74 protein-coding genes, 2 tRNA genes, 1 pseudogene and 1 riboswitch (1 of these 78 cut by a window edge) are annotated in these 85,319 nt (G+C 67.5%); of the genes and pseudogenes, 32 read left to right on the forward strand and 45 right to left on the reverse strand.

Features of this window, described 5'->3' with window-relative positions; genetic code table 11:
• Together ftsH and B2J86_RS02720 are read right to left on the reverse strand one after the other, a co-directional pair.
• A protein-coding gene (ftsH, locus tag B2J86_RS02715; protein WP_169167207.1) for an ATP-dependent zinc metalloprotease FtsH crosses the window boundary here: on the reverse strand, positions 1 to 1,196 show its 5' portion. The gene continues 727 nt to the left of window position 1, outside the view; only the first 1,196 of its 1,923 coding nucleotides appear in the window; its start codon is at positions 1,194 to 1,196; its stop codon lies beyond the left edge, outside the window.
• A 157-nt stretch (positions 1,197 to 1,353) separates the two neighbouring features.
• Positions 1,354 to 2,016 (reverse strand): RlmE family RNA methyltransferase, encoded by a 663-nt coding sequence (locus B2J86_RS02720; protein ID WP_169167208.1) that lies wholly within the window; start codon positions 2,014 to 2,016, stop codon positions 1,354 to 1,356.
• A gap of 32 nt (positions 2,017 to 2,048) precedes the next feature.
• Here B2J86_RS02720 and B2J86_RS02725 point away from each other — a divergent pair, with 32 nt between their 5' ends.
• The gene (locus B2J86_RS02725; protein WP_169167209.1) at positions 2,049 to 2,525 is read left to right on the forward strand and encodes a YhbY family RNA-binding protein; all 477 of its coding nucleotides are present in this window, start codon (positions 2,049 to 2,051) and stop codon (positions 2,523 to 2,525) included.
• Positions 2,526 to 2,529: 4 nt separating this feature from the next.
• The gene (locus tag B2J86_RS02730) at positions 2,530 to 3,285 is read left to right on the forward strand and encodes a glycosyltransferase (protein WP_169167210.1); all 756 of its coding nucleotides are present in this window, start codon (positions 2,530 to 2,532) and stop codon (positions 3,283 to 3,285) included.
• Between the two features lie 18 nt (positions 3,286 to 3,303).
• Here the strand turns inward: B2J86_RS02730 and B2J86_RS02735 are convergent, their stop codons facing one another.
• From B2J86_RS02735 to rpsB, 20 genes are all read right to left on the reverse strand, one after another.
• Positions 3,304 to 3,729: a DUF4149 domain-containing protein gene (locus B2J86_RS02735; RefSeq protein ID WP_169167211.1), complete on the reverse strand. Its 426-nt coding sequence runs from the start codon at positions 3,727 to 3,729 to the stop codon at positions 3,304 to 3,306.
• Positions 3,730 to 3,753: 24 nt separating this feature from the next.
• Positions 3,754 to 4,230 carry a transcription elongation factor GreA gene (gene greA, locus B2J86_RS02740; protein ID WP_169167212.1) on the reverse strand — a complete coding sequence of 159 codons (477 nt, stop codon included), beginning with the start codon at positions 4,228 to 4,230 and terminating at the stop codon, positions 3,754 to 3,756.
• Between the two features lie 153 nt (positions 4,231 to 4,383).
• On the reverse strand, positions 4,384 to 7,653 hold the full coding sequence (carB, locus tag B2J86_RS02745; protein ID WP_169633152.1) for a carbamoyl-phosphate synthase large subunit: 3,270 nt from the start codon (positions 7,651 to 7,653) through the stop codon (positions 4,384 to 4,386).
• On the reverse strand, positions 7,646 to 8,818 hold the full coding sequence (gene carA, locus B2J86_RS02750; protein ID WP_173024667.1) for a glutamine-hydrolyzing carbamoyl-phosphate synthase small subunit: 1,173 nt from the start codon (positions 8,816 to 8,818) through the stop codon (positions 7,646 to 7,648). The genes carB and carA overlap by 8 nt, the downstream gene beginning before the upstream one ends.
• A 177-nt stretch (positions 8,819 to 8,995) precedes the next feature.
• On the reverse strand, positions 8,996 to 9,793 hold the full coding sequence (locus B2J86_RS02755) for an RNA methyltransferase (protein ID WP_169167215.1): 798 nt from the start codon (positions 9,791 to 9,793) through the stop codon (positions 8,996 to 8,998).
• A complete protein-coding gene (gene rnhB / locus B2J86_RS02760) occupies positions 9,790 to 10,419 on the reverse strand; it encodes a ribonuclease HII (protein WP_173024668.1) in 630 nt (209 codons plus the stop codon). Before rnhB ends, B2J86_RS02755 begins: the two co-directional genes overlap by 4 nt.
• Positions 10,391 to 11,551 (reverse strand): lipid-A-disaccharide synthase, encoded by a 1,161-nt coding sequence (lpxB, locus tag B2J86_RS02765; RefSeq protein ID WP_173024669.1) that lies wholly within the window; start codon positions 11,549 to 11,551, stop codon positions 10,391 to 10,393. The genes rnhB and lpxB overlap by 29 nt, the downstream gene beginning before the upstream one ends.
• 4 nt (positions 11,552 to 11,555) lie before the next feature.
• Complete coding sequence (lpxA, locus tag B2J86_RS02770) at positions 11,556 to 12,344, reverse strand: acyl-ACP--UDP-N-acetylglucosamine O-acyltransferase (RefSeq protein ID WP_173024670.1); 789 nt, start codon at positions 12,342 to 12,344, stop codon at positions 11,556 to 11,558.
• Between the two features lie 21 nt (positions 12,345 to 12,365).
• The gene (gene fabZ / locus B2J86_RS02775) at positions 12,366 to 12,806 is read right to left on the reverse strand and encodes a 3-hydroxyacyl-ACP dehydratase FabZ (protein WP_169167219.1); all 441 of its coding nucleotides are present in this window, start codon (positions 12,804 to 12,806) and stop codon (positions 12,366 to 12,368) included.
• A 16-nt stretch (positions 12,807 to 12,822) separates the two neighbouring features.
• Positions 12,823 to 13,800: a UDP-3-O-(3-hydroxymyristoyl)glucosamine N-acyltransferase gene (lpxD, locus tag B2J86_RS02780; RefSeq protein ID WP_173024671.1), complete on the reverse strand. Its 978-nt coding sequence runs from the start codon at positions 13,798 to 13,800 to the stop codon at positions 12,823 to 12,825.
• Positions 13,801 to 13,827: 27 nt separating this feature from the next.
• Positions 13,828 to 14,346, reverse strand: a complete 519-nt coding sequence (locus B2J86_RS02785; RefSeq protein ID WP_169167221.1) for an OmpH family outer membrane protein — start codon at positions 14,344 to 14,346, stop codon at positions 13,828 to 13,830.
• Positions 14,346 to 16,643 carry an outer membrane protein assembly factor BamA gene (gene bamA / locus B2J86_RS02790; RefSeq protein WP_173024672.1) on the reverse strand — a complete coding sequence of 766 codons (2,298 nt, stop codon included), beginning with the start codon at positions 16,641 to 16,643 and terminating at the stop codon, positions 14,346 to 14,348. Before bamA ends, B2J86_RS02785 begins: the two co-directional genes overlap by 1 nt.
• 45 nt (positions 16,644 to 16,688) lie before the next feature.
• A complete protein-coding gene (gene rseP / locus B2J86_RS02795) occupies positions 16,689 to 18,050 on the reverse strand; it encodes an RIP metalloprotease RseP (protein ID WP_169167223.1) in 1,362 nt (453 codons plus the stop codon).
• A 29-nt stretch (positions 18,051 to 18,079) separates the two neighbouring features.
• Complete coding sequence (gene dxr, locus B2J86_RS02800) at positions 18,080 to 19,270, reverse strand: 1-deoxy-D-xylulose-5-phosphate reductoisomerase (RefSeq protein ID WP_173024673.1); 1,191 nt, start codon at positions 19,268 to 19,270, stop codon at positions 18,080 to 18,082.
• The gene (locus B2J86_RS02805; protein ID WP_169167225.1) at positions 19,267 to 20,121 is read right to left on the reverse strand and encodes a phosphatidate cytidylyltransferase; all 855 of its coding nucleotides are present in this window, start codon (positions 20,119 to 20,121) and stop codon (positions 19,267 to 19,269) included. Before B2J86_RS02805 ends, dxr begins: the two co-directional genes overlap by 4 nt.
• Before the next feature lie 8 nt (positions 20,122 to 20,129).
• On the reverse strand, positions 20,130 to 20,873 hold the full coding sequence (gene uppS, locus B2J86_RS02810) for a polyprenyl diphosphate synthase (RefSeq protein WP_256368385.1): 744 nt from the start codon (positions 20,871 to 20,873) through the stop codon (positions 20,130 to 20,132).
• A gap of 11 nt (positions 20,874 to 20,884) precedes the next feature.
• Positions 20,885 to 21,442: a ribosome recycling factor gene (gene frr, locus B2J86_RS02815; protein WP_169167226.1), complete on the reverse strand. Its 558-nt coding sequence runs from the start codon at positions 21,440 to 21,442 to the stop codon at positions 20,885 to 20,887.
• 62 nt (positions 21,443 to 21,504) lie between these two features.
• Complete coding sequence (gene pyrH / locus B2J86_RS02820; RefSeq protein ID WP_169167227.1) at positions 21,505 to 22,227, reverse strand: UMP kinase; 723 nt, start codon at positions 22,225 to 22,227, stop codon at positions 21,505 to 21,507.
• Positions 22,228 to 22,280: 53 nt separating this feature from the next.
• Positions 22,281 to 23,204 (reverse strand): translation elongation factor Ts, encoded by a 924-nt coding sequence (gene tsf, locus B2J86_RS02825; protein ID WP_169167228.1) that lies wholly within the window; start codon positions 23,202 to 23,204, stop codon positions 22,281 to 22,283.
• Positions 23,205 to 23,300: 96 nt separating this feature from the next.
• Positions 23,301 to 24,053 carry a 30S ribosomal protein S2 gene (gene rpsB, locus B2J86_RS02830; RefSeq protein ID WP_169167229.1) on the reverse strand — a complete coding sequence of 251 codons (753 nt, stop codon included), beginning with the start codon at positions 24,051 to 24,053 and terminating at the stop codon, positions 23,301 to 23,303.
• A gap of 174 nt (positions 24,054 to 24,227) precedes the next feature.
• On the opposite strand from rpsB, the gene B2J86_RS02835 reads away from it, so the two are divergent.
• Genes B2J86_RS02835 through B2J86_RS02845 form a run of 3 tightly spaced genes read left to right on the forward strand, consistent with a single transcriptional unit; the run spans position 24,228 to position 28,484 of the window.
• A complete protein-coding gene (locus B2J86_RS02835) occupies positions 24,228 to 25,598 on the forward strand; it encodes an amidase (RefSeq protein ID WP_169167230.1) in 1,371 nt (456 codons plus the stop codon).
• Positions 25,599 to 25,647: 49 nt separating this feature from the next.
• Positions 25,648 to 26,898 carry an FAD-dependent oxidoreductase gene (locus B2J86_RS02840; protein WP_173024674.1) on the forward strand — a complete coding sequence of 417 codons (1,251 nt, stop codon included), beginning with the start codon at positions 25,648 to 25,650 and terminating at the stop codon, positions 26,896 to 26,898.
• A gap of 59 nt (positions 26,899 to 26,957) precedes the next feature.
• The gene (locus B2J86_RS02845; protein WP_173024675.1) at positions 26,958 to 28,484 is read left to right on the forward strand and encodes an NAD(P)H-hydrate dehydratase; all 1,527 of its coding nucleotides are present in this window, start codon (positions 26,958 to 26,960) and stop codon (positions 28,482 to 28,484) included.
• 128 nt (positions 28,485 to 28,612) lie between these two features.
• On the opposite strand, the gene rnr is transcribed toward B2J86_RS02845, so the two are convergent.
• Entirely contained in the window at positions 28,613 to 30,949 is a 2,337-nt protein-coding gene (gene rnr / locus B2J86_RS02850) for a ribonuclease R (protein WP_254067957.1), read from the reverse strand.
• Between the two features lie 34 nt (positions 30,950 to 30,983).
• Here rnr and B2J86_RS02855 point away from each other — a divergent pair.
• Positions 30,984 to 31,068, forward strand: a tRNA-Leu gene (locus B2J86_RS02855).
• 140 nt (positions 31,069 to 31,208) lie between these two features.
• Here the strand turns inward: B2J86_RS02855 and B2J86_RS02860 are convergent.
• Together B2J86_RS02860 and B2J86_RS02865 are read right to left on the reverse strand one after the other, a co-directional pair.
• Entirely contained in the window at positions 31,209 to 33,923 is a 2,715-nt protein-coding gene (locus B2J86_RS02860; protein WP_254067958.1) for a DUF349 domain-containing protein, read from the reverse strand.
• Positions 33,924 to 34,079: 156 nt separating this feature from the next.
• On the reverse strand, positions 34,080 to 37,787 hold the full coding sequence (locus B2J86_RS02865) for a DUF748 domain-containing protein (protein ID WP_173024677.1): 3,708 nt from the start codon (positions 37,785 to 37,787) through the stop codon (positions 34,080 to 34,082).
• A 722-nt stretch (positions 37,788 to 38,509) separates the two neighbouring features.
• On the opposite strand from B2J86_RS02865, the gene B2J86_RS02870 reads away from it, so the two are divergent.
• The 3 genes from B2J86_RS02870 (at position 38,510) to nrdR (ending at position 41,410) form a co-directional block, all read left to right on the forward strand.
• The gene (locus B2J86_RS02870; protein ID WP_169167235.1) at positions 38,510 to 39,373 is read left to right on the forward strand and encodes a lytic transglycosylase domain-containing protein; all 864 of its coding nucleotides are present in this window, start codon (positions 38,510 to 38,512) and stop codon (positions 39,371 to 39,373) included.
• Between the two features lie 52 nt (positions 39,374 to 39,425).
• Positions 39,426 to 39,584, forward strand: a riboswitch (ZMP/ZTP riboswitch).
• Positions 39,585 to 39,618: 34 nt separating this feature from the next.
• Positions 39,619 to 40,863 (forward strand): serine hydroxymethyltransferase, encoded by a 1,245-nt coding sequence (glyA, locus tag B2J86_RS02875; RefSeq protein WP_173024678.1) that lies wholly within the window; start codon positions 39,619 to 39,621, stop codon positions 40,861 to 40,863.
• 100 nt (positions 40,864 to 40,963) lie between these two features.
• The gene (gene nrdR / locus B2J86_RS02880; RefSeq protein ID WP_169167237.1) at positions 40,964 to 41,410 is read left to right on the forward strand and encodes a transcriptional regulator NrdR; all 447 of its coding nucleotides are present in this window, start codon (positions 40,964 to 40,966) and stop codon (positions 41,408 to 41,410) included.
• Positions 41,411 to 41,601: 191 nt separating this feature from the next.
• On the opposite strand, the gene aroC is transcribed toward nrdR, so the two are convergent.
• On the reverse strand, positions 41,602 to 42,699 hold the full coding sequence (gene aroC, locus B2J86_RS02885; protein ID WP_173024679.1) for a chorismate synthase: 1,098 nt from the start codon (positions 42,697 to 42,699) through the stop codon (positions 41,602 to 41,604).
• A gap of 114 nt (positions 42,700 to 42,813) precedes the next feature.
• Complete coding sequence (locus B2J86_RS02890) at positions 42,814 to 43,269, reverse strand: CBS domain-containing protein (RefSeq protein WP_173024680.1); 456 nt, start codon at positions 43,267 to 43,269, stop codon at positions 42,814 to 42,816.
• Between the two features lie 101 nt (positions 43,270 to 43,370).
• Here B2J86_RS02890 and B2J86_RS02895 point away from each other — a divergent pair, with 101 nt between their 5' ends.
• Together B2J86_RS02895 and B2J86_RS02900 are read left to right on the forward strand one after the other, a co-directional pair.
• A complete protein-coding gene (locus B2J86_RS02895; protein WP_173024681.1) occupies positions 43,371 to 44,672 on the forward strand; it encodes an O-acetylhomoserine aminocarboxypropyltransferase in 1,302 nt (433 codons plus the stop codon).
• Positions 44,672 to 45,481 carry an alpha/beta fold hydrolase gene (locus B2J86_RS02900; RefSeq protein ID WP_173024682.1) on the forward strand — a complete coding sequence of 270 codons (810 nt, stop codon included), beginning with the start codon at positions 44,672 to 44,674 and terminating at the stop codon, positions 45,479 to 45,481. The genes B2J86_RS02895 and B2J86_RS02900 overlap by 1 nt, the downstream gene beginning before the upstream one ends.
• 60 nt (positions 45,482 to 45,541) lie before the next feature.
• Here the strand turns inward: B2J86_RS02900 and B2J86_RS02905 are convergent, their stop codons facing one another.
• Both B2J86_RS02905 and B2J86_RS02910 read right to left on the reverse strand, forming a co-directional pair.
• Positions 45,542 to 46,927, reverse strand: a complete 1,386-nt coding sequence (locus B2J86_RS02905; protein ID WP_173024683.1) for an FAD-binding oxidoreductase — start codon at positions 46,925 to 46,927, stop codon at positions 45,542 to 45,544.
• Between the two features lie 405 nt (positions 46,928 to 47,332).
• The gene (locus B2J86_RS02910) at positions 47,333 to 48,583 is read right to left on the reverse strand and encodes a YihY family inner membrane protein (RefSeq protein WP_173024684.1); all 1,251 of its coding nucleotides are present in this window, start codon (positions 48,581 to 48,583) and stop codon (positions 47,333 to 47,335) included.
• A 21-nt stretch (positions 48,584 to 48,604) separates the two neighbouring features.
• On the opposite strand from B2J86_RS02910, the gene B2J86_RS02915 reads away from it, so the two are divergent.
• From B2J86_RS02915 to B2J86_RS02945, 7 genes are all read left to right on the forward strand, one after another.
• Complete coding sequence (locus tag B2J86_RS02915) at positions 48,605 to 49,036, forward strand: DUF2069 domain-containing protein (RefSeq protein WP_173024685.1); 432 nt, start codon at positions 48,605 to 48,607, stop codon at positions 49,034 to 49,036.
• 42 nt (positions 49,037 to 49,078) lie between these two features.
• Positions 49,079 to 50,530 (forward strand): FAD-binding oxidoreductase, encoded by a 1,452-nt coding sequence (locus B2J86_RS02920; RefSeq protein WP_173024686.1) that lies wholly within the window; start codon positions 49,079 to 49,081, stop codon positions 50,528 to 50,530.
• A gap of 205 nt (positions 50,531 to 50,735) precedes the next feature.
• Positions 50,736 to 51,884 (forward strand): metallophosphoesterase, encoded by a 1,149-nt coding sequence (locus tag B2J86_RS02925; RefSeq protein WP_169167245.1) that lies wholly within the window; start codon positions 50,736 to 50,738, stop codon positions 51,882 to 51,884.
• 68 nt (positions 51,885 to 51,952) lie between these two features.
• Positions 51,953 to 52,786 carry a thymidylate synthase gene (locus B2J86_RS02930; protein ID WP_371736076.1) on the forward strand — a complete coding sequence of 278 codons (834 nt, stop codon included), beginning with the start codon at positions 51,953 to 51,955 and terminating at the stop codon, positions 52,784 to 52,786.
• A 215-nt stretch (positions 52,787 to 53,001) separates the two neighbouring features.
• Complete coding sequence (locus B2J86_RS02935) at positions 53,002 to 53,454, forward strand: hypothetical protein (protein ID WP_169167247.1); 453 nt, start codon at positions 53,002 to 53,004, stop codon at positions 53,452 to 53,454.
• Positions 53,455 to 53,575: 121 nt separating this feature from the next.
• Positions 53,576 to 55,624, forward strand: a complete 2,049-nt coding sequence (gene fusA / locus B2J86_RS02940) for an elongation factor G (RefSeq protein ID WP_173024687.1) — start codon at positions 53,576 to 53,578, stop codon at positions 55,622 to 55,624.
• Positions 55,625 to 55,719: 95 nt separating this feature from the next.
• Positions 55,720 to 56,208, forward strand: a complete 489-nt coding sequence (locus B2J86_RS02945; RefSeq protein ID WP_169167248.1) for a dihydrofolate reductase — start codon at positions 55,720 to 55,722, stop codon at positions 56,206 to 56,208.
• A gap of 6 nt (positions 56,209 to 56,214) precedes the next feature.
• On the opposite strand, the gene B2J86_RS02950 is transcribed toward B2J86_RS02945, so the two are convergent.
• From B2J86_RS02950 to modA, 4 genes are all read right to left on the reverse strand, one after another.
• The gene (locus B2J86_RS02950) at positions 56,215 to 57,027 is read right to left on the reverse strand and encodes a TOBE domain-containing protein (protein WP_169167249.1); all 813 of its coding nucleotides are present in this window, start codon (positions 57,025 to 57,027) and stop codon (positions 56,215 to 56,217) included.
• A gap of 69 nt (positions 57,028 to 57,096) precedes the next feature.
• Positions 57,097 to 57,807, reverse strand: coding sequence for an ATP-binding cassette domain-containing protein (locus B2J86_RS02955; protein WP_169167250.1), 711 nt, complete (start codon positions 57,805 to 57,807; stop codon positions 57,097 to 57,099).
• A 9-nt stretch (positions 57,808 to 57,816) separates the two neighbouring features.
• Positions 57,817 to 58,491, reverse strand: coding sequence for a molybdate ABC transporter permease subunit (modB, locus tag B2J86_RS02960; protein WP_169167251.1), 675 nt, complete (start codon positions 58,489 to 58,491; stop codon positions 57,817 to 57,819).
• A gap of 37 nt (positions 58,492 to 58,528) precedes the next feature.
• Positions 58,529 to 59,287, reverse strand: a complete 759-nt coding sequence (gene modA / locus B2J86_RS02965; RefSeq protein ID WP_169167252.1) for a molybdate ABC transporter substrate-binding protein — start codon at positions 59,285 to 59,287, stop codon at positions 58,529 to 58,531.
• A 243-nt stretch (positions 59,288 to 59,530) separates the two neighbouring features.
• On the opposite strand from modA, the gene xth reads away from it, so the two are divergent.
• Positions 59,531 to 60,307, forward strand: a complete 777-nt coding sequence (xth, locus tag B2J86_RS02970; RefSeq protein ID WP_169167253.1) for an exodeoxyribonuclease III — start codon at positions 59,531 to 59,533, stop codon at positions 60,305 to 60,307.
• Positions 60,308 to 60,526: 219 nt separating this feature from the next.
• On the opposite strand, the gene rimO is transcribed toward xth, so the two are convergent.
• The 5 genes from rimO to B2J86_RS02995 all read right to left on the reverse strand — a co-directional run bounded on the left by rimO (position 60,527) and on the right by B2J86_RS02995 (position 65,997).
• Positions 60,527 to 61,918 (reverse strand): 30S ribosomal protein S12 methylthiotransferase RimO, encoded by a 1,392-nt coding sequence (gene rimO, locus B2J86_RS02975; RefSeq protein ID WP_169167254.1) that lies wholly within the window; start codon positions 61,916 to 61,918, stop codon positions 60,527 to 60,529.
• A gap of 43 nt (positions 61,919 to 61,961) precedes the next feature.
• Positions 61,962 to 62,528 (reverse strand): polyhydroxyalkanoate synthesis repressor PhaR, encoded by a 567-nt coding sequence (phaR, locus tag B2J86_RS02980; RefSeq protein ID WP_169167255.1) that lies wholly within the window; start codon positions 62,526 to 62,528, stop codon positions 61,962 to 61,964.
• Positions 62,529 to 62,682: 154 nt separating this feature from the next.
• Positions 62,683 to 62,759: transfer RNA gene (locus B2J86_RS02985), tRNA-Val, on the reverse strand.
• 77 nt (positions 62,760 to 62,836) lie between these two features.
• Positions 62,837 to 65,053: a bifunctional (p)ppGpp synthetase/guanosine-3',5'-bis(diphosphate) 3'-pyrophosphohydrolase gene (locus tag B2J86_RS02990; protein ID WP_169167256.1), complete on the reverse strand. Its 2,217-nt coding sequence runs from the start codon at positions 65,051 to 65,053 to the stop codon at positions 62,837 to 62,839.
• Positions 65,050 to 65,997 (reverse strand): alpha/beta fold hydrolase, encoded by a 948-nt coding sequence (locus B2J86_RS02995; RefSeq protein WP_169167257.1) that lies wholly within the window; start codon positions 65,995 to 65,997, stop codon positions 65,050 to 65,052. Before B2J86_RS02995 ends, B2J86_RS02990 begins: the two co-directional genes overlap by 4 nt.
• 69 nt (positions 65,998 to 66,066) lie before the next feature.
• Here B2J86_RS02995 and B2J86_RS03000 point away from each other — a divergent pair, with 69 nt between their 5' ends.
• On the forward strand, positions 66,067 to 66,849 hold the full coding sequence (locus B2J86_RS03000; RefSeq protein WP_169167258.1) for a 3-hydroxybutyrate dehydrogenase: 783 nt from the start codon (positions 66,067 to 66,069) through the stop codon (positions 66,847 to 66,849).
• A gap of 80 nt (positions 66,850 to 66,929) precedes the next feature.
• Here B2J86_RS03000 and B2J86_RS03005 read toward each other — a convergent pair whose 3' ends face one another.
• Complete coding sequence (locus B2J86_RS03005) at positions 66,930 to 67,640, reverse strand: SIMPL domain-containing protein (RefSeq protein WP_169167259.1); 711 nt, start codon at positions 67,638 to 67,640, stop codon at positions 66,930 to 66,932.
• 214 nt (positions 67,641 to 67,854) lie between these two features.
• Between B2J86_RS03005 and ompR the strand changes: the two genes are divergently transcribed.
• Together ompR and B2J86_RS03015 are read left to right on the forward strand one after the other, a co-directional pair.
• On the forward strand, positions 67,855 to 68,586 hold the full coding sequence (ompR, locus tag B2J86_RS03010; protein ID WP_169167260.1) for a two-component system response regulator OmpR: 732 nt from the start codon (positions 67,855 to 67,857) through the stop codon (positions 68,584 to 68,586).
• An 83-nt stretch (positions 68,587 to 68,669) separates the two neighbouring features.
• Positions 68,670 to 70,157, forward strand: a complete 1,488-nt coding sequence (locus B2J86_RS03015) for a sensor histidine kinase (RefSeq protein ID WP_173024688.1) — start codon at positions 68,670 to 68,672, stop codon at positions 70,155 to 70,157.
• Here B2J86_RS03015 and ispF read toward each other — a convergent pair.
• Both ispF and ispD read right to left on the reverse strand, forming a co-directional pair.
• Positions 70,147 to 70,626, reverse strand: a complete 480-nt coding sequence (ispF, locus tag B2J86_RS03020; RefSeq protein ID WP_169167262.1) for a 2-C-methyl-D-erythritol 2,4-cyclodiphosphate synthase — start codon at positions 70,624 to 70,626, stop codon at positions 70,147 to 70,149. The genes B2J86_RS03015 and ispF overlap by 11 nt on opposite strands.
• Before the next feature lie 19 nt (positions 70,627 to 70,645).
• Complete coding sequence (ispD, locus tag B2J86_RS03025) at positions 70,646 to 71,479, reverse strand: 2-C-methyl-D-erythritol 4-phosphate cytidylyltransferase (RefSeq protein WP_173024689.1); 834 nt, start codon at positions 71,477 to 71,479, stop codon at positions 70,646 to 70,648.
• 92 nt (positions 71,480 to 71,571) lie between these two features.
• On the opposite strand from ispD, the gene mfd reads away from it, so the two are divergent.
• From mfd to B2J86_RS03045, 4 genes are all read left to right on the forward strand, one after another.
• Positions 71,572 to 75,057 carry a transcription-repair coupling factor gene (gene mfd, locus B2J86_RS03030; RefSeq protein WP_173024690.1) on the forward strand — a complete coding sequence of 1,162 codons (3,486 nt, stop codon included), beginning with the start codon at positions 71,572 to 71,574 and terminating at the stop codon, positions 75,055 to 75,057.
• Positions 75,058 to 75,063: 6 nt separating this feature from the next.
• A complete protein-coding gene (locus tag B2J86_RS03035) occupies positions 75,064 to 75,714 on the forward strand; it encodes a hypothetical protein (RefSeq protein ID WP_169167265.1) in 651 nt (216 codons plus the stop codon).
• Between the two features lie 102 nt (positions 75,715 to 75,816).
• Complete coding sequence (gene serB / locus B2J86_RS03040) at positions 75,817 to 76,530, forward strand: phosphoserine phosphatase SerB (protein WP_173024691.1); 714 nt, start codon at positions 75,817 to 75,819, stop codon at positions 76,528 to 76,530.
• An 8-nt stretch (positions 76,531 to 76,538) separates the two neighbouring features.
• Positions 76,539 to 77,144 (forward strand): redoxin domain-containing protein, encoded by a 606-nt coding sequence (locus tag B2J86_RS03045; protein WP_173024692.1) that lies wholly within the window; start codon positions 76,539 to 76,541, stop codon positions 77,142 to 77,144.
• A gap of 86 nt (positions 77,145 to 77,230) precedes the next feature.
• On the opposite strand, the gene B2J86_RS03050 is transcribed toward B2J86_RS03045, so the two are convergent.
• Positions 77,231 to 77,707: an Rrf2 family transcriptional regulator gene (locus tag B2J86_RS03050; protein WP_169167268.1), complete on the reverse strand. Its 477-nt coding sequence runs from the start codon at positions 77,705 to 77,707 to the stop codon at positions 77,231 to 77,233.
• A gap of 91 nt (positions 77,708 to 77,798) precedes the next feature.
• Between B2J86_RS03050 and ytfE the strand changes: the two genes are divergently transcribed.
• Positions 77,799 to 78,542: an iron-sulfur cluster repair protein YtfE gene (ytfE, locus tag B2J86_RS03055; RefSeq protein WP_173024693.1), complete on the forward strand. Its 744-nt coding sequence runs from the start codon at positions 77,799 to 77,801 to the stop codon at positions 78,540 to 78,542.
• On the forward strand, positions 78,533 to 78,949 hold the full coding sequence (locus B2J86_RS03060; protein WP_173024694.1) for a group III truncated hemoglobin: 417 nt from the start codon (positions 78,533 to 78,535) through the stop codon (positions 78,947 to 78,949). The genes ytfE and B2J86_RS03060 overlap by 10 nt, the downstream gene beginning before the upstream one ends.
• Here the strand turns inward: B2J86_RS03060 and B2J86_RS03065 are convergent.
• On the reverse strand, positions 78,946 to 79,944 hold the full coding sequence (locus B2J86_RS03065) for an aldo/keto reductase (RefSeq protein WP_169167269.1): 999 nt from the start codon (positions 79,942 to 79,944) through the stop codon (positions 78,946 to 78,948). The two genes, B2J86_RS03060 and B2J86_RS03065, sit on opposite strands and share 4 nt — an antisense overlap.
• 220 nt (positions 79,945 to 80,164) lie before the next feature.
• Between B2J86_RS03065 and B2J86_RS03070 the strand changes: the two genes are divergently transcribed.
• A complete protein-coding gene (locus B2J86_RS03070; protein ID WP_173024695.1) occupies positions 80,165 to 80,950 on the forward strand; it encodes a MetQ/NlpA family ABC transporter substrate-binding protein in 786 nt (261 codons plus the stop codon).
• Positions 80,951 to 81,194: 244 nt separating this feature from the next.
• On the opposite strand, the gene B2J86_RS03075 is transcribed toward B2J86_RS03070, so the two are convergent.
• Positions 81,195 to 81,875 carry a DUF4145 domain-containing protein gene (locus B2J86_RS03075; protein WP_173024696.1) on the reverse strand — a complete coding sequence of 227 codons (681 nt, stop codon included), beginning with the start codon at positions 81,873 to 81,875 and terminating at the stop codon, positions 81,195 to 81,197.
• A 442-nt stretch (positions 81,876 to 82,317) separates the two neighbouring features.
• On the opposite strand from B2J86_RS03075, the gene B2J86_RS03080 reads away from it, so the two are divergent.
• Positions 82,318 to 83,121, forward strand: a complete 804-nt coding sequence (locus B2J86_RS03080) for a plasmid replication/partition related protein (RefSeq protein ID WP_173024697.1) — start codon at positions 82,318 to 82,320, stop codon at positions 83,119 to 83,121.
• A gap of 20 nt (positions 83,122 to 83,141) precedes the next feature.
• On the opposite strand, the gene B2J86_RS03085 is transcribed toward B2J86_RS03080, so the two are convergent.
• A complete protein-coding gene (locus B2J86_RS03085; RefSeq protein ID WP_173024698.1) occupies positions 83,142 to 83,786 on the reverse strand; it encodes a LysE/ArgO family amino acid transporter in 645 nt (214 codons plus the stop codon).
• A gap of 68 nt (positions 83,787 to 83,854) precedes the next feature.
• Here B2J86_RS03085 and B2J86_RS03090 point away from each other — a divergent pair, with 68 nt between their 5' ends.
• Positions 83,855 to 84,766, forward strand: a complete 912-nt coding sequence (locus B2J86_RS03090) for an HTH-type transcriptional regulator ArgP (protein ID WP_169167275.1) — start codon at positions 83,855 to 83,857, stop codon at positions 84,764 to 84,766.
• 367 nt (positions 84,767 to 85,133) lie between these two features.
• Positions 85,134 to 85,319: pseudogene (locus B2J86_RS03095) on the forward strand (ABC transporter substrate-binding protein); the annotation flags it as partial.

The following is an 85,319-nucleotide window of genomic DNA, read 5'->3' on the forward strand; positions in this document are numbered from 1 at the left end:
TCCTTGGCCTTTTCAAAGTCCTGCATTTCCACGGTGCGCGCGTTGCGGCGCGCAGCCATCAGGGCCGCTTCGTTGCACAAGTTGGCCAGATCGGCGCCCGACATGCCGGGCGTGCCGCGCGCGATGATGCCGGGGTTGACGTCCTGGCTCACCGGGATCTTGCGCATGTGCACATTCAGGATCTGCTCGCGGCCGCGGATGTCGGGCAGCGTGACGTAGACCTGGCGGTCAAAACGGCCGGGGCGCAGCAAGGCCGCATCCAGAATGTCAGGGCGGTTGGTGGCAGCCACCACGATCACGCCGAGGTTGGTTTCGAAGCCGTCCATCTCGACCAGCATCTGGTTGAGGGTCTGCTCGCGCTCGTCGTTGCCACCGCCCAGGCCGGCGCCGCGCTGGCGACCGACGGCGTCGATTTCGTCGATGAAGATGATGCAGGGGGCATTCTTCTTGGCGTTCTCGAACATGTCGCGCACGCGGGCCGCGCCCACGCCGACGAACATTTCGACAAAATCCGAACCCGAGATCGAGAAGAAAGGCACCTTGGCCTCGCCGGCGATCGACTTGGCCAGCAGCGTCTTGCCGGTGCCCGGAGGGCCGACCAGCAGCAGACCACGCGGAATGCGGCCGCCGAGCTTCTGGAACTTGTTCGGGTCCTTCAGGAAGTCCACGACTTCCTTGACTTCTTCCTTGGCCTCGTCGCAGCCGGCGACATCGGCAAAGGTCACGGTGTTGTTGTTCTCGTCCATCATGCGCGCCTTGCTCTTGCCAAAGCTGAAGGCGCCGCCCTTGCCCCCGCCCTGCATCTGGCGCATGAAATACACCCACACCCCGATCAGCAGCAGCATCGGCCCCCAGCTGACCAGCAGCGTCATGAGGAGCGAGCCCTCTTCGCGCGGCTTGACGTCGAACTTGACGTTGTTGTTGATGAGGTCGCCGACTAGGCCACGGTCAAGGTAGGTGGCGGTGGTGCGGATGCGGCGGTCATCGTTGGTGACGGCCACGATCTCGGTGCCGCCCTGGCCTTCCTGGATGGTGGCGCTCTTGATGCGGTTGCCGCGCACTTCTTCCAGGAATTCCGAATAGCCGACATGGCCTGCGGCAGCACCGGCGCGCGTGTCAAATTGTTTGAACACGGTGAAGAGCACCATGGCGATGACAAGCCACACGGCAATTTTTGAAAACCACTGATTGTTCAAGCGGGACTCCAGAGAGAGTGGCGGGAAACAGGCATGACCTATGTGGACCCGATTTTAGGCGTTTCAACCCGAGGCCCTTGGGCAATGCCCCCTCGCGGCCATGGGCGGAATGCGGACTTTAGGGGCCAGCGACGGTGTTGTTGACCTGCGGCAAGCTTCAGGCCGTGCTTTTGAGACCGATGCCCACCAGAAAGGTTTCCGAGGATTTGTCACGCGATGCCTTGGGCTTGACCGGCTTGACCACGCGAAAGGTGTCCTTGAACAGTTGCACCAGCGGCGCATAGGCGCCGCCATGGAACAGCTTGACCACCAGCGCACCCTCGGGCTTCAGGTGCTGGCAGGCGAAGTCCACCGCCAGCTCGACCAGGTGCGCAATGCGTGCGGCGTCGGTCGATCCGATACCCGAGAGGTTGGGCGCCATGTCCGAGACCACCACGTCCACCTGGCGGCCCTGCAGCGCCTGCTCGAGCTGCTGCAGCACCTCGGGCTCGCGGAAATCGCCCTGCAGGAACAGCACACCCTCGATGGGTTCCATGGGCAGGATGTCCAGGGAAATGATGCTGCCGTTGAGCCCCCCCGCGGCCGCGCCCGTCGGCGAGAGGCGGCGGCGCACATACTGGCTCCAGGCACCCGGCGTGCTGCCCAGGTCGACCACGGTGTGGCCGGGACGGATCAGTCCGAACTGTTCGTCGATTTCCTTGAGCTTGTAGGCGGCGCGCGCGCGAAAGCCCTCCTTGTGGGCCAGTTTGACGTAGGTGTCGTTGACATGGTCGTTGAGCCACGCCTTGTTCACCTTCTTGCTTTGGGTTTTGACTTTCATGCTTCTTTCATCCTGCCTCGATAATACGGCCCATGCCCCAAATTGAACTCACTCCGGCCGAGCGCCGGGAACAACGCGCCCAAGCCCACCACCTGGCCCCCGTGGTCCTGATCGGCGGCGATGGCCTCACCCCTGGCGTGCGCAAGGAAATCGATGCCGCGCTGAACGCCCACGGCCTCATCAAGGTGCGCGTCTTCAACGATGACCGCGCCGCGCGCGAGCTGATGTACCAGGAACTGGCCGCCGACCTGAACGCCGCTCCCATCCAGCACATCGGCAAGCTGCTCGTGCTGTGGCGCCCGCAGCCCGAAAAAGAGCGCGCCGCCGCCGACGAGGACCGCATGCCCGGCCCGCGCGACGTGAAGGTCATGAAATACAGCAAGCGCGGCGGCCAGCGCCCCGAGATCAAGACCCTGCGCGTGCTCGGCAACCAGCGCCTGACCTCGGGTGGCCAGATCAAGCGCGCCAAGCCGAAGAAGAAATCCATCAAGAAGCGCCAGGCCGACTGACGACATGAGCGCGACCGCCCCTGCCGCCACGGCCGCCCAGCGCCATGTGATCTGCATGAAATGGGGCCGCAAGTACGGCCCCGAGTACGTCAACCGCCTATATGCGATGGTGCGCCGCCACCTGAGCGGCGACTTCCACTTCGTCTGCCTGACCGACGACAGCGCCGGCATCCGCAGCGAAGTGCAGTGCCTGCCGATTCCCCCACTGGACCTGCCTGCGGGCATTCCCGAGCGCGGCTGGAACAAGCTGGCGACCTTCCAAGCCGACCTGCACGGTCTGCGCGGCACCGCGCTGTTCCTGGACGTGGATGTGGTCGTCACCGGCAGCCTGGACGACTTTTTCACGCAGCCCGGTGAATTTCTCATCATCCACGACTACAAGCGGCCCTGGCGCATCACCGGCAACTCGTCGGTCTACCGCTTCGAGCTGGGCGCGCATCCGGACGTGCTGGCGTATTTCCGCGGCCACTTTGCCGAGATCCGTCGGCAGTACCGCAACGAGCAGGCCTACCTGTCGGATTTCCTGCACAAACAGGGCAAGCTGGCCTACTGGCCCAAGGACTGGTGCCCCAGCTTCAAGTACGACGGCATTCCGGCCTGGCCGACCAATTACTGGAAAGCCCCGTTCGTGCCCCCGGGCGCGCGCATCGTCATTTTTCATGGGGAATGCAACCCGCCCGACGCGCTCGCGGGCCGGCGCAACCGGCGTTTTCGCTTCATCCAGCCCGCCACCTGGGTGGCCGAGCACTGGCACGAATAGACGGGCGGCGTGCCGGGATCAGGCCGCCTGTTTTGCAGGGCTGCGCAGCGTGTGCCACAGCACCGTGAACGCGCAGGCCCATTGCGCCAGGTACAGCACGCTGCCCACGCTGTGCCACAGCCGCAGGTCCTGGCGCGCCACGATGCGCGGCGCCACGCCGAACTGCGACAGCAGCGCCAGCAACAAGCCACCGACTATAAAAACAATAGCTGCTTTCGCCCATGGGTATTGGGTTACAGAGCCTTTTGGCCTTGAAACAAGCAGTAAAAGCATGCAGCACACCACCGACACCCAGGTCTGCGCGGCAAACAGGCGCGCGGCCATTCCGCCCGCCAAGGCGGGCGTGGGCAGGTGGGCGAACAGCAGCGGCACGACCAGGAATCCCACGGTGCTGAGGCTGCCCCACCACAGGGCGGCAATGAGCGCTGGCAATCGGGCACGCATGACCGGGATTCGCCTTGCCGCGCCTCAGGCGTAGCTGACGCCGACGATCTCGTAGCGGCGGATGCCGCCCGGCGCCTGCACTTCGGCGGTGTCGCCGGACTCCTTGCCGATCAGCGCGCGCGCGATCGGGCTGGAGATGTTGATCAGGCCCAGCTTCAGGTCGGCCTCGTCTTCGCCGACGATCTGGTACTTCACGGCGTCGCCCGTGTCCTCGTCTTCCAGCTCGACGGTGGCGCCAAACACCACGCGCCCGCCGGCGTCCAGCGTGGCCGGGTCGATGACCTGGGCCACGGAGAGCTTGCCCTCGACCTCCTGGATGCGGCCTTCGATGAAGCCCTGGCGGTCCTTGGCGGCCTCGTACTCGGCGTTCTCGCTCAGGTCGCCCTGGGCGCGCGCCTCGGCGATGGCGGCAATCACCGCGGGTCGGTCCACGGTCTTGAGGCGGTGCAACTCGGTCTTGAGCTTTTCAGCACCGCGCTTGGTAATCGGAATGGTGGCCATGTCTTGAGTCTCCACATACTTGATGCGCCGCACAGGGCGCGGCGAAATCCGCGTCGGGCATACATGCCATTGCGACGCCCCAAAAGCAAACCGCCGCACGTTGCCGCGCGGCGGTGTTGGTTCAGGCGGCCATTATGCCGCTTTTGGAAATGCTCACGCCAGCAGTTGGGCGTGCATTTCCTGCACCGAGATCACGTCCAGTTGCTCCAGGTGCTGCATGCCTTCGACGGCCGCTTCGGCGCCGAAGATGGTCGTGAAGGTGGTCACGCGCGCCAGCAGCGACGAGGTGCGGATCGCCCGCGAGTCGGAGATGGCGTTGCGGCGCTCCTCCACCGTGTTGATGACCATGACGATCTCGTCGTTCTTGATCATGTCCACGATGTGCGGACGGCCTTCGGTCACCTTGTTGACCACCTTGACCGGCACGCCCGCGGCCTCGATGGCCGCCGCCGTGCCCTTGGTCGCCACCAGTTCGAAGCCCAGGGCCACAAGCTGGCGCGCGATGTCGACGGCACGCGGCTTGTCGGCATTCTTCACCGTCATGAACACGCGGCCCGAGGTCGGCAGCTTGGTGCCGGCACCCAGCTGGCTCTTCACAAAAGCCTCGCCAAAGGTCTTGCCCACGCCCATCACCTCGCCGGTGGACTTCATCTCGGGGCCGAGGATGGTGTCCACGCCGGGGAACTTGACGAAGGGGAACACGGCCTCCTTCACGCTGAAGTACGGCGGCGTCACCTCGTGGGTGATGCCCTGCGACGCCAGCGTCTGGCCCACCATGCAGCGCGCGGCCACCTTGGCCAGCTGGATCCCGGTGGCCTTGCTGACGAAGGGGACCGTGCGCGAGGCGCGCGGGTTCACTTCGAGCACATAGATCACGTCCTTCTTGGCGCCGTTCTCTTCCACTTCCTGGATCGCGAACTGCACGTTCATCAGGCCCACCACATTCAGGCCTTCGGCCATGGCCGCGGTCTGGCGCTTGATCTCGGCCACGGTCGCGGCCGACAGGTAGTACGGTGGCAGCGAGCAGGCCGAGTCGCCGCTGTGCACGCCGGCCTGCTCGATGTGCTCCATCACGCCGCCGATGAAGGTGACGCCCGCAGAATCGCGCACGCAGTCCACGTCGCATTCGATGGCATTGGAGAGGAAGCGGTCGAGCAGCACGGGCGAGTCGTGGCTCACCTTGACAGCCTCGCGCATGTAGCGCTCGAGGTCGCGCTGCTCGTGCACGATTTCCATGGCGCGGCCACCCAGCACGTAGCTCGGGCGCACCACCAGCGGGTAGCCCAGCGCAGCGGCCTTCTCCAGCGCCTCGGGCTCGGTGCGCGCGGTGGCGTTGGGCGGCTGGCGCAGGTTGAGCTTGTGCAGCAGGGACTGGAAGCGCTCGCGGTCTTCGGCCGCGTCGATCATGTCGGGGCTGGTGCCGATGATGGGGACGCCCGCGGCCTCCAGGTCGAGCGCGAGCTTCAAAGGCGTCTGGCCACCGTACTGCACGATCACGCCGACGGGCTTTTCCTTGTCGACGATCTCGAGCACGTCTTCGAGCGTGACGGGCTCGAAGTACAGGCGGTCGGACGTGTCGTAGTCGGTCGAGACGGTTTCGGGGTTGCAGTTGACCATGATGGTTTCATAACCGTCCTCACGCATGGCGAGCGCCGCGTGCACGCAGCAGTAATCGAACTCGATGCCCTGGCCGATGCGGTTCGGGCCCCCGCCGAGCACCATGATCTTGTTGTTGGTGGTCGGCTCGGCCTCGCACTCGCCGTCGCCGTTGCCTTCGTAGGTCGAATACAGGTAGGCGGTGTCGGTGGCGAATTCGGCGGCGCAGGTGTCCACGCGCTTGTACACGGGGCGCACGTTCAGCGCATGGCGGGCTTCGCGCACGGCCTTTTCGGTGATCTTGAGCAGCTTGGCCAGGCGGCGGTCGGAGAAGCCCTTTTGCTTGAGCGTGCGCAGCGTGGCGGCGTCGAGCGCGGCCAGGGCGCCCTCGCCTTTTTCGGCCACCAAGCGGTCGATGTCGAGCTCGATCTTCACGATCTGCTCGATCTGCACCAGGAACCAGCGGTCGATCTTGGTGAGTTCAAACACCTCATCGACCGACAGGCCCATGGCGAAGGCGTCGCCCACGTACCAGATGCGCTCGGGGCCGGGCTCGCCCAGTTCCTTTTCAAGCACTTCGCGGTCCTGCGTCTTCTCGTTCATGCCGTCCACGCCCACTTCCAGGCCGCGCAGGGCTTTCTGGAAGGATTCCTGGAAGGTGCGGCCCATGGCCATCACCTCGCCCACGCTCTTCATCTGGGTGGTCAGGCGGCTGTCGGCCGTGGGAAATTTTTCGAACGCGAAGCGCGGGATCTTGGTGACCACGTAGTCGATGCTGGGCTCGAACGAGGCCGGCGTGGCACCGCCCGTGATGTCGTTCTTGAGCTCATCGAGCGTGTAGCCGACGGCCAGCTTGGCCGCCACCTTGGCGATCGGAAAGCCCGTGGCCTTGGAGGCCAGCGCCGAGGAGCGCGAGACGCGCGGGTTCATCTCGATCACGACCATGCGGCCGTCGTTGGGGTTGATGGCGAACTGCACGTTCGAGCCCCCCGTGTCCACGCCGATCTCGCGCAACACGGCCAGGCTGGCGTTGCGCAGGATCTGGTATTCCTTGTCGGTCAGCGTCTGTGCGGGGGCCACGGTGATCGAGTCGCCGGTGTGCACGCCCATCGGGTCGAGGTTCTCGATCGAACAGACGATGATGCAGTTGTCCGCGGTATCGCGCACCACTTCCATCTCGAACTCTTTCCAGCCGAGCAGCGACTCTTCGATCAGCAACTCGTTGGTGGGCGAAGCTTCGAGGCCGCGCTTGCAGATGGTCTCGAACTCCTCGGGGTTGTAGGCGATGCCGCCGCCGGTGCCGCCCAGCGTGAAGCTGGGTCGGATCACGGTGGGAAAACCCATTTCCTTTTGCACCGCCCAGGCTTCGTCCATGCTGTGGGCAATGCCCGAGCGCGCCGAACCCAGACCGATCTTGGTCATGGCATCCTTGAACTTCAGGCGGTCCTCGGCCTTGTCGATGGCTTCGGGCTTGGCCCCGATCAGCTCGACCTTGTACTTGTCGAGCACGCCGTTGTGCCAGAGGTCCAGGGCGCAGTTCAGCGCCGTCTGGCCACCCATGGTCGGCAGGATGGCATCGGGGCGCTCCTTGGCGATGATCTTCTCGACCGTTTGCCAGGTGATGGGCTCGATGTAGGTAACGTCGGCGGTGGCCGGGTCCGTCATGATCGTCGCGGGGTTGCTGTTGATCAGGATGACCTTGTAGCCCTCCTCGCGCAGCGCCTTGCAGGCCTGCACGCCCGAGTAGTCGAACTCGCAGGCCTGGCCGATGATGATGGGACCGGCGCCGATGATCAGGACGCTTTTGATGTCTGTGCGCTTAGGCATTCTTGTGTGTCTCCATCAGGTCCGTGAAGCGGTCAAACAGGGTGTCGATGTCCGACGAGCCAGGCGAGGCCTCGGGATGGCCCTGGAAGCTGAATGCTGGGCGGTCGGTGTGCTCCAGGCCTTGCAAGGTGCCATCGAAAAGGCTCAGGTGCGTGGCCCGCAAGTGGGAGGGCAGCGCGTCCAGCTCGACCGCAAACCCGTGGTTCTGGCTGGTGATGCTGACGCGGCCGGTGGCCAGCTCTTTCACCGGGTGGTTGGCGCCGTGGTGGCTGTGGACCATCTTGAACGTCCTGGCGCCGGCGGCCAGGGCCATGATCTGGTGTCCCAGGCAGATACCGAACGTGGGAACGCCGCTGTCCACGATGGTGCGCACTGCCTCGATGGCGTAGGTGCAGGGTGCCGGGTCGCCCGGGCCGTTGGACAGGAACACGCCGTCGGGCTGCAGCGCCAGCACATCGGCCGCCGGCGTTTGCGCCGGCACCACCGTCACCTTGCAGCCGCGCTCGGCCAGCATGCGCAGGATGTTGCGCTTGACACCGAAGTCATAGGCAACGACATGGAACCGGGGTGCGGTCTGCGTGCCGTAGCCCTGGCCCAGCGTCCATTCGGTTTCTGTCCAATCGTAGGAGGTGCCGGTCGTCACCACCTTGGCCAGGTCCAGGCCGGCCATGCTGGGCGCGGCCTGCGCAGCGGCAATCGCCTGGTCGATGTGTGCCTGCGTCACGGCTTCGCCCACGGCCAGGCCAACGATGGCGCCGTTTTGCGCGCCTTGGCTGCGCAGCAGACGGGTGAGCTGGCGGGTGTCGATGTTGGCGATGGCCACGGTCCCCTCGCGCACCAGGTAGGCGGACAGGGTTTCGGTGGAACGAAAGTTGCTGGCCAGCAAGGGCAGGTCTTTGATGACGAGGCCTGCGGCTTGGACTTTATGGGATTCGACGTCCTCGGCATTGACCCCATAGTTGCCGATGTGCGGATACGTGAGCGTCACGATCTGCTGGCAGTAGCTGGGGTCGGTGAGGACTTCCTGGTAGCCGGTCATGGAGGTGTTGAACACCACCTCGCCGACGGTGGTGCCAGTGGCACCAATCGAATTGCCGATAAAGACCGTGCCGTCTGCGAGCGCCAGGATGGCGGGCGGGAAGGTTCCCTGTAGAGACAAAAGCACTGGGTACTCCGGTTTGGTTACGGTTACGCCCAGCGGCGCAAGAGACAAGTCTCTTGCAAAAGCTTTTGTGGGGGTCGGCTAAGAAGCTGCGCTAGGCGTATGTGGGTGCGGAAAAGCCGCCCATTATAGCCAGCGCAATGCCGCCAATGCCGGCCGAACGCAGGAAAACCCGGCCTCTTACCGGGTTTGCGCGGACGCCGCGAAGGCGCCGACCGCGCTGGCGTGCAGGCAGATCGCGGCCGCGGCGGCCACGTTGAGCGACTCCTCGCCGCCCGGCTGGCCGATGCGCACCGACAGCGCCGCGCGCGCCGCGACGGCCTCGCCCACGCCCTGCCCTTCATGGCCCAGGGCCCAGGCGCAGGGCCAGGGCAGGTGCTGCTGCTGTATCAGCGCGCCTTCGTGCGAGCTGGTCACGATGAGCGGCATCTGCAGGGCCTCGAGCGCATCGGGCTCCAGTGCCTCGACCAGGCGCAGACCGAAATGCGCGCCCATGCCGGCGCGCAGCACCTTGGGCGCCCACAGCGCTGCCGTGCCCTTGAGCGCCAGCACCTGGCCAAAGCCGAAAGCGGCGGCGCTGCGCAGGATGGAGCCGACGTTACCGGCGTCCTGCACGCGGTCCAGCACCACGGTGGCGGTCGAGGGCGCCAGCGCGGGCGCGGCGGGAACGTCCATCAGGTAGCCCATCTGCGCGGGCGACTCCAAGCCGCTGATGTCGGCAAACAGCGCATCCGCGAGGACTATTATTTTGATAGCTGTTTGCGCATACTGGGCGGGCGCCAAAGGCCAAAAAGACTCCGAAAACACGGCGACGGCGGGCGCCAGGCCGCGGGCCAGCGCCGCGCGGCACAGGTGGTCCCCCTCCAGCCAGACGCGGCCCTGCTTGCGGTAGGCCGTGCTGTCCTGCGCCAGGCGCCGCAGGTCCTTGACGAAGGCGTTGTCGCGCGACTGGATGTGGGTGACCTGGGCGGACGTCATGCAGGGCTCCGGTGCAAAAGCTGCGCCACGGGCGCGAACGAGCTGCGGTGCAGCGGGCTGGCGCCGTGCGCGCGCAGCGCCGCCAGGTGGGCCGCCGTGCCATAGCCCTTGTGGCCGGCGAAGCCGTACTCGGGGTACTGGCCATGCACCTGCGCACACCAGCGGTCGCGGTGCACCTTGGCCAGGATGGACGCGGCCGAAATGGCTTGGACCAGGGCGTCGCCCTTGACGATGGCCTCGGCGGGCACGTCGAGCACCGGCAGGCGGTTGCCGTCGACCAGCACCATCACGGGCTTGAGGCGCAGGCCGAGCACGGCGCGGCGCATGGCCAGCAGGGTGGCCTGCAGGATGTTCAGGCGGTCGATTTCTTCGACGCTGGCCTCGGCAATGCTGCAGCACAGCGCCTTGGCGCGGATCTCGTCGAACAGCGCTTCGCGCCGCGCGGCGGTGAGCTTCTTGGAATCGGCCAGGCCCGCGATGGGGCGCAGGTCGTCGAGGATGACGGCCGCCGCCACCACCGGCCCGGCCAGCGGGCCGCGGCCGGCCTCGTCCACCCCGGCCATCAGGCCGGGTGGGTGCCACTGCAGGCAGTGCTGCTCAGGGGTGGAGGATTTTGCGGATCGCATCGGCGGCCAATTGGGGAGTGTTGCGCTGCAGGCTGTGGTGCAGCGCGGTGAAGCGCTGCGCCAGCGCAGCCATGCGTTGGGGGTTGTCATGGCGGTCGTCGAACCACTGCAGCACGGCCGCGGCCAGAGCCTGCGGCGTGGCGGCGTCCTGGATCAGCTCGGGCACGACGAAGTCGCCACACAGAATATTGGGCAGGCCCACCCATGGCTGCAACTGCTTGCGCCGCATCAGGCGCCAGCTCAGGGGGTGCATGCGGTAGCCGATGACCATGGGGCGCTTGAACAGCGCAGCCTCCAGCGTGGCCGTGCCGCTGGCGATCAAGGTCACATCGCAGGCGGCCAGCACCGTGTGCGACTGGCCGGTGACGATGTGCACAGCGTCGCCGAGGCCGCACTCCTGCGCCATGCGCGCGATCCGATCGCGCAGCGCGGGCACCGCCGGCACTACCATTTTGATAGCTGGATGCGTTTGCCTGATAAGCGCTGCAGCCTGAAAGAACGCCGGAGTGATGTACTGCACCTCGGCCCGCCGGCTGCCCGGCAGGATGGCCAGGACCGCGTCGTCCAGGCCCAGTCCGAGCCGCGCGCGCGCGGCCGCGCGGTCGGGCTCCATCGGGATGACGGCGGCCAGCGGGTGCCCCACGTAGGTGGCGGCAATGCCGTGGCGCGCCAGCAGTTCGGGCTCGAACGGGAAGATGCACAGCACATGGTCGGTGCTGCGGCGGATTTTCTCGACCCGCTCGGCCCGCCAGGCCCAGATCGACGGACAGACGAAATGCACGGTCTTGACGCCGGCGGCGCGCAGGTCGGCCTCCAGGCCCAGGTTGAAGTCGGGCGCGTCGACACCGATGAACACGTCGGGCTTGTGCTGCAGCAGGCGCGCGCGCAGCTGCTTGCGAATGCCGATGATTTCGGCCAGGCGGCGCAGCACCTCGAAGCTGTAGCCGTGCACGGCCAGCTTCTCGCTCGGCCACCAGGCATCAAAGCCGCGCTGCGCCATCTGCGGTCCGCCGATGCCCTGGCTGGGCAGGTCGGGCCACAGGCTGCGCAGGCCATCGAGCAGCAGGCCGGCGAGCAGGTCGCCAGACGTCTCGCCCGCCACCATCGCGACGCGAGGTACTGGATGGGTCATGGGGTCAACGCGCGATGCCGCGCGCGGAGGTGTCAAGAAAGGCCAGCAGGAGCGCGATGTCGCCCTCTGCCTCCGGGTGCATGCCGGGCAGTTCGGCAATGGCGCTGCGCGCGGCCTCGAAGGTCAGGCCCTGGCGGTACAGCAAGCGGTGCATCTGCTTGATGGCGGCGATGCGGGCGGGCGAGAAACCACGCCGGCGCAGGCCTTCGAGGTTGAGCCCGCGCACGGCCAGCGGGTTGCCGTCGACCATCATGAAGGGCGGCACGTCCTGCGAAATGTGGCTGGCAAAACCGGCCATCACGTGCGCGCCGACCTGGGTGAACTGGTGCACCCCGGTCAGGCCGCCAATGATGGCGCGGTCGCCCACGTGCACGTGGCCGGCCAGCGTCGCGTTGTTGGCCAGGATGGTCTGGTCGCCCACCACGCAGTCGTGCGCGATGTGCACGTAGGCCATGATCCAGTTGTCGTTGCCGATGGTGGTCACGCCCCGGTCCTGCGCGGTGCCGGTATTGAAGGTGCAGAACTCGCGGATGGTATTGCGGTCGCCAATCACCAGGCGCGTGGGTTCGCCTGCGTACTTCTTGTCCTGCGGCGCGGCGCCGAGCGAGGCGAACTGGAAAATGCGGTTGTCGCGGCCGATGGTGGTGTGTCCCTCGATCACGCAATGTGCGCCCACGGTGGTACCCGCACCGATGGTGACCTGGGGACCGATCACGCAGTACGGGCCAATGTGGACCGAGCTGTCGATGCGCGCCTGCGCGTCAACCACAGCGGTGGGATGGATGCTGCTCACGGAAAATTCACCTCAGAAGCATCAGGCCACGGAGCGCATGGTGCACATGAGTTCGGCTTCGCAAGCCACTTCGTCACCCACGCTGGCCACACCCTTGAACTTCCAGATGCCACCACGCACGCGGTCGATGGTGATGGACAGGATCAGCTGGTCGCCCGGCTCTACCGGGCGCTTGAAACGCGCGCCGTCGATACCGACGAAATAGTAGATGTTGTTTTCATCTGGCACCTTGCCCATGGCATCAAAAGCCAACAGGCCCGCCGCCTGTGCCAACGCTTCGAGGATCAATACACCAGGCATCACAGGGCGACCGGGGAAATGCCCCATGAAATACGGCTCATTGAACGTGACGTTCTTGATGGCCTTGATGCGGGTGTTGCTCTCAAGCTCGATCACCTTGTCCACCAACAGAAACGGGTAACGGTGGGGCAGTTGCTTGAGAATTGCGTGGATATCCATCATCGAGTTGTTCTTCCGTTCATGCTGCCTTGAGGGCCTGCTCCAGCGCCTTGATGCGCTCGCGCAAGCTGTGCAGTTGTTTGAGTGTCGCAGCGTTCTTTTCCCAGCGCGCATTGTCGTCGATGGGGAACATGCCGGTGTACTGCCCAGGCCGGGTGAGCGAGCGGGTGACCACTGTGGCCGCAGAGATGTGCACGTTGTCCGCCAGCGTCAGATGCCCGAGCACGATGGCGCCGCCGCCGACCGTGCAATGCGCGCCGATGGTGGCGCTTCCGGCCACACCCACGCAGCCGGCCATGGCCGTGTGGCGGCCCACGCGCACGTTGTGGCCAATCTGCACGAGGTTGTCGAGCTTGACACCATCCTCGATCACGGTGTCCAGCAGTGCGCCGCGGTCGATGCAGGTGTTCGCGCCGATCTCGACATCGTCGCCAATGCGCACGGCGCCCAGCTGCTCGATCTTCACCCAGGCGCCGCCTTCGCTGGCAAAGCCAAAGCCATCAGCACCAATGACCACGCCCGCATGCACGATGCAGCGCGCGCCGATGTGGCAGTCCTCGCCCACGGTGACGCGCGACTTGAGCACGGTGCCCGCGCCCACGTGGGCGCCACGCTCCACGACGCACAAAGGGCCTATCGATGCACTGGGATGCACGAGGGCCGCGCTATCGACCACCGCGCTGGCATGCACTCCCGCCACCGGGGGCGGCGCGTGGTGTTTCTTCCAGAGCTGCGTGGCACGGGCGAAATACACATAGGGATCGTCCGCAACAATGCACGCGCCCCGCGCCAGCGCGGCATCTCGCAGCGCGGGCGCCACAATGACACAGGCCGCCTTGGAGGCGGCCAGTTGCTGCTGGTAGCGCGGGTTGCTCAGGAAGCTCAGGTCCCGGAGCCCCGCCACATCGAGCGGCGCAAGCCGATCGATGGGTAGGTCGGGGTCGGCTTCGAGGGTTCCGCCCAGTGCCTCGACGAACTGCGCAAGACGCAGGCTCACTGGGCCCCCACCGCACGCAGCCCGTGCTTACTTGCCGGACGCCGCATTGAGTGCCTTGAGCACCTTCTCGGTGATGTCGTGCTTGGGGTTGATGTACACGGCCTCTTGCAGGATCACGTCGTACTTTTCAGCTTCGGCCACCTGCTTGACCACCTTGTTGGCGCGCTCCAGCACCTGGCTGAGCTCTTCGTTCTTGCGCGCGTTCAGGTCTTCCTGGAACTCGCGGCGCTTGCGCTGGAAGTCGCGGTCCTGGTCCACCAGCTGGCGCTGGCGCGCGGTGCGCTGGCTCTCGGCCATGGTCGGGGCATCACGCTCGAACTTCTCGGTCGCAGCCTTCAGCGTGTTGCCTTGGTCGATCAGTTCCTTTTCGCGGCGGGAGAATTCCTGCTCCAGCTTGGCCTGCGCGGCCTTGGCGCTGTTGGCTTCCCGGAAGATGCGGTCGGTGTTGACAAAGCCAGCCTTGAACTCCTGCGCATGTGCCGGCGCAGCGGCCACCAGGGAACCCAAAAGCAGGGCCAGGGAAAAATGGCGAGAAAGAGATTTCATTAGAAGGACGTTCCAATCTGGAATTGCAGTTTCTGGATTCTATCGCCGGCGAACTTGCGCACCGGCTGGGCAAAGGCAATGCGCAACGGGCCCAGCGGGGATATCCAGCTCAAGCCGATTCCCGCGGACGCACGCATTTCACTGAAATTTACTTTCTCATGGTCGCCGTACACGTTGCCCACGTCGACGAAGGTGAACACGCGCAGCGTGCGATCATTGCCCGCGCCGGGGAAAGGCGCAATCAGTTCCGCATTGAGCGTGACTTTTTTCGGCCCACCCAGCGACGAGCCTGTCACGTCGCGCGGCCCCAGGGTGCCCTGGTCAAAACCCCGCACCGAACCCAGGCCGCCCGAATAGAAGTTCTTGAACACCGGGAAAGGACGGCCATTCATGCCCTTGCCCAGACCCAGCTCACCATTGAAGGCCAGGGTGAACTTCTTGTTCAGGGGGACATATTGCTGGTACTGGTAGTTGGCGCGCACATAGCGAGCGTCGCCAGCCACCGACCATTCGGAATTGAGGCGCTGGTAGCGGCCTGAATTGGGTGCCAGAGCACTGTCGCGGTCGTCGCGCGTCCAGCCAATGGTGAGCGGCACAGACGCGCTGGTGAAGCCAAAGCGGTCTGCATAGTCCAGGTAAGCGGCTGGGATGTTGGTACCTGGCTTGATTTGGGTCTGCTCCAGGCCACCACCGAAGAACACGGTATCGGTTTCGCTGAATGGGACGCCGAAACGCATGCTGGCGCCCGTGGTGACCAATTCGTAATTTCCGCCTTGGTCCTGGTACGGCTTGTCGGTGCGGTAATACAGGTCCAGCGTGCGCGAGACGCCATCCGGCGTGAAATACGGGTTGGTGGTGCTGAGCACCAGGGTGCGCCGGTACTTGCTGGTGTTGACTTCCACACCCAGGAAGTTGCCGGAGCCGAAGGCGTTTTCCTGCTTGATCGCAAAAGACAGGGCAATCTTTTCGGCGCTGGAGAAACCTGCGCCCAGTTGCAGGGAACCCGTGGGCTTTTCGGCCACGGTGATCAGCAAGTCCACCTGGTCGGGGGCGCCGGGCACTTCCTGCGTCTCCACATTGACCTCGGTGAAATAGCCCAGGCGGTCCACGCGGTCGCGCGAGAGCTTGATCTTGTCGCCGTCGTACCACGACGCCTCGAACTGGCGGAATTCGCGCCGCACCACTTCGTCGCGCGTGCGGTTGTTGCCAGCCACATTGATGCGCCTGACGTAAGCACGGCGCGCTGGCTCGGCCTGCAGCACGAAGGCGACGCGGTTGTTGGCGCGGTCGACCTCGGGCACGGCTTCGACCCGCGCGAACGCAAAGCCGAAATTGGCGAAATAGTCGGTGAAAGCTTTGGTGGTGGCCGCCACTTCGTCGGCGTTGTACGGCTCGCCCGGCCGGATGGTGACCAGCGACTTGAACTCGTCTTCGCGGTCGAGGTAGTTGCCTTCGAGCTTGACGCCCGAGACCACATAGCGCTGGCCTTCGGTGACATTCACGGTGACCGAGATATCCTGCTTGTCGGGCGAAATGGCCACCTGGGTGGAATCGATGCGGAACTCCAGATAGCCGCGCTGCAGGTAGTAGGAGCGCAGGGTTTCCAGGTCGGCATTGAGTTTGGTGCGTGCGTAGCGGTCGGACTTGGTGTACCAGCTCAGCCAGCCGCCGGTGTCCTGCTCGAACAGGCCCTTGAGCGTGGATTCGCTGAACGCCTGGTTGCCGACGATGCGGATGTCCTTGATGCGCGCCGGCTCGCCCTCGACCACGGTGAAGGTGAGGTTGACGCGGTTGCGCTCGATCGGTGTCACGGTCGTCACCACGTCGACTGCATAAAAACTCTTGTTCAGGTACTGGCGCTTGAGTTCCTGCTCGGCCCGGTCGGCCAGCGCCTTGTCGAACGGGCGCCCCTCGGCCAGACCGACGTCGCGCATGCTCTTCTTGAGCGCTTCCTTGTCGAATTCGCGCGCACCCGCAAAGTCCACATCGGCGATGGTGGGGCGCTCTTCGACCACCACCACGAGCACGTTGCCACTGGCTTCCAGCCGCACGTCCTTGAACAGCCCCAGCGCAAACAGCGCACGGATCGCTGCAGCGCCTTTTTCGTCGTTGTATTCATCGCCCACGCGCACCGGCATGGAGGCAAAGACGGTTCCCGGCTCGACGCGCTGCAGGCCCTCGACCCGGATGTCCTGGACCTTGAACGGCTCCAGGGCCCATGCCGCCTGGGCGGCAAAAATCATGGCGGCAACGGCTGACGCGGTGCGCACGCCAAAGCGATGGATGTGTTTTTTCATGAATGAAGCCGGTGCCGCCAAGGCCACACACTGGCGGACAGAAGATTAGCCAAAGAGCCGGGTGATATCGTTGAACAAGGCGATGGACATCATGAGCAGCAGCACCGCAATGCCGCCGCGCTGCAAGCGCTCCATCCAGGCGTCGGACACGGCCTTGCCGGTCACGCCTTCCCAAAGATAATACATCAGGTGCCCTCCGTCGAGGACGGGCAAGGGCAGCAGGTTCAGCACCCCCAGGCTGACGCTGATGAGCGCCAGAAACACCAGGTACTGCGTCAGCCCCATGCTGGCCGAGCGACCTGCGTAGTCGGCAATCGTCAGCGGTCCGCTCAGGTTCTTGAGCGATGCCTCGCCTACCACCATGCGGCCCATCATGCGCACGGTGAGCAAGGACACCTCCCAGGTGCGCGTGACCCCGCCCCACAGGCCCTCAAGCGGCCCATACTGCACCGTGGTGAATTGCGGCGCCGCGCCGACATAGGCGCCGATGCGGCCTATGGCGCCGGTGGCCTCCTGCAGCACATCGGGAGTGACCTCCAGGTCCAGCGCCTGCCCGCCGCGCTCCACGCGCCATGCCTGGGACAGGGGCTGCGCGCCGCGCACCGAAGCGCGTATCAGCTCGCGCAATTGCTGCCCATCCACCACGCTGGTGGCGCCGATGCGCAGCACGAGGTCTCCGGCGCGCAGGCCGGCACGCTGTGCCGCCCCCCCCTGCACCACCTCGCCGATGACCGGGCGCGTCCAAGGCCCCAGGATGCCGACCTTGCGCAGGAGTTGCGCGTCGGCCTGGCTCGCGTCGACCTGGTCCAACGGCAGCACCACCGAACGCAGCGCGGCGCCCGGCCGGGGCTCCAGCTCCAGCCGCACGGGCACGCCGTCGAGCGTGGCACGGGTGAGCAGCCAGCGCAGGTCCTCGAACGAGCGCACGGGGCGCGCATCGTCTGCGCCCAGAGCGGCGCTGCGCACCAGTTCGCCGCCGTGCAGTCCCGCCGATTGCGCGACCGAGCCTTCGACGGGGCTGGCCAGGTAGGCCATGGGCTCCTCGACTCCGCTCCAGTTGACGGCGGCATAGAGCACGATGGCCAGCAGCAGGTTGGCTGCCGGCCCGGCCGCGACGATGGCGGCGCGCGCGCGCAGCGGCTGGGCATTGAAAGCCAAGTGCCGCTCCTCGGGCGGCACCGGGGCCTCGCGTTCGTCGAGCATGCGCACATACCCGCCGAGCGGGAACGCACCGAGCACGAATTCGGTGGGCGAGTTCGGGGGCTGCCAGCGCAGCACCGACGGGCCGAAACCCACCGAAAAACGCAGCACCTTGACACCACAGGCCACGGCCACGCGGTAGTGGCCGTATTCGTGCACCGCGATCAACACCCCCAGTGCAACGATGAAAGCAACAGCGGTCAGCATGGTGGGCGCTCCAGGGTCAGGACCGGGATTCAGGTTGCCATGCGGCCCGCGCTGCGCAGCGCCGCAGCGCGCGCGCGCGCATCGAGGGCCAGCAAGGCTTCCAGGGAATCCGGATTGGACGGCTGCACAGCCTCCAAAGTTGCAAGGTTGACGGCGTGGATCTGGTCAAAGCGGATGCGTTGCTCCAGGAACTCGGCCACGGCCACCTCGTTGGCGGCATTGAGCACCGCCGTCGTGCCCGCCGGTGCGGCGAGCACCTCCCACGCCAGGCGCAGGCCCGGGAAGCGCTCGGGGTGGCCATGGTCGTCGATGGCCTCGAACGTCATGGCGCTGAGCGCATGAAAGTCCAGCGCCGCAGCCCCAGAGGCCACGCGCTCGGGCCAGGCCAGGCCGTACGCGATCGGCACGCGCATGTCGGGCGTGCCCAGTTGCGCGACGACCGACATGTCGCGGTACTGCACCATCGAATGGATGGTGCTTTGCGGGTGGATCACCACATCAAACTGCGCGGGCGCCAGGCCGAACAGGTAGCGCGCCTCGATCACCTCCAGCGCCTTGTTCATCATGGTGGCCGAGTCGATCGATATCTTGCGCCCCATGACCCAGTTGGGGTGGGCGCAGGCTTCGCTGGGCGTGACGTCGCGCAGGCTGCCCGACGCGCGCTGGCGAAACGGTCCGCCGGACGCCGTCAGGATGATCTTGTCCACGCGCTGCGCCCACATGGCGGGGTCTTCGGGCAGCGACTGGAAAATGGCCGAATGTTCGCTGTCGATCGGCAACAGCGTGGCGCCGCCCTCGCGCACGGCACGCAGGAAGACCTCGCCGCCGACGACCAGGGCCTCCTTGTTGGCCAGCAGCAGGCGCTTGCCGGCACGCGCGGCCGCCAGACAGGGCGCCAGGCCGGCCGCGCCGACGATGGCCGCCATCACGGCATCGACTTCTGAATGGGATGCTATCGTTTCAAGAGCATCCTGCGCCTGCAGAACCTGCGTTTCAAGCCCATTTACCTTGATTTTTTCGGCCAGCAAGCGGGCGTGCGGCGCGCTCGCCATCACGGCATAGCGCGGCTGGAACTGCGCGCATTGCGCCAGCATCAGGTCCACCTGGGTGCAAGCACTCAGCGCAAACACCTCAAAGCGCTCGGGGTGGCGCACCACCACGTCAAGCGTGCTGGTGCCAATCGAGCCGGTCGAGCCCAGAACCGTCAGGCGTTGTTTCATGCGTGTACTAGGGAATAGATCATCATTGCCAGCGGCAGCGTGGGCAACAGCGCGTCCACGCGGTCGAGCACGCCGCCGTGCCCCGGCAGCAGCCCGCTGCTGTCCTTGACCCCGGCGCTGCGCTTGATGAGCGACTCGACCAGGTCACCGACCACGCTCATCGCGGCCATGAACAGCACGGCCACCAGCAAGAGCCACCAGCCCTGGCGCACCAGGCGGGTATAGAAGCTGGGCACGGCGGCCTGCAGTGCGGCATCGGCGGCGACCCAGACCAGCGCCAGCAGCAGCACCCCCGCGATGCCGCCCCAGACGCCTTCCCAGCTCTTGCCGGGGCTGATGCTGGGCGCAAGCTTGTTTTTGGTGAAGCGCAGGCCAAAGGCGCGGCCCGCAAAGTACGCCGCGATGTCGGCAGCCCAGACCAGCAGCAGCACCGACAGCAAAAAGTTGACGCCGGCCATGCGCGCCTGCACCACAGCCAGCCAGGCCAGCCACAGCGCCAGCACGCCACCCACCAGCCGAAATGCGGCGGGAATGCGCGGCCAGCCTGGCACGCCCGCATGCAGCAGCCAGGCGCCGCCCAGAACCCACATTGCGCCGCCCACCACCCACAAGGCGGTCAGGGGGCGCTGCAGCCAGCCCAGGCTCCAGCTCAGGGCGCACAGTGCGACACAGGCTGCGCCCACAGCGCACGAAGCGGCCATACCCAGTGCATTCAGGCGCCCCCACTCCCAGGCGCCCGCCGCCATCAGCACCAGAACCACAGCGGCGAACGGCCAAGGCGACGGATAGAACAGTGCGGGCAGCAAAATCGCCAGCAATACCAGGGCAGTGATAACGCGCTGTTTCAGCATGGGGCCCTTCAGGTGCGCACCGCAGGCGGGTGCTCGGACACAACTTGGTCGGATGTTTTACCAAAGCGGCGCTCGCGCGCTTGGTAAGCGGCGATGGCGTTATCTAAATCTGCCTCGGCGAACTCCGGCCAGAGGCGGTCGCTGAACACCAGCTCGGAATAGGCGGCCTGCCATAGCAGAAAATTGCTCAGGCGCATCTCGCCGCCCGTGCGGATCAGCAGGTCGGGATCGGGCACATGGGCCAGGGCCATCGCCCCGTTGAGGCTGGCCTCGGTGATCGGTTCGCCGCGCGCCGCCAGCGTGGCCGCAGCCTGCGCGATATCCCAGCGCCCGCCATAGTTGAAGCACACGTTGAGCACCAGGCGGGTGTTGTGGGCGGTGCCGGACTCGGCCTGCTCAAGGCCCCGGCGCACCTTGTCGGACAGACCGGCGCGCTCGCCGACGAAGTGCAGGCGCACGCCATCGCGCCCCAGTTGCGGCACCTCGCGCGCCAGCGCCAGTGCCAGCAACTCCATGAGGCCGGAGACCTCGTCCGCGGGCCGGCTCCAGTTTTCAGAGGAAAACGCAAACACCGTGAGAACGCCGACGCCGCGGCGCGCACAGGCCTGGGCGCAGCGCCGCAGCGCATCGACGCCCTGCTGGTGCCCCGCCAAGCGCGGCAGGAAGCGGCGCTTGGCCCAGCGGCCGTTGCCATCCATGACGATGGCAATGTGGTGGGGCAGCCCCGGCGCGGGGGCAAGAGATGCGGGCAAGGCCGTCGGCCTCAGACGGCCATGATGTCGTGCTCTTTGGCAGCCACCAAGGCATCGATGGCGGCGATGTGCCGGTCGGTGACCTTCTGGATGTCCGCCTCGGCGCGTTTCTGGTCGTCTTCGGATGCGAGCTTGTCCTTGACCAGCTTCTTCACCGCCTCGTTGGCGTCGCGGCGCAGGTTGCGCACGGCAATCTTGGCCGATTCACCTTCGTTGCGCGCCAGTTTGGTCATTTCCTTGCGCCGCTCCTCGCTCATCGGCGGCATGGGCACGCGGATCAGGTCGCCCATCGAGGCCGGGTTCAGCCCCAGATCGCTTTCGCGGATGGCCTTTTCAATCTTGGCGCCCATGCCCTTCTCCCAGGGCTGGACGCTCAGCGTGCGGGCGTCGAGCAGCTGCACGTTGGCGACCTGGCTCAGCGGCACCATGGAGCCGTAGTAATCGACGTGGACCGAATCGAGCAGCGCCGGGCTGGGACGGCCGGTGCGGATCTTCAGCAGGTTGTTCTTGAACGCCGTGATGGACTGTTCCATCTTGGCTTCCATGTTGTTCTTGATATCGACAGTCATGTTTTCTCCTCAAGTCCGGGGCCTGCGTGCACGCCGCACACCGCGTGGCGCGCGCGCAGCCGTCAAGCGTAAACCAGCGTGCCTTCGTCTTCACCCATCACCACGCGCTTGAGCGCACCGGGCTTGACGATCGAGAACACCTTCACAGGCAGCTTCTGGTCGCGGCACAGGGCGAAGGCCGTGGCATCCATGATGCCCAGGTTGCGGGCCATGGCCTCGTCGAAACTGAGTTTCGTGTAGCGCGTGGCCGTGGGATCCTTGTGCGGATCGGCGGTATAAACTCCGTCCACCTTGGTGGCCTTGAGCACCAGCTCGGCACCGATTTCGGCGCCACGCAGCGCGGCCGCCGTGTCGGTGGTGAAAAAGGGGTTGCCGGTGCCGGCAGCGAACACCACCACCTTGCCTTCTTCGAGGTACTGCAGTGCCTTGGGACGCACATAGGGCTCGACCACCTGCTCGATGGAGATGGCCGACATCACGCGCGCGGTGACGCCTTGCTTGACCATGGCATCGGCCAGGGCCAGCGCGTTCATCACCGTGGCCAGCATGCCCATGTAGTCGGCGGTGGCGCGGTCCATGCCGACCGCCCCGCCCGCGACGCCGCGAAAGATATTGCCGCCACCGATCACCACGGCGACCTCGACCCCCATGCGGGTGACCTCGGCCACCTCTTCCACCATCCGGACAATGGTGGCGCGGTTGATGCCGAACGCATCGTCCCCCATCAGCGCCTCACCAGACAGCTTGAGCAAAATACGCTTGTAGGCTGGCGTAGCGATGGACATGGGGGATTCTCCGTGGGTCAGATGCGGTAAGGGATGGCGGCTGGGGTCTGCGATCAGGCGGAAGCCTTGGCGGCGGCGACCTGGGCGGCCACTTCGGCGGCGAAGTCGTCGACCTTCTTCTCGATGCCTTCACCGACGACGTAAAGGGTAAAGCCCTTGACGGTGGTGCCGGCGGCCTTGAGCATCTGCTCGACGGTCTGCTTGTCGTTCTTCACGAAGGGCTGGTTGAACAGCGAGACTTCCTTGAGGAACTTCTGCACGCCGCCCTCGATGCGCTTGGCCACGATTTCATCGGACTGCACGGGCTTGCCTGCGGATTCGGCAGCCTTCTTGTCTTCGTCGGCCTTGGCGGCTGCCACCGAGCGCTCTTTTTCGATCAGCTCGGCCGGCACGTCGGCGCTGGTCAGGGCCACGGGCTTCATCGCGGCGATGTGCATGGCCACGTCCTTGGCGGCCACTTCGTCGCCTTCGTACTCGACCACCACGCCGATGCGCGTGCCGTGCAGGTAAGACGCCAGCTTGCTGCCGCCCGAGAATTGCTTGAAGCGGCGGAACGACATGTTCTCGCCGATCTTGCCGATCAGGCCCTTGCGCACGTCTTCGAGCGTGGGACCGAAGCTGTCTTGCTCATAGGGCAGCGCGCCCAGGGCGGCCACGTCGGCGGGGTTGTGCTGGGCGATCAGGTCGGCAGCGGCCTGCACCAGGGCGATGAAGCTGTCGTTCTTCGTGACGAAATCGGTCTCGCAGTTCACTTCGACCAGTGCACCCGTGGTGCCGTTGATCGTACTGGCTACCACCCCTTCGGCGGTGACGCGCGAAGCGGCCTTGCCGGCCTTGCTGCCGAGCTTGACGCGCAGCAGCTCTTCGGCCTTGTCCATGTTGCCCTCGGCCTCGGTCAGGGCCTTCTTGCACTCCATCATGGGGGCGTCGGTCTTGGCGCGCAGTTCGGCGACCATGCTTGCGGTAATTGCAGCCATCTGTGTTTCTCCGTATTCAATTCAATCGGTTCAAGATAAAAAAAGGGGGCCAAATGAGCCCCTCTTTTTCTCGCGATGCTTCGCGCGGCCCGGGGCTTAGGCGGCGGATTCTTCCACTTCCACGAACTCGTCCGAGCCTTCGCTGACCACGGCCTTGGCGACGTCGTTGAGCGCATCGTTGCGGCCTGCGAGGATGGCATCGGCAATGGCGCGGGCATAGAGGTCCACGGCCTTGGCCGAGTCATCGTTGCCGGGGATCACGTAGTCGATGCCTTCGGGGGAGTGGTTGGTGTCGACCACGCCGATCAGCGGGATGCCCAGCTTCTTGGCTTCGGCGACGGCGATCTTGTGGAAGCCCACGTCGATCACGAAGATGGCGTCGGGCAGCGCGGCCATGTCCTGGATGCCGCCGATGTCCTTCTCCAGCTTCTCGATTTCGCGGGTGAACATGAGCTGCTCTTTCTTGCTCAGCGACTCGAGGCCCGCTTCTTGCTGGGCCTTCATGTCCTTGAGGCGCTTGATCGAAGTCTTCACGGTCTTGAAGTTGGTCAGCATGCCACCCAGCCAGCGCTGGTTCACGAAAGGCACGCCAGCGCGCGCGGCTTCGGCGGCAATGGTGTCGCGGGCCTGGCGCTTGGTGCCGACCATCAGGATCGTGCCGCGGTTGGCCGACAGCTGCTTGGCGAACTTGGCCGCGTCCTGGAGCATCGGCAGCGACTTTTCCAGGTTGACGATGTGGATCTTGTTGCGGTGGCCGAAGATGTACGGGGCCATCTTGGGGTTCCAGAAACGGGTCTGGTGACCGAAGTGGACACCGGCTTCCAGCATTTCGCGCATGGTAACGGACATGAGAATTCTCCAAAGGTTGGGTCTAAAATCCAGCCCTTCCATTGCGGCCCGCCAGGGGCAGCAACACCTTGATAGGGCTGGTTTGCTATTTGCCTTGCCAAAGCGCAGCCACCCCAAGCGCCACGCGCCACAAGCTTCCACGGTCCAGCAAAACCCAAAGATTCTAGCACAGCCATGCTCCAAGACATTGACACCACGCGGCGCATGCTGCAGGCACGCCAGACCAGCGCCACTGCCGAAATGGAGCGCTGCATCGCCGCAGCCCAGGCACCCGCGTGCGCGCCGGCATGGACGCGCACGCTGTTCGATGCGGCCCGCGCCACCGCGGCCGACCCAAAAGTGCAGCACCTGCCGCTGGCCGGCCTCGCGGTGTCGGTCAAGGATCTGTTCGACCTCCAGGGCCAGCCCACCCCGGCCGGCAGCGTGGTGCTGGCCGACGCCCCCGCCGCACAGGCCGACTGCGCTGCCGTGGCGCGGCTGCGCGCGGCCGGCGCGGCCCTCATCGGGCGCACGCACATGGTCGAGTTCGCCTTTTCGGGCGTCGGCACCAACCCGCACTGCGCTACGCCGGCCGCCTGGGACGCGCGCAGCGGCGCGCTGCCCGGACCGGCCCGCGTGCCGGGCGGCTCCTCGTCGGGTGCGGGCGTGTCGGTGGCCACGGGCGCGGCCTTCATCGGGCTGGGTTCGGACACCGGCGGCTCGATCCGCATTCCGGCCGCGCTCAACGGCATCGTCGGCTTCAAGAACACGGCCCGGCTCGTGCCGACCACGGGCGCCGTGCCGCTGTCTTCGACGCTCGACACCGCCTGCGCCGTGACGCGCTCCGTGCGCGACGCGGTCACCGCGCACGAGATCCTGGCGGCGCGGCGCGTGACGCGCAGCCCGGCGCCGCTGTCGGCATGGCGGCTGGCGGTGCCCCAGAGCGTTTTTCTCGATGGACTGGACCCGACCGTGGCCCACGCCTTCGCGCGCACGCTCGACACCTTGCGCCAGGCCGGCGCGCCCATTGTGGAAATGGCTTTGCCCGAGGTGGGCGAACTGGGTGACATGCAGGCCAACGGCAGCCTCTCCGCCGCCGAAAGCCATGCCTGGCACCGCCAGCTACTGGCGGCGCGCGGCGATCGTTATGACCCGCGCGTGCGCAGCCGCATCGAACGCGGCGCCACCATGCTGGCAGCCGACTACATCGACCTGCTGCGCGCACGCCGCGACTGGATCGCGCGCATGGAGACCGCCATGGCCGGGTTCGACGCCCTGCTCTCGCCCACCGTGCCCATGGTGGCGCCCCCCATCGCCTTGGTCGCTCCCGCCGACGGCCGGGACCCGGACCACGACGCGGAACGCGATGCCGCGTTCTTCAGCGCCAACGCCCTACTGCTGCGCAACACCAGCGTGGTCAACATGCTCGACGGCTGCGCGCTGTCGCTGCCCTGCCACGTGGCCGGGGAACTGCCCGTGGGGTTGATGGTCTGGCATGCTGCACTGCACGATGATGCGGTGCTTAATGTGGGCCTGCAGGCCGAGAAAATACTACAAAAACAATAGCTGCTAGCGCAGGACTGCATTGCGCTAGAGGCCAAAAACACCCTCATTCATGAACATTGCCATTGTGGGCGCCGGCATCGTCGGTGTCACCACTGCGTACGAGCTTGCCCGCGACGGGCACAGCGTGAGCGTCTTTGAAGCGCGCAGCAGCGCCGCCGAAGAGGCCAGCTTTGCCACCGGCGCACTGCTGGCGCCCGGCCCCCTCGTACCCTGGGCGGCCCCGGGCGCGACCCAAGGCCCCTCCGTCTGGGGCGCACGGGCCACGCTGCGCCTGGGGCGTGCGCTGTCCTGCACCGACCTGGACTGGCTGCGCCGCTGGCGCCGCGCGGCGCGCGCCTACGCACACAGCGCCACACCTCAGCCGCCGCTGCAGGCGCTGGAGCGCCTGGCGCGCTACAGCCACGCCCGGCTCCATGCGCTGTCCGATGCGCTGGAGCTGCAGTTCGAACGCAGCACCGGCATGCTGCTGCTGCTGCGCACGCCCGCCGACGCCACGGCGCTGCAGCCCGTCGTGCAGGCGCTGCGCGACGCCGGCACCGTGGCCCACGAAATCGATGCCGATGCCGCCCGCCGCATCGAGCCCGGCCTCTCGAGCGAGACCCCGCTGGCCGGCGCCCTGCACCTGCCCGGCGGCGAGGCCGGCAACTGCCGCCAGTTCGCCCTGCTGCTGCGCCAGGCCGCGCAGCAGCTCGGCGCGCAGTTCCACTTCAACACCCGCATCACCGCACTGGCCCACACGCCGGCCGGCGTGCAGGTGCAGGGCGAAGCCACCGCGCGGCGCTTCGATGCGGTGGTGCTGTGCGCGGGCGTCGCCTCCGCTGCCCTGCTGCGCCCGCTGGGCCTGCGCCTGCCGCTGGTGGCGCTGCACGGCTGCTCGATCAGCGCGCCCCTGCGCGAGGCCCTGCACGCGCCGCACAGCGCGGTCGTCGATGCGCGCCACCAGGCCAGCATCGTGCGCCTGGGCCAGCGCGTGCGCGTCAGCGGCGGCGCCGAACTCGGGCGCCGCGGCACCGATCCGCACGGCGCCACGCTGCGCATGCTCTACCGGGTGCTGAGCGACTGGTTTCCGGGCGGCGCCCAGCTTTCGGGCAGCCTGCAGATCTGGCGCGGCGCCCGCCCCACCCTGCCCGACGGCCCCCCCGTGGTCGGCGCCAGTGGCCGGCCCGGGCTGTGGCTCAACCTCGGCCACGGCGCCAGCGGCTGGGCCCTGGCCTGCGGCAGCGCCCGGGCGCTGGCGGACGCCGTGGCCGGGCGCGCGCCCGACGTCAGCCTCGACGGGCTGGACGCCCAGCGTTTTTGAGCGCGCCGGCCACGGGCCCAAAGGCACAATGCGGTTTTCGTCCCCAACCCGCACCGCCCATGCACCGCATCACGCCCGGCCACGCGCGCCCGCTATTTGGCACGGCCGCCACGCAGCGCATCGAACGCCTGTGCGCCACCCCGCTGCCCGCACACACGCTGATGCAGCGCGCGGGCCTCGCCGTGGCGCACCTGGCACGGGCGCTGGCGCCGCACGCGCGCACGGTCTGGATCGCCTGCGGCCCGGGCAACAACGGGGGCGACGGCCTGGAAGCCGCCATCCACCTGCACCGGCACGGGCTGCAGGTGGTGGTGACATGCTTGGGCACCCCTGAACGGGCCCCCGAAGACGCGCGGCAAGCGTGGCAGCGCGCACGCGCCGCCGGGGTGCCATTCAGCGACGGCGCGCCGGCGCAACTGGGCCAGAACGACCTGTGCATCGACGCCCTGCTCGGACTGGGCCTGGCGCCCGGCGACCGCCGCGCCGCGCCCGACCCGCAGAGCCCGCTGCTGAGCGTGCTGCGGCAACTGCGCCGCAGCGCAGCCCCGCTGCTGGCCGTGGACCTGCCGAGTGGCCTGCAGGCGGACACCGGCCAGTACGCCCCCGGGTTTGCTGCCGACACCCCACCGGATGCCGTGGCGCCGGCCGCGCGCCACACGCTGAGCCTGCTGACGCTCAAACCCGGGCTGTTCACCGGCGCGGGGCGCGATGCCGCAGGCACGGTCTGGTTCGACGACCTGGCCTGCGACCCCGGCGGGGAGCCCGCCAGCGCCTGGCTGGCCGGCCCGCCGCCCGCCGCGGCGCGCCCCCATGCCAGCCACAAAGGCAGCTACGGCGATGTGGCCGTGGTCGGCGGCGAGGGTCTGCAGGCCCGTGGCATGGGCATGTCGGGCGCAGCGCTGCTGGCGGGCCGCGCGGCACTGCACAGCGGCGCGGGCCGTGTGCTGCTGGCCCCGCTCGATGCCGGCAGACTGGAGCTCGATCCGCAGCAGCCCGAGCTGATGCTGCGCCATTTCGGCGTGCTGCCCCTGGAGCACCTCACGGTGGTGTGCGGCTGCGGCGGCGGCGAAGCGGTGCGCGCCGTGCTGGCGCCGGTGCTGGCGCGCGCGCCGCGCCTGGTGCTGGACGCCGACGCGCTCAATGCGGTGGCCGCCGACACGGCGCTGCAGGAAGCGCTGGGCGCGCGCGCGCAGCGTGGCCAGAGCACGGTGCTCACCCCCCACCCCCTGGAAGCCGCACGCCTGCTGGGGCAGGAGACGGCCGAGGTGCAGGCGCACCGGCTGGCGGCGGCACAGCGGCTGGCCGAGCGCTTCGCCTGCGCCGTGGTGCTCAAGGGCTCGGGCACCGTGGTGGCCGCGCCCGGACGGGCGCCCCACATCAACCCCACCGGCAACGCGCGGCTGGCCACCGCGGGCACGGGCGACGTGCTGGCCGGCATGGTGGGCGCGGGCCTGGCCGGCGGTGCCAGCGCACCGCAGGCCGCCGTGGCCGCCGTGTTCGCGCATGGGCTCGCCGCCGACCAGTGGCCCGCAGAGCAGGCCCTGACCGCCAGCCGGCTGGCGGTCCATGGCATGGGATTTGAATAAAAAAGGCCTCTAACGCTTTCTGGTAAAGCGCTGGCAGCTATATTTTATGTAGCACACCCATCGGAAGCCCGTGCCGGCGGCGCAGCCCCGGCACGCGGCGGGCGCGGCGCCGCCATCGCCACGCCACCTCAGGAGCGCGTGCCGCGCCCTTTGCCCTTCGCCCCCTTGGCGGGCCTGTCCCCGTCGCCGGCCTGGGCCGCCTTGGTGAGCAACGCCGCCTTCTGAGTGGAAGGCTTGCCGGGCTTGCGGTAGACCTCCGGCTCCTCCAACTCCAGGTGCTCGGGGACGGCAGGCGAGGCCGGCGCTTCCGGCGCCGCTGCATGGTGCCGCTCCCCCTTGCCTGCGCCGCGCCCGCCGAAGCGGTCCTTGGACGACCGCGGGGACACGACCTCGCCGTCGGTCACCAGGCGGAAGTCGATGCGCCGCCCGTCCAGATCGACGCGGCTGACCTGCACCCGCACCCGCGTGCCGATGGCATAGCGCGTGCCGCTGCGCTCACCGCGCAGCTCCTGGCGGGCTTCATCGAACTTGAAGTACTCGCCGCCCAGCTCGGTGATGTGCACCAGGCCTTCGACGTACATCGCGTCCAGCGTCACAAACACACCGAAGCTCGTGGCCGAGCTGACCACGCCGCTGTACTCCTCGCCCAGGTGCTCGCGCATGTACTTGCACTTGAGCCAGGCTTCCACGTCGCGGCTGGCCTCGTCGGCGCGGCGCTCGTTGGCGCTACAGTGCAGGCCGGCGGCCTCCCAGGCCTGGGTTTCGACCAGCGCGGCGCCGGTTTCCTTCTTGCGCGGCTTCTCGCCGGGCGCCGTGGGCGGCGCCACGCGGGCCGCCAGGCGCTTGGCCAGCTTGGCGTGCGCCTCACCCGGCGTGGGCAAGGCCGGCAGGCGGTACTTGGTGTTGCCGAGGATGGCCCTGATGACGCGGTGCACCAGCAGATCCGGGTAGCGCCGGATGGGGCTGGTGAAGTGCGTATAGGCCTCGAATGCCAGGCCGAAGTGGCCGCTGTTGGCCGGCGTGTAGATCGCCTGTTGCATGGAGCGAAGCAGCATGGTGTGGATCTGCTGCGCGTCAGGCCGCTCCTTGGTGGCCTCGGCGATGGCCTGGAACTCGGCCGGGCGCGGGTTGTCGCCGATCGTCATGCCCACGGCCATGGCCTTGAGGTAGTTGCGCAGGATGTCCTGCTTTTCCGGCGTGGGGCCTTCGTGCACGCGGTACAGGCCGTGCTGCTTGCCTTGCGCGATGAAGTCGGCGCTGCAGACGTTGGCGGCCAGCATGGCCTCTTCGATGAGCTTGTGCGCATCGTTGCGCGTGCGCGGAACGATCTTTTCGATGCGGCCGTTCTCGTCGCAGACGATCTGCGTCTCGGTGGTCTCGAAGTCCACCGCGCCGCGCTCGCGCCGCGCGATCAGCAGGGCGCGGTACACGTCGTGCAGGTTCAGCAGGTCGGGCACGCGCTCCTTGCGCTTGGCGGCCTCGGGGCCGCGCGTGTTGGCCAGAATGGCCGCCACCTCGGTGTAGGTCATGCGCGCATGGCTGAACATCACGGCCGGGTAGAACTGGTAGGCGTGCACCTCGCCTTTGGCGTTGACCAGCATGTCGCAGACCATGCACAGGCGCTCGACATCGGGGTTGAGCGAACACAGCCCGTTGGAGAGCTTCTCGGGCAGCATGGGAATCACGCGGCGCGGGAAGTACACGCTGGTGGCGCGCTCGTAGGCGTCGATGTCGATGGCGCTGCCGGTTTGCACATAGTGGCTCACGTCGGCAATGGCCACCAGCAGGCGCCAGCCCTTGCCGCGCCCGACCTTGGCGGGCTCGCAGTAGACGGCATCGTCGAAGTCGCGCGCGTCTTCGCCGTCGATGGTCACCAGCGGCACATCGGTCAGGTCTACGCGCTGGCGCTTGTCCTGCACGCGCACCTTGTCCGGCAAAGCCGAGGCCTCGGCCAGGCAGGCCTCGGAAAATTCGTGCGGCACGCCGTACTTGCGCACCGCGATCTCGATCTCCATGCCGGGGTCGTCGACCTCGCCGAGCACTTCGGTGATGCGCCCCACGGGCTGGCCAAACAGCGCGGGCGGCTCGGTGAGTTCCACCACCACCACTTGGCCCGGCTTGGCCATGGCCAGCGCGCCCGATGGGATCAGCACATCCTGGCCGTAGCGCTTGTCTTCGGGCGCGACCAGCCAGACGCCGCTTTCCTGCAGCAGGCGGCCGATGATGGGCTGCGGCGGGCGCTCGATGATCTCGACCACACGGCCTTCGGGCCGGCCACGCCGGTCCTGGCGGACGATGCGCACGCGCACACGGTCCTTGTGGAGCACGGCACGCATCTCGTTGGGAGGCAGGAAAATGTCGACTTGGCCGTCGTCGCGGATCAGATACCCGTGGCCATCGCGGTGCCCCTGCACACTGCCTTCAATTTCGTCCGAAGAATGCGCAGGACTTGTGCTGGAATTCATTTTTTTACTATACAATCTTAGACTTTCCTGAAATGCCCAGGTGGCGGAATTGGTAGACGCACTAGTTTCAGGTACTAGCGAGTAACATCGTGGAGGTTCGAGTCCTCTCCTGGGCACCAAAACACTGAAAAGCCGTTGCACATGCAACGGCTTTTTTGCTTTCTGGTCCGTGCCCCCCTCAAAACCCCGGGGCACGCTCGACAGGCATGCCAAGCGCTCCCAGGGAACGCACGCCCGCTCACGCGGGCCTGCGGCTGTGTCACTGCTTGCGCAGCAGCGCCTTCAACACGTTTTGCAGACGGCGCGCGCTGGCGGCGTCGCTCGCACTGGCAAATACCGTGGCCGCGTCCTGGCCCCAGGTTTCGGTGGGGGCCGGGTCGTTGCGGCGCGTGAGCAGCTGCAGCTGCAGCATGCGGCGCGCCGACAGGTGCTCGGCCGGCGTCGGCGCTTCCGCAGCGATTTCCAGCCGCAGCAGCGCTTGCGAGGCGTCGCCCGCAGGCGCCTTGCCCAGCGCCTGCGTCCAGGCGCCCCGCACGGCGGGCGTCACGCGGCCACCGATTTCCTGCACCGAAGGCAGCAACGCGGCATCGCGCTTTTCCCAGGCGGTGAGCAGCTGCGTCAGCGCCTCGCCATGGGCCTGGGCAGCGAGCTTCTTGAGTGCCTGCTGCGCATGCTCCATGGCATCGCGCTGGGCCCGGAATGCCGCATCACCAAGGCGCGGGCCACGGTCTTCGTAGGCCGGGCGGTCGCCAAAGCGGCCGCTGCGCATATCGTCGCGCGGACCGCGCGCGTCGGGCCGGCCGGCATCGCGGCCCGCACGGGCGTCGCGCCGGTCGCCGGGACGGCCACCACGGCCCAGCGCTGTCGGAGCCTCCTTGCGCATACCGGGGCGGTCGTCGCCCCGCACCGCCACGACCGGACGTGCCAGAGGCTTGAGCGCAGGCGCAGGTGCCGCGCCCTCCGCCGAGGCCTCGGCACCGGATTCGGCGTCGGGTGCGGATTCCACTTCGGTTTCGATAGCTGCCTGCGCTTCACTGGCGGGCGCTGGTGTCTGATTCGGCTTGGATTTCTCCTTCGCATCGGCTTCTGCCCGCTCCTGCGCCTGGCCGCGCAGAGCGGCCTCAAGCGCCGCCATCGCAGCGCGAATCTGCTGGACATCGCCCGTGGCGTTGGCCGCGTCGAGCGCCTTGGCCGCATCAAGCACGGCGCGGTCGCGCGCCGCGGGTTCGCCCGCGCCCTTCTCGCGCTCGGCGGTCTTGCGGTTGAAGGCCTCGTCGATGGGCTTGCGGAAGGCATCCCAGAGCTTTTGCTCGTGCTTGCGGTCCAGCGGCACGCCTTGCGCCTCGGCCTGCCAGCGCTGCTGCAGGGCCTTAATGGCGTCGATGCGCAGCGTGGGTGCGGCGCCCAGCGCGCCGGCCTCTTCGATCATGGCGTGGCGGCGGGCCAGGCTGTCCTTTTGCGCGGCTTCGAGCGGCGCGGCGGCGGCGGCAATGGCCTGCTTCCACAGCGGCTGCAGCTCGGCAAAGATTTTTTCGCCGACATGGCCGCCGGCGCGCCAGCGGTCGCCAAACTGGTGCAGGGCCCGGTTGACGGCCTTCCAGTCGCCCGAGGCGGCCGGGGTCTCGGCCCAGGCCTTGACCTCGTCGATCAGTGCCATGCGCTGCGCCTTGTGCTCGGCGGCGTCGGTGCGCACCTTGTCGAGCCAGGCTTCCACGACCTTGTGCGCGGCATTGCAGGCTTCATCGAATTTCTTCCACAGGCCATGGTTGGGCGTACCGCCCTGGTCGGCCTGCTTCCATTGCTCGCGCAGCTGGCGCAGCGTTTCCTGCATCTTGCGCCCGCCAAGCGACTGGCCCTCAGGGCGCTTGAGCAGGGCCTCGGCCTTGGCCACCAACTCCTCGCGCACCTGGTCCGCGCTCCAGCGCTGCCAGCCTTCGAGCTCACCGGCCGCCACCAGCGCGGCATGCACCTGTTGTTCGAGCGCTGCGTCGATGTGCCGGCCATGCTCCTTGAGCACGCCGCGCAGCGCCGCCGCCGCGCCCACGCTGGCCTTGCCATGGCCTTCGGCCGTTTCCTGCTCCAGCTTGGCCAGCGCGTCGCGCACGGCTTGCCCGGCCTTGGCAACCACGGCCGGGTCGGCCTTGGGTTTGGGCGCACGGGCCGGGCGTTCGACCGCAGCGGGCGCTTCGACAGGCACGCCGCGGGCGATGCGCAGTTCATCGGCCCACACGGGCACAGGCGGCAGCGCGGCCTGGGCGTCTTCTGCCGCCGCCACGGCCTGGGCCACGGCGGGCTGGAAGGCATCCCAGACCACGAGCAGCTGCGTGCGCGACGCATCGAGCAGCGGCGGAAAGCGCGCTTCCACGCTGGCCCAGCTGGGATCGCCCGAGAGGGCCTCGGCCTGGTCTTGCCAGTGCTGCACGTCGGCGCGCAGCACCTCCAGCGCTGCCTGCGCATCGCGCCAGGACTTGGTCGACAGCACTTCGATGCGCTGGGCCAGCAGCACGGCGGCCTCGCGCTGCACCTGCACTCGGTGCTGGAGGTCTTCGATCACCTTGACGCGGTCGGCCAGCTGCACCTTGAGCAGCGACAGCGGCTCGCGCGACAGCGGTGCACCGGCTTTGGCCGCATCGCGCTGCCAGGCCAGGGCGTCGGCAATGTTGAGCTTGGAGGCGGCCAGCAGTGCCTGGGCCTTGTCGGCCCATTCGGCCGCGATGGCTTCCTGGTTCTTGGCGCGGCGCAATTCGTCGATGCGCTCGCGCACCGCGCGGGCCGCGCCCTTGTCGCGGCCGCTGAGCTCCTTGAACACTTCCTGCAACTGCTCAGGCGCGGGCTGCGTGGTGAGCCATTCGCGGATGCGCGAGGCGCGCTCACCCGACGTGGCGGCCGAAAAGGCGCCACCGGTCAGCGCGTCGAGCGGGTGCGCTTCGGGAGTTTTGGCGGGGGCCGGATGGGTTTCGGGTGCGTCGGACATTGTGTTGCGGGAGAGAAAAGGAAACATGGATTCAGTCGGGAACGGACGCGCGGGAACAGCCCCGGGCGCGGCCACCATCGCTACGGAGATTCAGCGTCTGGATGGTAGGCCAAACGGCTATTTTCGCTGGTATTTGATCTGTGCCTCTTCCCCACGTCAATGCAGGGCCAGAGTAAGCTCCGCACGGGGCGTCCACTGGGGTGTCGGGGGCAGCGTCTTGGCGGCGCCCAGGAACAGGCGATCAAGCGGCAACTGGCGCGAGGCCAGGTAGTCACGCACGGCCACGCCGCGCGCCAGCGCCAGTTCGCGCATGGCGTCGTCGGGCACGGCCATGCTGTCCAGAAGCATGGCCTCCATCTCGGCCTGCGGCAGGTCTTTGGCCATGCCGACCAGGTTGCGCGGCTTGCGCATGTCGGCGCGGCGGTACAGCTCCTTGAGCAGGGCCGGGTACTCCTGCGGCTCCACGGCCGCCACCGTCTCTGCCGCCTGGCCCGTGCGCTGCGCGGCGCGGCGCTTTTGAGCCAGCAGGGCCTGCTGCAGGCGCTCGCGTTTCCAGGCATCGCGCTCCATCTCTGCACTGGCCTCGCCCACCACGGTCATGGTCAGAGACGGCCGGTCGGTCAGCGCGCGCGCCACCTTGTCGAGCGCCTGGCGCGCACTGTCGTCGAGGTGCGCGCTGCCCGGCGCGAAGGCGACCGCGCTCGGCGACTCGCCCCCGCCCAGGGCATGGGCGAGCAGCGAGAACGGCGCCGTCACCGCCTTCAGAATCAGGTTGCCGATGGCCTTGAAGATCACCGGCCCGAGGCGGAACGCCGGGTCGTTGAGTGAGCCACTGATCGGCAGGTCCAGGTCGATCACCCCATTGCGGTCGGCCAGCAGCGCCACGGCCAGCCGCACCGGCAGGCTGGCCGGCGCGCCTTCGACGGGTTCGCCAAAGGTGAGCTGGTTGAGCACCAGCTTGTTGCTGGCCGTGAGCTGGCCGTTGGGCAGGACCTGGTAAGCGACATCCATGCTGAGCTTGCCGCGCTCGATCCCATGGCCCGCATACTTGATGGTGTAGGGCGACAGCGGCGGCAGCTCCAGATCGCGCATGTGGCCCTGAATGTCCAGCGCCAAGGGGTCGACCAGAGGGTTGAGCTTGCCTACGATTTCCAGGGACGCCGTGCCCTCGGCGCGACCACGCAACTCCAGATCGGCCATCGCGGGAGCGCTGGTGCCGCTAGGCTTGACGGAAGAAAACGCACTGAGCTGGCCGCTGAGGTCGCTGAGATCGGCCGAATAGTTGGGCGTGATGAAATGGTCCACGAAATGGACCTGGCCGCCCGTGAGCTTGAGCGGGCCGATGCGAACCACCGGCTCCGCGCCCCGGCCGTCGGGTGCAGCGGCCGCAGCGCCGCGGGCAGACTCGGCCGAGCTCGGCTTCTTCACCAGGTCCTGCAGGTTCAAGCGTCCGTTTTCCTGCACGATGACGCGGGCGAAGAAGTCGCTCAGCGCGGTCTCGCGGACGTCCACCGTGGTCGGCCGCCCCGGCACCAGCGCCACCTGCAGGCCGCGCACGCTCAGCGACTTCCAATTCAACAGCTCGTCATCGCCTGCCCCCAGGCCGCGCGCCGTGCTCGCTCTGGCCTCGGTCGCCGCCGCCGCCTGCGCCATGCGAACGCGCACCTCGTCGAGCGCGGCATCGCCCCGGACGGTGATGCGCGGGCCGGCGCCAGACTGGGCATAGTGCACCTGCCCCTTGAAGCTGCCGTCCGCACGGCGGATGGCCACATTGAGCGATTCGGCGAAATAGGGCTCGAACGCATGCAGCGGCACATGGGTGGCCAGCACCCTGCCCTGCGCGGTCAGCGGAGCCAGACCGAGCGTACCCTCGTACTCCACACGGCCCGGATCGGCGCGCCCCGCGCCCAAGCGCGCCGACAGGCGCAGCGCCGACGGCGGTGCGGACTGCGCCAGCGGGGCAAAGTCCTTCAGCCGCATCTGCAGCGAAGACAGCTGGAACGCCACGGGCGTGGCCTGCGCTGCATCGCGAAACGCCAGCGCACCGCCGTCCACCGACACATCGGCCAGTTGCACACTCCACGGCGCGCCCTGCACCGCAGCTGTCTGCGGGTGGCGCGCGCCCTGGGCGGCCGGGTGCGCCGCCTGCCAGTGCTCTAACATCCAGCGGTGGTCGGCACCGCGCTCCAGCCGCAGACGCGGTTGCGTCAGCGCGAGCTGGCCCACGCGCACCGTGCGCCGTGCCACGTCCACCTGGGCATCGGCGATCTGGAGCCGTGGGAATTCGGCCAGCGAATCCTTTGCGCGCATCGCCATGCCCGCAGGCAGCGGGCCGCCAGCGGCACAACTGGAACGCGGCGCACAGGCAAGCGCCACGCCGTCGAGCGTCAGCCGGGCCACATGCGCGACCACCGCCGGGCCATTCCAGGCCACGCCCAAGTCCGCATCGAGCGCACCCTGCAGGCGCGGCGCCATCCACTGGCCCAGATAAGGCGCCGCCAAAGCGAGCGGCAGCGCACGCACCGAGGCTGCCACCTTGGCCTGCCGATCTGTCGCCTCGCCTTCGAACACCACGCGCGCATCCGTTGGCCCGGCGCCGCCTTCCGCCACCTGCGTCTGGCCAGAAAACCGCAGTGGCTTGGACCAGGGCAGCGCCACGGACGACACATCCAGCTCCAGACCCCGCAACGCGACCTTGGCCGGTGCAGGCAGGCTGTCGTCCTGCCAATCCACCTGCGCACCCCGCACGGCCAGGCGCGCCACGGCCAATTGCCAGCCAGCAGCGCCAGCCCCGGAGTCGGCCTGCGCGGGGGTGACGCTGGCCACCGCGGATGGCGGATTTGCAGCGTGCGCTCCACCCCAGTCCAGGTTGATCTTCCCGGCGCGGTCCTTGCGCACCGCCAGGCGCGGCGCATCGAGCTGCACGGCGCCGATGCGTGCGATGCGTGCGAGCGGCTGCAGGTCGGTCACATCCACCGCCAAGGCATCGAAGGACAGCAGTTCGTGCTGCAGCGTGTCGGTCACACGGACCTTGCGTGCCTGCAGGCGGCCCCCCAGCTTGACCACCGCGCTCGGGGCATGGACGAAAGACAGGCGCAGGTGGGCGTCCACCACGCCAGCCTGCAGGCGCAGCGGCAGGCTGGCGGGCAGATAGGGAAGGTAGGGGGCCAGATCGAGCCCCGACAGGCGGATCGTGGCCTCTGCTTTCTGGCTCTCGCTGAACGGCGTGGCCTCGGCCTGCGAGTCGAATGCACTGCCATTGAGCGTGAACGCCAGGTGCGGGGACACCTTGACTTCGCGTTGCGATGCCAGGTTGCTCAAGAAGGGGATTTGCAGCTCCAGGCCTCGCAACACATGCGTGCGCCCCACGGTTTCGTCCTGGAAGTCTACCGAACCGCCATGCACCGCGATGTTGTAGAGCGCAAACTGGGGTGGCGCGGCCTGCGGATCGGCCTGCTGCTGAAGCCGCGCCACGATGTCGTCGATGTCGTAGCGGCCCGGCGCCCGCTGCGCGAGCCGAACGGTCAGGCCATCGATCTGCACCGCGTCCGCCACGGGCGCCAAGCGCAGCAGGGACTGCAGCTCTGCATCTATATAGATGCGCTGAATGTGCAGCTGGGGCGAGCCGCCATCGGTGGCGGCCACCGCGAGGTCGTACACGCTCAACTCCAGCGTCCAGGGCACGAAATCGACCCGGCCTATCGTGACCGGGCGACCCAGCTTGTCGGACGCCAGCTTCTGCGCTTGACTGCGCACCAATGAAGGCACGGCCAGCCACCCCACGGCCCAAACCAGCACAAGGCACCCCAGCGCCCAGCCCAGGCGCCGCACCCAGCGGTGGCTCGTGATGTGCAGAAAGTTCATGCCGCCAGCCTTCAGGAATAACCCGGTGAGTCAAGATGCCAGATTGGACCAGAAGACGCGCAGTGCGTGCCCCACTTTCGCTAAACAAGAAAGCCCGGCGAACCGGCGCAGAGCCAGCCCACCGGGCCTGACGGCTGACACAACGGTCTTTGCCATCGGGTTTGCGGCACGGAGAGGAAGTCCGGGCAGCAAGGGGACAAGGTATTGCCCCCGAGGGTGCTTAGGAAGCTTCTCCACCACAGCCTTCGCACTGCATGCGGTCGGCGGGCGAGTCTGCATTCGTTCAGCAATACCCGCAAAAGCAGGCAAACCAACGATAGCAAAAATGCCCAGATGGCTCAAATATTGATGTCAATTGTGTGAAAAAAGCGATTGAATTTTCCGTACTGCGCCGCCGTGCAATTTCTGCGCCCTCTCCCGGCATTTGCACGCCATCCCGTCAAAAAACTGCATTTAAACACAGTTTTTATATTCTTTTTTTGTATAAAAATAGAAGTTAACAGTGTTGACGGGCTATTAAATGAACTCCTAGAATCCGCCAGCCCCGAAACGGGCTAGTACAAACCCCAACCGCTGCCGAATCCGGCTAAGTCAATTCTGTGTTTCAGGTGCTGCGCGCCGAACACGAATCTGATGGCGTACCAATCCAGGCAAGGTCTCCGGATTCCGCTTCACTTCGGTGGTGCATCGTCTCTCCGGGCCCTGCCGCAGAAAGGAAAGCTATGACAGCGTCAGGAAATATGGTCTCTGGCTTGCGCACTATTGCCGCCGACGTGATCGCAGGTTTTCTTGAAATTACCCACAACAGCTTCGCCCTCCTGGGCTTGGCTGTGGCCTTCTTGGCCATCACCTTGGTCGCACGCCCCGACCTGCGCCAGAGCGGAGAGGAACAGCTCATGGGCTGGTTGCAGTCGCGCCAAGCCATCGCGCTGAGTGCGCTCACCGAGTCCGAACCCGAGCCGAGCGAACGGGTGCTGGCAGCCAACCCGCAGGATCTGCCCAAGGAGCAGGCCAAAGTGGCCTACTGGCTGAGCAAGAAATACCGCGTGGCGCCCGAGCCGCTGAGCCTGCTGGTCGCCGAAGCCTACGAGACCGGCGGCCGCGCCAAGCTCGACCCCACCTTGATCCTGGCCGTCATGGCCGTGGAGTCGAGCTTCAACCCGTTCGCCCAGAGTTCCGTCGGAGCGCAAGGCCTGATGCAGGTCATGACGCGCATCCACACCGACAAATACGAAGACGTGGGCGGCCAGCTGGCCGCGTTCGACCCCGTGACGAACCTGCGCGTCGGCGTGAAGGTCCTGCTCGAATGCATCGCCCGCGCCGGCTCCGTCGAAGGCGGCCTGCGCTACTACGTCGGTGCGGCCAACCTGCCCAGCGACGGTGGTTACGCGGCCAAGGTGCTGGCGGAACACGCGCGACTGCGCCAGGTGGCCGGTGGGCGCGCCGTGCCCGCAGCACCGCCGCGCATGCTGGCCACCAGCGCGACACCGGCACCGTCGGCGCCGGCTGCCCCTCCTGCGGCCCTGCGCCCCGAGAATGCGCCCGCCGGCACGGGCGAAAAAGTAGCCTTGCTGTCGGCATTCTGAGCAAGGCCATCGTCCGCCCGTGCCGACCGGCGGGCTGTCTGTCAGCTACACTTGCACGGCACGCGACTGGCGATAGGCGCGGCGCCCCGCTCGGGATGCGCCGCCGCTGACGTGGAACCCGCAGAGGCCTTGGCCTCTGGCAAACCACTGGGGAGCGTGCCGCTGTGGGCTCCGGCCTGGAGTGATTCAGCCGTTCGCCTGGGCAGCCCTTGTTTCAAGGGACACCAGTTCACAGGACTGCCACCATGTACCAACGCAATATTCTTGTCGAGCACACCGACCCCGAACTCTTTGCCGCCATCCAGGGCGAAAACCAGCGCCAAGAGCACCACATCGAGCTGATCGCCAGCGAAAACTACGCCTCTCCTGCCGTCATGTGGGCCCAGGGCTCGCAGCTCACCAACAAATATGCCGAAGGCTACCCGGGCCGCCGCTACTACGGCGGCTGCGAATACGTCGACGTGGCCGAACAGCTGGCCATCGACCGCGTCAAGCAGATCTTCGGCGCCGACGCCGCCAATGTGCAGCCGCACTGCGGCGCCTCGGCCAACGAAGCCGTGTTCCTCGCGTTCCTCAAGCCCGGCGACACCATCATGGGCATGAGTCTTGCCGAGGGCGGCCACCTCACGCACGGCATGGCGCTGAACATGAGCGGCAAGTGGTTCAACGTCGTCAGCTACGGCCTGAACGACAAGGAAGAGCTCGACTACGACGCGATGGAGCGCAAGGCGCACGAGTCCAAGCCCAAGCTGATCATCGCCGGCGCATCGGCCTACAGCCTGCGCATCGACTTCGCCCGCTTTGCCAAGGTGGCCAAGGACGTGGGCGCGATCTTCATGGTCGACATGGCGCACTACGCGGGCCTGATCGCCGCCGGCATCTACCCGAACCCGGTGCCGCACGCCGACGTCGTCACCTCGACCACGCACAAGAGCCTGCGCGGCCCGCGCGGCGGCATCATCCTGATGAAGGCCGAGCACGAGAAGGCCATCAACAGCGCCATCTTCCCGGGCCTGCAGGGCGGCCCGCTGATGCACGTGATCGCGGCCAAGGCGGTGGCCTTCAAGGAAGCGCTGCAACCCGAGTTCAAGCAGTACCAGCAGCAGGTGCTGAAGAACGCGCAGACCATGGCCGAGACGCTGACCGAGCGCGGCTTGCGCATCGTCAGCGGCGGCACCCAAAGCCACATGATGCTGGTCGACCTGCGCGCCAAGGGCATCACCGGCAAGGAAGCCGAGGCCGTGCTGGGCAACGCCCACATGACGATCAACAAGAACGCCATCCCCAACGACCCAGAAAAGCCGATGGTTACCAGCGGTATCCGCGTGGGCACGCCCGCGATGACGACGCGCGGCTTCAAGGACGAGGAAGCGCGCCTGACCGCCAACCTGCTGGCCGACGTACTCGACAACCCGCGCGACGAAGCCCACATCGCCGCCGTGCGCGCCAAGGTCAACGCGCTGACCGCGCGCTTCCCGGTCTACCGCTGAGCATGCCTGGCGCGCCCCTGCCCCCCGCCGCGCACCGCCGCTTCCCGCTGCGGGAGCGGACGCGGGCCGGGAGCGGCCGGGCGCTGTACGGAGCGCCGACATGAAGTGCCCGTTTTGCAGCCACCAAGAAACGCAGGTCGTCGAGACCCGGGTGTCCGAGGACGGCGACTTCATCCGCAGGCGCCGCCAGTGCGGGGCCTGCGAGAAGCGCTTCACGACCTATGAACGGCCCGAGGTCAACTTTCCCGTCGTCGTCAAGAAGGACGGGCGCCGCACCGAATACACGCGCACCAAGCTGCTGGGCTCGTTCAGTATCGCGCTGCGCAAGCGCCCTGTGAGCACCGCGCAGATCGACTCCGCCATCGAGCGCATCGAAGAAAAGCTGCTCAACCTGGGCCAGCGCGAGGTCCCGTCCAGCCGCATTGGCGAGCTGGTGATGCGCGAACTCAAGAAGCTCGACAAGGTGGCCTACGTGCGCTACGCCAGCGTCTACCGCAGCTTCGAAGACATCGACGAATTCAAGACGCTCGTGGACGAGGTGCGCTGACGGCGCTGCGCCTGCGGCCGGGCGCAAGTCCCAGCGGCTGCGTGCACGCCGCTCCATGGGCGAGGCGCACTCCCGAACCGGCGGACCGCCTGCAGGCTAGCCGCCTAAAATTGGGTATTTTTACCTTCAGGCCCTGATGCAGCCTACGCCAGCAGCTCTATTTTTTATAGCGCTCTGCCCCGGGCGCCGCGCTACAGCAGCGAGGCCTTGATCGGCGCGAGCGTGGCGTGGACGTCGCCACACTGCGCCCGGTGGCGCAGCGCGTGGTCCATCAGCACCAGCGCCAGCAGCGCCTCGGCAATCGGCGCGGCGCGGATGCCCACGCACGGGTCGTGGCGCCCCTTGGTGACGACCTGCACGGACTGGCCATGGATGTCGATCGACTCGCGCGGGCTGATGATGGAGCTGGTCGGCTTGATCGCGATCTGCACCTCGATGTCCTGCCCCGTGCTGATGCCGCCGAGCATGCCGCCCGCGTTGTTGTTGCGGAAGCCCCCGGGCGTGAGCGAATCGCCGTGCTCGGTGCCGCGCTGCGCCACGCTGGCAAAGCCGGCGCCAATCTCGACGCCCTTGACAGCGTTGAGGCCCATCATGGCGTAGGCGATGTCGGCGTCGAGCTTGTCGAACACCGGCTCGCCCAGGCCCACGGGCACGCCCGTGGCCTGCACGCGGATGCGCGCGCCGCACGAGTCACCGGCCTTGCGCAGCGCATCCATGTAGTCCTCGAGGTGCGCCACGTCGGCCGTGGGGGCGAAGAACGGGTTGTGCGGCACATGCTCCCAGCCCTCAAACGGGATCGCGCGCTCGCCGATCTGCACCATGCAGGCCCGCAGCTGCGTACCGAACTTTTCCGCCAGCCATTTCTTGGCCACAGCGCCGGCCGCCACCGTGGGCGCCGTCAGGCGCGCCGACGAACGCCCCCCGCCGCGCGGATCGCGGATGCCGTACTTGTGGAAATAGGTGTAGTCGGCATGGCCGGGGCGGAAGCTCTCGGCGATGTTGCTGTAGTCCTTGCTGCGCTGGTCGGTGTTGCGGATCAGCAAGGCGATCGGCGTGCCGGTGGTCTGGCCCTCGTACACGCCCGAGAGGATTTCGACCGTGTCGGGCTCGTTGCGCTGCGTGACGTGGCGGCTCGTGCCGGGGCGGCGGCGGTCGAGGTCGGCCTGGATGTCGGCCTCGCACAAGGCCATGCCGGGCGGGCAGCCGTCGATCACGCAGCCAATGGCCGGTCCATGGGATTCACCAAAGTTGGTGACGGTGAAAAGGGTGCCAAAGGTGTTGCCGCTCATGGGCCGTGATTATCCCCGAGCGGCGGCGCCGCGGCAGCCACATCGGCGGCCCGCCTGGCGCTCCCAAAAAAATAGCTGCAAGCGCTGCAGCCCTGTTTGGCCCAAAACCGGGGGTCAGTTGGAAGCGTTCTGGCCCTCGGCCGGCCAGTCGCGGATGTAGGCCTTGAGCATCTTGTTCTCGAAGTTCTGGCTGTCGACCACGGCCTTGGCGACGTCGTAGAAGCTGATCACGCCCATCAGCATCTTCCTGTCCATGACCGGCATGTAGCGCGCGTGGCGGTCGAGCATCATGCGGCGCACCTCGTCCATGTCGGTCTCGGTGGTGCAGGTCAGGGGGTGGTCGTCCATGGCCGAGCGCACCAGCCGCGTGCCCACGCTGCCGCCGTTCTTCACCATGGCCTGGATCACCTCGCGGAAGCTCAGCATTCCCACGAGGTCACCGTGCTCCATGACCACGAGCGAGCCGATGTCCTTGTCTGCCATGACATCGACGGCATGGGCCAGCGGCTCGTCGGGCGTGACGGTGTAGAGGGTGTTTCCCTTGACGCGAAGGATGTCGCTGACTTTCATGGTGTTCTCCGGGCCGCCGCGTGCGGCGCTGTTCTGGTGCCTCGGAAATATAGCCCACAATGCCACGGCCAATTGACTGCAGCCCCACCTTGGAGACATTCATGCCCGGCTACGCCGACCCTGGTTTTGACACGCTCGCCCTGCACGCGGGCGCCGCCCCCGACCCTGCCACCGGCGCGCGCGCCACGCCGATCCACCTGACGACCTCCTTCGTCTTCGAGTCGAGCGAGCACGCGGCCTCGCTGTTCAACCTCGAACGCCCCGGCCATGTTTACAGCCGCATCAGCAACCCGACCACCGCCGTGCTCGAGCAGCGCGTGGCGGCGCTCGAAGGCGGCGTGGGCGCGATCGCGGTGGCCAGCGGCCAGGCTGCGCTGCACCTGTCGATCGCCACGCTCATGGGCGCGGGCAGCCACATCGTCGCCAGCACGGCGCTGTATGGCGGCTCGCAGAACCTGCTGCACTACACGCTGCGCCGCTTCGGCATCGACACCACCTTCGTGCAGCCCGGCGACATCGACGGTTGGCGCGCCGCCGTGCGCCCCACGACCCGCCTGTTCTTTGGCGAGACGGTGGGCAACCCGGGCCTGGACGTGCTCGACATCCCCACCGTCAGCGCCATCGCGCACGAAGCCGGCGTGCCGCTGCTGGTCGATTCGACGCTGACCTCGCCGTGGCTGATGAAGCCGTTCGAGCACGGCGCCGACCTGGTCTACCACTCGGCGACCAAATTTTTGTCGGGCCACGGCACGGTGGTCGGCGGCGTGGTGGTCGACGGCGGCAGCTTCGACTGGGACCGGTCGGGCAAATTCCCCGAACTCAGCGCGCCCTACGACGGCTTCCACGGCATGGTGTTCAGCGAGGAAAGCACCGTCGGTGCCTTCCTGCTGCGCGCGCGCCGCGAGGGCCTGCGCGACTTTGGCGCCTGCATGAGCCCGCACACGGCCTGGCTGATCCTGCAGGGCATCGAGACGCTGCCGCTGCGCATGGAGCGCCACATGCGCAACACGCAGCAGGTGGTCGAATTCCTGGCCGGCCAGCCGTTCGTTGCGCGCGTGGGCCATCCGATGTTGGAGTCGCACCCGAGCCACCTGCTGGCACAAAAGCTGCTGCCGCGCGGCGCCGGCTCGGTGTTCAGCTTTGACATCGCCGGCTCGCGCGCGCAGGGCCAAAAGTTCATCGAGGCGCTCAAGGTCTTCAGCCACCTGGCCAACGTCGGCGACTGCCGCAGCCTGGTGATCCACCCCGCGAGCACCACGCACTCGCGCATGGACGACGCGGCGCTGGCCGCGGCCGGCATCTCCCAGGGCACGATCCGCCTGTCGATCGGGCTCGAGGATGCGGACGACCTGATCGACGACCTGAAGCGCGCGCTGAAGGCGGCAGAAAAGGCAGGTGCGTGATGTACGTCGACGTCAACGGCCACGCCAGCTACTGCTACACCGGCGGCAAGACTTTCGACCCCGCCCAGCCCACCGTGGTGCTGGTCCACGGCGTGCTCAACGACCACAGCGTCTGGGCGCTGCAAAGCCGCTACCTCGCGCACCACGGCTGGAACGTGCTTGCCGTCGATCTGCCCGGCCACTGCCGCAGCGCGGGCGAGGCCCCGGACAGCGTCGAGGCGGCGGCCGGTTTCATCGCCGCGCTGCTCGACGCCGTGGGCGTGCAACACGCCGCGCTGGTCGGCCACAGCTGGGGCTCGCTGATCGCGCTCGAGGCGGCGGCGCGCCTGGGCGCGCGCGCGAGCCACCTCGTGCTGGTGGGCACGGCCTTTCCGATGAAGGTGTCGCCGGCGCTCATCGACGCGGCGCTGAACGCGCCCGAGAAGGCGCTGCGCATGGTCAATGTGTTCTCGCGCAGCACGCTCGCTCCGCCCTCGGGCGCGGGCTTCTGGGTCTACGGCGCCGGGCTGGCCCTGGGCCGGCGCGTGCTGCGCAGCAACCCGCAGGCCAACGTGTTCCACCGCGGCTTCGTGGCGTGCGACAGCTACGCCAACGGCGAGGCCGCCATCGCGCAGATCGCCTGTCCCGTGCTGTTCGTGCTCGGCGCGCAGGACCAGATGACCACGCCCAAGGCCGCGCAAACCCTGGTGGCGGCCGCGCGCGCGGCCGGCAAGAGCGTACAGGTGGTCAGCCTGCCCGTGGGCCACCACCAGATGACCGAGGCGCCCGACGGCACGCTGATGGCCATTCGGGACTTCTTGAACGCATGAGCCTGCCGCCCGTTGAATCCAAAAAACAGTTTTGCCGGACTGCAACCGCGCTGATTGCGGTCAGGCGGGCCGGATGTTCTGGTTGGTGCTGAACAGGTTGGCGGGGTCGTACTGGCGCTTGATCTGCGCCAGCCGCTCGTAGTTCTGGCCGTAGGCCGCCTTCACCCGGTCGCTCTCGTCGTCGGTCAGGAAGTTGACATAGACACCGCCGCTGGCAAAGGGCGCCGACGCCTTGAAGAAGTCGCGCGCCCAGCCGATGCAGCGCGCGTCATCGGCCCGGTCGTCCCAGCGGCCGTGCACGTTCATGACGTAGCGGGCATCGCGGTGGGCATAGGCTGCGGCATCGGGCGCGGGCCGGGTGGTTGCGCCGCCAATGGCGCCAAAGAATATCTCGCATTGGGGCGATGGCAAGGTGGCGATGGCGTCGAGCACGGCATCGAACAATCCGTCCTTGAGTTCCGAAAAATTGTGCGACTTCCAGTAGTTGCGTGCGCCGGGCGCGAGCAGCGGGTCAAAGGCTTTCTGCCAGGCCACGTAGGGCATCACGTCGACGTGGGTGCCGGCCGGCGTGCCCCAGCGGTACAGCGGCTCGACCAGCGTTTTTCCCTGCGCCGGGTCGCCGGTGTAGAGCAGCGCCAGCACGATGACCTCCTGGCCGTGGACGCTTTCGGGCAGAAACGGCAGCGGCGGTGCCTTGCGCAGAACCACCCACACCGCCAGTTCATCGGGCGCCTTGTCCATGAATTCGCGGTACTGCTGCAGCACCCGCTTTGCCTCGGCCATCGGAAAGACGATCAGACCCGCCAGCAGGTTCGGGCCCACGGGATGCAGCCGGAACCCGAAACGGGTCACCACGCCGAAATTGCCGCTGCCGCCGCGCAACGCCCAGAACAGGTCCGGGTGCTCGGTGGCACTGGCGCGCAGCACCTCGCCCGCCGCCGTCACCACTTCAGCCGATTCCAGGTTGTCGACGGTCATGCCGTATTTGCGGCTGAGCCAGCCAAAGCCCCCCCCCAGCGTGAGACCGGCGACGCCGGTGGTGGAGTTGATGCCCAGCGGTGTTGCCAGGCCCTCGGCCTGGGTGGCGGCGTCAAAATCCGCCAGCGTGGCACCGCCTTCAATGGTGATCCGGCGAGCGTCGGCATCGACCTGCGCGGCCTTCATCTGCGAAAGATCGATGACGATACCGTCGTCGCACAGTGCGCTGCCGGCAATGTTGTGCCCGCCGCCGCGCACCGCCAGGGGAAGGCCCTGCTCTCGCGCAAAATTCACCGCATGGACCACATCGGCGGTGGTGGCGCAGCAGACGATGGCGGCAGGGTGCTTGTCGATCATCGCGTTCCAGACCTTGCGTGCGGTGTCGTAGGCCAGGTCATTCGGAAGAATGACCGCTCCCTGAAGCCCCCCTTTCAGCGCCTCGGCCTGCGTGGGTTGCAGATTTTTCATGGCTTTCTCCTTCGCTGCAGCGGAATTCGCCCTCTGCACAAAGGATGGAGAAAGGCCGACCGGCACTCCTGATCACTTGCGTGAGAAATTCACCGCTGGTGCGATTTAGCACCACGCTGCCCCGCCTGCAAGGCCGTCCGCCATTTGGAATAAAGAGTTACCTTGACTTACCTGAACCTGCTCAACAGGCCCATCCTTTCAATTTTCCAAGGCGCTGCCTGCAAGTCCGAACCCCGGTGTTCAGACGCCACCTGCAGGGCCTGCAGTGGCCCTTGGAAACGGCAGTGGATGCCCTCCGCAGTGCCGCGATGGGCCTGCCACGCCAAGGTGCGGTGACGCAGCACCCTGACACGGCGCATCGGTGGATCAGTCACCATCCAGCGCTTTGCCCATAAGCGTCAGCAGCTATTCTTTTTGAAGCACATCCGACAGATGCAGTTGCGCCAGCCCGGCGCTGCCCCACAGCGGCTCCAGGCTGTCGGCGCGAAGCAGCAGCAGACGCTGCAGCAAGGGCTCCAGCAGGGTTCTTTCGGGATCGGCCAGCAGCACATAGCGCGGTTCGGAATCATCGGCAGCGCTCTGCTCCGGGTCGCTGGTTCGCCCCACCCAATCGAGCGCCGTCAGCGCATCGAGCACCGGCGCCAGTGGCAGCACGTCCACGCGCAGCAGTTGCGCGAGCTGGCTGGCGCGCAGGCCTTTGCCGATGTGGCGGCGCGCGCGCTGCAATTCCTGCAACACCTCGACCGCCAGTTGGAACTGCCAGCCCTGGCCGCTCGCGCGCCGCGCCACCCCCGCCAGCAGGCTCGGCAGGTAGGCCGTGACCACCGCGCCCAGCAGCACGATGACCCAGGCGACGTAGATCCAGACCAGCAAGATCGGCAGCGTGGCGAAGGCGCCGTACATCACCGAGTAGGTCGGCACCGTGCTGATGTAGAGGGCCAGCGCCTTCTTCGCCAGCTCCATGCCCACGGCCACGAACAGGCCGCCCACCCAGGCGTGGCGCCACTTCACCAGGGTGTTGGGCACGTAGTGGTAGAGACCCGCCATGCCGGCAGCCAGCACCAGGAACTCGATCGAGTCGAACAGCAGGCGCACGCCGCCGGGCAAGGTCTGCACCAGGCCGCGCGAGGCCGACACCACGTACGACGACAGCGCCAGGCTCGCGCCCAGCACCAGCGGGCCCAGCGTGATCGCGGCCCAGTAGATCAGCACGCGCTGGCCGAGCGGGCGCAGGCGGCGCACGCGCCAGATGTTGTTGAGCGTGCGGTCGATCGTGAGGATCAGCGCCAGCGCCGTCGCCAGCAGGATGCTGAAGCCCGCCACCCCCAGGCCGCTGGCCTGCGCCGCGAACTGCGTGAGGTAGCCCAGCACCTGGCGCGCGATGGTCTCGGGCACCAGGCTGTCGACCAGCCAGCGCTGCAGCCCGCCCTGCACCTTGCCGAAGATCGGGAACGCGGTGAACACGGCCAGCGCCACGGTCACGAACGGCACCAGCGCCAGCACGGTGGTGAAGGTCAGGCTGCTGGCCGTAAGCCCGAGGCGGTCCTCGCGAAAGCGCTCGCGCAGCGTCTGGGCGGTGGTTTGCCAGGGAAAGCGCGAAAGGTCGGCGATCAGGGCCTCCAGCCGCTGCACCGCCGTCTGTAGGGACAAGGACATGCTCGCTATGATGCCACCGCCATGACACTCCAAAACTCCACCCCCGGCCCCCTTGCCACGCCCCTGGCGACCGCCGCCCCCCTGGTGGACAGCACACGCCGCGTGGCCGTGGCCAGCCTGCTGGCGCTGATCGCGTTGAGCCTTGCCTGGGAGCTGTTCCTGGCCCCGCTGCGCCCGGGCGGCTCGTGGCTGGCGCTCAAGGCGCTGCCGCTGTGCATTCCGCTCGCCGGCTTCCTGAAGAACCGCATGTACACCTACCGCTGGGTCAGCCTGCTGGTGTGGCTGTACTTCACCGAAGGCGTGGTGCGCGCCTGGAGCGACCGAGCGCCCGGCAACTGGCTGGCGCTGCTCGAAGTGGCGCTGAGCCTGGTGCTGTTCATCGCCTGCACGCTGCACATCCGCCTGCGCCTGCGCAGCGCCAAGCCAGCCATCGCCGAAGCGCCTTCTCCCTGAAACCGCGCGGCCGCCGCGCTGCCCACCGCAAAGCCCCCTGCCATGCACGCACTGATCGCCTCCCTGCAGCACACCGTGGGCGCCGCCCACGTCCTCACCGAGGGCGACCTCACCGCCTATGAGCAGGACTGGCGCCGCCGCGTGCGCGGCAAGGCCCTGGCGGTGGTGCGCCCGGGCAACGTGCAGGAAGTGGCCGCCGTGGTCCGGGCCTGCGCCGCGGCCGGCGCGCCCATCGTGCCGCAGGGCGGCAACACCGGCCTGTCGGTCGGCTCCACGCCCGACGGCTCGGGCCGCGAGGTGGTGCTGAGCCTCACGCGCCTGAACGCCGTGCGCGCCGTCGACCCCGACAACCTGACGATGACGGTCGAAGCCGGCTGCATCCTGCAGAACGTGCAGAAGGCCGCGCGCCAGGCCGGCCTGCTGTTCCCGCTCAGCCTCGCGGCCGAGGGCAGCTGCACCATCGGCGGCAACCTGGCGACCAATGCCGGCGGCACCCAGGTGCTGCGCTACGGCAACACGCGCGAACTGTGCCTGGGCCTCGAAGTGGTCACGCCGCAGGGCGAGATCTGGCACGGCCTGCGCGGCCTGCGCAAGGACAACACCGGCTACGACCTGCGCAACCTGATGATCGGCAGCGAAGGCACGCTGGGCATCATCACCGCTGCCACGCTCAAGCTGTTTCCGCAGCCCGCCGCGCGCCTCACGGCCTGGGCGGCCGTGCCGTCGATGGAACAGGCCGTGGCGCTGCTGGGCCTGGCGCACCAGCACCTGGGCGCGGGCCTGACGGGCTTCGAGGTCATGGGCCGCTTTGCGCTGGGCCTGGTGCACAAGCACATGCCGCAGCTGCGCGTGCCCTTCATCGACCGGGCGGACGTGCCCTACTGCGTGCTGCTCGAGAACTCCGACAGCGAGTCGGAAGCGCACGCCCGCGCGCGTTTCGAGTCGCTGCTGGAGACCGCCTTCGAAGCCGGCTGCGTGAGCGACGCCGTGGTGGCCGAGAGCCTCGCGCAGGCGCACCAGCTCTGGCACATCCGCGAAAGCATTCCGCTGGCGCAGGCCGAGGAAGGCCTGAACATCAAGCACGACGTGTCGGTGCCGATCTCGCGCATCCCCGCCTTTGTCGCGCACACCGACGCGCTGCTGGCGCGCGAGATCGCCGGCGTGCGCCTGGTCAACTTCGGCCACCTGGGCGACGGCAACCTGCACTACAACGTGCAGGCGCCCGAGGGCGGCGACGCGCGGGCCTTCCTGGCCACGCAGGAGGCGCGTGTAAACGACCTCGTCTATGACGCCGTGGCGCAGTTTGGCGGCTCGTTCTCGGCAGAGCATGGCGTGGGCGCGCTCAAAACCGACAAGCTGCAGCAGTACCAGTCGCCCGTGGCGCTGTCGATGATGCGTGCCGTCAAGCAGGCGCTCGACCCGCAGAACCTGTTCAACCCCGGGCGGGTGCTGGGTGCCGCGGCAGCGACAACGGCCGCTGGGCAGAAAAACTAAAATAGCGGCTCGCGCAGGCGGGCGCGGCACCGGCGGCGGGCCTTTCCCACGGCGCTGCCCCGCTCTGTCGGGAGCGCCCCCGGGCGGTTTTTCCCGAGGGGGCTTGCGTCCCCATGATGCTATTTTTTCAGTAGCTATTAACGCTTGCCAGCAAAGCGCTAGAGCCCTAAAACACCTAAAACCTGTTGCACCGACGGTGCACCCCATGAGCCTCATCCACCCCCTTCCCCCCGGTCCGCTCGACATCGTGGGCGACATCCACGGCGAAATCGACGCGCTGCAGGCGCTGCTGGCGCACCTGGGCTATGGACCGGACGGCGCGCACGCACAAGGGCGCACGCTGGTGTTCGTGGGCGACTACTGCGACCGCGGCCCCGACAGCCCGGGCGTGCTGGCGCGCGTGGCGCAGCTGCACGCCGCCGGGCGCGCGCTGGCAGTGCTGGGCAACCACGAGATCAACCTGCTGCGCGACGACCCGAAAGACGGATCGGGCTGGTTTTTCGACGCGCGCGTGGCGAGCGACGAAGACAAATACGCGCCTTTCGCCCGCCCCGAGAGCGCCGAGCGCGCCGCCATCCGCGCCTTTCTGGCACCGCTGCCCGTGGCGCTCGAGCGCGCCGACCTGCGGATCGTCCACGCCGCCTGGCAAAGCGCCGCCATCGCCGCCGTGCGCACGCTGGCGCCCGGCAGCACGCGCGCCGCCTACGACCGCTGGGAAGGGCAGGTGCGCACCACATCGCGCGACAGCGACATCGCCAGCCGCATGGCGGACGAGCGCCAGCGCTGGCCGCACAGCCTGGAAGACAGCCAGCACCGCCCGCCGTTTCTGCGCGCACACGGCGAGCACGAGCTGCTCAAGGCGATGCTCAACCCGCTCAAGGTGCTGACCTCGGGCGTCGAGCGCCTGGGCACGCAACCGTTCTATGCCGGCGGCAAGTGGCGCTTTGTCGAACGCGAGGCCTGGTGGGACAGCTATGCCGATGGCGTGCCGGTGGTGGTCGGCCACTACTGGCGCCGGCCCTTCGTGCCCAACCCGCTGGCCACCACGCACGAAGAGGCCAGCCTGTTCGGCGAGGCCCCGCCCTTTGGCTGGCTCGGCCAGCAGCGCAATGTGTTTTGCGTCGACTATTCGGTCGGTGCACGTTGGGCCGCGCGCAAGGCCGGCATGCCGGTCGATGCGCAGTGCAAACTCGCCGCGCTGCGCTGGCCCGAGCGAACGCTGGTGTTCGACGATGGCGCCAGCGTGGCCACGACCGGCTACCGCGCCACCGAAGCGCTGCCTGCAGAGCCCGTGCCCCCTGCCGCCGTGCCGTCAGGCGCGTGGCCCGCCAGCGCGCTCAACCCCGCCAAATGACCGTCCGCTCACGGTCTTGAACCCCACCCTGTATTTACCCCTTTCCGCATTCCCCCATGACCACACCTGTGCCCGCCCGCCCCGTCCGCTCCCAATACGAAGACCTGATGCGCCATGTGTTCACGCACGGCGTGGACAAGAGCGACCGCACCGGCACGGGCACGAAAAGCGTGTTCGGCCACCAGATGCGCTTTGACCTGAGCGAAGGCTTTCCGCTGGTCACCACGAAGAAGGTGCACCTCAAATCCATCATCGTCGAGCTGCTGTGGTTTCTGACCGGCTCGAGCAGCAACCACTGGCTGACCGAACGCGGCGTGACCATCTGGAACGAATGGGCGCGCCCCGATGGCGACCTGGGCCCGGTGTACGGCGTGCAGTGGCGCAGCTGGCCCACGCCCGGTGGCGGTCACATCGACCAGATCAGCGAAGTCATCCACACGCTCAAGACCAACCCCGACTCGCGCCGCATCATCGTCAGCAGCTGGAATGTGGCCGAACTCGACAAGATGGCGCTGATGCCCTGCCACGCCTTCTTCCAGTTCTACGTGGCGCCGCAGCAGGCGCCGGGCGAGCGCGGCAAATTGAGCTGCCAGCTCTACCAGCGCAGCGCCGACATCTTCCTGGGCGTGCCCTTCAACATTGCGTCATACGCGCTGCTCACGCACATGGTGGCGCAGCAGTGCGACCTCGACGTGGGCGATTTCATCTGGACCGGCGGCGACTGCCATATCTACAGCAACCACACCGAACAGGTGCAGACGCAACTGGCGCGCACGCCCTACCCCTATCCCACGCTCCGCATCAAGCGCCGGCCGGCGTCGATCTTTAATTACGCGTACGAGGATTTCGAGGTCGTGGGGTACGAATGCCATCCGGCGATCAAGGCTCCGGTGGCGGTGTAGGCGCGGATTGGTGCTGAATTCACCAGACAGGCATGGGAGTATCGCGGGGCCCACCTGTGCGGAGGGATCGCTCACGGTGGAGGTGGAGAATCCTCTCGGACCCCTTGGCATGAACGTTTTTTTTCTGGCACTTATGCCAAAGCGACCCCACAATTCACGCCAAGGCCGCTTCGCAGCCCAACCTGATTCAGGTGTTTTGCCAATCGGAGGCCATCGTGAGTACCCAGTCGCTGTTGTCCGAGATCGACCTTTCTGAACTGACGGCCACGGCGCCGCCGCTCATCGCCTGGAAACTCGGTCTCGTCCACACGGAAGACGAGGTCGCGGCCTTCATGTACCACGGCGGACCGGTGTCGCCGCAAGCCTCAACGAGCGGCCCGCACGGCGAGGACCGTCGCCCTGACAAATCATACTGGGACGCCGTCAAGACAGAAATGCACCTCTTCCTGTGCACGGACGACAAGCGCTACCGGGAGTTGTGGAAGCGAATTGCGGCCCTTGAGGGAAAAGGCACCACCGCCCTCGTCGGCGTCATCGCCACGTTCCTGGGAGCCAGTCTCGGCGTGGCTACCACCTTGATAGCCGGGTTCGTCGCGGTGTGTCTCTATGGCGTCGCCAAGCTTGGCAAAGAGGCCTACTGCAGTTACGCCCATCAACGCGGGCCATAGCCCCGCGCTGAATCCGCACGTGCAAGAGCGGCACTGTCCCGCGGCGGTCCACGCGACCGTCCCACAGTAGACATCGTTGAAGCGACCTGCGAAGCTGGATGCCCTCGAGGAGCACTCAACGATGACTACATCCAGCACACCATCCATCGAAAACATCCGCAACCTCTGCCTGGTCGGCCCGGTGGCGGCCGGCAAGACCACGCTGGTGGAGGCGCTGCTGCAGCACACCGGTGCCATCGGGGCGGCCGGCAGCGTGGAACGCGGCAGCACTGTGAGCGACCATGACCCGCTGGAGATCAAGGCCCAGCACTCGCTGCAGTCGGCGGTCATGCATGCCGAGCATGGCGGCTGCCGCATCCATCTGATCGACACGCCCGGCCTGCCCGACTTCATCGGCCAGAGCCTGCCGGCGCTGGAGGCGGTGGAAACGGCGGCCATCGTCATCAGCGCCGCCGCCGGCGTCGAGCCGATGGCGCGGCGCATGATGGAGCACGCGGCCGAGCGCAAGCTCGACCGGCTGATCATCGTCAACAAGATCGACACCGAGGGCGCCGATCTGCCCGCCTTGCTGGCCGACATCCGGGCGGCGTTTGGCAAGGAGTGCCTGCCGCTCAACCTGCCCGATGCGGGGGCGGCAAAGGTGGTGGATTGCTTCTACAACCGCGCGGGGCACAGTGATTTCGGCGCCGTGCAGGATGCCCACCGCGCCCTGGTCGAGCAGGTGGTGGAGGTCGATGCCGACTTCGTCGACCGGTATCTGAACGACGGCGACATCGACCCCGGCGAGCTGCACGCGCCGCTGGAGCAGGCGCTGCGCGAGGGGCATCTGGTCCCGGTGTGCTTCGTCTCTGCGCGCACGGGCGCGGGCGTGGCCGAACTGCTCGATGTGATCGCCCGGCTGCTGCCCCACCCGACCGAAGGCAACCCGCCCGACTTTCTCAAGGGCGAGGGCGATGCCGCGCAGCCCATGCACGCCAAGCCCGATGCGGCGGCCCATGTGCTGGCCCATGTGTTCAAGGTCAGCATCGACCCCTACGTCGGCAAGCTGGGCTTTGTGCGCGTGCACCAGGGCACGATCACGCCCGGCATGCTGCTGTACGTGGGCGATGGGCGCAAGCCGTTCAAGGTGGGCCACCTGTACCTGCAGCAGGGCAAGAACCATGTTGAGGTGGCAAGCTGTGGCCCGGGCGGCATCTGCGCCATCGGCAAGGTGGACGAGCTGTATTTCGACGCCGTGCTGCACGACGCCGCAGAGGACGACCTCATCCACCTGAGGCCCCTGCCCTTCCCCGTGCCGGTGCACGGCATCGCGATTGCGCCCAAGCGGCGCGGCGACGAGCAGCGCATGTGGGAGATCATGAACAAGCTGGTGGCCGAGGACCCTTGCCTGCTGATCGAGCATGTGCCTGCCACCAACGAGACCATCGCCCGCGGCCTGGGCGAGCTGCACCTGCGCATGCTGCTGGACCGCCTGCGCGAGGTGTACAAGTTCGAGCTCGACACGCGCCCGCCACGCATCGCCTACCGCGAGACCATTACCCACGGCGCGGCGGCGCAGTACCGCCACAAGAAGCAGAGCGGCGGCGCCGGCCAGTTCGGCGAGGTGCACCTGCGCATCGAGCCGCTGGCGCGCGGCGCCGGCTTCGAGTTCGTCGACCAGGTCAAGGGCGGGACCATTCCCGGCCAGTTCATGCCGGCGGTGGAAAAAGGTGTGCGCGAGGCACTGACCGAAGGCGTGATCGCCGGCTATCCCGTGCAGGACGTGCGCGTGATCGTTTACGACGGCAAGCACCATTCGGTGGACAGCAAGGAGGTGGCCTTCGCCACCGCGGGCAAGAGGGCCTTCCAGGCCGCCATCCGCGAGGCCGGGCCGGTGGTGCTGGAGCCGATCGCGCGCATGCAGGTCACCGCGCCCGAGAGCGCGATGGGCGCCATCACGGGCGATCTGGCGTCGCGCCGCGGCGTGGTCAGCGGCACCGACAGCGACAGGCTGGGCCAGCTCACCGTCAATGGCGAGGCGCCGATCGCGGAGCTGACCGACTACCAGAGCCGGCTGAACGCGATGACCGCCGGCCAGGGCAGCTATGCGCTCGCCCTGTCGCACTACGAGGCGGTGCCGCCCGCGGTGCAGCAGCAACTGGTGGGCCAGCACAAGGTGCAGGACGAATGAGCCCTGGTGCTTGACGGCGGCACATGGACAACGATTCGCCGCCGTCGCCTCCCTGCGCCAAGCGGCTGGACCACGGGCGTTATGCTCCCTGGTCTATGGAAATCGCCCTCATCTATGCCCGCGCCGCCAACGGCGTCATCGGCCACAACGGCACCATGCCCTGGCACCTGCCCGAAGACCTGGCGCACTTCAAGCGCCTCACCAGCGGCTGCCCGGTCGTCATGGGACGCAAGACGTGGGACTCGCTGCCCGAGCGCTTTCGGCCCCTGCCCGGCCGGCGCAACATTGTCATCACGCGCCAGGACGACTGGAGTCAAAACGGCATACAGCGCGCATCCAGTCTGCGCGATGCGCTACAAATGTGCGAGCAAGACGCGACCGTGTGGGTGATGGGCGGCGCGCAGATCTATGCCCAGGCACTGCCCTTGGCCGACCGCGTGGAAGTGACCGAGATTGCGCAGGACTTCGAGGGCGATGCCCATGCCCCGGTGCTGGGGCCGGAGTGGGTGCAGGCCGCGCGCGAAGACCACGTCAGCGCCGGCGGCCTGCCGTTCAGCTTCGTGCGCTACCTGCGCCAGCGCTGAGCGCGCTCAGGCCGGCGCGCCCACGATCACGCTGGAGGCCTTGAAGATCGCCATGGCCGGCGTGCCCTCGGCCAGTCCCAGCGCCGCGCAGCTCTCGTTCGTGATGGTCGCGGCCACCGAGCCCCCGCCCGCCAGGGCTATCACCACCTCGGTGTGGACCGCGCCCGGCACCAGGCGCGCGACTGTGCCGGCGAGCTGGTTGCGCGCCGAAAAGCGTGCGCCCTGCGCGTCCGCCACCACCACGATGGACGAGGCCTTGACCAGCGCGAACGCCTGCGCGCCCACCGCAAGACGCAGGCCCTCGGCGCTCTCGTGCGTGACGGTGGCCACGACCGTGTGGCCGCCCGCGACCGCGATCTCGATCTCGTCGTTGACCGCGCCGCGTTGGACGCGCGTGACCTGACCGGCAAAGTGGTTGCGTGCACTGGTTTTCATGGCCATCCTCCGCAGCAACAAAAAATCGTCGGCGATGCCTTCGGCCTCATAGTTCAGCTGCGCGACAAAGCGCTGGTGCTCGCGCTCGATCAGGCGGAAGTTCTCGACCAGCTGCACGCCCCGGCGCGTGAGCACCGTGCCGCCGCCGCCCTTGCCGCCGGCCACGCGCTCGACCAGCGGCTCGCCCGCCAGGTTGTTCATGGTGTCGATGGCGTCCCAGGCGGCCTTGTAGCTCATCTTCAGGGCCTTGGCCGCGTGCGTGATGGAGCCGCACTCGGCAATCTGCGCCAGCAGCGCAATGCGGCCGGCGCCGCCCAGGTTTTCGCCGCCCACCGTCATCCAGACGGCGCCGCCGAGTTCAATGCGTGTGTCGTGGGCAGGCATGGCGGGTGTGGAATCCATCGGTAACGGAAATATCAAAAATCATAGCTGTCAGCGCTTTGTGCATCAGCGCTAGAGCCTGATTTCATCGTTGACGCTTGCGCACGGCGCGCCCTCGAACCCTTCGATCTCGCCCGCGCGCATGTGCAGCACCTGCTCGCCGAACACCGCCACGTCTTGCGGGTCGTGCGTGATCAGCACCATCGGCACCTGCAGGCGCCGCTGCAGCGCGTCGAGCTCGGCGCGCAGCGTGGCGCGCAGGGCCGGGTCGAGCGCGGCAAACGGCTCGTCCAGCAGCAGCGCGCGCGGCCGGGCCACCAGCGCCCTGGCCAGCGCGGTGCGCTGGCGCTGGCCGCCCGAGAGCTCGTGCGGCGCTTGGTGCGCCACCTCGTCCAGGTGAAACGCGTCGAGCCAGTAATCGACGGCTGCGCTTTCGTGGTCGCGGCGCGGGTTGCGCCAGCCGCGCGCCAGGCCGAAGGCGATGTTCTGGCGCACGCTCAGGTGCGGAAACAGCGCATAGTCCTGGAACAGGTAAGCCACCTTGCGCGCCTGCGGCGCCAGGTTGACGCCCGCCTGCGCGTCGAACAGCGTCTGGCCATCGAGCCGCACATGGCCGCTGTCGGGCCGCGCGAGGCCCGCAATGGCCTTGAGCAGCTGGCTCTTGCCGGCGCCCGACGGCCCGACCACCACCACGCGCTGGCCCTGCGCCCGCAGGCGCGCGTCGAGCTGGAACACGCGCGTTCCCGAGCGCAGCGTCTTGCGGATGTCGATGTCGATCTGCATCGCGTGCTTTCAGAACCGGGGCGCCACGCGCCCAGGGGCCAGGCGTCCGGCCCCCAGCAGCACCACGATGCAGACCAGCGAGGTGATCAGCACCAGCGTGTTGGCGACGGCATCCTGCCCGGCCTGCACCGCCTCGTAGACGGCAATCGACAGGGTCTGCGTCTTGCCCGGAATGCTGCCCGCCACCATCAGCGTGGCGCCGAACTCGCCCAAGGCGCGCGCAAACGCCAGCAGCACGCCGGCCAGAATGCCGCGCCAGGCCAGCGGCAGCGTGATGCGCAGAAAGATGCCGACTTCGGAAATGCCGAGCACGCGCCCGGCCTCCTCCATCTGGCGGTCGATCGCCTCGAACGCTGCGCGCGCCGGCTTGAACACCAGCGGAAACGCCACGATGGTGGCGGCGATCACCGCGCCCTGGAGCGTGAAGATCAGGTTGATGCCCCAGGTGTCCTGCAGCCATTTGCCCACCCAGCCATTGCGCCCCAGCAGCACCAGCAGGTAGTAGCCCAGCACGGTGGGCGGCATCACCATGGGCAGCGTCAAAAAGGTATCGAGCAGGTCGCGCCCCGGAAAGCGCGCGCGCGCCAGCAGGTAGCCCACGCCAATGCCCAGCACCAGGTTGAGCGCCGTCGCCCAGCCCGCCACCTGCAGCGACAAGCTCAGCGCCGACCAGGCGATGTCCATGCCTCAGGCTCCGTTGCAGCGGCTGCGCACAGCCACCTCAGGGTTTGGCAAAGCCGTACCGGGCCAGGATGCCCTGCGCGGCCGGCGTGGCCAGGTAGTCGATGAACGACGTGGCCGCGGCGGCGTTGCCGCTGGCCGCGGTCTTGGCGATCGGGTAGAGGATGGCGGTGTCCAGCGGCACCTCAAACGCGACCTTGACCTTGTCTTTCATGAGGGCAGCATCGGTCGCGTAGACAAAGCCGGCATCGACCTCGCCGCGCGCCACGTAATCGAGCGACTGGCGCACGTTTTGCGTGGGGATCGCCTTGGCCTGCAGGGCGGGCCACAGCCGGGCGGCCTGCAGCGCCGTTTGCGCATAACGGCCGACCGGCACGCTGGCCGGGTTGGCAATGGCCACGCGCGCAAAGCCCGGCTGGGCCAGGTCGCCCAGCCGGGTGGGCACGGTTTTGGCGTCCGCCGGCACGATCACCACCAGCCGGTTGCGCACAAAGTCCTTGCGGTCGGCAGCGGCCACCAAGCCCTGCTTCTGTGCGGCGTCCATGGTTTCCTGGTCGGCCGAGGCGAACACATCGACCGGCGCGCCCTTGGCGATTTGCTGCAGCAAGGCGCCCGATGCGCCAAAGTTGAGCCGCACCTTGGTGCCGGGGTGCTGCGCCTCGTAGCCCTGCGCAATGTCCTTGAAGGCATTGGTCAGGCTGGCGGCAGCCGACACCGTCAGGTCGGCCGCCAGGGCCGTGCCGGCCAGCGCAGCCATCCCGCATGCGGCCAGGGCATTTTTCACAGGGCGATATGTCATCGGGACGCCTCGAAGCGGAAACTGGACCGAAGTATACGCAAGGTAATAACGCTTTTTGCGCACAGCGACGCCTGCCTGCGGCAGATCCCTGCGCCGCAGGGGTGCCGCCCCTCTGGCGGAGCAGCCCCACGCGCGGTGCTGGCCCACAAGACCGCTAACATCGAACGCTGCGGGCTGCCCGGCGCGGCGGCCCGGAGTCCTTTCCACCGGGCCGACGCCCTCCCAGAACTGCCCTGCCTTGCCATGAAAATCGCCACCTGGAACATCAACTCCCTCACCGTGCGCCTGCCCCAGGTGTTGGACTGGCTGGCCGCACACCCGGTGGACGCGCTGGGCCTGCAGGAGCTCAAGCTCACCGACGACAAATTTCCGTTCGCCGCGCTGCAGGACGCCGGCTACCACGCTGTCGCCTTCGGCCAGAAGACCTACAACGGCGTGGCCCTGCTGGCGCGCAGCCCGCTGCGCGACGTGGTGCGCAACATTCCCGGGCACGGTGACGCGCAGGCGCGCGTGCTGGCCGCCACGGTGGACAGCGCGAGTGGCCCCGTGCGGCTGGTGAACTGCTACTTTGTCAACGGCCAGGCGCCGGGCACCGACAAGTTCGCCTACAAGATGCTGTGGCTGCAGGCGCTGCACGACTGGCTGCGCAGCGAGATCGCACAGCACCCGCGGCTGGTGCTGCTGGGCGACTTCAACGTGGCGCCCGAGGACCGGGACTCGTTCGATCCCGAGGGCCTGCGCGGCACCATCCACCACACCGACGAAGAGCGCGCGCACTTCCAGGCGCTGCTGGCGCTGGGCCTGACGGACGCCTACCGCCTGTTCGAGCAGCCCGAAAAAAGCTACTCGTGGTGGGACTACCGCATGCTCGGCTTTCAGAAGAACCGGGGCCTGCGCATCGACCACATCCTGGTCAGCGAGGCCCTGCGCGGCGCCGTGACCGCCTGCACCATCGACCGCGCACCGCGCAAGAACCCGCAGCCCAGCGACCACGCGCCGGTGATGGTGACGCTGGGGTGAAACGCAGTGCGGCGATGCGCCTCTGACGCTTTTTTTTCAATAGCTCACAGCGCAATACCAGCAAGCGTTTGATGGCATTTTTACCTCATTTTTCAGCAGCGCGCCGCGCCGTAGCGCGCTTGCCGCAAAGGCGGCATGCGCGCCCTGGGTGCCCAAACCGGCGTGCGTCTAGGCAATGCCCGCTGCCCTGCTGAGGCAGCGGCCGCCCAACCCCGGAACTTAGATAGGCTGCGCCACCAGGTCGTGGCCGCGCACGCCCACGATGCGCGCCTTGGTGAACTCGCCGGCCTTTAGCGTCTTGCTGATCTTCTCGGGCGGCAGCAGCTGCACCGTGCCGTCAATCTCGGGCGCATCGGCATAAGACCGGCCCACGCCGCCCTTGCGGCCCAGACCGGGGGCCGAATCGACCAGCACCTGCATGGTGGCGCCGACGCGGCGCTGCAGTTTGGCGATCGACACCTCTTCGGCCACGGCCATGAAACGCGCGCGGCGCTCCTCGCGCAACTCCAGGGGCAGCATGCCGGGCAATTCATTGGCCGCGGCGCCGCTCACGTCGCTGTAGGCAAAGCAGCCGGCGCGGTCGATCTGCGCCTCGCGCAGGAAGCCGAGCAGGTGCTCGAACTCTTCCTCGGTCTCGCCCGGAAAACCGGCGATGAAGGTGCTGCGGATCACGATGTCGGGGCAGGCCTCGCGCCAGCGCTGGATGCGCTCGAGGTTCTTTTCGCCGCTGGCCGGGCGCTTCATGCGCCGCAAGACATCGGGGTGGCTGTGCTGGAACGGCACATCGAGGTAGGGCAGCACCAGGCCCTGGGCCATCAGCGGGATCACCTCGTCCACGCTCGGGTACGGGTAGACGTAGTGCAGGCGCACCCAGGCGCCGTACTGCGCGGCGATCTCGCCCAGCGTCTGCACGAGTTCGAGCATGCGCGTCTTGACCGGCTTGCCGTCCCAGAAGCCGGTGCGGTATTTCACGTCGACGCCATAGGCCGAGGTGTCCTGGCTGATCACCAGCAGTTCTTTGACGCCGCCTTCGAACAGCGCCTTGGCTTCGGACAGCACATCGCCGACCGGGCGCGACACGAGGTCGCCACGCATCGACGGGATGATGCAGAAGGTGCAGCGGTGGTTGCAGCCTTCGCTGATCTTCAGGTAGGCGTAGTGCCGGGGCGTGAGCTTGATGCCGGCCACGCCGAAGGCGCCCGGCACCAGGTCGGTGAACGGATCGTGCGGCTTGGGCAGGTTCAGGTGCACGGCGTCCATGACCTCTTGCGTGGCATGCGGGCCGGTCACGGCAAGCACGCTGGGGTGCATCTGCTTGACCATGTTGCCGCCGCCCTCGCCCGCGCGCGCACCCAGGCAGCCTGTCACGATGACCTTGCCGTTCTCGGCCAGCGCTTCGCCAATGGTGTCGAGGCTCTCGCGCACGGCGTCGTCGATGAAGCCGCAGGTGTTGACGATGACCAGGTCCGCACCCTCGAAGGTCTTGGAGGTCTGGTAGCCCTCGGCGCTGAGCTGCGTGAGGATCAGTTCGGAGTCCGTGAGGGCCTTGGGGCAGCCAAGGCTCACAAACCCGACCTTGGGTATTTTGGTGGGGGATGGGGCTTCAATCATCCCCGCATTGTCCCAGTATTGAAATGGGGCCGGCGGCGCAGGGTCAGCGCTTGAGGCCCAGAACGCCCAGCATCTGCTCGGTCTGCTTCTGCATCTGCTCCTGCATTTGCGCGAACATGCCGCGCGACTGCTCGGCGTAATTGCCCATCAGGCCCTGCACCATGGGCGACTGCGCACTCATGAACTGGGCCCACATTTCGGGCGTCAGGCCCTGCGACTGCTCGGCCAGCTTGGCCTGCATGTCGGTGAACACCTGCACGTTCTTTTCCAGGTAGCTGCCCATGAAGCCCTGCATGGCGTGGCCGTAGAAGCGAATGATGTTGGCCAGCACGGCCTCGGTGAACATCGGCGCGCCACCGGCCTCTTCCTCGAGGATGATTTGCAACAGGATGCTGCGCGTGATGTCCTCGCCCGTCTTGGCGTCGCGCACCACGATGCTCTGGTTGGCCATGACCAGCTGCTTGACCTCGGCGAGCGTGATGTAGGCCGAGGTGTCCGTGTCGTACAGCCGGCGGTTCGGATACTTCTTGATGACGCGCTGTGCGGTCTTGGCGGCAGGCGGGGGTTTGGGGTCTGGCACGGCGGAAGTTCCTCGGGCGGTCTGGCCCATGTATTGCACTGCAACAGATTCTAGGCCCCGCCCTTGCGGCCCCCGCGCAGGATTACCCTGAGGCGCAGCCCGGTGCGCGGGGCGCTGCAACAACTCCCCGGGCAAGAAAAAAGGACTTAGGTATTCACCTAAGTCCTTGTTTCATTACCATTTCTGGTAGGCGCGATTGGAATCGAACCAACGACCCCCACCATGTCAAGGTGGTGCTCTAACCAGCTGAGCTACGCGCCTGTATTTATTACAGAAGCGAAATTGTAGCAGCAAAAAACCGGGCTTTTTGCCAAACGCGCCAAATTGCCGGAAACACGTCAGCGCCGCCGTGCCCAGCGCACGCCCTGCACCGCCGCCACGGTGCCGAGCACCTTGCCCAGCCGCCCCGAATGCGCCACTTCCACCGTGAACGTCATCCAGGCCGTACCTTTGACGGACTGGGTCTGCACGCCGATGACGTTCATCTTTTCCTTGGAGAACACCTCCGAGATGTCGCGCAGCAGGCCTTGGCGGTCCGCCGCCTCGATCGCCACGTCCACCGGGTACACCGATGCCGTGGCCGCTTCGGCCTTCGCCGCCCCCCAGGCCACGCCGATCAGCCGCTCGGGGCTGCGCGCAGCCATCTCGCGGAAGTTGCTGCAGTCGGCACGGTGCACGCTTACGCCCTGGCCGCGCGTGACGAAGCCGCCGATCTCGTCCGGCGGCGCCGGCTTGCAGCACTTGGCCAGCTGGGTGAGCAGGGAATCGACCCCCACGACCAGCACCCCGCCCTTGGGGGTTTTTTCGGTATTGCGCGCTTTCTTGAGCAGCAGGTAGTCGTCGGGCTGCAGCACCGGCTCGGGCGGGCGCAGCAGGGTTTCGATGTTGCGCAGCGAAAACTCGTCCTTGCCCACCACCTCGAACAGCGCGTCGGCGGACTTGAACCCCAGCTGGCCCGCCAGGTCTTCGAGGCGCATGGCCGTCTTGCCTTCTCGCTGCAGGAGCTTTTCGACCGCTTCGCGTCCGCGCGCAATGGTTTCATGGAGCGCACGCGCGTTGAACCAGGCCCGCGCCTTGGCGCGGGCGCGGTGGCTGTTGAGGTAGCCCAGATCGGCATTGAGCCAGTCGCGCGACGGCCCGCCCTCCTTGACCGTCGTGACCTCGACCGTCTGGCCGTTCTGCAGCGGCGTGTTCAGCGGCACCATGGCGCCATCGACGCGCGCGCCGCGGCAGCGGTGGCCCACGCTGGTGTGCACGGCGTAGGCGAAGTCCACCGGCGTCGCGCCCTGCGGCAACTCGACGATGGCGGCGTCGGGCGTGAGCACATAGATGCGGTCCTCGAACAGGCCGCGTTGCTGCGGCGCGCCGGACAGGTCGCGCTCCCAGGCCAGCAGCTGGCGCAGCACGGCGATCTTGGCGTCGTAGTCGCCGCTGGCGGAAACGCCCGCATAGCCCTTGCTGCCCGCCTCCTTGTAGGCCCAGTGCGCGGCCACGCCGTGCTCGGCATGGTCGTGCATGGCCTGGGTCCGGATCTGGATCTCGATCGCTTTGCCCGCCTCATCGCGCACCACCGTGTGCAGCGACTGGTAGCCGTTGGGCTTGGGCTTGGCGATGTAGTCGTCGAATTCCTCGACGATGGGCTGGAACTGCTCGTGCACCCAGCTCAGGGCCGCATAGCAGTCCTTGACGTTGGGCACGACCACGCGCAGCGCGTGGATGTCGAACACCTGGTCGAAATCGAGCCCCTTGCCGCGCATCTTCTTGACGATGCTGTAGATGTGCTTGGGCCGCCCCTGCACGTTGGCGCTGATGCTGCGGGCGCGCAGCTCGGCCTCCACGCGCGCGCGCAGCTGCTCCATGTAGACCTCACGGCCGGCACGCTTTTCGTGCAGCAGGCGCGCCACCTCCTTGTAGGTCTCGGGCTCGAGGAAGCGGAAGGCCAGGTCCTCCAGCTCCCACTTGATCTGCCAGATGCCCAGCCGGTTGGCCAGGGGGGCGAACACCTGCAGCGCCTCGCGCGCCATGGCGGGCGAGACCGGCCGCTTGCTGGCGGCATAGAAGCGCAGCGTCTGCAGGCGCGAGGCCAGGCGCAGCATCACCACGCGCAGGTCGCGCGAAAACGCCAGCAGCATCTTGCGCACGTTCTCGGTCTGCACGGCCGGATCGTCCACCAGCTGCGCCGACGACTGCACCCCGCGCGCCTGCTCCTGTACACGCATCAGCTTGGTGGTCTCCACCGCCAGCGCCGCGAAATTGGGGCCGAACGCCTTGGCGATCACCTCCTCGGGCTTGTTCAGGTGGACGCAGGCATGGACCAGGTAGCTGGCGGCCTGCATCGCCTCCGATCCGCCAATGGCCTTGAGGATGGCGGCCACCGCCTCAGCATGGGCCAGCGTGTTCTCGCCCGTCGACAGCTCTTCGCCGGCAATGAGGGGCTCGGCGAAGGCGCGCGCGCGCGCCAGCGCATCGCGCTGCTCGGGCAGGGCGTGCGCGGTGGCGGCGATCAGGCTGGGCACGGCTTCGGCGCCGTGGGGCGTGTCCGGCGTGCTTTTCATGCGCCCCCCTCCCCTTCGCCCAGCAGAAAGGACTGCACCACGGCCACCTGGTCTGGTGCCACCAGCGTGGGCGCATGGCCGACGCCCGCGAACTCGACCGTGGGTGCGCGGGGCCCGCGCTCGCCCATGGCCCGCGTCGTCTGCGGCGACAGCAGATCGGACTGCGCGCCGCGCAACACCAGGGTGCGCGCCTGGATCTGGTCATAGAGCTGCCACAGCTGCGCCTCGCCCGCGCCGGCCGCCTCGCGGGCCATTGCGCGGTAGGGCACGGCAATCGCCGGGTCGTAGTGCAGCGTGAGTCCGCCGTCCGGCAGGGGCCGCACCATGTGCCGCGACAGCTCCAGCCACTGCTGCGGCGTGTGCGGACCAAAGCCGCGCGAGAGCTCCCACATCGCGTCGGCGGCCTGCCGCAGCGTGCCAAAGCGCGGTGCCTGGCCCAGGTACCGGCCGATGCGCTCGATGGCCTGCCACTCGATGGCCGGGCCGACATCGTTGAGCACCAGGCGGCGCACCGGCACCGGCAGCGGCAGGCCGGGCTGGCCGCACAGCACCAGGCCGATGAGGCCGCCCATGCTGGTGCCCACCCAGTCGAGCGTCTGCAGCGGCGCGCCCTGGTGCAGGTGCGCCAGCAAGACCAGCATGTCGGCGGCGTACAGCGGAATCTGGTAGCCCAGCGGGTCGGCCAGCCAGTCGCTGCGCCCGCGTCCCACCACATCGGGGCAGACCACGCGCACGTGCGGGCACAGCGCGCGCGCCAGGGTGTCGAAATCGCGTCCCTGGCGCGAGAGGCCATGCGCGCAGACCACCACATGCGGGTGCTGCGGGTTGCCGGTCGCGTTCCACTCCCAGTAGGCCATGCGGTGCCCGTGTCCCGGCGCCGATCCTTCTGGAGAAGCAGCTGCAGGGCCTGGGCAGGATACGTAGTTCAGCCTAGGTTCAATCATGGGTGCAGGCTCCGGGGTCGTGGCTCGATAATTGCTGCGTTGCATCGTAATTCATTCGGAGAAACGTCCATGCTCAAAGGCAAAACAGCCCTCGTCACCGGCTCCACCAGCGGCATCGGCCTAGGGATCGCCAAGGCCCTGGCGCGCCAGGGCGCCAACATCGTGCTCAACGGTTTTGGCGATGTCGATACGCCGCGCGCCGAGGTGCTCGCCGCGGGCCAGGCCAGCGGGGCGCAAGTGGCCTACCACGGCGCCGACATGTCGCGCGCGGCCGATATCGAGGACATGCTCAAGTACAGCGCCTCGCAGTTCGGTCCGGTCGACATCCTGGTCAACAACGCAGGCATCCAGCACGTGGCCAGCATCGAGGACTTTCCGGTCGAGCGCTGGGACGCCATCATCGCCATCAACCTGACGAGCGCCTTCCACACCACGCGCCTGGCGCTGCCCGCCATGCAGGCGGCCAACTGGGGGCGCATCATCAACGTGGCTTCGGTGCACGGCCTGGTGGCGTCGGCACAGAAGTCGGCCTATGTGGCGGCCAAGCACGGCATCGTCGGGCTGACCAAGGTCACCGCACTTGAGAACGCCACCACCGGCATCACCTGCAACGCGATCTGCCCCGGCTGGGTGCTGACGCCGCTGGTGCAAAAGCAGGTGGACGCCAAGGCGGCCGAACGTGGCGTGTCGAACGAAGAGGCCAAGAAGCTGCTGCTGGGCGAAAAAGAGCCGTCTATGCAGTTCACCACGCCGGAGGAGCTGGGCGAGTTGGCGGTCTTCTTCTGCTCGCCCGCGGCCAACAATGTGCGCGGCGTGGCCTGGAACATGGACGGCGGCTGGGCCGCGCAATAACACCAATTGCTGCGTTATTGATAGCTGCAAGCGCTTTACAGGCAAGCGCTAGCGGCCCATTTCACTCACAACCCAGATGCTCAGCGCATCTGCACCGAGCCCGACACGTTCACCGTGACCGTGCTCTTGCCGGCCTCGATGGCCACTGGTGCGTCCGCGGCGGCCGACTTGGCTTCCATGGCCATCGTGCGCGGGCGCGGACCGGGTGCGTAGCTGTTGCTGTTCACCGCCACCTCGCGCAGCGTGAAGCCGCCAAAGCCGAAGGCGCGCGTCAGGTCGGCGGCCTGCGCCTTGAAGTTTTCAATGGCCTGCGCCTGCGCCTCGCGCTCCACCTTGGCGCGCTGCTCGCGGCTCAGGCCAAAGCCCACCTGGCCGATCACCATGCTCGAAATGCGCGCTGCCGTGCCCGTGATGCGCGCGAAATCGCGTCCCTCGAGCACCAGCTCGGCGCTGCCCTGCCAGCCGGTGATCTGGTTGGCTTGGCTGTAGCGCGGGTACAGGCTGAAGGTGCCGGTGCGCACGTCCATCTGCCCGGGCTCGGCGCTGCGGCGCGCTTCCAGCACCGCGGCGTCCAGCGCCTGGCGCAACTGCGACTGCACGGCTGCGGCATCCTTGCTGTCGCGCGTGGTGCTGAGCGTGAGCACCAGCAGGTCCTGCTGCACATCGACCGCGCCCGCGGCCGACAGCTGCACCACGTTTTGCGGCGCCGGTGCCGGCATGTTTTGCGAAAAAACGGCTCCAGCACTTGCCAGCATTGCGCAAGCAGCTATTGATCTAATAGCATTCTTCATCATTCTTGATTCCTGGGATATTGGCTAACCGCGCACCATAGCGCGCATTCGGGGGCTCTGTTGTAAGCCATTGGCGCAAGTGCGCCCCGTGCCTCCATGTGCTGTCTTCCGGGGCAAAACTTGTAACGGTTGGTCATATCGGAGAGAAAACCCCCTTTTTCGTCGGCCAAAGTGGTAACAATGGCCGTTGTTACAAATTGGACTGAGGTACGACATGGGCACTCCCAACAACCGCACTGACAAGATTTTGGTGGTGGACGACGACGCGCGCATCCGTGATCTGCTGCGCCGCTACCTGACCCAGGAGGGTTTTGAGGTCATGGTGGCGGAGGACGGGAAGGCACTCAACCGCATTCTGCTGCGCGACACGGTCGACCTGATCGTGCTCGACCTGATGATGCCCGGCGAAGACGGCCTGTCGATCTGCCGGCGCTTGCGCGCGGCCAACGACCGCACGCCCATCATCATGCTGACCGCCAAAGGCGAGGACGTGGACCGCATCGTCGGCCTCGAAGTCGGCGCCGACGACTACCTGGGCAAGCCCTTCAACCCGCGCGAGCTGCTTGCGCGCATCCACGCCGTGCTGCGCCGGCGGCCGCCCCATGAAGCCCCGGGCGCGCCCTCCGGCGAGAACGAGCTCGTCACCTTCGGCCCGTTCAGCTTCGATCTGGGCACGCGCGCGCTGCAGAAGAACGGCGAAGAGTTGCCGCTGACCACCGGCGAGTTCGCCATGCTCAAGGCCCTGGTGCGCCACCCGCGCCAGCCGCTGTCGCGCGAGAAGCTCGCGCTGTTGGCGCGCGGGCGAGAGTTCGAGCCTTTTGACCGCAGCCTGGACGTGCAGGTGTCGCGCCTGCGCAAGCTCATCGAGGAAGACGCGGCCGCACCGCGCTACATTCAGACCGTGTGGGGCGTGGGCTATGTGTTCGTGCCGGACGGTGCCAACTGAGTGAACCGACGCGCCTGCCCCGCAGGCCCTGAAGACCGGCCGCCGGCAGCCTGCCCCGGCCGCCGGGGCGCAACCCAATACCCATGACCGCATCCCGTTACGCCGACCACGAAGCCACCAGCCCCGCCCCCCTGGAGTTGCCCGAGCGCCGCCGCGAGCAGCGCTCGCGCGTCGGCCTGAACCTGTTTTGGCGCACCTTCTTCCTGCTGGGCCTGCTGCTGGTGGGCAGCATCCTGGTCTGGCTGCAAACACTGCGCGCCCTCGAGTTCGAGCCGCGCACGCTCTACAACGCCCAGCAGATCGCCTCGCTCGTGAACCTGAGCCGCGCGGCGTTGGTGCACGCGGACGCGATCGCGCGCGTGTCGCTGATCAAGACCATGGCCGACCAGGAGGGCGTGCGCATCCTGCCGCGCGAGCCGGGCGACCGCTTTGAGCTGCTCGACAACTCGGCGCTCAGCCTGCGGCTGACCGAGGAGCTGACGCGGCGCCTGGGCCAGGGCACGATCGTGGCCGCCAGCGTGAACGGCGAGAAGGGCCTGTGGGTCGGTTTCACCATCAATGGCGACCCGAACTGGTTGCTGATGGACCGCTCGCGCTTCAGCCCCGCCAGCGGCAAGACCTGGCTGATCTGGCTGATCACCACCGGCGCGCTGTCGCTGGCCGGCGCTGCCATCATTGCGCGCCTGATCAACCGCCCGCTCAAGCAGCTCTCGTATGCCGCCAACCGCGTGCGCGACGGCGACTTTGCCGCCAGCGAGCTCGACGAAGAGGCCGTGACCAGCGAGATCCGCGAGGTCAACATCGGCTTCAATCGCATGGCGCAAAAGCTGGCCAAGCTCGAGCAGGACCGCGCCGTGATGCTGGCCGGCATCTCGCACGACCTGCGCACGCCGCTGGCGCGCCTGCGGCTGGAGACCGAGATGAGCGTGGCCGACGAGGTGGCACGCGAGCACATGGTGGCTGACATCGTGCAGCTCGACGCCACCATCGACAAGTTCCTCGACTACGCACGGCCCGACCATGTCACCCTCACGCCGGTCAACCTGCACGGAGTGGTGTCGTCGTGCGTGTACGCGGTGCAGGACCACCGCGAGCTGCAGATCACCATGTCGGTGCCCGAAGACCTCAACGTGCTGGCCGACGAGGTCGAACTGGCGCGCATCCTGTCGAACCTGCTGGAGAACGCGCGCCGCTACGGCAAGACCCCCGACACCGGCGTGGCCCGCGTGGAAGTGGCCGCCAAGGGGCGCGAGGGCTGGGTGCTGCTCAAGGTGCGCGACCATGGCACGGGCGTGCCGCCCGAGCAGCTGGCCAGCCTGACCAAGCCGTTCTTTCGCGGCGACTCGGCGCGCACGGCCGCCGCGGGCGCCGGACTGGGCCTGTCGATCGTGGACAAGACCATCCAGCGCATGGGCGGCATTTTTGCGCTGGCCAACTCGGCCTCGGGCGGCATGGTGGCGCACGTGCAGCTGCAGCGCGCCAGCGACCAGCCCGAGGGCATGGACCCGCAGCAGCGCCTGCAGCGCCCGCAGGTCAAGCGCAACCTGCCGCCGCGCCCCGTCAAGGGGTGAACAGCAGCACCACCGCCCGGGCCTCCATGGCCAGGCCCTGGCCCACGGGCCCCAGGCGCTCGGCCGTCTTGGCTTTCACGTTGACCTGGCCCGCGGCCAGCGCCAGCGCCGACGCAATGCGCTCGCGCATCGCCGGGATGTGCGCCGCCAAGCGCGGCGCCTGCGCCACCACGGTGCTGTCGACATTGCCGATCTCGTAGCCCTGCGCACGCACGCGCCGCGCGGCCTCGGCCAGCAGCACCCCCGAATCCGCCCCGCGGAAGGCCGCATCGGTGTCGGGGAAGTGCGTGCCGATGTCGCCCAGCGCCGCCGCGCCCAGCAGCGCGTCGGTGATGGCGTGCAGCAGCACGTCGGCATCCGAATGGCCCAGCAGCCCCGCGCTGTGGGCGATCTCGACCCCGCCGATGACCAGCCTGCGCCCCGGCACCAGCGCATGCACGTCCCACCCTTCGCCTATCCTGAAATTCATGGAAAAACCTTTGCAGTGATCAAAAAATCGTCCGGGCCGGCGCGTCGCTGGCCAGGCCGCGCGCCCCGCCAAAGCGGTCCAGCGTGGCGCCGTGCATGCGTTGCAGCAGCACGGCCTGCGCCAGCAGAAAGTCCTCCGGGTAGGTGACCTTGAAGTTCAGCGCACTGCCCGGCACCACGCGCGGGTGCAGTCCCATGGCCTCCATGGCGCTGGCCTCGTCGGTGGCGCCGGCGCCGACGTGCGCCAGGGCCGCCTGCAGCGCGCCCAGGCGGAACATCTGCGGCGTCTGCGCCAGCCACTTGTCGCTGCGGTCCACCGTGGCGGCCACGCGGATGCCGCCCGGCCCGGCCGTGGCGGTCTTGAGCGTGTCGGCCAGCTTGTGCGCCAGCAGCCCGCCCACGCTGTCGCCGGCGCAGGCGTCGATCAGCGCGTCGATCTGTTCGGGTGTGACGAGGCAGCGCGCCGCATCGTGCACCAGCACCCAGTCGTGCGCGCGGGCGCCGCGCTCCTGCAGGGCGCGCAGCCCGCCTAGCACCGTCTCGGCGCGCATCGCGCCGCCGCACTCCACCACAAAGAAAGAGGGGTTGGCGTGTGCCTGCAGAAAGGTGTCGCCCGGCGCCACTGCGACCAGTGTGCCGCGCAGCCGCGCCACGGCGGCAAACGCGGCCAGCGTGTGCAGCACCATCGGCTGGCCGGCCACGTTCTGGTACTGCTTGGGCAGGTCGGCCACGGCACCGGGCGCGAGTGCGCGCGAGCCCGTTCCGGCGCAGGGCAGCAGCGCCCACAGTCCGGCGGGGGCAGGCAATGCCCCCGGAGCGGCAGTTGGCGATGGGGGCGGCAGCGGATGGGTCATGGGCGGCATTCTAAAATCGGCGCTTCCCGCTTCGCCCGGCCTGTGCGCGTTTCGCGTCGCCGGGGTCGTGGCGCGGCCTTCTTCTTGAGCGCATGGACCTCCCCAAACTCACACCCGGCAAACGCTTCACCATGCCCCGCCCCGCCGGCAGCGCCGACGCCCTGCTGCTGGCCCGCCTGGGCGAGCGCGAGCAGGCGGCGCGGCGCACCACCGCCATCGTCACGGCCGACGCGGGCGATGCGCGGCGGCTCATCGACGAACTGGCATTTTTCGCGCCCGGCCTGCGCTGCGCGCTGTTTCCAGACTGGGAGACGCTGCCCTACGACACCTTCTCGCCGCACCAGGACCTGATCAGCGAGCGCCTGGCCGCGCTGTGGCGCATCAGCCAGAAAGACAAGGACACCGGCGCCGACGTGGTCATCGTGCCCGCCACCACGGCGCTGTACCGGCTCGCGCCGCCCGGCTTCCTGGCGGGCTACACCTTTGAATTCAAGGTCAAACAGAAGCTCGACGAGGCCAGGTTCCGTGCCCAGCTCACGCTGGCCGGCTACAGCCATGTCTCGCAGGTCGTCAGCCCCGGCGAATATGCCGTGCGCGGCGGCCTGATCGACCTGTTCCCGATGGGCTCGCCCGTGCCCTACCGCGTCGACCTGTTCGACGACGAGATCGACAGCATCCGCACCTTCGACCCCGACACGCAGCGCAGCCTCTACCCCGTGCCCGAGGTGCGCTTGCTGCCGGGGCGCGAGTTCCCGATGGACGATGCGGCGCGCACCAAATTCAGGAGCCGCTGGCGCGAACTGCTCGAAGGCGACCCGACCAAGAGCCGCATCTACAAGGACATGGGCGCGGGCGTGGCGACGGCCGGCATCGAGTACTACCTGCCGCTGTTCTTCGACGAGACCGCCACCGTGTTCGACTACCTCGGCCCCGACGCCACGGTGGTGCTGCACGGCGACCTCGAACCCGCGTTCCAGCGCTTCTGGCAGGACACCAAGGACCGCTACCGCCTGGTGCAGGGCGACCCCGAGCGCCCGGTGCTGCCGCCCGAGGCGCTGTTCCTGAGCGCCGACCAGTTCTACACCGAACTCAAGGCGCACGCCCAGCTGTCGGTGCGCGCGGGCGGCGACGGGGCCGCGGGCGACACGCAGGCGCAACCCCTGGGCGACCTGTCGGTGGCGCGCGGCGCCGACGAACCGCTGGCGCGCCTGCAGGCGCACCTCCGCGCGACACCGCAGCGCGTGCTGCTGCTGGCCGAGAGCGCCGGGCGGCGCGAGAGCCTACTCGACTTCCTGCGCACGGGCGGCGTGCACCCGCCGACCTTTGAATCGCTGGCCGAATTCACGGCCAGCAGCGAAAAGCTGGGCATTGCCACGGGCGCGCTGGCGCAGGGCTTCTCGTGGCGGGCCCAGGGCATCGACTTCGTCACCGAGACCGAGCTGTTCGCCGCCGGCGCCACCACGCGCCGGCGCAAGAAACAGGAGCAGGTCAGCGATGTCGAGGCGCTGATCAAGGACCTGGCCGAGCTCCAGGTGGGCGACCCGGTGGTGCACAGTGCGCACGGCATCGGCCGCTACCGCGGGCTCGTCAACATGGACCTGGGCGAGAAAAACCCCGACGGCACGCCCGCCGCGCAAGAGTTCCTGCACCTCGAATACGCGGGCCATGCGGTGCTGTACGTGCCCGTGAGCCAGCTGCAGCTGATCAGCCGCTACACCGGCGTCTCGCCCGACGACGCGCCGCTGCACAAGCTCGGCAGCGGCCAGTGGGAAAAGGCCAAGCGCCGCGCCGCCGAGCAGGTGCGCGACAGCGCCGCCGAGCTGCTCAACATCTATGCGCGCCGCGCCGCGCGCGCGGGCCACGCGTTCCGCTACTCGCCTCAGGACTACGAGCAGTTCGCCAACGACTTCGGCTTCGAAGAGACCGCCGACCAGAACGCCGCCATCCACGCCGTCATCCAGGACCTGATCAGCCCGCGCCCCATGGACCGCCTGGTCTGCGGCGACGTGGGCTTTGGCAAGACCGAGGTCGCGCTGCGCGCGGCCTTCGTCGCCGTGACGGGCGGCAAGCAGGTGGCGCTGCTCGCGCCCACCACGCTGCTGGCCGAGCAGCACTACCGCACGCTGGTCGACCGCTTCAGCAAGTGGCCGGTGAAGGTGGCCGAGGTCTCGCGCTTTCGCTCGGGCAAGGAAATCACGTCCGCCCTGCACGGCATTGCCGACGGCACGGTGGACATCGTGGTCGGCACGCACAAGCTGCTCAGCGAATCGACCAAGTTCCACAACCTGGGCCTGCTCATCATCGACGAAGAGCACCGCTTTGGCGTGCGCCACAAGGAGCAGATGAAGGCGCTGCGCGCCGAGGTGGACGTGCTCACGCTCACGGCGACGCCGATTCCGCGCACGCTGGGCATGGCGCTCGAAGGCCTGCGCGACCTGTCCGTGATCGCCACCGCGCCGCAGCGGCGCCTGGCGATCAAGACCTTTGTGCGCAGCGAAGGCACGGGCGTGATCCGCGAGGCCGTGCTGCGCGAATTGAAGCGCGGCGGCCAGGTGTACTTTCTGCACAACGAGGTCGAGACCATCGAGAACCGGCGCCAGAAGCTCGAAGAAATCCTGCCCGAGGCGCGCATCGCCGTGGCCCACGGCCAGATGCCCGAGCGCGAGCTCGAAAAGGTGATGCGCGACTTTGTCGCCCAGCGCTTCAACCTGCTGCTGTGCTCGACCATCATCGAGACCGGCATCGACGTGCCCACGGCCAACACCATCGTCATGAGCCGGGCCGACAAGTTCGGCCTGGCGCAGCTGCACCAGCTGCGCGGCCGCGTGGGCCGCAGCCACCACCAAGCCTATGCGTATCTGATGGTGCCCGACGTGGAGAGCCTGACCAAGCAGGCCGCGCAGCGCCTGGACGCCATCCAGCAGATGGAGGAACTGGGCAGCGGCTTCTACCTCGCCATGCACGACCTGGAGATCCGCGGCGCCGGCGAGGTGCTGGGCGAGAGCCAGAGCGGCAACATGATGGAGATCGGCTTCCAGCTCTACAACGAGATGCTGTCCGAGGCCGTGCGCTGCCTCAAGGCCGGCCACGAGCCCGACCTGCTCGCGCCCCTGTCGGTCACCACCGACATCAACCTGCACGCCCCGGCCCTGCTGCCCGACGACTACTGCGGCGACGTGCACCTGCGCCTGTCGTTCTACAAAAAGCTCGCCACCGCGCGCACGCCCGAGCAGATCGACGCGCTGCTCGAAGAAATCGTCGACCGCTTCGGCAAGCTCCCCGCCCAAGCGCAGACGCTGATCGACGTGCACCGCCTGCGCGTGCTGTCAACGCCCTACGGCGTCATCAAGGTGGACGCCGCGCCAGGCGTGACCCACATCACCTTCAGGCCCCAGCCGCCGGTGGACCCGATGCGCATCATCGAGCTGATCCAGAAGAACCGGCACATCAAGCTCGCGGGCAACGAGAAGCTGCGCATCGAGCGCGACCTGCCCGACCCGAAGGCGCGGGCGCAAATGGTGCGCGACGTGCTGCGCAGCCTGGGCCAGCCCCTGGTGCCGCAGCCGCTGGCGGCCTGAACCACCATGCTGCTCGAAGCCGCCCTGGCCAGCTTGGCACTTGCCGCGGCGCTCAGCACCCGGCCCTGGCGCCTGCTGGCCAGCCGCCAGGGCGCCGACGGCGGCCGCCGCGCGCCGCCGCTCCTGACGCCGCTGCTGGCCACGCTGGTGCTGCTGCCCTGGCTGTGGGCGCTGCCCGCGCTGCACGCCATGCCGCTGCAGCTGCAGTGGTCGGGCGCCTGCCTGGTGGTGCTGATGCTGGGCTGGCCGCTGGCCATGCCGGTGCTGCTGGCCGTGGGCGCGATCGCCTGGCTGCTCTCGCCGATGGGCTGGGAGCAGGCGCTCCTCACCGCCGTGTGGCAGGGGGTGGTGCCCGGCACGCTGGCGCTGCTGCTGGGCGCGCTGGTGCGGCGCCTGACGGGCGAGCACCTGTTCGTCTACGTGCTCGGGCGCGCCTTCATCGGCACTGCGGCCTGCGTGTTCGCCGCGGGCGTGCTGGCGCAGTGGTCGAGCCAGCCGCTGCCCGGCGTGGGCTCGGAGCTGTCGCTGGTCGCACGCTGGCTCATGGCCTGGGGCGACGGCATCGTCACCGGCATGCTGTGCGCCGTGTTCGTCGCCTTCAGGCCCGAATGGCTGGCCACCTGGTCGGACAAGCTGTACCTGCACGGACCGCCCTGAAATCGCCGGGCGCCGCACCCGGCACCATTTTTATAGTCCAATCGGCCTCCAGCGCTTGTCCACAAAGCGCCAACAGCTATCAAAAACAGAGTCACACATCCCATGCAAGCCACTGAATACGCCCCCGGCCTCGTTGTCCAAGGCCTCGCCACGCCCGCTCCCCAGCTCAGCGACTTCAAGCTGATTGCCTTCGACATGGACTCGACGCTCATCAACATCGAGTGCGTGGACGAGATCGCCGACGCCGCCGGCCGCAAGGCCGAGGTGGCGGCCATCACCGAGGCCGCCATGCAGGGCGTGATCACCGACTTCAAGGAAAGCCTGCGCCAGCGCGTGGCGCTGCTCAAGGGCGTGCCGGTCGCGCACCTCGAAGCCGTGTTCCACGAGCGGCTGCGCTTCAACCCCGGCGCCCAGGCGCTCATCGGCGCGGCCCGCGCGGCCGGCCTCAAGACGCTGCTGGTGTCGGGCGGATTCACGTTCTTTGCCGACCGCGTCAAGGCCGGCCTGGGCATCGACTTCGCGCGCTCCAACCAGCTCGAAATCGAGCACGGCGCGCTCACCGGTCGCATGATCGACCAATGCTGGGGCGACATCTGCGACGGCGCCGAGAAGCGCCGCACGCTGCTGGAAGTGGCCTCGCTGATGGGCATTGGCGCGCACCAGACCATTGCCGTGGGCGACGGCGCCAACGACCTGCCCATGATGGGCGCGTCCGGCCTGTCGGTGGCCTACCACGCCAAGCCCAAGGTGCGCACGCAGGCGCAGGTGGCCATCAACGAGGGCGGCCTGGACCGGCTGCTCGAAGTGCTGCGCTGAGCCGCCCCATGGCTTTGCAAGCGCGCGTGAAACGGGCCGCACAGGCCACAGGGCGCGCGCTGCGGCGCGCCGGCCAGGCGCTGCGCACGCGATGGAAGCAGCACCTGGTCACGCTGGCCGTGGCGCTCGTGGTGGTGGCGGCCGTGGATGCCTGGCGCACGCGCGACCTGCCCCAGGGACCGGCGCCCGACTTTGCCGTGGCCCTGTCGCCGACGGGCGAGACCACGCTGGCCCAGTGGCGCGCGCGCCACCCCGGCCAGGCCGTCGCGCTGCACTTCTGGGCCGAGTGGTGCCCCGTGTGCCGCATCGAGGAGCCCGCCATCGCGCAGCTGGCGCAGGACTGGCCCGTGCTGGGCGTGGCCATGCAGTCGGGCGATGCGGCGCGCGTGGCCCAGGTGCAGCGCCAGCGCGGCATGGCCTGGCCCACCGCCGTCGATCCGCAGGCCCAGATCGCGCGCGCCTGGGGCGTGCCGGCGGTGCCGGCTTTCGTGGTCATCGACGCCGCGGGCCAGGTGCGCTCTGCCACCGTGGGCTACACGCCCGGCTGGTCGATGCAGCTGCGGATGTGGTGGGCCCAGACGGTGCCGCGCTGGCGGTCGGCAGCGCCGGCTTAGAGATTTTTTTGATAGCTGCCAGCGCTTTCTGGCATTGGGCTAGAGGCTGTTTTGGCTTGAATATTGCAGCTCTGCTCAGAGCGCGCTCACACCAGATCGGGCAGTCCTGGCACCTGCCGCAGGCTGCGCGGCAGCGCCACCGTGGCGGTGGCCGACGGCTGCGCCAGCAGGTCGGCCAGCGTGACCCGGTCGAGCACCGTGAAAAAGCTCTGCATCGCCTCGCCGAGGATGCCTTGCAGGCGGCAGTGGCTGCTCAGGCGGCACTGGTTGCTCAGGGGGTCGAAGCATTCGACCAGGTGGAAGTCGGTCTCGGTGGCGCGCACCACGGCGCCCACATTGATCTCGTGCGCGGGCTTCATGAGCCGCATGCCGCCGCCGCGCCCGCGCGTCGTCTCCAGCAGGCCCTGGGCGGCCAGTTCCTGCACGATCTTGGTCAGGTGGCTGCGCGAAATGCTGTAGCTCTCTGCCACTTCACTGATGGTGACCGGATGGTCACGCCCCTCGGTGGCGGCGCAGTACATCAACACACGCAGGGTGTAGTCCGTCCATTGGGTCAGTCGCATGGTGTTGTCAGAGGTCAATAAAAGAGGAGTCCAGCATGAATTTTATCGAATAAAATATTCACATCAAATGCACCTTTAAAAGGATTCTGCCATGAACGCCCGCGTGCTCTCCTCCCCCGTCCCTGCCCTCAGCGCCGACCAGGCAATCGGGCAGATTGCCGTGCAGCTTCCCGGCGCCACCGCCGTGTTCCGCCGCCTCAAGCTCGATTTTTGCTGCGGCGGCCAGGTCAGCCTGGCGCAGGCCGCGGCCGGCAAAGGACTGGACGCCGGCGCCGTGCTGGCCGTGCTGGCCGAACTCGCCGCGCTGCAGCGCCCGAGCGAGCTGCCCGCCGTGACCGAGCCCGGCGCGCTGATCGACCACATCATCGCGCGCTACCATGAGGTGCACCGCGCCCAGCTGCCCGAGCTGATCCGCATGGCGCACCGCGTGGAGGCCGTGCACCGCGGCAACCCCCAGGTGCCGACCGGCCTGGGCGCCCTGCTCGAAACCATCCAGGAAGAATTGCTCTCGCACATGCACAAGGAAGAAGCCATCCTGTTTCCCATGCTCAAGTTGGGCGGCAACCCGTTCGTCGGCCAGCCCATCGGCATGATGCGCGCCGAGCATGTGGACCACGGCGCCGCGCTCGACCAGCTCAACGCGCTCACCGACGACGCCACGCCCCCGGCCGGGGCCTGCAACACCTGGCGCGCGCTCTACGCCGGCATTGCCCAGCTGGGCAACGACCTGATCGACCACATCCACCTGGAAAACAACGTGCTGTTTCCGCAGTTCGAGGCCGCGCAGGCCACGGCGGCAGGCGGCTGTGGCTCTTCGGGGTGCGGATGCAGCTGAGCGACACCGCCCGGCGCGCCCCCAGCGCCGAGAGCCTGACCGCGCTGGTGCACGGCTTCTATGCCGACGTGCGCGCCGACGCGCTGCTCGGTCCCGTGTTTGAAGAAGCGCTGCGCGATCGCTGGGAGCCGCACCTGGCGCGCATGGTCGACTTCTGGAGCACGGTGGCGCTGGGCAGCAAGCGCTTCAGCGGCAACGTGTTCGCCAAGCACATGGCGTTGGAGGGCGTGACGCCCGCGCACTTTGCCGCCTGGGTGCGCCTGTGGGGCGAGCACACCGAGCGCCTGTTCGAGCCCGACGTGGCGCGCGAGCTGCAGGCCACCGCGCACGGCATTGCGCGCAACCTGTTCCAGGGCTACTTCGGTACGCGCCCGGTGTTTGCGGCCGACGCGGCCGACCCGCGTTAAATGCGCGCCTCTGTCGGGTAGGCCGGATCGGTGTAGCCGGGCGTGGACGGGTGGCCCGGGTGCACCAGCGCGTCGACCAGGGCCTCGTCCTCGGCCGTCACCACATAGTCGAGCGCGGGCGCATAGTCCAGCCACTGCTGCAGCGTGCGCGGACCGGCGATGACGGAGCTGACGCTGCGGTGCGCCAGCACCCAGGCCGTGGCGAACTGTGCCAGGCCCACGCCGCGCGCCTCGGCATGGGCCTTGAGCTGCTGCGCGATCTGCAGCGACTCTTCGCGGAACTCGGTCTGGGTGATGCGCCGGTCGCCCCGGCCGGCGCGCGTGCCCTCGGCCGGCGGATGGCCCGGCAGGTACTTGCCCGTGAGCACGCCGCGCGCCACCGGGCTGTAGGGCGTCACGCCCAGGCCGTGGTGCGCGCAGGCGGGCAAAATTTCAACCTCGGGCATGCGGTTGAGCAGGTTGTAGTAGGGCTGGCACACCACCGGGCCGGGCATGCCGATCTGGCGCGCGAGGTGCACCATTTCGGCGATGCGCCAGGCGCGGAAGTTCGACACGCCCCAGTAGCGGATCTTGCCCGCGCGCAGCAGGCCGTCCAGCGCGCGCAGCGGCTCTTCGAGGTCCATGCCCAGGTAGTCGCGGTGCAAATAGAGGATGTCGATGTGCTCAGTCTGCAGGCGCTGCAGGCTGGCCTCGGCCTCGCGCAGCATCCAGGCGCGCGAATAGTGGCCCTCGTTCACGCGCTCGGACATGGCATTGCCGAGCTTGGTGGCCAGGACCCAGTCGTGGCGCTGGCCCTGCAGCAGGCTGCCGAGCATGCGCTCCGACGCGCCCTTGGTGTACACGTCGGCCGTGTCGATGTAGTTCACGCCCATGTCCTTGGCGCTCGCCACGATGGCGGCGGCCTCGGGCGCATCGGTCTGGTCGCCGAACATCATGGTGCCCAGGCACAGGGCAGAGACTTTCAGATTGCTTCGACCGAGGCGGCGGTATTGCATGGCGTGGTGGTGTGCAGGATGGGGGACGGGAATCATGGCACAGGCCCGCCACCGGCCAGGTGCGCCCGAAAAGCACCCATCCCAGGGTTTTTTCGGATTCACTTGGCGCGAAAAACCATCGGCTTTTCCACATGGCGCATATCGACATAGCGGAAAACCATTTAGCCGCCCCGCCCCGCCGGCCTAAACTCGCGCTTCACCGTACAGAAAGACCCCTGGAATGTTCAAGAAAACCCTGACCGCCCTCGCCATTGCCGCCGCCGCCCTGAGCGCGCAAGCCCAAGACGCCCTGAAGGTGGCCGCTACCGCCGTGCCGCACGCCGAGATCCTGAACTTCGTCAAGCCCCAGCTCAAGGCCCAGGGCGTGGACCTGCAGGTGCGCGAGTTCAGCGACTACATACAGCCCAATGCGGCCGTGGAAGACAAGCAGCTCGACGCCAACTTCTTCCAGCACCAGCCCTACCTCGACAGCTACAACAAGGACCGCAAGAGCAGCCTGGTGGCCGTGCCCAATGGCAAGGTGCATGTCGAGCCCTTCGGCGCCTACTCCAAGAAGATCAAGAACGTGAAAGACCTCAAGGACGGCGCTCTGGTCGCCATCCCCAACGACCCGTCGAACGCCGGCCGCGCGCTGCTGCTGCTGCAAAAGCAGGGCCTGATCGAGCTCAAGGACCCGAAGAACATCACGGCCACGCCGCTCGACATTGCCAAGAACCCGAAGAAGCTCAAGTTCCGCGAACTTGAGGCCGCCCTGCTGCCGCGCGCGCTCGGCGACGTGGACCTGGCCTTGATCAACACCAATTACGCCATCGAAGCCAAGCTCAACCCCACCAAGGACGCGCTGTTCATCGAAGGCGCCGACTCGCCCTACACCAACATCGTCGCAGCCCGCGCCGACCGCGCCAACGACCCGGTGATCCAGAAACTGATGAAGGCCCTGCACACGCCCGAGACGAAGAAGTTCATCCAGGACAAGTACAAGGGCGCTGTCGTGCCGGCGTTCTGAGCCCACGCTGCCCCACAACTAAAAAGCGCTGCCTGGCAGCGCTTTTTTCATGGCCGGACCGATGGTGCGGCACATGTGCATACACCGACAGTGTTGAATCAAACAGCCGGCCTGTTGGGATCGGCTGATCACCGAAAGCTATCGGCAGCTCCCGGCCAGGAGCAGTCGGTGGCGGCGGGAAGAAGCGATCACTCAACGCCTGAGTTAAACCGCGCCGCGAAGCGGCATCGGCTCGAATGAATTGTTAGCTTGCTGATTCAGCCTTGTCCCGTTTCTCTACAGCTTGAATTGCACCAGATGGCAATCCCTCATAGAAGGACTCGATCTCTTTTGGCTCGGTAATCATTTTGTTTGCAATGAAGTTGATGAGTTCAAAAAGCTTGAGGACCTTGTGAGGCTCTTCTGAAAGATCGATCTCTCCGGGATGGACAGCGTTATTGCCGGTAATCCTGAGAGCGTCGAGAGATTTCTGCACAAGCGGATTTAGTCCCTTCTTGACGAGGCTCTTGATATCGTCGTTGATGTTCTTGCCTTCTTCCCCGAGTTGCACACACAGTTTTTGTAGAGCAAGCCTTAAAAGTGCAGCAGCTGCCCTTGGGGAATCTGCAAGAACACTTGCGGCCTCCTGGTAGTCCGCTTGGATGGAGTCTGAGAGGTCTTGGTTTGGTGGAGCGGCGATGCTTTTCTTTGGATAGATCATGTTCTCGCCATGCCAAAAGGCGACCAAACTGCAATGGTGGCATTTGGTAACAATCCAATCTTTTGGCATGTGCTGATCGAACTTGGTGTGCGAGTCCACCTCACTACGCCAGTTGAAATTTGTCAGGGTCGATAGATGCGCGTAGAACTGCTTGGCGTAAACATTGCAGTACGGGCAGTGGTATTCACCCTTTCCAAGGGTAGGAGGAAAATGATCGAACGCCATAAATATGTCCTAAGAAGATTAACGTAATGTAGAAATACAAATTCGCAGGCCATATCTAGCATCTGTTGTCTAAATTATTGGGACAAAATTCTCAAACCGGACTTGTAGCCTAGCACGGCGCCGCAAATGCTGTATAAATCCACATTACCAAATTCAGCTATCAAACCCGCAGCCCTGATGTTTGCCATTGTCAGTTCAGAATCGAGAGCAGGTTCGCTGGAAACACTATAGCTTTTGCCTGACATCGTCCTGAATGACAGCTTTAGAGCGTTGATCAGGAAGGCAGCTCAGGGTCGACAGCAGTCTGACCATCTTCAGCGGTTCATCGCTCACGACGGATCGGTTCAAAAGATCAAACACAGTGGTGTCCGCAACAAGTGGGCAGGCGCCTACAATCCCGCCCCTTCCCCACTTCGCCCGCCCTGCCCCGCGTTCCGCCCCCATGAACATCGTCGTCATCGAAGAACTCAAAGCCTATATCGACCCCCTCACCGCCGAGGAATACGAAGCGCTGGAACGCAGCATCCTGGACGAGGGCTGCCGCGACGCGCTGGTGCTGTGGGGCGAGGTGCTGGTGGACGGCCACAACCGCTACGGCATCTGCCACAAGCACGGCCTGCCGTTCCAGACGGTGCAGAACACGCGCTTCCAGTCGATGGAAGACGTGCACCTGTGGATGATCGGGCAGCACCTGGGCCGCCGCAGCGTCTCGGATTTCCAGCGCGGCGTGCTGGCTCTGCGCCAGAAGGACATCGTGGCCGAGCGCCGCGCCCGCACCCTGGCCGCCAGCAGCCCCGAGGCATCCCCCGAAGCCGCGCCCAGCGGCGACAGCGCCGCGGCCCCTGCACCGCTGAGCAGCCGCGAAGCCATCGCCAGGGCCGCGCGCCTGAGCAGCAGCCAGGTGGTGTTGATCGAAAAAATCCAGAAGCAGGCCGCGCCCGAGGTGGTGGCCGCCGTCCGGTCGGGCACCATTTCGATCAACGCCGCTGCCGCCGTGGCCAGCCTGCCGGCCGAAGAGCAGGTGGCCGCCGCCCACGCCGGCAAGGACGAGCTCAAGCAGGCCGCCAAGCGCGTGCGCGAAGCCAAGCGCAAACCCAAGCCGGCCGAGGACACGCAAGCGCCCCAGGAACATGCCGCCGCGCCCGATGCACTGCAGGCCCTGCAGCAGCGCGTGGCCGAACTGACGGCGGAAAACGAGGCCCTGCGCCAGCAGCTGCTCGAACTGCAGGCGCAGCTGGCCGGCTGACCTCGCGCGCGCGGCGCCGCTCAGCCCGGCAGCGCCACCCCGGGCCACATCCACCCGGCCAGCGCCAGCATCATGGCGCCGGTGAGCGCATCGAGCGCGCGCCAGGCCAGGGGGTTGGCAAACACGCCCTGCAGCCGCCGCCCGGCCAGGGCCAGCGCCGCGAACCACACCAGGCTGGCCGACGCCGCACCGACCACGAACACCCATTTGAGGGCGCCGTCCTGGCGCGCGCCGATCGAGCCGACCAGCACCACGGTGTCGAGGTAGACATGCGGGTTGGCCAGCGTGAGCACCGCCAGCGTGCCCAGCACCCCGAGCAGGCTGGGCTCGGCCATGCCGCCCGCGCTGGCGTCAACCTGAGCGTCGGGCGCGGCCCATACGCGCCACCACGCAAACAGGCCGTAGGACAGCAGGAACAGCGCGCCGCCCAGGCTCAGCCAATGCGCCAGCGCCGGCGAGCCGCCCAGCAGCTGCGCCATGCCGGCCACGCCGATGGCGATGAGCAGCGCGTCGCTGGCCACGCACCAGGCCACGCAGGCGCGCACATGCCGACCGCTCACCGCCTGGCGCAGCACATAGAGGTTTTGCGCCCCGATCGAGACGATGAGCGAGAGGCAGACGGTAAAGCCCGCGAGCCACGAAGAAGAAGCATTGGCAGTCCACATGCCAGCGATTTTGTGCGCGCATCAAATTAAGTAAAATTAATTTATCTGAACCAAACTTAGAAACTCTTATGTTTGACTATGCCGGACTCGAAGCCTTGGCCGCCGTGCTGCGCGAGGGCAGTTTCGAGCGCGCGGCGCGCAAGCTGCACCTCACGCCCTCGGCGGTGTCGCAACGCATCAAGCAGCTCGAAGAGCGTGCGGGCCAGGTGCTGGTGCTGCGCGGCACACCCTGCACCGGCACCGAGGCCGGGCAGCGCCTGTGCCTGCATGTCGAACAGGTGGCGCTGCTCGAGAACGAGCTGCGCCGCGCCAATCCCGCCCTGCTGCAGGGCGGCCATGCCACCGCGCCCACGCTCAAACTGGCGGTCAATGCCGACTCGCTCTCGACCTGGTTCATGGACGCCATGGCGGCCTTCACGGCCGGAGGCAACGAGCTGCTCGACATCCGCATCGACGACCAGGAGCACACCGCCCAGCGCATCAAGGAGGGCGACGTGCTGGCCGCCGTGACGGCCAGCGGCGCCAGCATTGCCGGCTGCAACACCTGGCCGCTGGGCTCGGTGCGCTATGTGGCAGCGGCCAGCCCGGCCTTTGTGGCGCAGCACCTCGGTGCGGGCGTCACCCCCGAAGCCATGGCCCACGCCCCCATGATGACCTTCGACCGCAAGGACCGCCTGCAGGAGCAGTGGCTGCAGCAGCAAGGCCTGGCCGCGCGCCGCCACCCGCCCAAGCACTTTCTGCCCTCGAATGATGGCTTTGTGCGCGGCTGCGAAGCCGGCATGGGCTGGGGCATGCACCCCACGGCGCTGATCCAGCGCCAACTGGATGCCGGCACACTGGTCGAGCTGCTGCCCGGCACCGGCATGGACATGCCCTTGTACTGGGTGCACGCGCGCAGCGTACAGGCCGGCCTGGAGCGCCTGACCCAGTGCGTGGTGGCGGCCGCGCGCGCATGGCTGCCGCCCGGCGAACCCGGTTGAAGGGATGCGACGAAGTATCAAAAAAGAGAGCTGCTTGGGCAATATGGGCAAGCGTTTTGAGCACTTTTTACCCATATTCTGATGCGGCGGCACCATGCACCGCCACGGACGTAAAGGCTGGCGCACCGGCACATGGATGCTTTCAATTCCATAGCTGCAAGCGCTTGCTGGTATTGAGTTTGCGTACAAAAACCCCCAATACAATGGCGTGCAACCGAGCCTGCACCCGGCGCGGTTGGTCGTACACCCCCGCTTGCAAGCGCGCCACGGGCCCCCATGTAGGCCGCAGCGCCAGACCGGTCCCGGTCTGGCCACCGCACAGCCTATGGCTGCGTGGTCATTCCCCACCTTTGACAAAGAATCTGCCTTGAACCCCTCGTTTCGCACCTCCGCCACCGTGATCACCCTGACCATCGCCGCACTGGCGGCCCCTTCGCTGGTCCATGCCAAGCGCATGGGCAGCGGCGGCCGCTCCGTGGCGCCGGCCCGCATCGGCAAGGCGCCGGCCGCGCCGGTGGCGCCTGCGGCCAAAGCACCGGCTCCCGCCCCCGCA

The organism is Acidovorax sp. SRB_14 (genome assembly GCF_012932145.1).
GTDB lineage: Bacteria > Pseudomonadota > Gammaproteobacteria > Burkholderiales > Burkholderiaceae_C > Simplicispira.

Excerpts from the sequence above, each read along its gene's own strand:
- B2J86_RS02720 (WP_169167208.1), bottom strand. The coding sequence starts at position 2,016 with ATGAAAGTCAAAACCCAAAGCAAGAAGGTGAACAAGGCGTGGCTCAAC.
- B2J86_RS02725 (WP_169167209.1), top strand. The coding sequence starts at position 2,049 with ATGCCCCAAATTGAACTCACTCCGGCCGAGCGCCGGGAACAACGCGCC.
- B2J86_RS02730 (WP_169167210.1), top strand. The coding sequence starts at position 2,530 with ATGAGCGCGACCGCCCCTGCCGCCACGGCCGCCCAGCGCCATGTGATC.
- B2J86_RS02735 (WP_169167211.1), bottom strand. The coding sequence starts at position 3,729 with ATGCGTGCCCGATTGCCAGCGCTCATTGCCGCCCTGTGGTGGGGCAGC.
- greA (WP_169167212.1), bottom strand. The coding sequence starts at position 4,230 with ATGGCCACCATTCCGATTACCAAGCGCGGTGCTGAAAAGCTCAAGACC.
- carB (WP_169633152.1), bottom strand. The coding sequence starts at position 7,653 with ATGCCTAAGCGCACAGACATCAAAAGCGTCCTGATCATCGGCGCCGGT.
- B2J86_RS02755 (WP_169167215.1), bottom strand. The coding sequence starts at position 9,793 with ATGACGTCCGCCCAGGTCACCCACATCCAGTCGCGCGACAACGCCTTC.
- rnhB (WP_173024668.1), bottom strand. The coding sequence starts at position 10,419 with ATGCGATCCGCAAAATCCTCCACCCCTGAGCAGCACTGCCTGCAGTGG.
- lpxB (WP_173024669.1), bottom strand. The coding sequence starts at position 11,551 with ATGACCCATCCAGTACCTCGCGTCGCGATGGTGGCGGGCGAGACGTCT.
- fabZ (WP_169167219.1), bottom strand. The coding sequence starts at position 12,806 with ATGATGGATATCCACGCAATTCTCAAGCAACTGCCCCACCGTTACCCG.
- B2J86_RS02785 (WP_169167221.1), bottom strand. The coding sequence starts at position 14,346 with ATGAAATCTCTTTCTCGCCATTTTTCCCTGGCCCTGCTTTTGGGTTCC.
- bamA (WP_173024672.1), bottom strand. The coding sequence starts at position 16,643 with ATGAAAAAACACATCCATCGCTTTGGCGTGCGCACCGCGTCAGCCGTT.
- rseP (WP_169167223.1), bottom strand. The coding sequence starts at position 18,050 with ATGCTGACCGCTGTTGCTTTCATCGTTGCACTGGGGGTGTTGATCGCG.
- dxr (WP_173024673.1), bottom strand. The coding sequence starts at position 19,270 with ATGAAACAACGCCTGACGGTTCTGGGCTCGACCGGCTCGATTGGCACC.
- B2J86_RS02805 (WP_169167225.1), bottom strand. The coding sequence starts at position 20,121 with ATGCTGAAACAGCGCGTTATCACTGCCCTGGTATTGCTGGCGATTTTG.
- frr (WP_169167226.1), bottom strand. The coding sequence starts at position 21,442 with ATGACTGTCGATATCAAGAACAACATGGAAGCCAAGATGGAACAGTCC.
- pyrH (WP_169167227.1), bottom strand. The coding sequence starts at position 22,227 with ATGTCCATCGCTACGCCAGCCTACAAGCGTATTTTGCTCAAGCTGTCT.
- tsf (WP_169167228.1), bottom strand. The coding sequence starts at position 23,204 with ATGGCTGCAATTACCGCAAGCATGGTCGCCGAACTGCGCGCCAAGACC.
- rpsB (WP_169167229.1), bottom strand. The coding sequence starts at position 24,053 with ATGTCCGTTACCATGCGCGAAATGCTGGAAGCCGGTGTCCACTTCGGT.
- B2J86_RS02835 (WP_169167230.1), top strand. The coding sequence starts at position 24,228 with ATGCTCCAAGACATTGACACCACGCGGCGCATGCTGCAGGCACGCCAG.
- B2J86_RS02840 (WP_173024674.1), top strand. The coding sequence starts at position 25,648 with ATGAACATTGCCATTGTGGGCGCCGGCATCGTCGGTGTCACCACTGCG.
- B2J86_RS02845 (WP_173024675.1), top strand. The coding sequence starts at position 26,958 with ATGCACCGCATCACGCCCGGCCACGCGCGCCCGCTATTTGGCACGGCC.
- rnr (WP_254067957.1), bottom strand. The coding sequence starts at position 30,949 with ATGAATTCCAGCACAAGTCCTGCGCATTCTTCGGACGAAATTGAAGGC.
- B2J86_RS02860 (WP_254067958.1), bottom strand. The coding sequence starts at position 33,923 with ATGTCCGACGCACCCGAAACCCATCCGGCCCCCGCCAAAACTCCCGAA.
- B2J86_RS02865 (WP_173024677.1), bottom strand. The coding sequence starts at position 37,787 with ATGAACTTTCTGCACATCACGAGCCACCGCTGGGTGCGGCGCCTGGGC.
- B2J86_RS02870 (WP_169167235.1), top strand. The coding sequence starts at position 38,510 with ATGACAGCGTCAGGAAATATGGTCTCTGGCTTGCGCACTATTGCCGCC.
- glyA (WP_173024678.1), top strand. The coding sequence starts at position 39,619 with ATGTACCAACGCAATATTCTTGTCGAGCACACCGACCCCGAACTCTTT.
- nrdR (WP_169167237.1), top strand. The coding sequence starts at position 40,964 with ATGAAGTGCCCGTTTTGCAGCCACCAAGAAACGCAGGTCGTCGAGACC.
- aroC (WP_173024679.1), bottom strand. The coding sequence starts at position 42,699 with ATGAGCGGCAACACCTTTGGCACCCTTTTCACCGTCACCAACTTTGGT.
- B2J86_RS02890 (WP_173024680.1), bottom strand. The coding sequence starts at position 43,269 with ATGAAAGTCAGCGACATCCTTCGCGTCAAGGGAAACACCCTCTACACC.
- B2J86_RS02895 (WP_173024681.1), top strand. The coding sequence starts at position 43,371 with ATGCCCGGCTACGCCGACCCTGGTTTTGACACGCTCGCCCTGCACGCG.
- B2J86_RS02900 (WP_173024682.1), top strand. The coding sequence starts at position 44,672 with ATGTACGTCGACGTCAACGGCCACGCCAGCTACTGCTACACCGGCGGC.
- B2J86_RS02905 (WP_173024683.1), bottom strand. The coding sequence starts at position 46,927 with ATGAAAAATCTGCAACCCACGCAGGCCGAGGCGCTGAAAGGGGGGCTT.
- B2J86_RS02910 (WP_173024684.1), bottom strand. The coding sequence starts at position 48,583 with ATGTCCTTGTCCCTACAGACGGCGGTGCAGCGGCTGGAGGCCCTGATC.
- B2J86_RS02915 (WP_173024685.1), top strand. The coding sequence starts at position 48,605 with ATGACACTCCAAAACTCCACCCCCGGCCCCCTTGCCACGCCCCTGGCG.
- B2J86_RS02920 (WP_173024686.1), top strand. The coding sequence starts at position 49,079 with ATGCACGCACTGATCGCCTCCCTGCAGCACACCGTGGGCGCCGCCCAC.
- B2J86_RS02925 (WP_169167245.1), top strand. The coding sequence starts at position 50,736 with ATGAGCCTCATCCACCCCCTTCCCCCCGGTCCGCTCGACATCGTGGGC.
- fusA (WP_173024687.1), top strand. The coding sequence starts at position 53,576 with ATGACTACATCCAGCACACCATCCATCGAAAACATCCGCAACCTCTGC.
- B2J86_RS02945 (WP_169167248.1), top strand. The coding sequence starts at position 55,720 with ATGGAAATCGCCCTCATCTATGCCCGCGCCGCCAACGGCGTCATCGGC.
- B2J86_RS02950 (WP_169167249.1), bottom strand. The coding sequence starts at position 57,027 with ATGCCTGCCCACGACACACGCATTGAACTCGGCGGCGCCGTCTGGATG.
- B2J86_RS02955 (WP_169167250.1), bottom strand. The coding sequence starts at position 57,807 with ATGCAGATCGACATCGACATCCGCAAGACGCTGCGCTCGGGAACGCGC.
- modB (WP_169167251.1), bottom strand. The coding sequence starts at position 58,491 with ATGGACATCGCCTGGTCGGCGCTGAGCTTGTCGCTGCAGGTGGCGGGC.
- modA (WP_169167252.1), bottom strand. The coding sequence starts at position 59,287 with ATGACATATCGCCCTGTGAAAAATGCCCTGGCCGCATGCGGGATGGCT.
- xth (WP_169167253.1), top strand. The coding sequence starts at position 59,531 with ATGAAAATCGCCACCTGGAACATCAACTCCCTCACCGTGCGCCTGCCC.
- rimO (WP_169167254.1), bottom strand. The coding sequence starts at position 61,918 with ATGATTGAAGCCCCATCCCCCACCAAAATACCCAAGGTCGGGTTTGTG.
- phaR (WP_169167255.1), bottom strand. The coding sequence starts at position 62,528 with ATGGGCCAGACCGCCCGAGGAACTTCCGCCGTGCCAGACCCCAAACCC.
- B2J86_RS02990 (WP_169167256.1), bottom strand. The coding sequence starts at position 65,053 with ATGAAAAGCACGCCGGACACGCCCCACGGCGCCGAAGCCGTGCCCAGC.
- B2J86_RS02995 (WP_169167257.1), bottom strand. The coding sequence starts at position 65,997 with ATGATTGAACCTAGGCTGAACTACGTATCCTGCCCAGGCCCTGCAGCT.
- B2J86_RS03000 (WP_169167258.1), top strand. The coding sequence starts at position 66,067 with ATGCTCAAAGGCAAAACAGCCCTCGTCACCGGCTCCACCAGCGGCATC.
- B2J86_RS03005 (WP_169167259.1), bottom strand. The coding sequence starts at position 67,640 with ATGAAGAATGCTATTAGATCAATAGCTGCTTGCGCAATGCTGGCAAGT.
- ompR (WP_169167260.1), top strand. The coding sequence starts at position 67,855 with ATGGGCACTCCCAACAACCGCACTGACAAGATTTTGGTGGTGGACGAC.
- B2J86_RS03015 (WP_173024688.1), top strand. The coding sequence starts at position 68,670 with ATGACCGCATCCCGTTACGCCGACCACGAAGCCACCAGCCCCGCCCCC.
- ispF (WP_169167262.1), bottom strand. The coding sequence starts at position 70,626 with ATGAATTTCAGGATAGGCGAAGGGTGGGACGTGCATGCGCTGGTGCCG.
- ispD (WP_173024689.1), bottom strand. The coding sequence starts at position 71,479 with ATGACCCATCCGCTGCCGCCCCCATCGCCAACTGCCGCTCCGGGGGCA.
- mfd (WP_173024690.1), top strand. The coding sequence starts at position 71,572 with ATGGACCTCCCCAAACTCACACCCGGCAAACGCTTCACCATGCCCCGC.
- B2J86_RS03035 (WP_169167265.1), top strand. The coding sequence starts at position 75,064 with ATGCTGCTCGAAGCCGCCCTGGCCAGCTTGGCACTTGCCGCGGCGCTC.
- serB (WP_173024691.1), top strand. The coding sequence starts at position 75,817 with ATGCAAGCCACTGAATACGCCCCCGGCCTCGTTGTCCAAGGCCTCGCC.
- B2J86_RS03045 (WP_173024692.1), top strand. The coding sequence starts at position 76,539 with ATGGCTTTGCAAGCGCGCGTGAAACGGGCCGCACAGGCCACAGGGCGC.
- B2J86_RS03050 (WP_169167268.1), bottom strand. The coding sequence starts at position 77,707 with ATGCGACTGACCCAATGGACGGACTACACCCTGCGTGTGTTGATGTAC.
- ytfE (WP_173024693.1), top strand. The coding sequence starts at position 77,799 with ATGAACGCCCGCGTGCTCTCCTCCCCCGTCCCTGCCCTCAGCGCCGAC.
- B2J86_RS03060 (WP_173024694.1), top strand. The coding sequence starts at position 78,533 with ATGCAGCTGAGCGACACCGCCCGGCGCGCCCCCAGCGCCGAGAGCCTG.
- B2J86_RS03065 (WP_169167269.1), bottom strand. The coding sequence starts at position 79,944 with ATGCAATACCGCCGCCTCGGTCGAAGCAATCTGAAAGTCTCTGCCCTG.
- B2J86_RS03070 (WP_173024695.1), top strand. The coding sequence starts at position 80,165 with ATGTTCAAGAAAACCCTGACCGCCCTCGCCATTGCCGCCGCCGCCCTG.
- B2J86_RS03075 (WP_173024696.1), bottom strand. The coding sequence starts at position 81,875 with ATGGCGTTCGATCATTTTCCTCCTACCCTTGGAAAGGGTGAATACCAC.
- B2J86_RS03080 (WP_173024697.1), top strand. The coding sequence starts at position 82,318 with ATGAACATCGTCGTCATCGAAGAACTCAAAGCCTATATCGACCCCCTC.
- B2J86_RS03085 (WP_173024698.1), bottom strand. The coding sequence starts at position 83,786 with ATGTGGACTGCCAATGCTTCTTCTTCGTGGCTCGCGGGCTTTACCGTC.
- B2J86_RS03090 (WP_169167275.1), top strand. The coding sequence starts at position 83,855 with ATGTTTGACTATGCCGGACTCGAAGCCTTGGCCGCCGTGCTGCGCGAG.